At 71.3% G+C, this 115343-nt stretch carries 91 protein-coding genes, 1 tRNA gene and 5 pseudogenes (1 of these 97 only partly in view); 38 read left to right on the top strand and 59 right to left on the bottom strand.

Translation table 11 applies throughout. The features are described 5' to 3' along the window. The first annotated feature begins 41 nt into the window (after positions 1-41). Positions 42-539: a MarR family transcriptional regulator TamR gene (tamR, locus tag ACIO9J_RS30085; RefSeq protein WP_062781554.1), complete on the top strand. Its 498-nt coding sequence runs from the start codon at positions 42-44 to the stop codon at positions 537-539. Here the strand turns inward: tamR and ACIO9J_RS30080 are convergent. Further along, the gene (locus ACIO9J_RS30080) at positions 498-1274 is read right to left on the bottom strand and encodes a LuxR C-terminal-related transcriptional regulator (RefSeq protein WP_402006394.1); all 777 of its coding nucleotides are present in this window, start codon (positions 1272-1274) and stop codon (positions 498-500) included. The two genes, tamR and ACIO9J_RS30080, sit on opposite strands and share 42 nt — an antisense overlap. Before the next feature lie 297 nt (positions 1275-1571). On the opposite strand from ACIO9J_RS30080, the gene ACIO9J_RS30075 reads away from it, so the two are divergent. Further along, a complete protein-coding gene (locus ACIO9J_RS30075; protein ID WP_402006392.1) occupies positions 1572-2027 on the top strand; it encodes a GNAT family N-acetyltransferase in 456 nt (151 codons plus the stop codon). 10 nt (positions 2028-2037) lie between these two features. Here ACIO9J_RS30075 and galK read toward each other — a convergent pair whose 3' ends face one another. From galK to galT, 3 genes are read right to left on the bottom strand one after another with little or no spacing between them, the layout of a single operon-like run. Beyond that, entirely contained in the window at positions 2038-3192 is a 1155-nt protein-coding gene (gene galK, locus ACIO9J_RS30070) for a galactokinase (protein ID WP_402006389.1), read from the bottom strand. A gap of 25 nt (positions 3193-3217) precedes the next feature. Then, positions 3218-4177, bottom strand: coding sequence for a UDP-glucose 4-epimerase GalE (gene galE, locus ACIO9J_RS30065; protein ID WP_402006386.1), 960 nt, complete (start codon positions 4175-4177; stop codon positions 3218-3220). After that, positions 4174-5232, bottom strand: a complete 1059-nt coding sequence (gene galT / locus ACIO9J_RS30060; RefSeq protein ID WP_402006384.1) for a galactose-1-phosphate uridylyltransferase — start codon at positions 5230-5232, stop codon at positions 4174-4176. Before galT ends, galE begins: the two co-directional genes overlap by 4 nt. A 214-nt stretch (positions 5233-5446) precedes the next feature. On the opposite strand from galT, the gene ACIO9J_RS30055 reads away from it, so the two are divergent. Then, complete coding sequence (locus tag ACIO9J_RS30055; protein ID WP_402006381.1) at positions 5447-7120, top strand: sodium:solute symporter family protein; 1674 nt, start codon at positions 5447-5449, stop codon at positions 7118-7120. Between the two features lie 33 nt (positions 7121-7153). Further along, the gene (locus ACIO9J_RS30050) at positions 7154-7435 is read left to right on the top strand and encodes a hypothetical protein (protein WP_402006378.1); all 282 of its coding nucleotides are present in this window, start codon (positions 7154-7156) and stop codon (positions 7433-7435) included. A 22-nt stretch (positions 7436-7457) separates the two neighbouring features. Here ACIO9J_RS30050 and ACIO9J_RS30045 read toward each other — a convergent pair whose 3' ends face one another. The 11 genes from ACIO9J_RS30045 to rsmI all read right to left on the bottom strand — a co-directional run bounded on the left by ACIO9J_RS30045 (position 7458) and on the right by rsmI (position 21700). Next, positions 7458-8180, bottom strand: a complete 723-nt coding sequence (locus ACIO9J_RS30045) for a LuxR C-terminal-related transcriptional regulator (protein ID WP_402006376.1) — start codon at positions 8178-8180, stop codon at positions 7458-7460. Positions 8181-8478: 298 nt separating this feature from the next. After that, a complete protein-coding gene (locus tag ACIO9J_RS30040) occupies positions 8479-10422 on the bottom strand; it encodes a PQQ-binding-like beta-propeller repeat protein (protein WP_402006373.1) in 1944 nt (647 codons plus the stop codon). Positions 10423-10474: 52 nt separating this feature from the next. After that, positions 10475-12307 carry a PQQ-binding-like beta-propeller repeat protein gene (locus ACIO9J_RS30035; RefSeq protein ID WP_402006370.1) on the bottom strand — a complete coding sequence of 611 codons (1833 nt, stop codon included), beginning with the start codon at positions 12305-12307 and terminating at the stop codon, positions 10475-10477. A 161-nt stretch (positions 12308-12468) separates the two neighbouring features. Then, positions 12469-14289, bottom strand: coding sequence for an ABC-F family ATP-binding cassette domain-containing protein (locus tag ACIO9J_RS30030; protein ID WP_402006368.1), 1821 nt, complete (start codon positions 14287-14289; stop codon positions 12469-12471). Between the two features lie 93 nt (positions 14290-14382). Continuing rightward, on the bottom strand, positions 14383-15732 hold the full coding sequence (locus ACIO9J_RS30025) for an acyltransferase (protein WP_402006365.1): 1350 nt from the start codon (positions 15730-15732) through the stop codon (positions 14383-14385). 68 nt (positions 15733-15800) lie between these two features. Then, positions 15801-16688: a 4-(cytidine 5'-diphospho)-2-C-methyl-D-erythritol kinase gene (locus ACIO9J_RS30020; protein WP_402006362.1), complete on the bottom strand. Its 888-nt coding sequence runs from the start codon at positions 16686-16688 to the stop codon at positions 15801-15803. Further along, positions 16685-17551: a 16S rRNA (adenine(1518)-N(6)/adenine(1519)-N(6))-dimethyltransferase RsmA gene (gene rsmA / locus ACIO9J_RS30015; protein WP_402006359.1), complete on the bottom strand. Its 867-nt coding sequence runs from the start codon at positions 17549-17551 to the stop codon at positions 16685-16687. Before rsmA ends, ACIO9J_RS30020 begins: the two co-directional genes overlap by 4 nt. Before the next feature lie 204 nt (positions 17552-17755). Beyond that, positions 17756-19114, bottom strand: coding sequence for a ubiquitin-like domain-containing protein (locus ACIO9J_RS30010; RefSeq protein ID WP_402006356.1), 1359 nt, complete (start codon positions 19112-19114; stop codon positions 17756-17758). Positions 19115-19249: 135 nt separating this feature from the next. Beyond that, the gene (locus ACIO9J_RS30005; protein ID WP_402006353.1) at positions 19250-20131 is read right to left on the bottom strand and encodes a TatD family hydrolase; all 882 of its coding nucleotides are present in this window, start codon (positions 20129-20131) and stop codon (positions 19250-19252) included. Positions 20132-20176: 45 nt separating this feature from the next. Then, the gene (locus ACIO9J_RS30000) at positions 20177-20605 is read right to left on the bottom strand and encodes a hypothetical protein (RefSeq protein WP_402006350.1); all 429 of its coding nucleotides are present in this window, start codon (positions 20603-20605) and stop codon (positions 20177-20179) included. A 198-nt stretch (positions 20606-20803) separates the two neighbouring features. Continuing rightward, positions 20804-21700 carry a 16S rRNA (cytidine(1402)-2'-O)-methyltransferase gene (gene rsmI, locus ACIO9J_RS29995; protein ID WP_402006347.1) on the bottom strand — a complete coding sequence of 299 codons (897 nt, stop codon included), beginning with the start codon at positions 21698-21700 and terminating at the stop codon, positions 20804-20806. A 62-nt stretch (positions 21701-21762) separates the two neighbouring features. On the opposite strand from rsmI, the gene ACIO9J_RS29990 reads away from it, so the two are divergent. The 6 genes from ACIO9J_RS29990 to ACIO9J_RS29965 all read left to right on the top strand — a co-directional run bounded on the left by ACIO9J_RS29990 (position 21763) and on the right by ACIO9J_RS29965 (position 30104). Beyond that, on the top strand, positions 21763-23502 hold the full coding sequence (locus tag ACIO9J_RS29990) for a dolichyl-phosphate-mannose--protein mannosyltransferase (protein WP_402006344.1): 1740 nt from the start codon (positions 21763-21765) through the stop codon (positions 23500-23502). A 112-nt stretch (positions 23503-23614) separates the two neighbouring features. Then, complete coding sequence (locus tag ACIO9J_RS29985; protein WP_402006341.1) at positions 23615-25255, top strand: penicillin-binding transpeptidase domain-containing protein; 1641 nt, start codon at positions 23615-23617, stop codon at positions 25253-25255. A 116-nt stretch (positions 25256-25371) separates the two neighbouring features. Next, the gene (locus tag ACIO9J_RS29980; protein WP_402006338.1) at positions 25372-27099 is read left to right on the top strand and encodes a penicillin-binding transpeptidase domain-containing protein; all 1728 of its coding nucleotides are present in this window, start codon (positions 25372-25374) and stop codon (positions 27097-27099) included. Between the two features lie 157 nt (positions 27100-27256). Next, positions 27257-27754 carry a YbaK/EbsC family protein gene (locus tag ACIO9J_RS29975; RefSeq protein WP_402006336.1) on the top strand — a complete coding sequence of 166 codons (498 nt, stop codon included), beginning with the start codon at positions 27257-27259 and terminating at the stop codon, positions 27752-27754. Beyond that, a complete protein-coding gene (locus ACIO9J_RS29970; RefSeq protein ID WP_402006333.1) occupies positions 27751-28602 on the top strand; it encodes a DMT family transporter in 852 nt (283 codons plus the stop codon). The genes ACIO9J_RS29975 and ACIO9J_RS29970 overlap by 4 nt, the downstream gene beginning before the upstream one ends. A gap of 212 nt (positions 28603-28814) precedes the next feature. Continuing rightward, positions 28815-30104 (top strand): MFS transporter, encoded by a 1290-nt coding sequence (locus ACIO9J_RS29965; protein WP_402006330.1) that lies wholly within the window; start codon positions 28815-28817, stop codon positions 30102-30104. A gap of 24 nt (positions 30105-30128) precedes the next feature. Here ACIO9J_RS29965 and ACIO9J_RS29960 read toward each other — a convergent pair whose 3' ends face one another. Genes ACIO9J_RS29960 through ACIO9J_RS29945 form a run of 4 tightly spaced genes read right to left on the bottom strand, consistent with a single transcriptional unit; the run spans position 30129 to position 33916 of the window. Further along, the gene (locus ACIO9J_RS29960) at positions 30129-31289 is read right to left on the bottom strand and encodes a serine hydrolase domain-containing protein (RefSeq protein ID WP_402006327.1); all 1161 of its coding nucleotides are present in this window, start codon (positions 31287-31289) and stop codon (positions 30129-30131) included. A 47-nt stretch (positions 31290-31336) separates the two neighbouring features. Beyond that, a complete protein-coding gene (locus ACIO9J_RS29955) occupies positions 31337-32110 on the bottom strand; it encodes an energy-coupling factor ABC transporter ATP-binding protein (protein WP_402006324.1) in 774 nt (257 codons plus the stop codon). Then, a complete protein-coding gene (cbiQ, locus tag ACIO9J_RS29950; RefSeq protein WP_402006320.1) occupies positions 32098-32859 on the bottom strand; it encodes a cobalt ECF transporter T component CbiQ in 762 nt (253 codons plus the stop codon). The genes ACIO9J_RS29955 and cbiQ overlap by 13 nt, the downstream gene beginning before the upstream one ends. 1 nt (position 32860) lies before the next feature. Beyond that, on the bottom strand, positions 32861-33916 hold the full coding sequence (locus ACIO9J_RS29945; RefSeq protein ID WP_402006318.1) for an energy-coupling factor ABC transporter permease: 1056 nt from the start codon (positions 33914-33916) through the stop codon (positions 32861-32863). Between the two features lie 214 nt (positions 33917-34130). Here ACIO9J_RS29945 and ACIO9J_RS29940 point away from each other — a divergent pair, with 214 nt between their 5' ends. Next, positions 34131-34475 carry an SsgA family sporulation/cell division regulator gene (locus tag ACIO9J_RS29940; RefSeq protein WP_402006315.1) on the top strand — a complete coding sequence of 115 codons (345 nt, stop codon included), beginning with the start codon at positions 34131-34133 and terminating at the stop codon, positions 34473-34475. A 247-nt stretch (positions 34476-34722) separates the two neighbouring features. Here the strand turns inward: ACIO9J_RS29940 and ACIO9J_RS29935 are convergent, their stop codons facing one another. Then, entirely contained in the window at positions 34723-36975 is a 2253-nt protein-coding gene (locus ACIO9J_RS29935) for an MMPL family transporter (protein ID WP_402006312.1), read from the bottom strand. Positions 36976-37106: 131 nt separating this feature from the next. Continuing rightward, positions 37107-37697, bottom strand: a complete 591-nt coding sequence (locus ACIO9J_RS29930; protein WP_402006309.1) for a TetR/AcrR family transcriptional regulator — start codon at positions 37695-37697, stop codon at positions 37107-37109. 138 nt (positions 37698-37835) lie between these two features. Here ACIO9J_RS29930 and ACIO9J_RS29925 point away from each other — a divergent pair, with 138 nt between their 5' ends. Beyond that, complete coding sequence (locus tag ACIO9J_RS29925) at positions 37836-41141, top strand: S41 family peptidase (RefSeq protein ID WP_402006304.1); 3306 nt, start codon at positions 37836-37838, stop codon at positions 41139-41141. 101 nt (positions 41142-41242) lie between these two features. Next, complete coding sequence (locus ACIO9J_RS29920) at positions 41243-41449, top strand: hypothetical protein (RefSeq protein WP_402006301.1); 207 nt, start codon at positions 41243-41245, stop codon at positions 41447-41449. 539 nt (positions 41450-41988) lie between these two features. On the opposite strand, the gene ACIO9J_RS29915 is transcribed toward ACIO9J_RS29920, so the two are convergent. From ACIO9J_RS29915 to ACIO9J_RS29905, 3 genes are read right to left on the bottom strand one after another with little or no spacing between them, the layout of a single operon-like run. Then, entirely contained in the window at positions 41989-42867 is an 879-nt protein-coding gene (locus ACIO9J_RS29915) for an SDR family oxidoreductase (protein WP_402006298.1), read from the bottom strand. Next, positions 42864-43802, bottom strand: coding sequence for an alpha/beta fold hydrolase (locus tag ACIO9J_RS29910; RefSeq protein ID WP_402006295.1), 939 nt, complete (start codon positions 43800-43802; stop codon positions 42864-42866). Before ACIO9J_RS29910 ends, ACIO9J_RS29915 begins: the two co-directional genes overlap by 4 nt. Further along, a complete protein-coding gene (locus ACIO9J_RS29905; protein ID WP_402006292.1) occupies positions 43799-45361 on the bottom strand; it encodes a flavin-containing monooxygenase in 1563 nt (520 codons plus the stop codon). Before ACIO9J_RS29905 ends, ACIO9J_RS29910 begins: the two co-directional genes overlap by 4 nt. Positions 45362-45602: 241 nt before the next feature. On the opposite strand from ACIO9J_RS29905, the gene ACIO9J_RS29900 reads away from it, so the two are divergent. Then, the gene (locus ACIO9J_RS29900) at positions 45603-46229 is read left to right on the top strand and encodes a MerR family transcriptional regulator (protein ID WP_402006813.1); all 627 of its coding nucleotides are present in this window, start codon (positions 45603-45605) and stop codon (positions 46227-46229) included. Positions 46230-46242: 13 nt separating this feature from the next. Here the strand turns inward: ACIO9J_RS29900 and ACIO9J_RS29895 are convergent, their stop codons facing one another. Both ACIO9J_RS29895 and ACIO9J_RS29890 read right to left on the bottom strand, forming a co-directional pair. Further along, a complete protein-coding gene (locus ACIO9J_RS29895) occupies positions 46243-47277 on the bottom strand; it encodes a DUF6528 family protein (RefSeq protein ID WP_402006289.1) in 1035 nt (344 codons plus the stop codon). Between the two features lie 297 nt (positions 47278-47574). Then, positions 47575-48366 (bottom strand): exodeoxyribonuclease III, encoded by a 792-nt coding sequence (locus ACIO9J_RS29890; RefSeq protein WP_402006286.1) that lies wholly within the window; start codon positions 48364-48366, stop codon positions 47575-47577. 68 nt (positions 48367-48434) lie between these two features. Here ACIO9J_RS29890 and ACIO9J_RS29885 point away from each other — a divergent pair, with 68 nt between their 5' ends. Then, positions 48435-48953, top strand: a complete 519-nt coding sequence (locus ACIO9J_RS29885; protein ID WP_402006283.1) for a GNAT family N-acetyltransferase — start codon at positions 48435-48437, stop codon at positions 48951-48953. 111 nt (positions 48954-49064) lie between these two features. Here ACIO9J_RS29885 and ACIO9J_RS29880 read toward each other — a convergent pair whose 3' ends face one another. From ACIO9J_RS29880 to galU, 9 genes are all read right to left on the bottom strand, one after another. After that, on the bottom strand, positions 49065-50276 hold the full coding sequence (locus tag ACIO9J_RS29880; protein WP_402006280.1) for an ATP-binding protein: 1212 nt from the start codon (positions 50274-50276) through the stop codon (positions 49065-49067). 2 nt (positions 50277-50278) lie between these two features. Next, positions 50279-50740, bottom strand: coding sequence for a hypothetical protein (locus tag ACIO9J_RS29875; RefSeq protein ID WP_402006277.1), 462 nt, complete (start codon positions 50738-50740; stop codon positions 50279-50281). Positions 50741-50898: 158 nt separating this feature from the next. Continuing rightward, positions 50899-50972 (bottom strand) — tRNA-Ala (locus tag ACIO9J_RS29870). Between the two features lie 85 nt (positions 50973-51057). Next, the gene (gene glpR, locus ACIO9J_RS29865) at positions 51058-52422 is read right to left on the bottom strand and encodes a gephyrin-like molybdotransferase receptor GlpR (RefSeq protein WP_402006274.1); all 1365 of its coding nucleotides are present in this window, start codon (positions 52420-52422) and stop codon (positions 51058-51060) included. Between the two features lie 218 nt (positions 52423-52640). Next, positions 52641-53243: a GNAT family N-acetyltransferase gene (locus tag ACIO9J_RS29860; RefSeq protein WP_402006271.1), complete on the bottom strand. Its 603-nt coding sequence runs from the start codon at positions 53241-53243 to the stop codon at positions 52641-52643. Positions 53244-53260: 17 nt separating this feature from the next. Beyond that, positions 53261-53761 carry a molybdenum cofactor biosynthesis protein B gene (locus ACIO9J_RS29855; RefSeq protein WP_402006268.1) on the bottom strand — a complete coding sequence of 167 codons (501 nt, stop codon included), beginning with the start codon at positions 53759-53761 and terminating at the stop codon, positions 53261-53263. After that, the gene (moaC, locus tag ACIO9J_RS29850) at positions 53758-54306 is read right to left on the bottom strand and encodes a cyclic pyranopterin monophosphate synthase MoaC (RefSeq protein ID WP_402006265.1); all 549 of its coding nucleotides are present in this window, start codon (positions 54304-54306) and stop codon (positions 53758-53760) included. The genes ACIO9J_RS29855 and moaC overlap by 4 nt, the downstream gene beginning before the upstream one ends. A gap of 84 nt (positions 54307-54390) precedes the next feature. Next, positions 54391-55737, bottom strand: coding sequence for a gephyrin-like molybdotransferase Glp (gene glp, locus ACIO9J_RS29845; RefSeq protein WP_402006262.1), 1347 nt, complete (start codon positions 55735-55737; stop codon positions 54391-54393). A 4-nt stretch (positions 55738-55741) separates the two neighbouring features. Then, entirely contained in the window at positions 55742-56656 is a 915-nt protein-coding gene (galU, locus tag ACIO9J_RS29840; RefSeq protein WP_402006259.1) for a UTP--glucose-1-phosphate uridylyltransferase GalU, read from the bottom strand. A gap of 93 nt (positions 56657-56749) precedes the next feature. Between galU and ACIO9J_RS29835 the strand changes: the two genes are divergently transcribed. After that, positions 56750-57364 (top strand): 5-formyltetrahydrofolate cyclo-ligase, encoded by a 615-nt coding sequence (locus ACIO9J_RS29835; RefSeq protein WP_402006256.1) that lies wholly within the window; start codon positions 56750-56752, stop codon positions 57362-57364. Positions 57365-57438: 74 nt separating this feature from the next. On the opposite strand, the gene ACIO9J_RS29830 is transcribed toward ACIO9J_RS29835, so the two are convergent. Then, positions 57439-60186 (bottom strand): penicillin acylase family protein, encoded by a 2748-nt coding sequence (locus ACIO9J_RS29830; protein ID WP_402006253.1) that lies wholly within the window; start codon positions 60184-60186, stop codon positions 57439-57441. 251 nt (positions 60187-60437) lie between these two features. Here ACIO9J_RS29830 and ACIO9J_RS29825 point away from each other — a divergent pair, with 251 nt between their 5' ends. The 6 genes from ACIO9J_RS29825 (at position 60438) to mscL (ending at position 66192) form a co-directional block, all read left to right on the top strand. Beyond that, complete coding sequence (locus tag ACIO9J_RS29825; protein WP_402006249.1) at positions 60438-61964, top strand: potassium/proton antiporter; 1527 nt, start codon at positions 60438-60440, stop codon at positions 61962-61964. Between the two features lie 232 nt (positions 61965-62196). Further along, a complete protein-coding gene (locus tag ACIO9J_RS29820) occupies positions 62197-63468 on the top strand; it encodes an MFS transporter (protein ID WP_402006247.1) in 1272 nt (423 codons plus the stop codon). A 67-nt stretch (positions 63469-63535) separates the two neighbouring features. Then, the gene (locus ACIO9J_RS29815; RefSeq protein ID WP_402006244.1) at positions 63536-63871 is read left to right on the top strand and encodes an FmdB family zinc ribbon protein; all 336 of its coding nucleotides are present in this window, start codon (positions 63536-63538) and stop codon (positions 63869-63871) included. A gap of 126 nt (positions 63872-63997) precedes the next feature. Then, positions 63998-64849, top strand: coding sequence for an S-methyl-5'-thioadenosine phosphorylase (locus ACIO9J_RS29810; protein ID WP_402006241.1), 852 nt, complete (start codon positions 63998-64000; stop codon positions 64847-64849). Between the two features lie 278 nt (positions 64850-65127). Next, positions 65128-65580 (top strand): hypothetical protein, encoded by a 453-nt coding sequence (locus ACIO9J_RS29805; RefSeq protein ID WP_402006238.1) that lies wholly within the window; start codon positions 65128-65130, stop codon positions 65578-65580. Between the two features lie 138 nt (positions 65581-65718). Further along, positions 65719-66192 carry a large conductance mechanosensitive channel protein MscL gene (gene mscL, locus ACIO9J_RS29800; protein WP_402006235.1) on the top strand — a complete coding sequence of 158 codons (474 nt, stop codon included), beginning with the start codon at positions 65719-65721 and terminating at the stop codon, positions 66190-66192. A gap of 7 nt (positions 66193-66199) precedes the next feature. On the opposite strand, the gene ACIO9J_RS29795 is transcribed toward mscL, so the two are convergent. From ACIO9J_RS29795 to nirB, 6 genes are all read right to left on the bottom strand, one after another. Then, positions 66200-66418, bottom strand: a complete 219-nt coding sequence (locus ACIO9J_RS29795) for a hypothetical protein (RefSeq protein ID WP_402006232.1) — start codon at positions 66416-66418, stop codon at positions 66200-66202. Positions 66419-66455: 37 nt separating this feature from the next. After that, the gene (locus ACIO9J_RS29790) at positions 66456-67868 is read right to left on the bottom strand and encodes a NarK family nitrate/nitrite MFS transporter (RefSeq protein WP_402006229.1); all 1413 of its coding nucleotides are present in this window, start codon (positions 67866-67868) and stop codon (positions 66456-66458) included. An 84-nt stretch (positions 67869-67952) separates the two neighbouring features. Beyond that, positions 67953-68774, bottom strand: a complete 822-nt coding sequence (gene pflA, locus ACIO9J_RS29785; RefSeq protein ID WP_402006226.1) for a pyruvate formate-lyase-activating protein — start codon at positions 68772-68774, stop codon at positions 67953-67955. 114 nt (positions 68775-68888) lie between these two features. Beyond that, positions 68889-71147, bottom strand: a complete 2259-nt coding sequence (gene pflB / locus ACIO9J_RS29780) for a formate C-acetyltransferase (RefSeq protein ID WP_402006223.1) — start codon at positions 71145-71147, stop codon at positions 68889-68891. A gap of 297 nt (positions 71148-71444) precedes the next feature. Further along, positions 71445-72878, bottom strand: a complete 1434-nt coding sequence (locus ACIO9J_RS29775) for a NarK family nitrate/nitrite MFS transporter (protein WP_402006220.1) — start codon at positions 72876-72878, stop codon at positions 71445-71447. 135 nt (positions 72879-73013) lie between these two features. Then, the gene (gene nirB / locus ACIO9J_RS29770) at positions 73014-75803 is read right to left on the bottom strand and encodes a nitrite reductase large subunit NirB (RefSeq protein ID WP_402006217.1); all 2790 of its coding nucleotides are present in this window, start codon (positions 75801-75803) and stop codon (positions 73014-73016) included. 302 nt (positions 75804-76105) lie between these two features. Between nirB and ACIO9J_RS29765 the strand changes: the two genes are divergently transcribed. The 5 genes from ACIO9J_RS29765 to ACIO9J_RS29745 all read left to right on the top strand — a co-directional run bounded on the left by ACIO9J_RS29765 (position 76106) and on the right by ACIO9J_RS29745 (position 82174). After that, positions 76106-76810: a sirohydrochlorin chelatase gene (locus ACIO9J_RS29765; RefSeq protein ID WP_402006214.1), complete on the top strand. Its 705-nt coding sequence runs from the start codon at positions 76106-76108 to the stop codon at positions 76808-76810. Positions 76811-77470: 660 nt separating this feature from the next. After that, positions 77471-78712, top strand: a complete 1242-nt coding sequence (locus tag ACIO9J_RS29760; RefSeq protein WP_402006211.1) for a low temperature requirement protein A — start codon at positions 77471-77473, stop codon at positions 78710-78712. A gap of 38 nt (positions 78713-78750) precedes the next feature. Next, positions 78751-79797: a P1 family peptidase gene (locus ACIO9J_RS29755; RefSeq protein WP_402006208.1), complete on the top strand. Its 1047-nt coding sequence runs from the start codon at positions 78751-78753 to the stop codon at positions 79795-79797. A 178-nt stretch (positions 79798-79975) separates the two neighbouring features. Then, positions 79976-81193, top strand: a complete 1218-nt coding sequence (locus tag ACIO9J_RS29750) for an Ig-like domain-containing protein (protein WP_402006205.1) — start codon at positions 79976-79978, stop codon at positions 81191-81193. Between the two features lie 213 nt (positions 81194-81406). After that, complete coding sequence (locus ACIO9J_RS29745; RefSeq protein WP_402006203.1) at positions 81407-82174, top strand: DUF6227 family protein; 768 nt, start codon at positions 81407-81409, stop codon at positions 82172-82174. A gap of 36 nt (positions 82175-82210) precedes the next feature. Here ACIO9J_RS29745 and ACIO9J_RS29740 read toward each other — a convergent pair whose 3' ends face one another. Further along, the gene (locus ACIO9J_RS29740; RefSeq protein WP_402006200.1) at positions 82211-82426 is read right to left on the bottom strand and encodes a hypothetical protein; all 216 of its coding nucleotides are present in this window, start codon (positions 82424-82426) and stop codon (positions 82211-82213) included. Between the two features lie 169 nt (positions 82427-82595). Continuing rightward, a pseudogene (locus tag ACIO9J_RS29735) lies at positions 82596-83669 on the bottom strand (PTS fructose transporter subunit IIC); the annotation flags it as partial. Positions 83670-83715: 46 nt separating this feature from the next. On the opposite strand from ACIO9J_RS29735, the gene ACIO9J_RS29730 reads away from it, so the two are divergent. Next, positions 83716-85344, top strand: coding sequence for a recombinase family protein (locus ACIO9J_RS29730; protein ID WP_402006198.1), 1629 nt, complete (start codon positions 83716-83718; stop codon positions 85342-85344). Here ACIO9J_RS29730 and ACIO9J_RS29725 read toward each other — a convergent pair. Beyond that, positions 85338-85490, bottom strand: coding sequence for a hypothetical protein (locus ACIO9J_RS29725; RefSeq protein WP_402006195.1), 153 nt, complete (start codon positions 85488-85490; stop codon positions 85338-85340). The genes ACIO9J_RS29730 and ACIO9J_RS29725 overlap by 7 nt on opposite strands. Continuing rightward, positions 85487-85918, bottom strand: a pseudogene (locus tag ACIO9J_RS29720) (replication initiator); the annotation flags it as partial. The gene ACIO9J_RS29725 and the pseudogene ACIO9J_RS29720, both read right to left, overlap by 4 nt. Here ACIO9J_RS29720 and ACIO9J_RS29715 point away from each other — a divergent pair. Continuing rightward, a pseudogene (locus ACIO9J_RS29715) lies at positions 85919-86881 on the top strand (hypothetical protein); the annotation flags it as partial. Here ACIO9J_RS29715 and ACIO9J_RS29710 read toward each other — a convergent pair. From ACIO9J_RS29710 to ACIO9J_RS29690, 5 genes and pseudogenes are all read right to left on the bottom strand, one after another. After that, a pseudogene (locus ACIO9J_RS29710) lies at positions 86859-87390 on the bottom strand (NUDIX hydrolase). The pseudogenes ACIO9J_RS29715 and ACIO9J_RS29710 overlap by 23 nt on opposite strands. A 1201-nt stretch (positions 87391-88591) precedes the next feature. Continuing rightward, positions 88592-89546 (bottom strand): annotated as a pseudogene (locus ACIO9J_RS29705) (fructose PTS transporter subunit IIB); the annotation flags it as partial. 68 nt (positions 89547-89614) lie between these two features. Then, a complete protein-coding gene (gene pfkB, locus ACIO9J_RS29700) occupies positions 89615-90562 on the bottom strand; it encodes a 1-phosphofructokinase (protein WP_402006193.1) in 948 nt (315 codons plus the stop codon). Next, complete coding sequence (locus tag ACIO9J_RS29695; protein ID WP_402006190.1) at positions 90559-91320, bottom strand: DeoR/GlpR family DNA-binding transcription regulator; 762 nt, start codon at positions 91318-91320, stop codon at positions 90559-90561. Before ACIO9J_RS29695 ends, pfkB begins: the two co-directional genes overlap by 4 nt. A 152-nt stretch (positions 91321-91472) precedes the next feature. Further along, a complete protein-coding gene (locus ACIO9J_RS29690) occupies positions 91473-92087 on the bottom strand; it encodes a TetR family transcriptional regulator (RefSeq protein WP_402006187.1) in 615 nt (204 codons plus the stop codon). A 137-nt stretch (positions 92088-92224) separates the two neighbouring features. On the opposite strand from ACIO9J_RS29690, the gene ACIO9J_RS29685 reads away from it, so the two are divergent. Further along, the gene (locus ACIO9J_RS29685; RefSeq protein WP_402006184.1) at positions 92225-93478 is read left to right on the top strand and encodes an ABC transporter substrate-binding protein; all 1254 of its coding nucleotides are present in this window, start codon (positions 92225-92227) and stop codon (positions 93476-93478) included. Between the two features lie 122 nt (positions 93479-93600). Here the strand turns inward: ACIO9J_RS29685 and ACIO9J_RS29680 are convergent, their stop codons facing one another. Continuing rightward, positions 93601-95136, bottom strand: a complete 1536-nt coding sequence (locus tag ACIO9J_RS29680; RefSeq protein ID WP_402006181.1) for an MFS transporter — start codon at positions 95134-95136, stop codon at positions 93601-93603. 106 nt (positions 95137-95242) lie between these two features. Here ACIO9J_RS29680 and ACIO9J_RS29675 point away from each other — a divergent pair, with 106 nt between their 5' ends. Together ACIO9J_RS29675 and ACIO9J_RS29670 are read left to right on the top strand one after the other, a co-directional pair. Continuing rightward, entirely contained in the window at positions 95243-95440 is a 198-nt protein-coding gene (locus ACIO9J_RS29675) for a hypothetical protein (RefSeq protein WP_402006178.1), read from the top strand. Next, the gene (locus ACIO9J_RS29670; protein ID WP_402006175.1) at positions 95437-96480 is read left to right on the top strand and encodes a helix-turn-helix transcriptional regulator; all 1044 of its coding nucleotides are present in this window, start codon (positions 95437-95439) and stop codon (positions 96478-96480) included. Before ACIO9J_RS29675 ends, ACIO9J_RS29670 begins: the two co-directional genes overlap by 4 nt. A gap of 553 nt (positions 96481-97033) precedes the next feature. Here the strand turns inward: ACIO9J_RS29670 and ACIO9J_RS29665 are convergent. Further along, positions 97034-98032: an RNA polymerase sigma factor RpoD/SigA gene (locus ACIO9J_RS29665; RefSeq protein WP_402006172.1), complete on the bottom strand. Its 999-nt coding sequence runs from the start codon at positions 98030-98032 to the stop codon at positions 97034-97036. Between the two features lie 184 nt (positions 98033-98216). Between ACIO9J_RS29665 and ACIO9J_RS29660 the strand changes: the two genes are divergently transcribed. Together ACIO9J_RS29660 and ACIO9J_RS29655 are read left to right on the top strand one after the other, a co-directional pair. After that, positions 98217-98765, top strand: a complete 549-nt coding sequence (locus ACIO9J_RS29660; RefSeq protein WP_402006169.1) for a GNAT family N-acetyltransferase — start codon at positions 98217-98219, stop codon at positions 98763-98765. 48 nt (positions 98766-98813) lie between these two features. After that, positions 98814-99845, top strand: coding sequence for a questin oxidase family protein (locus ACIO9J_RS29655; RefSeq protein ID WP_402006166.1), 1032 nt, complete (start codon positions 98814-98816; stop codon positions 99843-99845). 66 nt (positions 99846-99911) lie between these two features. On the opposite strand, the gene ACIO9J_RS29650 is transcribed toward ACIO9J_RS29655, so the two are convergent. Next, on the bottom strand, positions 99912-100682 hold the full coding sequence (locus ACIO9J_RS29650; protein ID WP_402006163.1) for a dioxygenase: 771 nt from the start codon (positions 100680-100682) through the stop codon (positions 99912-99914). 144 nt (positions 100683-100826) lie between these two features. Between ACIO9J_RS29650 and ACIO9J_RS29645 the strand changes: the two genes are divergently transcribed. Further along, on the top strand, positions 100827-101342 hold the full coding sequence (locus tag ACIO9J_RS29645) for a MarR family winged helix-turn-helix transcriptional regulator (protein WP_402006160.1): 516 nt from the start codon (positions 100827-100829) through the stop codon (positions 101340-101342). A 102-nt stretch (positions 101343-101444) separates the two neighbouring features. On the opposite strand, the gene ACIO9J_RS29640 is transcribed toward ACIO9J_RS29645, so the two are convergent. Further along, positions 101445-102974 carry an MFS transporter gene (locus ACIO9J_RS29640; RefSeq protein WP_402006157.1) on the bottom strand — a complete coding sequence of 510 codons (1530 nt, stop codon included), beginning with the start codon at positions 102972-102974 and terminating at the stop codon, positions 101445-101447. 81 nt (positions 102975-103055) lie between these two features. After that, a complete protein-coding gene (locus ACIO9J_RS29635; protein ID WP_402006154.1) occupies positions 103056-103709 on the bottom strand; it encodes a TetR/AcrR family transcriptional regulator in 654 nt (217 codons plus the stop codon). A gap of 301 nt (positions 103710-104010) precedes the next feature. Between ACIO9J_RS29635 and ACIO9J_RS29630 the strand changes: the two genes are divergently transcribed. Further along, positions 104011-105294 (top strand): M6 family metalloprotease domain-containing protein, encoded by a 1284-nt coding sequence (locus ACIO9J_RS29630; protein ID WP_402006151.1) that lies wholly within the window; start codon positions 104011-104013, stop codon positions 105292-105294. On the opposite strand, the gene rho is transcribed toward ACIO9J_RS29630, so the two are convergent. After that, positions 105281-106438, bottom strand: a complete 1158-nt coding sequence (rho, locus tag ACIO9J_RS29625; RefSeq protein ID WP_402006148.1) for a transcription termination factor Rho — start codon at positions 106436-106438, stop codon at positions 105281-105283. The genes ACIO9J_RS29630 and rho overlap by 14 nt on opposite strands. Before the next feature lie 256 nt (positions 106439-106694). Continuing rightward, entirely contained in the window at positions 106695-107489 is a 795-nt protein-coding gene (locus tag ACIO9J_RS29620) for an ABC transporter ATP-binding protein (protein ID WP_402006145.1), read from the bottom strand. A 148-nt stretch (positions 107490-107637) separates the two neighbouring features. Here ACIO9J_RS29620 and ACIO9J_RS29615 point away from each other — a divergent pair, with 148 nt between their 5' ends. Continuing rightward, on the top strand, positions 107638-108630 hold the full coding sequence (locus ACIO9J_RS29615) for an ABC transporter substrate-binding protein (RefSeq protein ID WP_402006810.1): 993 nt from the start codon (positions 107638-107640) through the stop codon (positions 108628-108630). Here ACIO9J_RS29615 and ACIO9J_RS29610 read toward each other — a convergent pair. Beyond that, positions 108620-109780 carry a M20 family metallopeptidase gene (locus ACIO9J_RS29610; protein WP_402006142.1) on the bottom strand — a complete coding sequence of 387 codons (1161 nt, stop codon included), beginning with the start codon at positions 109778-109780 and terminating at the stop codon, positions 108620-108622. The genes ACIO9J_RS29615 and ACIO9J_RS29610 overlap by 11 nt on opposite strands. Before the next feature lie 71 nt (positions 109781-109851). Here ACIO9J_RS29610 and ACIO9J_RS29605 point away from each other — a divergent pair, with 71 nt between their 5' ends. Next, on the top strand, positions 109852-115343 hold the 5' portion of the coding sequence (locus ACIO9J_RS29605) for an amino acid adenylation domain-containing protein (RefSeq protein WP_402006139.1). The gene runs 1768 nt beyond the window's last position; only the first 5492 of its 7260 coding nucleotides appear in the window; the start codon lies at positions 109852-109854; its stop codon lies beyond the right edge, outside the window.

Raw genomic sequence — 115343 nt, 5'->3', positions numbered from 1 at the left:
TCAAGAGACTTCATGTCGAGGGACCCCCTACACTGATCGCCATGGAGGACGAGGTCGATCGGCTGGTCGCAGCATGGCGCCGGGAGCGCCCTGACCTCGACGTGGAACCACTCGAGGTACTCAGCCGCGTGAGCAGGCTCGCGCGGCACCTGGACCGTGCCCGCAGACTCGCCTTCTCCGAGCACAGCCTGGAGCCCTGGGAGTTCGACGTCCTGACGTCGCTGCGGCGCGCGGGCGCGCCCTACCAGCTCTCCCCCGGCCAGCTGCTCACCCAGACCCTGGTGACCTCGGGCACGATGACCAACCGCATCGACCGCCTGGCGAAGAAGGGCCTCGTCGAGCGCCTGCCCGACCCCAGCGACCGGCGCGGCGTACTGGTGCGCCTGACCGCCGAGGGCCGGGACCGCGCGGACCAGGCCCTCGCCGGACTGCTGGAACAGGAGCGGGCGATCCTCGCCGAGCTCTCCCGCGCCCAGCGGGGCGAACTCGCGGCGCTGCTACGCCAGTTGACCGCCCCGTTCGACAACATCCCCGGCTAGGTCGACAGGCCCCACCCCGGCACGGCGCGCGAGCGCGACGGCCGCGAGGGTGGAGTGCACGCCCAGCTTGCCCAGGACGTTCTGCATATGGGTGCGCACCGTGTGCGGGGAGAGGAAGAGGCGCTCGGCGACCGCCTTCCTGCCCAGGCCCGCCACCATGCAGCGGAGCACCTCCCGCTCGCGCGGGGTCAGCGACTCCACCAGGCGCTCGGACTCGGTGCGGTGCTTGCGGGCCGCGGTCAGCTCGCGCAGCACGCCGGTGAGCAGCGCGGGCGGCAGATGCGTCTCGTCGCGCAGCACACCCCGTATCACCGTCAGGAGCCGGGACAGGGAACAGTCCTTGGCGACCCAGCCCGACGCCCCCGCCTGCAGCGCGAGCGCCGCGCGGCGCGGGTCGTCCTTCTCGGCGAGCACCACCGTGCGCACGGCGGGCTGGCCCGAACGGACGCCCGCGACCAGGGAGATGCCGTCGACGAGACCGTCGGCGTTGCCCTCCTGGACCGGGACGGCCGGGCGGGCGCCCTGGAGCGCGCTCGCGGTGCTGCCGAGGTCGGCATCGACGAGCAGGACATCGAATCTGCGCCCCTCGGTGACCGCCCGCTCCAGACAGCGCAGCGCTGCCGGACCGCTGCCCGCCGCGGACACGTCCACGTCCGGCTCGGCCGCCAGCGCGGCGGCCAGCGACTCGGCGAAGATGCGGTGGTCGTCGACGACCAGGACTCGAATGCGAACCACAGAAACCCCCTTCCCCACGCTCCTGCAAGGAGCAGGGGATACCCCCGTCCGAAGACCGTCGGGTCCGAAGACCGTCGGGGAGCGATCGGCGCGGGTACGGCGCCCGGAGCGGGGGTCGACGTGGCCGCACGGCCGCCGCCGCGCCCTGACCACTGGCCCCCACCACGTACCACCGGGCGTCGTACCCGACTGTCTCGCCCCCTGATCAGCGCCGGCCCCCACCGGCACTGTTCTTCAGAGTAGGCCCGGACGCCCGGAGCGGAAGCTGATTTGCAGAACTGATTGGCCGACGCGTTTATGGTGAGCCGTATGTTTCGTATGGAGACAGGAGTCGACAAAGAGCGGCTTGGTCTGCTTCGTTCGCGGCTCAGGGAGGCCAACGACGCGGCGTCGCCCGTGCTCCGTGCGCTGCGCGGCACCCCCGACGACCAGGAGGTCCCGCTCGCGCTCTGGGCGCTGGACGGCGCGGGCGACCTGGCCGCGGGACTCGCCGCGCACACCTGGGGCCGCTGGCTGCACGTCAACCACCTCTGGGTGGACGACCGCCACCGGGGCGCGGGCCTCGGCTCGCGCCTCCTGGACGAGGCGGAGCGCATCGCCCGCGAGGACCGCGGCTGCGCCCACTCCCGGGTCGAGACCTGGGACTTCCAGGCCCCCGGCTTCTACCGCGGCCGCGGCTACGAACTGGTCTGCGTGATCCCCGACTACCCGCAAGGCGCCAAGGAGTTCACGCTGACGAAGGAGCTCGGCTGAGCCGTACGGCTCACGCCTCCCGGCGCGCGCCCGCCGACGCCACCGCGGGGAACACCCGCGGCGCCGTGTACCCGGCGGCCGCGAACGCCGCCTCGACCGACTTGGTGACCGTCTCCGCGTCGGCCGCCTCCACCAGCAGGAGCGCCGAGCCGCCGAAGCCGCCGCCGGTCATCCTCGCGCCGTGCGCACCGGCCGCGTTCGCGGTCTCCACGGCGAGGTCGAGCTCCGGGCAGGAGATGCGGAAGTCGTCGCGCAGCGAGGCGTGGCCCTCGGTCAGGGCGGTTCCGATGCCCCGCACGTCACCCGCGTCGAGCAGCCCGATGATGCGCTCCACGCGCGCGTCGTCCGTGACGATGTGGCGCACGTAGCGACGGACGCGTTCGTCGGTCAACGTGGCCAGGGCCGCGTCCAGTTCGTCGTACGGCACGTCCCGCAGGTGGGAGACGCCGAGGGCCAGCGCGCCCGCCTCGCAGCCCGCGCGCCGCTCCGCGTAGGCGCCGTCGCCGAGCTCGTGCTTCACCCGGGTGTCGACGACCAGGAGGCGCAGGCCGTGCGCCGCGAGGTCGAAGGGGACCTGGCGTATGGACAGGTCCCTGCAGTCCAGGTGCAGGGCGTGGCCCTCGGTGCAGCAGGCCGACGCCATCTGGTCCATGACGCCGCACGGCACGCCGACGAAGGCGTTCTCGGCGCGCTGCGAGAGGACCGCCAACTCGGGCCGGGAGAGCCCGAGTCCGAACAGGTCGTTGAGGGCGAGGGCGGTGACGACCTCCAGGGCGGCCGAGGAGGACAGGCCCGCCCCGGTCGGCACCGTGGAGGCCAGGTGCAGATCGGCGCCGCCGACCGGGTGTCCGGCCGCCCGCAGCGCCCAGACGACACCGGCGGGGTAGGCCGCCCAGCCGCCGTCGGAGAGCGGCGTCAGATCGTCCAGGCGCAGCTCGACGACGGGGGCGTCGATGTCCGCGGAGTGCAGCCGCAGCACGCCGTCGGTGCGCCGGGAGACGGCGGCGACCACCGTGTGCGGGAGGGCGAGGGGCATCACGAAGCCCTCGTTGACGTCCGTGTACTCGCCGATGAGGTTGACCCGACCTGGCGCGGACCAGACGCCGTCAGGCGCGCGGCCGTACAACTCGGTGAACTGCTCGGCGACTTCGGTGACCGGACCCATGAGCCCCCTGCCCTCCATGAATGAGTTAGGCCGTGCGCCGGGCGAACGCCCAGGCGTCGGCGACGATGCCAGCGAGATCCGCGCGGGACGGCTGCCAGCCGAGCTTGTCGTGCGCGGTGGCGGCGGACGCGACGAGGACCGCGGGATCGCCGGCGCGGCGCTCCGCGAGGACCTCGGGGACCGGGTGCCCGGTGACCTTACGGACGGTCTCGACGACCTCGCGCACGGAGAAGCCGTTGCCGTTGCCCAGGTTGCAGATGAGATGTTCGCCGGGGGCGGCCGCGGCGACCGCGAGGAGGTGCGCCTCGGCGAGGTCGGCGACGTGGATGTAGTCGCGCACGCAGGTGCCGTCGGGCGTCGGGTAGTCGTCGCCGAAGACGCTGATCGCCTCGCGCCTGCCCTGCGCGACCTGGAGGACGAGCGGGATGAGGTGCGACTCGGGGTCGTGGCGCTCGCCGAACTCGCCGTAGGCGCCCGCGACGTTGAAGTAGCGCAGCGAGACCGCGGCCAGGCCGTGGGCCTTGGCCTCGCCGGTGATCATGTGGTCGACGGCGAGCTTGGAGGCGCCGTACGGCGAGGTGGGGGCGGTCGGGTCGGTCTCCGTGATGGGGGTGTTCACGGGCTCGCCGTAGGTGGCGGCGGTGGAGGAGAAGACGAGCTTGCGCACGCCCGCTTCGCGCATCGCGGCGAGCAGCGCCATGGTGCCGCCGACGTTGTTGTCCCAGTACTTCTCGGGCTTGGCGACGGACTCGCCGACCTGCGAGAAGGCGGCGAAGTGCAGCACCGCGTCGTACGAGGAGTCCAGCCACTTGGCGGCATCGCGGATGTCGCCCTCGACGAAGGCCGCGCCGCCGGGGACGCCCTCGCGGAAGCCGGTGGAGAGGTTGTCCAGGACGGTCACCTCGTGCCCGGCCTCGATCAGGTGCTGGGCCACCACGCTGCCGACATAGCCCGCGCCACCGGTGACCAGGTACTTACCGCTCATGAACTCGCTACCTCTCGCAGTCGCTGAGCCGCGGTTTCCGGCGGCACGTCGTTGATGAACACGCTCATGCCGGATTCGGAACCCGCGAGGAACTTCAGCTTGCCCGAAGTGCGGCGGATCGTGAAAAGTTCGAGGTGCAGGGCGAAGTCGTCCCGGTTGACCCCGTCATGTCCCTCAAGCGGGCCGAAGGGCGCCTGGTGCCAGGCCGCGATGTACGGCGTCGGCGCGGGCTCCCCGAAGATCCGGTCGAAGCGCTTCAACAGTTCCAGGTAGACCTGTGGGAACTCCGTGCGCGCGGCCTCGTCGAGCGCGAGCAGGTCGGGCACCCGGCGCTTGGGGTAGAGGTGCACCTCGTAGGGCCAGTGCGCGGCGTACGGCACGAAGGCCACCCAGTGTTCACCCTCCAGGACGACCCGCTCACCGGCACGCTCCTCGGCGAGGACGTCGTCGAAGAGGTTGCGCCCTGCCGTCTCCTCCTTGTGCGCGGCGAGCGAGCGGAGCGTCAGCTCGGTGCGCGGGGTGACGAAGGGGTAGGCGTAGATCTGCCCGTGCGGATGCCCGAGGGTCACGCCGATCTCGGCGCCCCGGTTCTCGAAGCAGAACACCTGCGCGACGGAGGGCAGGTGGGAGAGCTCGGCGGTGCGGTCGGTCCAGGCGTCCAGGACGAGCCCGGCCTGGTCCTCGGTGAGGTCGGCGAAGGACGCGTCGTGGTCGGAGGTGAAGCAGACGACCTCGCAGCGGCCCGCGTCGCCCGCGAGCGAGGGGAAGCGGTTCTCGAAGACCGCGACGTCGTACGCGGAGTCCGGGATCTCGCTGGAGCGCCCCTCGGCGGACGGGCAGAGCGGGCACTCGTCGGCCGGCGGGTGGTAGGTGCGGCCCTGGCGGTGCGAGGCGATGGCCACGCTGTCGCCGAGGAGGGGGTCCCTGCGGATCTCCGACGTGGTCGAGACAGGGCCCAGCGGCCGCCGGTCCACGGCCTCGCGCACCGCGTCGTCGCGCATGTCGTAGTAGATGAGCTCACGACCGTCGGCGAGACGGGTCGAGGTCTTCTTCACGTCCGGGGCTCCTCACCACCCACCCAACAGAACCGCACATAACAAACCACAAGCCAACAGCTCCGTCAATGCCCGAGGTCACGCCCGTATCCACGGTGCCGGACCGGAGAGCTCGATCACAATCAAACAAAGAACACCAACAGAACTGTTCAGTTAATGAAGGAAGGGGCGTAGGTTCCGGTCTGATCAGTTCGCGCAACGAAGCGAGTTCCCCATGCAAACCCTGGCCGAAGGGCTTCGGCTCCCCACCAACGGGCTCGACTACACGATCCTGGCGATCTACTTCGTGGTCGTCCTGGGCATCGGCTTCGCCGCCCGGCGCTCCGTGAAGACCAGCCTCGACTTCTTCCTCTCGGGCCGCTCACTGCCCGCCTGGGTCACCGGTCTCGCCTTCGTCGCCGCGAATCTCGGCGCGACGGAGATCCTGGGCATGGCCGCCACCGGCGCGCAGTACGGCGTCGCGGTCGTGCACTGGTACTGGATCGGGGCCATCCCCGCGATGGTCTTCCTCGGCCTCGTGATGATGCCGTTCTACTACCGCAGCAAGGTCCGCTCGGTCCCCGAGTTCCTGCTCCAGCGCTTCGACAAGTCGGCGCACCTGCTCAGCTCGGCGCTCTTCGCGTTCGCGGCGATACTCATCGCGGGCGTGAACCTCTACGCCCTCTCCATCGTCGTCGAGGCGCTGCTCGGCTGGCCGCAGTGGGTGGCCATCGTCGTCGCCGGTGCCTTCGTCCTCGCGTACATCACCATCGGCGGTCTCTCCTCGGCGATCTACAACGAAGTGCTCCAGTTCTTCGTGATCCTCGCGGCGCTGATCCCGATCTGCGTGATCGGCCTGAAGAAGGTCGGCGGCTGGGACGGTCTGACCGGATCGATCGAGAAGCAGCACGGCGAGAACTTCATGACCGCCTGGGGCGGCACCGGCATCGGTGACGCCAACCCGCTCGGCGCCAACTGGCTGACGATCATCCTCGGCCTCGGCTTCGTGCTCTCCTTCGGCTACTGGACCACCAACTTCGCCGAGGTCCAGCGCGCCCTGTCCGCGAAGAACCTCTCCGCCGCCCAGCGCACCCCGCTGATCGCCGCCTTCCCGAAGATCTTCATCGTGTTCCTGGTGATGATCCCCGGCCTGGTCGCCGCCGTCCTCGTCCCGAAGATCGGCACCGCGGGCTCCGACCTGACGTACAACGACGCGATCCCGTACCTGATGCAGGAGTTGCTGCCCAACGGCGTCCTCGGCATCGCGGTCACCGGACTGCTCGCCGCGTTCATGGCGGGCATGGCGGCCAACGTCTCGTCCTTCAACACCGTGTTCACGTACGACATCTGGGCGAAGTACGTGGTCAAGGACCGCGAGGACGGCTACTACCTGAAGTTCGGCCGGCTCATCACCGCGATCGGCGTCGTCGCCTCCATCGGCACCGCCTTCATCGCCTCGTCGTTCTCGAACATCATGGGGTACCTGCAGACCCTGTTCTCCTTCTTCAACGTCCCGATGTTCGTGGTCTTCATCATCGGCATGTTCTGGAAGCGCGCCTCCATGAAGTCCGGCGTCTGGGGCCTGCTCGCGGGCACCACCGCCGCGATGGTCAACTACTTCTGGATCTACAAGCAGGGCGTCATCGACATCCCCACCGACCAGGGCGCCAACTTCGTCTCGGCGATCGTCGGCTTCGTCGCCGGCGCCGTCGTCATGGTCGCCGTCACGCTCTTCACCGCCCCCAAGCCGGAGGCCGAACTCGCGGGCCTGGTCTACGGAACGGCGTCCCCCGGCCTGGAGGACGAGGGCGCCGAGGCGGGCGACGACGCGTGGTACCGCAAGCCCGCCCTGCTCGGCTGGGGCGCGGTCGTGCTCGCCGCGCTCTGCTACCTGCCGTACTCGCTCTAGCCCCCCTCGTCCTGATCGGAGGACTGAAGAATCATGTCTGAACTGCAGAACGAAGTCTCCGAGCTGGAGCGCAAGTCCGCGACGGCCGCCCGCCTCTTCGACATCCGGCGGATCATCGGCGGCCTGTTCGTGGTCTACGGGATCATCGTGACGATCGCCGGGTTCACCGCGTCCGACGCCGACCTGAAGAAGGCCGAGGACATCAACATCAACCTGTGGACAGGGCTGGGCATGCTCGCCCTCGGCCTGTTCTTCCTCGGCTGGCTGTGGCTGCGCCCCACGGTGGCGCCCGCGCAGGAGCCCGACGAGGAGTGACTCCCCCCGGCGGGGCCCGGGTTCACTGCGTGGACTCGGGCCCCGTCGGCCTTTCCACATCGTTCGCGTAGGCCGCGGCGGGGCGCTCGGCGCGGTCCAGGAGCCCCGTGCGTGCGGCCAGCGCCGCCGCCTCCAGGCGCGAGCCGACGCCCAGCTTCATCAGGACCCGCTGCACATGGGTGCGCGCCGTGCTCGGCGCGATCCCCATGCCCGCGGCGATCAGCCGGGTGTCCTCGCCGTCCGCGACCCGCACCAGGACCTCGACCTCGCGCGGCGTCAGCATCTGGAGCAGCCGCTGCCCCTCGTCGTCGGGCTGCGCGGCCGGATTGAGCAGCTCGCTGAAGGCGCCCTGGAGCAGCTGCGGCGCGACGGCCGCCTCACCGGCCCGCGCCTTCATGATGGCGCGCTCGACCCCTTCGATGCGCTCGTCGTGGCGCACGTAGCCCGAGGCGCCCGACGCGAAGGCCGCGGCGATCCCGCGCGGGTTGGGCACGGGCCCGAGGACCACGACCGCCACCTGCGGCCGCTCCCGCTTGATCTTCACCACCGGGTCGAACATCCCCGGCTCCGCGGGCGTCGCCGTGCCCAGGAGACAGACCTCCGGAGCCCTGCTGATCACCAGCTCGGCCGCTCCCGCGGCGGGCGCGGCCGCGGCGAGCACCCGGTGCCCGCGCAGCTTCAGCGCCGAGGCGAGCGCCTCGGCGAGCAGTCGGTGGTCGTCGACCACCATGAGCCGCACACCCATAGCAACCCCCCAGTTCCCCCACTGATCCCCTGATCCACCGGTCGCCCCGGACTCCCGCTCCCCGTGGATCGCGGGCCCCCCGGCCCTCCATCCCCCGGAAGCTACACGCTTGTTCGACGTTGCGCGCCCCCTACCGGCCAGAAGCGGCCCGGAATGCCGAAATCCCTGCTATTCGGGGGCTATTGGGGGTACTGGACATCAGAGAGTGCGCCGGGTACGAACGCGGCCGCGCCCTCCCGGCGGGAGGGCGCGGCCGGTGCCGTGCTTCGACCGCCCGGAGCACGCCGGGCGGGCGGGGTCACTTCGCCATGAACCCGATCGCCACGTACTCCTTCTCGTCCTTGGAGTAGGGCTTGCTCAGGAGCTTCTTGCCCAGGAACAAGTGGCCGTTTCCGTAGAGAAGTTCGTTGGACTGCGGGACCATGCCGCTGATCGCGCTGGTGACCGCCTCGGACCCGGGGGTCTCCAGGAGCTTGGTCTCCTTCATCGTCTTGCCGTCGAGCGAGACGACCTGCGCGCCCTTCTTGTAGCCGTGGGCCTTGTAGGCGAGGACGTTGGGGCCGTCCATGCGGATCGGGAAGATCTCGCTGTCGCCCGCGTCCGCGCGGTCGCTGGTGGGCTTGCCGGTGGCCAGCGAGAAGGAGACGATCTCGTTGGTCTGGCCGTAGCTGCCGCTGCCGCCGTCGTGCGGGCGGGTCGGCACGTAGAGCCGGTCGTTGCCCACCGCGATCGAGCTGCAGTCGTTGACCTTGTTGACCTCGCAGTTGTGGTCGTACTTCTTCTCCTCCAGCGAGATCTTGGCGCGCAGCTTGCCGTTGTTGCCGAGGGAGAAGACGTCCGTCACACCGGTCGCGGTGATCTCCGTGGTGTCCTGGCCGAAGACGACCGGGTTGGTGGAGATGATCTTGGCGTTGTCGACGCCGGGCGCGATCGGGTACGTCCACTTGTCGTCGCCGGTCTTCGGGTCGAGCAGCTGGATCTTCAGCTTCTCGTCGCCGTACGTGCCGCACTTGCGGACCGCGACGAGCTGGTCGCCGCCCGCGTAGCCGACGTCCTTGCACTGGCCGACCTTGGGCGTCCACAGCGACTTGCCGGAGACGTCCCAGGCGGCGCCGCCGTTGCTGGTGCCCGCACCGGCCGCGATCGTCGTGCCGGAGATGGTGACTTCCTTGAACGTCGCCTTCATGCCGCTGCTCTCGACGCTCTCGGTCCAGAGCTTGCGCCCGGACTTCAGGTCAATCGCGGAGACGTTCGTGCACTGCTGGTAGTCGCCCTTCTTGTTCCGTTTGGCCTCCTCGGTGACCACGGCGGCGATGCCGTCCTTGGTCACCTCGCGCGACATCGCGCAGGTCATGCCGGAGAGCGGAATCGTCCACTTCTTCTTGCCGGTGTCCGGGTCGTAGCCGTTGACCTCGTTGATGCCCGACTTCGCGTAGACGTCGTCGGTCAGCACCGATCCCGTGGCGTTCCAGATCTGGTCCTTGGGGATCTCCGGCTGGGGCAGCTGCGTGACGATCCTGGCCGCGGCGTCGGCCGGTGCCTTCTCCTTGGCCGGACCCTGCTCGGGCAGCGCCTGGCCGTCCTCGCCGGTCTTCTCGCCGCCGGAACCGCCCTTGCCGTCCTTGCCGCCCGACGAACCCTCCGAGCTGGCCTGGGTGTCGTCCTTCTGCGACGAGGAGTACCAGAAGCCACCGCCGACGATCAGCGCGATCGCGACGACCGCCGCGGTGACGATCATCATCTGCTTGCTGACCTTCTTGCCGCCGGAACCGCCGCCGGTGGGCTGCGGCTGCATCGGCATGGTCGGCGGCTGCGGCTGGTACTGCTGCGGGTACTGCTGCTGGCCCGGGTAGCCGTAGGTCGGCTGCGCGCCCGGCTGACCGGGCTGGCCGGGCTGACCCGGGTAGCCGTAGCCGGGGGCCTGCGGGGCCTGCTGCGGGTAGCCGTACTGGGGCTGGCCCGCCGGGACCGTGGGCGGGGCGGCCGGCGGGGCCGCGGGCGGCGGGGTGGCCGGGGCCTGCGGAGGCTGGGCCGGGGGCGCCGGGGGCTGCGCGGGCGGCGGCGTCTGCGGGGCCGGGGCACCGGGGTAGCCGTACGACGGTTCCGGGGCCTTGCCGAAGCCTCCGGCCGGTGGCTCCTGCGGGGCGCCGAAGCCACCGGCCGGGGGCTCCTGGGGCGCGCCGAAGCCGCCCTTCGGGGGCTCGTTCGGCGGCTGCTGGGGCGGCTGTGGCGGCTGGGTCATGGCGTCGTCTATTCCTTGGGGACGAAGAGGGGTTACGGAGCGGAGGAGCGGGTCACTTGCCGTAGGCCAGCATCAGCTTCTGCTGGCCCGAGGATCCCGTGATGCTGGTGGTCGAGATGTAGAAGCGCCCGTCCACGTAGTCGACGTCCTTGGAGTAGAAGCCGCTCTCGATCTTGGAGGTGCCGCTCGGGTTCTGCAGCAGGGTCTTGGGCGTGTGCGAGCCCGACGCCGCGATGGAGACGACCCGGCCCGGGGAGGTGTACGCCGGGGAGACGTACGCGATGAGCGAGCCGTTCTCGACCTTCAGCGGAAGCATCGTCTCCTCCACCGGCGACTTGGTCCGCCAGGCCTCCTTGCCGGTGGCCAGGCTGAACGCGACGACCTGGTTGGCACCGGACTTCTCGGCGGTCGGCAGGTACAGGTAGGAGTCGTCGGTCGCCACGCCCATGCAGCCGTCGAGCCCGCGCTCCAGGATCGAGGAGCCGCACTCGGGCGCGAACCCGTCCTTGCTGATGACCTCGGAGCGCGTCACGTCGCTGTTCGGCTTGAGGACCGAGATGTTCCACTTCTTCTTGTCCTCATTGGTGAGGTACACGACCGTGGGACTGACCGAGTAGAGCTTCTCGATCCGCCAGCCCTTGGGGAACTTCTTGGTCCACAGCGCCTTGCCGGTCTTCGGGTCGAGCTGCTGGAGCTCGTCGTGCTCGGTGGGCGTGCTCGCCCCGCACGAGAGCTTCATGAGCAGCTTCTCGCCACCGGCGAAACCGGCCGGGTAGCAGCCGCCCTCGTCCTTCTTCTCCGCGACGAAGAGCTGCTTGCCGTCGCTCATGCGCAGCGCGGTGCCCGACTGGTCGCGGCCGACCATGAGGGTGTCGCCGACGAAGGCCAGGCTGCTCTGCATGGAGAAGTCGAAGAGACCTTCCTCCTTGACCGGCTTGCCCCAGCCCTTCTTGCCCGTCTTCAGGTCGATGACCTGGAGCTGGTTGCACTTGGCGCTGCTCTTCACGCCGTCCTTGAACGCAATGACGATCTTGCCGTCGTCACTGGGCGTCTGGGTGGCGGCGCAGATCTTCTGCGGGAACGTGATCGTGGGCCAGGCGACCTTGCCGGTGCTGACGTCGTAGGCCGAGAGCTCCTTGTACGCCGCCTTCGCCGCGACGTCGCCCTGGATCCACATACCGGGGGCGTCACCGCCGGAACCGGGGACCTTGGGCGCCTCCTTGTACCAGAGCACCTTGGCCTCGCCGGGCTTGCGGCCCTCGTTCAGGTCCTCCTTGCCCTCCTTGCCGTCACCGCTGCCGTCGCCAGGGTTGACCGGGGCGGACACGGAGGGCTTGGGACCCTTGTCCTTCGCCTCCGGCTCCTTCTTCCCGCCGTCGTCGTCACCGCCGACGACGGCCCAGGTGACACCGCCCGCGACGAGCAGCGCGGCGACCGCGGCCGCGACGATCACGATCAGCTTGCGACGGCCGGGGTTGCCGTCCCCGCCGGACGGGGCGGACGGCATGCCGGGACCGCCGAACTGCGGCTGCGTCGGGGCCTGCGCGTAGCCGTACTGCGGCTGGGTCGCGTAGGGGCCGGACTGCTGGGGCTGGCCGTAGGGACCGGCCTGCGTCGGCTGTCCGTAGGGGCCGGGCTGCTGCGGCTGTCCGTACGGGCCGGACTGCTGCGGCTGGCCGTAGGGACCCGGCTGCTGGGGCTGGCCGTACGGGTTGCCTGCGGCGGTCGGCGGCGGGGCCTGCGGGTAGCCGTAGCCCGGCTGCGGAGGGCCGGGTGGTGGCGTCTGTGGCGGCGGGCCCGCGGGGGGCTGTGGCGCCCCGCCGGGTGGTGGGTCCTGCGGAGCTCCGAAGCCGCCGTGCGGCGGCTGATTGGGCGGCTGAGTCATCAGCGCCTCCCCCTTTTTCACTGATTTTCGGCACGCCAAACGGTGCTCTCAGGTCAGCCTTTCTATCACCCTGACCCCGTACCACACGGGGCCGGTCCTGCCCCTGTTCCCAAGGGAGGACCGGCCCGTGATGCGTCCGTTACGCGAGCTCCACGGGAGCTCTACGCGTCCTCCGCCAGCTCCAGCCAGCGCATTTCCAACTCGTCGCGCTCACCGATCAGTTCACGGAGCTCGGCGTCCAGTTTGGCCACCTTTTCGAAGTCCGTCGCATTGTCGGCGATTTGCGCGTGGAGCTTGGTCTCCTTCGTGTTGACCTTCTCCAGCTGCCGCTCGATCTTCTGGAGTTCCTTCTTGGCGGCGCGGGCGTCGGCGGCGGAGACGGTCTTCGCCGCGGCCGGCTGCGCCGCGGCCGCGGACCGCGCGGGCGCCGAGGAGACCGCCGACTCGGCCATCCGCTGCCTGCGCTCCAGGTACTCGTCGATGCCGCGCGGCAGCATCCGCATCGTGGCGTCACCCAGAAGCGCGAACACCTTGTCCGTCGTCCGCTCGACGAAGAACCGGTCGTGGGAGATCACGACCATGGACCCGGGCCAGCCGTCGAGCACGTCCTCCAGCTGGGTCAGCGTCTCGATGTCGAGGTCGTTGGTCGGCTCGTCGAGGAAGAGGACGTTCGGCTCGTCCATCAGGAGGCGCAGCAGCTGGAGCCTGCGCCGCTCACCGCCGGAGAGGTCGCCGACCGGCGTCCACTGCTTCTCCTTGTTGAACCCGAAGGTCTCGCAGAGCTGCCCCGCGGTCATCTCCCGGCCCTTGCCGAGGTCGACGCGCTCGCGCACCTGCTGCACGGCCTCCAGGACCCGCAGCGTCGGCTTCAGCTCGGCGACCTCCTGCGACAGGTAGGCCAGCTTCACGGTCTTGCCGACGACGACCTTGCCCGCGGCGGGCTGCACGTCGCCCTCGCTGCGCGCCGCGTCGGCCATGGCGCGCAGCAGCGAGGTCTTGCCCGCGCCGTTCACCCCGACCAGGCCGATCCGGTCGCCCGGACCGAGGTGCCAGGTCAGGTGCTTGAGCAGCAGCTTCGGACCCGCCTGGACGGACACGTCCTCCAGGTCGAAGACGGTCCTGCCGAGCCGGGTCGTGGCGAACTTCATCAGCTCGCTGGTGTCACGCGGCGGCGGCACGTCCGCGATCAGTTCGTTGGCGGCCTCGATGCGGAACTTGGGCTTGCTGGTGCGCGCGGGGGCGCCCCTGCGCAGCCAGGCGAGCTCCTTGCGCATCAGGTTCTGCCGCTTGGTCTCCTCGGTGGCGGCGATGCGCTCACGCTCCGCGCGCGCGAAGACGTAGTCCGAGTACCCGCCCTCGTACTCGAAGACGGAACCGCGCTGGACGTCCCACATGCGCGTGCACACCTGGTCCAGGAACCAGCGGTCGTGCGTGACGCAGACGAGCGCCGAGCGCCGCGCCCGCAGGTGTCCGGCCAGCCACGCGATGCCCTCGACGTCGAGGTGGTTGGTCGGCTCGTCGAGCACGATCAGGTCCGGCTCGGCGATGAGCAGCTTGGCCAGCGCGATGCGGCGGCGCTCGCCGCCGGACAGCGGCCCGATCACGGTGTCGAGCCCTTGCGGGAAGCCCGGCATGTCGAGCCCGCCGAACAGCCCGGTGAGCACGTCCCTGATCTTGGCGCTGCCCGCCCACTCGTGGTCGGCGAGGTCACCGATGACCTCGTGCCTGACGGTGGCCTCGGGGTCGAGCGAGTCGTGCTGGGTGAGCACGCCGAGCCGCAGCCCGCCGTTGTGCGTGACCCGGCCGGTGTCCGCCTCCTCCAGCTTGGCGAGCATCCGGATCAGGGTGGTCTTGCCGTCGCCGTTGCGCCCGACGACGCCGATCCTGTCCCCTTCGGACACGCCGAGCGAGACGCCGTCGAGCAGGGCACGGGTGCCGTACACCTTGCTGACTGCCTCGACATTGACCAGATTGACGGCCATTTCTCTCCTGACAGGGGGGATGGATCGATCCTCAAGCGTAGTCGCCCGCGCCCGTCGCCCCGACGGCGCGGGAAGCCGGGGGGGTCCAGGCCCTCAGGCGCGCGCTCCCTGCCCCCTTCCCGCGCGCTCCACCAGGAGCCATCCCGCGAGCGCCATGCCCACCGCGGCCGGCGCCGTCACGTGGACGGCGATCAGGAGGGCGGTGCGGCCTTCGAGGAGGCCGCCGAAGCCGACCATGGAGAGGCCGAGCACCCCGAAGAGGCAGAGCGTGACGCCCAGTGCGGCCGCCGGTCCCGAGAACCCGGAGGGCGCCCCGGCCCCGCCGCTGCCCGCGCCCGGCCGCTCGAAGCGGCGGAAGGCGGCCACCAGCAGCGCGGTGACCACCGCGGCCGCCGCCATCCGCGCCGGTACCTGCGCCCACCACGCCGCGGTCGCCGGTGCGGGCAGCGGGACGTCGAGGGCGAGCAGCGTCCCGTACACCCCGAGCATCGCCGTGAGGTGCCACAGGAACGCGGTCATGGAGACGCCGTTGGCCACCACCACGCCCCGCCACACCTTCGGCCGGGCCAGCCACCTCGTCGCGGGCGCCCTCAGCAGCTGCACCGCGCCGACCAGCCACAGGCCGTGGCAGAGCAGGGCGAAGGTGGGCGGCGCCATGTTGGAGACGCGCTCGCCGGGCATGCCGACCATGGAGAGCGGATACGGGCCGAGGGCCACAAGGAGCGCGGCGCCCGCGAGACCCGCGCCCGCGAGGACGTACGGGGTGCGGGCGTTCAGCCGTCCGTCCGCGCGCAGGAAGCCCAGCTGGTGCACCGCGAGCCAGACGAAGGCGAAGTTCAGGAACTCGACGTAGGGCACGCCGAACGCGAAGCGCGCCAGGTCCACGGCGCCCGCCGCGCCCACCAGGGCGACGAACGCGCCCCAGCCCCACCGCTCGTGCAGCCGCAGCAGCGGCGGGGTGCAGGCGACCATGGCGAGGTAGATGCCGATGAACCAGAGCGGCTGGGCGACGAGCCGCAGCGCGATGTCGAGCAACCCGCCGCCCTGTCCGCCGAGTTGGAGTACGAGGGCCGCCGCGCCCCACACTCCGATGAAGACCATGGTGGGCCGCAGCAGCCGCTGGAGGCGGGCCCGCAGGAAGGCCGAGTAGACGGACCTCCCCGCCGCCGCGCGGCTCAGCGAGCGGTACGACAGGGCGTGCGAGAACCCGCCGACGAAGAAGAAGACGGGCATGATCTGGAGCGCCCAGGTGAGGAGTTGCAGCCCCGGCACGACGGCGAGCAGGTTGCCGACCTCGGCGCGCCCGTCGTCGCCGACGGTCACGGCGGCCATCAGCCAGTGTCCGGTCACGACGGTGCCGAGCGAGGCGACCCGCAGCAGATCGATGTACCGGTCACGCCCGGTGGGCGTCTTCTCGGCCAGTTCGCGCGCGCTTGTTCCCATGGACGTACGGTCGCGCGGGCGGCACCCCGGGCGTCAGGGTGCCCGTACTCAGATCGGCGGGTGAGTACCTAGCGCACCAGGGCGCCCGGAGCGGGCGAGTCCGCGACACGGGCGGCCCGGCAGGTGCCCGAGGCCAGCAGCGCCGCGGCCACGGCGTCCGCGGCCTCGGCGTCCCTCACCAGGAACGCGGTGGTCGGGCCCGACCCGGAGACGAGCCCGGCGAGCGCACCGGCGGACGTGCCCACCGCGAGCGTCCGCGCGAGCGAGGGAAAGAGCGAGAGGGCGGCGGGCTGAAGGTCGTTCGAGACCGCGGCCGCGAGCGCCTCGGCGTCCCCCGTGCGCAGCGCGTCGAGGAGCGCGGGCGAGGCCTCGGGGACGGGCGCGACGGGCGTGAGCCGGTCGAACTCGCGGTACACGGCGGGCGTGGAGAGCCCGCCGTCGGCGACGGCGAACACCCAGTGGAAGGTGCCTCCCACCTCCAGCGGCTCCAGCTTCTCGCCCCGTCCGGTCCCAAGAGCCGCGCCGCCCACCAGACTGAACGGTACGTCGCTGCCCAACTCGGCGCAGATGTCGAGGAGTTCACCCCGGTCGGCCCCGGTCCCCCACAGCGCGTCGCACGCCACGAGCGCACCGGCGCCGTCCGCGCTGCCGCCCGCCATGCCGCCCGCGACGGGGATGTCCTTGGCGATGTGGATGTGCACGTCGGGCGCGATGCCGTACCGGGCGCCGAGGAGCTCCACGGCCCTGGCGGCCAGGTTCGTACGGTCCAGGGGCACCTGATCGGCACCGGCGCCCTCGCACGTCACCCGCAGCCGGTCGGCGGGGGCGACGGTCACCTCGTCGTAGAGGCCGACGGCGAGGAAGACGTTGGCGAGGTCGTGGAACCCGTCGGCGCGCGCGGCGCCGACGGCGAGCTGCACGTTGACCTTCGCGGGAACCCGCACGCTCACGCTCACGCGCCGGCTCCCTTGTGCTCGGCGATACGCGCGAACTCCTCCACGGTCAGCGCCTCGCCGCGGGCCTGCGGCGAGACCCCGGCGGCGACGAGGGCGGCCTCGGCCGCGGCGGCGGAGCCCGCCCAGCCGGCGAGGGCGGCCCGCAGGGTCTTCCTGCGCTGCGCGAAGGCGGCGTCGACGACGGCGAAGACCTCCCGCTTCGTCGCGCTGGTCTTGACCGGCTCGGCGCGCCGCACCAGGGACACGAGCCCCGAGTCGACGTTGGGGGCGGGCCAGAACACGTTGCGCCCGATCGATCCGGCGCGCTTGACGTCGGCGTACCAGGCGGCCTTCACCGAAGGCACCCCGTAGACCCGCGACCCCGGCCCCGCGGCGAGCCGGTCGGCGACCTCGGCCTGCACCATGACGAGCGTGCGCTCGATGGTCGGGAAGGTGTCGAGCATGTGCAGCAGCACGGGCACGGCCACGTTGTACGGCAGGTTCGCGACCAGCGCGGTGGGCGCGGGCCCCGGCAGCTCGCGCACGAGCATGGCGTCGCTGTGCACGAGCGCGAAGGAACCGGCCTTCTCCGGGAGGCGGGCCTGGATCGTGGCGGGCAGTGCGCCGGCGAGCACGTCGTCGATCTCGACCGCGGTGACGCGGTCGGCGGTCTCCAGCAGGGCCAGCGTCAGCGACCCGAGTCCGGGCCCGACCTCGACGACGACGTCGTCCGGGCGGACGTCCGCGGTGCGGACGATGCGGCGGACGGTGTTGGCGTCGATGACGAAGTTCTGGCCGCGCTGCTTGGTCGGACGTACGCCGAGTGCAGCGGCCAGCTCGCGGATGTCGGCGGGGCCGAGAAGGTCGCCGTGCTCTGTGCTCACCGCACCAGGTTAAGCGGACCACCCCCCGAGCCCACACCGCGCTCGCCCCCGCCCCGGCCCCGCGCCCTCGTCCCCGCCCCTCAGCGACGGGCTGCGCCCACCCGCACCGTGGCCCGCGCCCCTCGGCACCGTGGGCCGTGCCCACCCGTGCCGCCCAGCGGCACGATTGCCCACAGCGGGGCGGGCCCTCGGCCCCGCCGCCCCCTACAACCGCCGCCCACAATGCGGCCAAGGACTGGCTCCCCGCTGCACGTACAGCTTCTTCGCGCGGAAGGTCTGTTCCTCCGCGGGGGCCTCCTGCGGGAGGCCCGAGCCGCCGAGGCCCTGCCAGGTGCGGGCGTCGAACTGGTACAGGCCGCCGTACGTCCCCGAGCCGTCCACCGCCGACGGCCGCCCGCCCGACTCACAGTGCGCGAGCGCGCCCCAGTCGAGGCTGTCCGCACCCGCCACCGACGACGGCATCTGCTTCGTGCCGACCTTCACGATCTGCTTCCGGGGCTCGCGCACGACCTCCGACCCGATCCGCTTCGGCTTCTGCTTGACGCCGTTGACCGACCGGATCGCGTACGTGACCCGCCGCGCCCCCTGCCGCCCGGCCTGCGCCACGACCTCCGTGCCCTTGAAGAGCGAGGGGTCGTCGGTCTTCTCCACGTCGAAGGGGATCGGCTCCTCGCGGACCTCCTTCCTGCCGGTGATCCGCATGACGGTCACCGTCTGCCCGTCGCGCGGAAAGCTCATCTGCGGCACGGACGTCGAGTCCTGCCCGCGCAGCGTCACCCCGGACTCCTCGACGGCCTCCCGCACGGTCGCCGCGTTCGTGCGGATGGTCCGCTCGCGCCCGTCCGCCATGATCGTGACGGTGCGCTCCGTGCGGACGGCGAGGTCGAGCCCGCCCCGGTCGATACGGCGGCTGCGCGACGCCGACAGGTGCGCGCCCTCCGCCCGCACACCGAGCTGCCGCAGCGCCCCGTCGACCGTGCGCGCGGTGGTCCACACCTGGCGCCGCTCCCCGTCGAGGGTGAGGTCCACGGGCCTGCCGTAGCGGACCGCGATCTCGTCGCCGCTGGCGAGGGCGGTGCCGGAGGCGGGCGCCACGATGTCGTGCGCGCCGACGTCCACGCCCTCGTCGGCGAGGAGCTCGCCGACGTCGTCCGCGAAGGTGTGCAGGGTGCGCGGCTTGCCGTCGACGCTGAGCTGGATGGCCTTGTCGTTGGCGACGAACGCGGAGGTGCCACCGGCGAGGAAGGCGACGACGAGGGCCTGCGGCAGCAGCCGCCGCAGGGAGTCGGGCCGGTCCGACGTCTTCTTGCGCCGGGCGGCCCGCCGGGCCTGCGCCCGCCCGCCACCGGGGTCGGACGCCTGCCGGGGCAGCAGCGCGTCGACGTCCGCGCCCCCGCCGCCCCCGGCCTCGGCCTCGGCCGCGGCCTCGTAGGCGGGCCGATACGTGTCCTGCCACACGTCGTCGTACGCGGTGTCGTACGGGGCTTCGTACGAGGTGTCCACGCCGTAGGGCGCGGCGGCCACGTCGTACGGCTCATACGTCTCGTACTGCGAGTTGCTCACGATGACGCTCCAGGGGTCCGGACCGGGCGGACAGAACCTAGCGGAGCGCACGTCACTCTCCAAAGCGGCACCGCTACGCTGTGTCGCGGTGTTGCCCTGGGGTACCCCCCAGCTGGGGGATCGTGCCGTTATCGGTCAGTAATCAAACGCGCGTGCCGTGTTCGCCGAGATCGCGGTGGCCATGACGTCCTCGTCGATGCCGCGGACCGCGGCCATGGCGCGCAGCGTGACCGGAATGAGATACGGCGCGTTGGGCCGTCCGCGGTACGGGACCGGCGTGAGGAAGGGCGCGTCGGTCTCCACGAGCACGAGTTCGAGGGGGGCGACGGCGAGGGCGTCCCGCAGTCCCTGCGCGTTCTTGAACGTGACGTTGCCCGCGAAGGACATGAAGTAGCCGTGCTCCGCGCAGACTTGGGCCATCGCGGCGTCGCCGGAGTAGCAGTGGAAGACGGTGCGCTCGGGGGCGCCCTCCTCCTTCAGGACGCGCAGCACGTCGTCGTGCGCGTCGCGATCGTGGATGACGAGGGCCTTGCCGTGCCGCTTGGCGATCTCGATGTGGGCGCGGAAGGACCGCTCCTGGGCGGCCATGCCCTCGGCTCCGGTGCGGAAGTGGTCGAGACCGGTCTCACCGACCGCGCGCACGTGCGGCAGGGCGGCGAGCCGGTCGATCTCGGCGAGCGCCTCGTCCAGCGCGCCGTCGCCGCCCGCGACGCGGGCCCCCTGCCGGGACCATCCGTCGGGGTCGCCGTGGACGATGCGGGGGGCCTCGTTGGGATGGAGGGCGACGGCGGCGTGCACGCTGTCGTGCTCCGCCGCCGTGTCCGCCGCCCACCGGGAGCCGCGTACGTCGCAGCCCACCTGGACGACCGTGGTGACGCCCACCGACGCGGCCTTGGCCAGCGCCTCGGGCACCGTCCCCGACTGCATGTCGAGGTGGGTGTGGGAGTCGGCGACCGGGACCCGCAGCGGTTCGGGCAGGGGCGGCGCGGCGTTCTTGTCGGCGTCGTTCGAAGGCATGCCCCCGATCCTACGAAGCCGCGCCCGCCCTCCGGGATCCCGGGCTCACGCCCCCTTGCGGTGCTGGAACGGGTGCAGCAGGTCCGACAGGTGCCAGTGGTGGTCCTTGCGGGCCCGCTCCCGCTCCATGCTGGCGCGCGCCTTGGCCTCGCACTCCTCGGCCCCCTCCGCGCCGGGGTCGCCGGGCTTGTGGTGGCGCCGCATCAGGCTCAGTACCGACGAGACCTGCCCCGCCCGCATGATCCGCACGACATGTCCGCCACAGTTGAGGCACGTGGGCCGGGTCAGCGGCGACGGCACGCGCTGGCCGTCCGCCAGATACATCACGAATTCCTGGCCCTTGGCGTCGACGTGATGCTCGATTTCGTACGACTGCTCCCAGCCGTGTCCGCATCGCATACAGGCGAAGGCGTACGACTCGTGAACAACATTGATCGCCGTGGTGTGGTGGCCGGTGTCTGCGATCTCACTCATGCCAGCTGCTCCTCTTGCCCGAGGGACAAGCACTACCGAGGTCCGGACAGCGCCCGGAACCGGAAGCGTGGGGACGGGTGCGTCCCTTCAACCAGTGGACGCCTTTCCCGGAGCGAGCGCATCAGACCTGTCGAGCATTGGAGCCGTTTTGGCCTTTCCATAGGAAAGAGGCCTGGTGCGCGGCCCGCGCTTTGCCTTTTACGATAGTCCTTTGCTCTTCGATGGGCCGTCGCGATCCGCATTCTTTGCCGCTACGACGGCATCGAAGACCTCGCGCTTGGGAAGGCCCGCTTCCGCGGCGACCGCGGCGATGGCCTCCTTGCGCCGCTCGCCCGCCTCCTCGCGCACCCGCACCCTGCGCACCAGCTCCTCGGGCCCGATGTCGCCCGCGCCCTTCTCGGGGGCGCCCTCCACGACGACGGTGATCTCGCCGCGCACGCCGTCGGCGGCCCACTCCGCCAGTTCCTTGAGGGAACCGCGTTTGACCTCCTCGTACGTCTTGGTCAGCTCGCGGCAGACGGCGGCCCTGCGCTCCTCGCCGAACGCCTCGGCCATCGCGCCGAGGGTGTCGTCGATGCGGTGCGGGGCCTCGAAGTAGACGAGGGTCCTGCGGTCGTCGGCGACCTCCTTCAGGCGGGAGAGCCGCTCGCCGGCCTTGCGCGGCAGGAAGCCCTCGAAGCAGAAGCGGTCGACGGGGAGCCCGGACAGGGCGAGCGCGGTGAGCACCGCGGAGGGTCCCGGCACGGCGGTGACGCGCACGTCGCGCTCGACGGCGGCGGCGACGAGCCGGTAGCCGGGGTCGGAGACGGACGGCATGCCCGCGTCCGTCACGAGCAGCACCCGCGCGCCGCCCAGCAGGGCCTCGACCAGTTCGGGCGTGCGCGCCGACTCGTTGCCCTCGAAGTAGGAGACGACACGGCCGCCGACCTGCACCCCGAGCGCCTGGGTGAGCCGGCGCAGCCTGCGGGTGTCCTCGGCGGCGACGACATCGGCCGAGGCCAGCTCGGTGGCGAGCCGGGGCGGCGCGTCGGCGACATCACCGATGGGAGTGCCTGCCAGCACGAGGGTTCCGGGGGAATCAGCGCTTCCTGTCACGGTTCCATCCTCGCAGGGACCAGGGACGGGACTCGCACAGTCTGGTTCCCTACGATGGCGCGGTGACCAGTACCGCGTCTTCCCCGGACACCCGCCAGGGCCAGGCAGCCGATGAGCAGCAGCCTTCGTGGCCCCGGCGGCTGCGCCGATTCGGCCATGTGGCGCGGCCCAGAGAGGACGTCACGGCACGCCTCGTCCCCCCGTACACGGAGCCGGGCCCCCGGCTGTGGCTGATGCTCGGCATGCCGAGGACGGCCGCCGACCAGGTGGTGCGCTGGTCGGGCTGGGCGGGTCCGCTGCTGATCACGCTGGTCGCCGGGGTGATGCGGTTCTGGAACCTCGGCAATCCCAAGGCCGTGATATTCGACGAGACGTACTACGCGAAGGACGCCTGGTCGCTGATCCACCGCGGCTTCGAGACGAGCTGGCCCGACAAGATCAACGACGATGTGCTGCGGCAGGGCGGGGACATCGCGATCCCGCACGACGCGGCGTACGTGGTGCATCCGCCGGTCGGCAAGTACGTGATCGGTGTCGGCGAATGGCTGTTCGGCTTCGACCCGTTCGGCTGGCGGTTCATGACGGCGGTGCTCGGCACCCTGTCGGTCCTGATGCTGTGCAGGATCGGCCGCCGCCTGTTCCGCTCGACGTTCCTGGGATGTCTGGCGGGCGCCCTGCTCGCGGTGGACGGCCTGCACTTCGTGATGAGCCGCACGGCGCTGCTCGACCAGGTCCTGATGTTCTTCGTGCTCGCCGCCTTCGGCTGCTTCCTGATCGACAGGGACAAGGCGCGCGCGAGACTGGCGGCCGCGCTGCCGGCCGACGAGGACGGGCGGGTGCGCCCCGACGCGTACGTCGCCGAGACGGCGCGCCTGGGGTGGCGGCCCTGGCGCTGGGCGGCCGGACTCTGTCTGGGACTCGCCTTCGGCACCAAGTGGAACGGCCTGTACGTGATGGTCTTCCTCTGTCTGATGACCGTGCTCTGGGACGTCGGCGCGCGCCGGGTCGCCGGGGCGGCGCGGCCCTACCGCGCGGTCCTCAAGCGCGACGTGCTCCCCGCGTTCGTCTCGACGGTGCCGGTGGCGATCGCCGTCTACGTGGTCTCCTGGCTCGGCTGGATCCTGTCGCCGGCCGACGGCACGGGCGGCTACTACCGCAACTGGGCGGCGACCGACGGGCAGGGCGGCCGCTGGGCCTGGCTGCCCGACTGGGTGCGCAGCCTGTGGCACTACGAGCACGCGGTCTACGAGTTCCACGTGGGCCTGTCGTCGCCGCACACCTACCAGTCCAACCCGTGGAGCTGGCTCGTCGACGGCCGCCCCGTCTCGTACTTCTACGAGTCGCCGCTGCCCGGCAAGGACGGCTGCCCGGTCGGCACCACCGAGAAGTGCGCCCGCGAGGTCCTCGCGCTCGGCACCCCGCTGCTGTGGTGGGCGGCCGCCTTCGCGCTGCTCTACGTCCTGTGGCGCTGGGTGTTCCGCCGCGACTGGCGGGCCGGGGCGATCCTGTGCGGGATCGCGGCCGGATATCTGCCCTGGTTCTTCTACCAGGAACGGACCATCTTCTACTTCTACGCGGTCGTCTTCGTGCCGTTCCTCTGCCTCGCCCTCGCGATGATGATCGGCGCGATTCTCGGACCGCCGGGATCGAGCGAACGGCGCCGGATCGCGGGCGCCGCGGGCTCCGGCGTCCTGGTGCTGCTCATCTTCTGGAATTTCATCTATTTCTGGCCGATCTACACCGGCACCGCCATCCCCATCGATTCCTGGCGCTCCCGTATGTGGCTGGATACGTGGGTGTAATGGACACCTTCGGATAACGGTCGTCACATACCCCACCCCAGTCCCCTTAGGGTTCAGGACGAACAACCCTCCCGAATACGTTCGGGAGGGCTCCTGGGGAGGGGAGCGCATCGTGCGCAAAGGAGTAAAGGCCGCACTGGTCGGCGGGGTCTTCACCGTCATGGTGGGGGGTGCGGGCTATGGCGCCTACAACCTGGTGAACGGGCTCAGCGGAGGCGGCGGTTCGGCGGGCGCGGGGCCCGCGGCCGTACGGAAGGGACCGCCGTCGGACGGCGAGATCCGCGAGGTGTCGCAGAAGTTCCTGGCGGCCTGGGCCAAGGGGGACGCGGACTCGGCGGCGGGGTACACGAACAATTCCGCCGACGCCAGGCGGCTCCTGACCGGCTACCGCGAGGACGCGCACCTGACGAAGGTGAAGCTCACGCCGAAGGAGGCGAGCGGCGCGCGCGTGCCGTTCTCCGTGTCGGCCACGGTGTCGTACAAGGGCAGGAGCAAGCCCTTCACGTACGGCTCGCAGCTCACCGTCGTGCGCGGGAAGACCACCGGGCGGGCGCTCGTCGACTGGTCCGAGGCGGTCGTCCACCCGTCCCTGAAGCGGGGCGACACCCTGGTGACGGGCGAGGCCACCGCGCCGCCCATCGAGGCGGTGGACCGCGCGGGCGTCGTCCTGTCCAAGAAGGAGTACCCCTCGCTCGGCCCGATCCTGGAGAAGCTGCGGGAGAAGTACGGCGAGAAGGCGGGCGGCAGCCCCGGCATCGAGCTGTACGCCAGGCCCGCGGACGCCGACGAGACCGGCGCGGGGGCGCACACCCTGCTCAGCCTCACCAAGGGCAGACCCGGCAAGCTGCCCACCACGCTCAGCGCGGGCGTGCAGAAGGCGGCGGAGCGCGCGGTCCTGCGGTTCGGTGAGTCGTCCGTGGTGGCGGTGAAGCCGAGCACCGGCGAGATCCTCGGGGTGGCGAACAACCGGAAGGACGGGTTCAACGCCGCGTTCCAGGGCACGGTGGCCCCCGGCTCGACGATGAAGATCCTCTCCTCGGCGATGCTCATCGACAAGGGTGTCACCAAGGCGGGCGGCGCCGCGCCCTGCCCCGCCAGCGCGACCTGGCAGAGCCAGACCTTCCACAACCTCAAGGGCATGGCCCCGGACGAGAACGCGACGCTCGCCGACAGCTTCGCCCGCTCCTGCAACACGGCCTTCGTGAAGCTCATCGACGAGGAAGGGCTCACCGACTCCTCGCTCTCCGAGGAGGCACGGGACAACTTCGGCCTCGGCAGGGGCGACTGGAAGGTCGGCATCCCCTCGTTCGACGGCTCGGTGCCCGTCTCCGGCGGCTCCGACCGCGCGTCGGGCGCGATCGGCCAGGGCAAGGTCCAGATGAACCCGCTGAACATGGCGTCGGTCACGGCCACCGCCATGACGGGCGCCTTCCGCCAGCCGGTGATCGTCCCCAAGTCCCTGGACGACCGCGAACTCGCCACCGCCCGCGGCCTGTCCCCCGCCACCACTCAGCAGCTGCGCCAGATGATGCGGCGCACGGCGGTCAGCGGCACCGGGGCGCGCGCCATGGCCGGGCTCCCCGGCGACATCGGCGCGAAGACGGGATCCGCCGAGGTCGACGGCAGGGAGACGTCCGACAGCTGGTTCACCGGCTATCGCGGCGATGTCGCGGCGGCCGCGATGGCCCAGGAGGGCGGGCACGGCGGCGACGCGGCGGGGCCGATCGTGGCGGCGGTGCTGCGCGCAGGGTAATAGGTCGGCCGGAGCCTCGCCCGGCCAGGTGAAGAAGTGGTCAAGGGCTTCTCCGAGCGCCTCTATGGTGGCCTTCCGGTGAGGAGCCGGGGGTTCTGGGGAACTGCGGAGGGTTTGTGGGCAAGCGAAGGCGCGCCGTCGAGCGCAGAAGCGTCGGCATCAAGAACGTGAAGGTGCACCCGGGTGTGCTGGGCGGGGCCGCGGCCGTCGTCGTGTGCGCCGTCGGTGCCACCGCGTTCGCCCTGTCCGGCGGCTCGGAATCCGGTGCGGGCGGCGCCACCGTCGACGACAAGCCGGTGGCGTCGGGCCCGCCGACCGCGGCCGAGGTGCGCGCCACCTCGCAGGCCTTCCTCACCGCCTGGGCCAAGGGCGACGCGGCTCAGGCCGCCGCGCTCACCGACGACCGGACGGCGGCGCGCAAGGCGCTCACCTCGTACGCCAAGGACGGCCACCTCACCGAGGTGAAGCTGACGCCGGGCAAGCGGGCGGGCACCGACGTGCCGTTCAAGGCCGCCGCAACGGTCTCGTACGAGGGAAAGCGCAAGCCCCTGGCCTACGAGTCCGAGCTCACCGTCGTCCGCAGGAAGAGCGACGGCAAGACGCTGGTCGGCTGGCGTCCCGCCGTGCTGCACCCGGAGCTGAAGGACGGCGACCGGCTCGTCACCGGGGAGGCGGGCGATCCGCCGATCAAGGCCGTGGACCGCGACGGGGCCGAGCTGACGACGGCCAAGTACCCCTCGATGGCGACGGTCCTGGACGGTCTGCGCGAGAAGTACGGCAAGAAGGCGGGCGGCAAGGCGGGCATCGAACTGCGCGTGGTGCGCGCGGACAGCGAGGAGGCGGACGGCGGGAAGAAGGGCGCGGCCGCGAAGAAGGACGACGCGAAGTCCACGCCCGACAAGACCCTCCTGACGCTCGCCCCCGGCACCCCCGGCACGCTGAAGACCACGATCAGCGGCTCGCTCCAGGCGGCCGCCGAGCGCGAGACGGCCAAGCGGCAGCGGGCCTCCGTCGCCGTCGTGAAGCCCAGCACCGGTGAGATCCTGGCCGCCGCCAACTCCCGCCCCAGCGGCTTCAACACGGCGTTCCAGGGCTCGATCGCGCCCGGCTCCACGATGAAGGTCATCAGCGCCTCGATGCTCCTGGAGAAGAAGCTGGCCGGGGTCGACAAGAAGCACCCGTGCCCCAAGTACGAGACGTACGGCGGCTGGAAGTTCCAGAACGACGACAAGTTCGAGATCAAGGGCGGCACGTTCCGGGCGAGCTTCGCGCGCTCCTGCAACACGGCCTTCATCAGCCAGGCGAAGAAGCTTCAGGACGATTCGCTGACCAAGCAGGCGCAGGAGGTCTTCGGGCTCGGCCGCGACAACTGGTCGATCGGCGTGCCGACCTTCGACGGCGCGGTGCCGGTGCAGAGCGACGCGCAGATGGCGGCCTCGCTCATCGGGCAGGGCGGCGTGCGGATGAACCCGCTGAACATGGCGTCGGTCTCGGCGACGGTGAAGTCGGGCACGTTCAAGCAGCCCTACCTGGTCTCGCCCGACCTCGACCACCGCACCCTGGCGACCGCCTCGCGCAAGATGTCGGGCTCGACGGCCTCGGCGGTGCGCGACCTGATGCACTACACCGCGACGTCGGGCACCGCCGTGAAGCCGATGTCCGGGCTCGGCTCCGACATGGGCGCGAAGACCGGCTCCGCCGAGGTCGACGGCCAGAAGAAGCCCAACGGCTGGTTCACCGCCTACCGCGGAGACCTGGCCGCGGCTGCGGTCGTGCAGGAGGGCGGGCACGGGGGCGACTCGGCGGGTCCCGTGGTCCGGGCGATGCTGCTCGCCGGGGGCTGACGGAGCCCTGCGGGCGGCTGGACGGCTGGGCGGTGTGCTGTCCGCGGGTGCGTCGCGGCTGCTCGCGCGGTTCCCCGCGCCCCTTCGGGGCGCTGCCGTGTCCGCTCTGCGGATAGCCGGTCGCGTGCCCCGTACACAGACCGCTAGCGTGCCGGGCATGAGCGCTACTGAATCCTCCGTCCATCCCCGTTTCGCCGAGGCCCTGCGGGAGCTGGGGCTCGGCGAGGTCGTCGCCGAGGTGCGTCGGTTCCCGGAGCAGACCCGCACCGCCCAGGAGGCAGCGGCGGCGGTCGGCTGCGAGCTCAGCCAGATCTGCAAGTCGCTGATCTTCGCCGCCGACGGCGTGCCGGTCCTGGTCCTGATGGACGGCGCCTCGCGGGTCGACCTGGAGCTCGTGCGCGGGGAACTGGGCGCCGAGAAGGTCACCCGGGCCAAGGCCGACATCGTCAGGGAGGCCACCGGCTACGCGATCGGCGGCGTGCCGCCCTTCGGCCACGCCACCAGGACCCGCGTCCTCGCCGACCGCTCGCTCCTCGGCCACGACGTGGTCTGGGCCGCGGCGGGCACCCCCTACACCGTCTTCCCCATGGACCCCAAGACCCTGATCGCCCACGCGGGCGGCACTCTGGTGGACGTCCGCGAGACCGCCAAGTGACCCCCCTGGTAGCGGCGGCCGTCCTCCTCGCCGCCGTCACCCACGCGTGCTGGAACGCGATCGCCCACCACATCACCGACAAGCTGGTCGGCTTCACGCTCATATCCGGCGGCGGCACGCTGATCGGCCTGCTGCTCGCGCCCTTCGTGCCGATCCCGGCGGCGGGCGCCTGGCCCTACCTGATCTTCTCCGCGGCCCTGCACGTCGGCTACTACGCGCTGCTCATGCGGTCGTTCAAGCTCGGCGACTTCGGCCAGGCCTATCCGATCGCGCGCGGCACGGCGCCGCTGGTGGTCACCGTCCTCGCCGCCGTGTTCGCCGGCGAGATCCCCGACGCCTGGCAGGCGGCGGGCGTCGCGGTCTCCTGCGCGGGCCTGACCGGCCTCGCCCTGTGGGGCATCCGCGGCACGGGCCGCCGCCCCCACTGGGCGGCCATCGGCGCCGCGCTCGCCACCGGCGTCTCCATCGCCGCGTACACGGTGGTCGACGGCCTCGGCGTCCGCGCCGCAGGCTCGTCGATGGGGTACATCGCCTGGCTGATGATCCTCGAAGGAGTCGCCGTCCCGCTGTACGCCGCCTACCGCTGGCGCGGCGAACTGGTCCCGAGACTGCGCCCGTTCGCCGCCGTCGGCCTGCTCGGCGCGGCACTCTCCGTCGCCGCGTACGGCCTGGTCCTGTGGGCCCAGACCCGGGCGGACCTCGCACCGATCTCCGCGCTGCGGGAGTCCTCGATCATCGTCGGGGCCGCGATCGGAGCGGTCTTCTTCAAGGAACGGTTCGGTGCGCCGCGGCTGGTCGCGGCGGGCCTGATGGTGGCGGGGATCGGGCTGATGCTGCACGCGGGATGATGGTCCGGAGTACGCCTGAACCACGAGGAGTTGAGCGTCATACCCGGTCGCCCGAGCACGCGCTGACGTCGTAGGCCGTCATCGGCCCGTCATCGCGTGCCGCCCTTGAGACGCGGCACAGCGAGCCCTCCCCTGCCCGAAATCCCCCGCGCCCGTGGCGCGTCGGGGTCGGGCGGGGTCTCGTACCCGGCCGCCCAAGGGACCACCACACCGTGCCGACCTCCTCCTCTCCCTCCCCTCCCCCTTCTCTGTGGCGCGACCGCGGCTTCCGCGCGCTCTGGGCCGGGCAGACCGCCTCCCAACTCGGCGAGCACACAGGGCTGATGGTGCTTCCGCTGATCGCCGTGCTCGCCCTCGGCGCCGACGCGGGCCAGCTCGGGGCCCTGCGTGCCGTGGGCCAGGCGCCGGTCCTGCTGCTCTCGCTGCTCGTCGGCGCGTGGGTGGACCGGTGGCGGACCCGTACGGTCATGGTCCTCGCGGACGCGGGCCGGGCGCTCGCCCTCGGCGGTGCGGCGCTGGCCTGGCTGCTCGGCGGCCCGGGGCTGCCCGCGCTGTGCGCGGCCGCCTTCGCCGTCGGGGCGCTCTCGGTCTTCTTCGACGTGGCCTACCAGGCGTCCCTGGTCAGGCTCGTGCCGCGCGAACTGCTGGTGCCGGGCAACAGCGCGCTGGAAGGCAGCAGGTCCGCCGCGCAGATCGGCGGCCCGGCGCTCGGCGGGGTGCTCGTGTCGCTCTCCGCTGCGGTCGGCGTCGCGTCGAGTGCGGCCTGCTTCGTCCTGTCCTTCCTGTCGATCCGGCGGATGCCGCGCGGCGAGCCCGTCCCCGAGCACGCGCCGCGCGAGGGCGGCGTCCGGCGGCGGATCTCCGAGGGCGTGCGGTTCGTCGCGCGCGATCCCTCGCTGCGCGCGGTCGGGCTCGCATCGGCGGCCTTCCAGTTCTTCCTCGCCGCCACGATGACCTGCTACCTGCTGTTCCTGCCGCGTGAACTGCGGCTTTCGGGCGCCGCGGTCGGCCTCGCGCTCGCGGCGACGGGCCCCGGCGCGCTGCTCGGTGCGCTGCTCGCCGCCCGCCTCCCGCGCCGGTTCGGACACGGCCCGGTGCTCGTGGCGTCGGCGGCGATCGGCGACGGCGCGCTGCTGTGCGTGCCCGCGCTGCACGGCCCCGCCGGGGTGACGCTCCCCGCCCTCCTGGCGGTCAACTTCGTCTTCGGTACGTTCGGTCAGCTGGTGAACGTCACGGTCATGGCCGTCCGGCAGGCCGTCACACCGGACGGACTCCAGGGCAGGGCGGCCGCGACGATCACCTTCGTCGGCATGGGCCTGACCCCGCTCGGCTCGCTGCTCGGCGGGCTGCTCGCGCAGGAGTGGGGGCCGCGCACCGGACTCCTGGCGGCCGCGGCGGGGATGCTGCTCTCGCCGGTCGTGCTGGCTCTGTCGCCGCTGGCCCGCCTCGGCCGGACCCTGCCGACGCCTGCCAGAGAGCCGGACCCTGCCGACACCCGCTAGAGGACCGGACTGTGCCGACGCCCGCTAGAGAACCGAGCGGACCGCCCGCACCAGCGCCTGCGCCCGTGGATCCGCGGTGACGCCCTTCGCCATCCCGTTGGTCACATAGCCGAAGGCCACCCCCGACTCCGGGTCGGCGAAGCCGAGTGCGCCGCCGCGGCCCGGGTGGCCGAAGGAGCCGGGGGCGAGCAGCGGGGAGGCGCCGCCGTGCAGCATGTAGCCGAGGCCGAAGCGGGTGTTCACGACCAGGACGCGGTCGGGGCCCGCGGACGTCTCGGTGCGGGCGGCGATGAGCGTCTCCGGGGTGAACAGCCTTGTTCCGCTGTCCACTTCGCCGCTCAGCGCCGCGTAGAAGCGGGCCAGGGCGTCCGCCGTGGCGATGCCGTTCGCGGCGGGCAGGGCGGCCGCACGGTACGCCGGGTCGTTCTCGTCGGGGGTCGGGTCGATCGCCGCGAAAGCACGGCGGGTCAGCGATGCCGGGTCGGCGTACGCGTCCGCCACGTTCCGCTTGGGGCGCACCCGCAGGCCGCCCGCCGCCTCGGGCGGTTCGATCCGGCCCACCCGGCCGGCCCGCGCCGCCTCCGCTTCCGGGAGCCCGACCCAGAGGTCGAGCCCGAGCGGCCGTGCGATCTCGGCGGCGATCCACTCACCGACGGGCCTGCCCGTCACGCGCCGCACCAGCTCGCCGGTGAGCCAGCTGTAGGTGTGCGCGTGGTAGCCGTGGCCGGTGCCCGGCTCCCAGAAGGGGGCCTGGGCGGCGACGACGGCCGCGGCGAGGTCCGGGTCGAGTGCCTCGGCGGGTGTCAGCGGCCGGTCGAGCGCGGGCACCCCGGCGCGGTGCGCGAGGACGTGCCTGACCAGGACGTGTTCCTTGCCGCGCGCCTTGAACTCCGGCCAGTACGCGCCGACAGGGGCGTCCAGGTCGAGCTCGCCGCGCTGGTGCAGCAGGAGCAGGGTGGCCGCCGCCACGCCCTTGGTCGCCGAGCGGATGAGCTGCGCGGTGCCGTGCTCCCAGGGGGCGCCGCCCTCGACGTCCTTCGTGCCGCCCCACAGGTCCACGACCCGGTGCCCCGCGCGGTAGACGGCGACCGCCGCGCCGCGCTCGCCGCGCTCGGCGAAGTTGCGTACGAACGCGTCCCTGACGGGCTCGAACCCGTCGGCGACCGTCCCGTGCACCCCACCCATGACATCGTCCATGCCAAGGCCAACAGCCACTCCCTGCCGACGATTCCCTAGTTCCCCGCCTTCACCGACTTCGGATCGAATCCGAAGGGCAGTTCAAGCCGGTGCGCGCCCATCAGGTCCTCGTCGGCGAGCAGCTCTCCCGTCGCGCCGTCCGCCGCGATCACGCCCTCGCTGAGGATCAGGGCGCGGGGGCAGAGTTCCAGCGCGTACGGCAGGTCGTGCGTGACCATCAGTACGGTGACGTCCAACGACCGCAGGATGTCGGCGAGTTCACGGCGCGATGCCGGGTCCAGGTTGGACGACGGCTCGTCCAGGACGAGGATCTCCGGCTCCATGGCCAGCACGGTCGCGACCGCGACCCTGCGCCGCTGCCCGAACGACAGGTGGTGCGGCGGCCGGTCCGCGAACTCCGCCATGCCGACCTGGCCGAGCGCCTTGCGCACCTGGGCCTCCAGCTCGGGTCCGCGCATCCCCGCGGCGGCGGGCCCGAACGCGACGTCCTCACGGACCGTCGGCATGAACAGCTGGTCGTCCGGGTCCTGGAAGACGATGCCGACGCGGCGCCTGATCTCCGCCATGTGCTTCTTGCCGACGGGCAGCCCGGCGACGGTGACCGTGCCCGCACCGCCGGTCAGGATGCCGTTGAGGTGCAGGACGAGCGTCGTCTTGCCCGCGCCGTTCGGGCCGAGCAGGGCGACGCGCTCACCGCGGCCGACGGTGAAGTCGACGCCGAACAGGGCCTGGTGGCCGTCGGGGTAGGCGAAGGCGAGGCCCGCGACGTCGAGGGACGCGGTGGCGGCGGCGGTGGTCACAGGGTCCATCCCAACAGGCATACGACGAGGGCGGTCAGGGGCAGGGCCAGCGCGTACGTCCACTGGGCGCGGGAGGCGGTGATGTCGTCGATGACCGGCATCGACCCGGCGTACCCCCGGCTGACCATGGCCAGGTGCACCCGCTCCCCCCTCTCGTACGAGCGGATGAAGAGCGCGCCCGCGGACTTGGCGAGCACGCCCCACTGGCGCACGCCCCGCGCCTCGAAGCCGCGCGACTCCCTGGCGATCTTCATGCGGCGCATCTCGTCGGTGATCACGTCGCCGTACCGGATCATGAACGAGGCGATCTGGACGAGCAGCGGCGGCAGTTTGAGGCGCTGGAGGCCGAGCAGGAGTTCGCGCAGCTCCGTGGTGGAGGCGAGCAGCACGGAGGCGGCGACGCCGAGCGTGCCCTTGGCGAGCACGTTCCAGGCGCCCCAGAGGCCGTTGACGCTCAGGGAGAGGCCGAGCACGTCGACGCGTTCGCCCTGCGCGACGAACGGCATGAGCACCGCGAACGCCACGAACGGGATCTCGATGAGCAGCCGCTTGAGCAGGAACCCGGCCGGGACGCGGGCGGCACCCGCGACCGCGCCGAGCAGCACCGCGTAGAGCGCGAAGGCCCACATCGCCTCGCGCGGCGTGGAGACCACCACGACGACGAAGCAGAGGACGGCGGCGAGCTTGGTGTGCGGCGGCAGCGCGTGCACCGGGGAGTGCCCGTGCCGGTAGAGGCGGTGGGCGTGGCCCGCTCCCACGTCAGGCGCTCTCGGATTCCGGTACGGCGGCGGGGGACGCGTCGGCCGTACGGCGGCGGCGCAGCGCCCAGAAGACGGCGCTGCCCGCGACGACCGTGACGCCGACGCCGATGACGCCCGCGAGGCCGCCGGAGAGCCGGGCGTCGGTGATGTCCTTGACGCCGTAGTCGGCGAGCGGGGAGTCCGCGGAGGCGTGCTCCTCGGCCTTCTTGTCGATGCCCTTGTCGTGGGCGACCTTCTCCAGGCCGTCGGGGTTGGCCGAGGCGTAGAAGCTGACGAACCCGGCGAGGACGAGGGAGGTGACGATGCCCGCGATCCACACCTTGCGGGTGGAGCGCGCGGCGGCCGGGGCGGGCTCGGCGGCGGGGGCGTCGACCAGTTCGCCACCGACGCGCAGCTTCAGCGGGGCGGTCAGGCCGCGGGCCCCGTACACGAGGTCCGGCCGTACGGCGACGACGGCGCCGACGGTCAGCGCGGTGATCGCGGCCTCGCCGATGCCGATGAGGACGTGGACGCCGACCATCGCGGTGGCGACCCTGCCCAGGGAGACGTCGGTGGTGCCGCCGAGGGCGTAGATGAAGGTGAAGGCGACCGCGGCGGCGGGCACGGAGAGCAGGGCGGCGGCGAAGGAGGCGACGGTGATCGAGCGGCGCTTCTTGGGGAGCACCTTCACCAGGCCCCGGAAGACCAGGTAGGCCACGACGGTCGTGACGATCGCCATGTCGGAGATGTTCACGCCGAGCGCGGTCAGGCCGCCGTCCGCGAAGAGGACGCCCTGCATGAGCAGGACGACGGAGACGCAGAGGACGCCGGTGTAGGGGCCGACGAGGATCGCGGCGAGCGCGCCGCCGAGTAGGTGTCCGCTGGTCCCGGCCGCGACGGGGAAGTTCAGCATCTGCACGGCGAAGATGAAGGCCGCGACGAGACCGGCGAGCGGGGCGGTCTTCTCGTCGAGTTCGCGGCGGGCGCCCTTGAGGCTGACGGCCACGGCTCCGGCGGCGACGACCCCGGCGGCCGCCGAGACGGGGGCGTTGATGAATCCGTCGGGGACATGCATGGGTGCGCTCCTGGGCAGGCGCCCTGGGCAGGGCTGATCGCGCGCGAACCGTTCAGAGGGCGGTACGCGCGGTGGGACCGTCCCATGATGTGGCTTGTTGCAAATGGCTTGCAAGAGCGCTTCGGTTCCGATAAGGCAAAGCCCGGCACCGTCAAAATCCCCTACATATGGGACATTGGTGAGTGAAGTGCCCGCACGGATGAGGAGTTCCGCGATGTCCGCAGTCGAGCAGTACGCACGGGCCCATCTCGTCACGGACTCCTCCGAGGGCCACCGCGCCGTTCCCGTGGTGCTCCGCTACGACCCGGAGGCCGACCCGCACGCGGTGCGGGTCGGCCTCCCTGGTTCACACGACCGGGTGTTCGCCCGGCAGCTCCTCGAACAGGGGCTGCTCGCGCCGACCGCGGTCGGCGGTGTGCACGTATGGCCGTGCGGGCGGGTCCAGACGGTCGTGGAGTTCCACGAGCGGGACGGGGTGACGGTGGTCCAGTTCGACGCGTCGGCCCTGATCCGCTTCTTGCGCCGCACCCACGCGACGGCCTCGGCGGTTTCACGGTGACACGCCCGGCGCAGGCCGGCGCTCCCGCCGGGGGCGCCCACGTAGTTCTCCCGGTGCGGGCCGCCCCTGGCTGGCCGCGCAGTTCCCCGCGCCCCTAAAGCGGCGCCCCCGTCAGGGGCGCGGGGAACTGCGCGAGCAACCAGCGCGGGCCCGCACCCGAAGAACTACCGGGTGCGGACCCTTAGGGGCGCGGGGAACTGCGCGGCCGGCCACGACGTGCCCGCGGCGACACACCGGGGCCGGAGCGTCAGGCGCGGACCAGCTCCCGATCGGCGTCGGGCCCCTGGCCAGCCCCCGCCTTCTCTTCCTCCGTCCGCAACCCCTCACCCTCCACGTCCACGTTCGGCAACGCACGGTCCAGCCACCGCGGCAGCCACCACGCCTTCTTGCCCAGCAGCGCGAGCACCGCCGGCACCAGCGCCATGCGGACCACGAACGCGTCGAAGAACACCGCGATCGCGAGGCCGAAGCCGATCATCTTGACCATCTGCTCGGAGGAGCCGATGAAGCCCGCGAAGACCGCGATCATGATGACCGCCGCCGCGGAGACCACCCGGGCGCCGTGGCGGAAGCCGGTGACGACCGCCTGGCCGGGGCGTTCGCCGTGGACGTACGCCTCGCGCATGCGGGTCACGAGGAAGACCTCGTAGTCCATCGCGAGGCCGAAGACCACGCCCACCATGAAGATCGGCATCATCGACATGATCGGACCGGTCTGCTCCACGCCGAAGAGCGAGCCGAGCCAGCCCCACTGGAAGACCGCGACGACCGCGCCGAGGGCCGCGAGGACCGAGAGCAGGAAGCCGAGCGCCGCCTTGAGCGGGACCAGGATCGAGCGGAAGACGACGATCAGGAGCAGGAAGGCGAGGCCGACGACCAGGGCCAGATAGGGCAGCAGGGCGTCGTTCAGCTTCTGCGAGACGTCGATGTTCATGGCCGTGGTGCCGGTGACCATGATGTCGGCGCCGGTGCCGGACTTGATCTGCGCGCCGGTGTCCCGGATCGAGTGGACCAGGTCCTCGGTCTCGATGCCGCTGGGCTTGGAGGACGGCACGACGCTGATGATCGCGGTGTCGCCCGCCTTGGTGAGCATCGGCGGGGCGACGGTCAGGACGTCGTCGAGCTTGGAGATCGTCTTCTGGACCTCGCCGGCCGCGGCCATCGGGTCGTCGGCGCCGTCGAGGTCGGCGACGACCATCAGCGGACCGTTGAAGCCGGGCCCGAAGCCGTCGGAGACCAGGTCGTACGCCTTGCGCTGGGTGGTGGAGGTGGGCTGCGCGCCGTCGTCGGGCAGGCCGAGTTCCAGCTGCGCGACGGGGATCGCCGCGGCGCCGAGGCCCACGATGCCGACCAGCAGGACGGCGATCGGGCGGCGCACCACGAAGCGGGCCCAGCGGGTGCCCATGTTGGGCTTCGCCTCGGCGTCGCCCTCGGTGGCGGCCGCGGCGGCCTTCTTCTTGCCGCCGCCGAACAGCCTGCTCTTCGCACCCGTCGGCATGACCCGCTTGCCCGCGTACCCGAGCAGCGCCGGGATGAGGGTGAGCGCGATGAGGACGGCGATGACGACCGTGCCGGCCGCCGCGAAGCCCATCTTCGTCAGCATCGGGATGTTGACCACGGCGAGGCCGACCAGCGCGATGACCACGGTGAGTCCGGCGAAGACGACCGCGGAACCCGCGGTCCCCACCGCACGGCCCGCCGCCTCCTCGCGGTCGCGCCCGTCGGCGAGTTCACCCCGGTAGCGCGAGACGATGAAGAGCGCGTAGTCGATGCCGACCGCGAGGCCGATCATCATCGCCAGCGTCGACGTGGTGGTGCCCAGGTCGAGCGCGTCGGCGAGCGCGGTGATGGACGAGACGCCGATGCCCACGCCGATCAGCGCGGTGAGCAGCGGAAGCCCCGCCGCGATCAGCGAGCCGAAGGTGATGACGAGCACGACGGCCGCGACCGCGATGCCGATGATCTCGGTGGACCCGGTCTCCGGCATGGCCTGGAGCGCGTCACCGCCGACCTCGACCGTGAGCCCGGAGTCGCGTGCCTTGTCGGTGGTCTTCTCCAGGGCGTCGCGGTCGTCGTCGGTCAGCTCCATCGAGGTGACCTTGTACGAGACCGACGCGTACGCCGTGGAGCCGTCCTTGCTGACCGTCTTGGCCTTGAACGGGTCGTCCGCGCGGGCCACCTGGTCCGAACCGGACTTGAGCGCGCCGACGGTCTTGACGATCTCGGCCTTGTTGGCCGGGTCCGTCACCTTCTCGCCGTCCGGCGCCTTGAAGACGACCCGGGCGCTCGCGCCGTCGGCGCTGGCCTCGGGAGCGCGCTTCTCAAGGAGGTCGAAGGCCTTCTGCGCCTCGGTGCCCGGGATCGAGAACGAGCTGGAGGCGGCGGTGGGCGCCGACGCCGCGCCGACCCCCGCGAGAGTCAGGAGCGCCACCCATATGAGGGCGACGAAGTGGCGTCGCCGGAAGGCGAGTTTGCCGAGTTTGTAGAGGAAAGTGGCCACGGAGGCGTACTCCCGGTCAGGTCGTGGTGTCCGGATTGGGCAGGAGGGAGCGGCCCGACGGCGTAGGGGGCACCTCCCACGCCCTTCAGGCAGTGGGGGAGGTCGCGTCAGGAAAAGGAGGAGGGTCGGGGTCAGACGCCGAGAGCGGGGAGAATCACGGCGTCGACGTAGGAAGCGAGGAACCGCTGGTCGACCGGGCGGTCCTCGATGAGGTCCCGGGCGACGAAACCGCCGACCAGCATGTGGACGACGTACTCCAGGGCCGGGTTGTCCGCGGCCACTTCGCCGCGGTCCACCGCCCTGCGCAGCAGGTCGTTCAGGCCGCTGAGCTCCGGCTCGACGAGCAGGTTGCGCAGCGCCTGGTGCAGTTCGGGATTGTCGTGGATGGCATGGAACAGACCCCGCATCAGCGCGGCGTCCTTCTCCATCTGACAGTCGTCCGAGCGGGACACCATCTCGTAGAGGTCGCCGCGCAGCGACCCCGTGTCGATGTCCGCAAGCGACGCCGGCTTGTTGTGCCGCAGCGCTCTGGCGATCAGCTCCGGCTTGCTCCCCCACTGGCGGTAGAGGGTGGCCTTGCTGGACCGCGTGCGCGTCGCGACGGCGTCCATGGTGAGCGCCTCGTACCCCACTTCGCGGAGCAGGTCGAGCACGGCCTCGTACAGCTCGGCCTCGCGCTCGGGCGTGATCCTGCTGCGTCGCGTCGTCGCCGACTCGGCCATGGACCGCACCTCCTGCTCCTGAACGAAACGGTTTCGTACGCGACGACTCTACTCCCGCTCCTTAGCGAAACGAAACCGTTTCGTACGTGTGCTGCGCCACAAGTTGCCGGGGCCCGTCCCGCGGAAAAGCATGGTGAGGTGACCGACGCGCGCGACGACTCCCAGCCCGCCCCTGCCCCGGACGACCACGCCTACCTGCGGTTTCCCCATCTCAGCGGCGACCGCCTGTGCTTCGCCGCCGAGGACGACCTCTGGGTGGCCCCGCTCACCGCCGAGGGCGCCCCCGCCGGCCGCGCCTGGCGGCTCACCGTCGACCGCACCAAGGTGAGCCACCCGCGCTTCTCCCCCGACGGCCGCCACATCGCGTACACGACCTGGCGCAGCCTCGACCCGGAGATCCACCTCGCCCCCGTCGCCGGCGGCCCTTCGCGGCGCCTGACCTACTGGGGCAGCACCGACACCCGCGTCTGCGGCTGGACCCCCGAGGGAGACATCCTCGCCGTCTCCTCGCACGGCCAGCCCTTCTCCTACTTCTGCTGGGCCTACAGCGTGCCCACCGACGGCTCCCCCGGCGGCAAGCTGCCCTGGGGCCCGGTCTACGACATCGCGGTCACCGACGCCGTGGCCGACGGCGAGAGCGAGCGCAGGACGCTGCTCCTGACCGGCAAGCCGCCGCACGAGCCCGCCGCCTGGAAGCGGTACCGGGGCGGGGCCACCGGCCGCCTGTGGCTGCACGGCGAACAGCTCCTCGGCGACCTCGGCGGGCATCTGGACTCCCCGATGTTCGTCGCCGGGCGCATCGCCTTCCTCTCCGACCACGAAGGCGTCGGCAACCTCTACTCCTGTCTGCCCGACGGCACCGACCTGCGGCGCCACACCGACCACGACGCCTTCTACGCCCGGCACGCGGCGAGCGACGGCACCCGCGTCGTCTACCAGTGCGGGGGCGGCCTCTGGCTGGTCGACGACCTCGCGGCGGACTCCGTGCCGCGCCGCCTCGACGTGCGGCTCGGCGGGCCGCGGACCGGCCGGCGCGTCTACCAGGTGCCCGCCGCGCAGCACGTCGACGCGCTCTCCGTGGACACCACGGGCCGGGCCAGCGCCGTCGTCGTACGCGGCTCCCTGTACTGGCTCACGCACCGCGACGGCCCCGCCCGCACCATCACCGACACCCCCGGCGTGCGCGTACGCCTGCCCGAGATGCTCGGCACCGGTGGCCAGGTCGCCTACGTCACCGACGCCGGGGGCGAGGACGCCGTCGAGATCGCCTATCTCCCGCGCGCCAGCGGCGACCGCGAACCGCGCAGGCTCGCGGGCGGCGAACTCGGCCGCGTCCAGGAACTGGTCGCCGCCCCCGACGGCGAACGCCTGGCCATCGCCTCCAACGACGGCAGGCTGCTGCTCATCGACGCCACCGAGGACTCCAACGGCGAGGTCACCGAGCTGATCCGCTCCCTCAACGGGCCGGTGCGCGACCTCGCCTTCTCGCCCGACGGCAACTGGCTCACCTGGTCGCACCCGGGCATCGGCCGCTCCCTGCGCCAGATCAAACTGGCCCGCATCGAGGGCCCCGGCGCCCGCACCGTCGTCGACGTCACCAACGGCCGCTTCGAGGACGAGAACCCGGTCTTCACCCGCGACGGCCGCTACCTCGCCTTCCTCTCCTGGCGCGGCTTCGACCCCGTCTACGACGTGCACACCGGCGACCTGTCCTTCCCGCTGGGCTGCCGCCCCTACCTCGTACCCCTCTCCTCCGCGACGCCCTCGCCCTTCGCGCTGCTGCCCGACGGACGCCCCGCCGCGGGCGGCCTCGACCCGAGTGACAGCGGCTCGGGCGACGGCACCACGACGGTGGAGGTCGAGGGCCTGGAGGCGCGGGTCACGCCGTTCCCCGTCGCCGCGTCGAAGTACTCGGCGCTGCACCCCGTCAGCGGCGGCGGCCTGGTCTGGCTGCGCTGGCCGATCTCCGGCGCGCTCGGCGAGACCTTCGCCAACCCGGCCGACACCTCGGGCCGCCCCACCCTCGAATACTTCAACATCACCAAGGCCAAGAAGTCCGCGCTCGTCGACCACCTCGACTGGTTCGCGCTCAGCGGCGACGGCTCGCGGCTGGTGGTCGTCGACGAGGGCGACCTGAGCGCCGTGCCCTCCACCGAGCAGGGCGACGGCGACAGCACCGTCTGGATCGACCTGCGGCGCATCCTGCACGAGGTCGACCCGGCCGCCGAGTGGCGCCAGGCCTACGACGAGGCGGGCCGCATCATCCGCGCCTACTTCTGGGAGCCGGGGATGTGCGGCATCGACTGGGCCGCGGTGCTCGCGCAGTACCGTCCGCTGGTCGAACGGGTCGCGTCCCCCGACGAGTTCGCCGATCTGCTGCGCGAGGTGCTCGGCGAACTGGGCACCTCCCACGCGTACGTCTCGGCGGCCCGCCGCAACGAGGGCCCGCCGCACTACCAGCGCGCGATGGGCCTGCTCGGCGCCAACCTCGTGCGCAGGGACGACGGCTGGATGGTCAAGCGGATCCTGCCCGGCGACTCCTCCGACTCCAAGGCCCGCTCCCCGCTGGCCGGCGCGGGCATCCGCGAGGGCGCGATCCTCACCCACATCGACGGCCGCGCGGTCGACCCGGTGACCGGCCCCTACCCGCTGCTCGCGGCGGCGGGCGGCACCACGGTCGAGCTGACGTTCCAGCCCGCGGAGGGCGAGGGCAGGGCGCGGCGGGTCGCGATCGTCCCGCTCATCAACGAGCGCCCGCTGCGCTACCAGGACTGGGTGGCCAAACGCCGGGGCGTCGTACGGGAGTTGAGCGGCGGCAAGTGCGGCTATCTGCACATCCCCGACATGGGCGGCTCGGGCTGGGCCCAGTTCAACCGCGACCTGCGCCTGGAGGTCTCGCGCCCCGCGCTCATCGTCGACGTGCGCGGCAACGCGGGCGGCCACATCAGCGAACTGGTCGTGGAGAAGCTGACCCGCAAGATCCTCGGCTGGGACCTGACGCGCAACGCCCAGCCCGTCTCGTACGCCTCCAACGCCCCGCGCGGACCCGTGGTGGCCCTCGCCGACGAGGCGACGTCGTCCGACGGCGACATGATCACCGCGGCGTTCAAGCTCCTCGGGCTCGGCCCCGTGATCGGCCAGCGCACCTGGGGCGGCGTGGTCGGCATGACGGGCCGGCACACGCTCGGCGACGGCACGGTGATCACCGTGCCGATGAACGCGGGCTGGTTCGACGCGTACGGCTGGTCCGTGGAGAACCAGGGGGTCTCCCCCGACCTCGACGTGCTGCGCACACCGCTGGACTGGGCGGAGGGCCGCCATGCCCAACTCGACGACGCGGTAAGGGTGGCGCTCGATCTCCTCACGGTGAACCCGGCGGCGACGCCACCGGGTTACTCGGACGTACCGGACCGGCGCCGCCCGAAGCTGCCGCCGCGCTCCTGAGCCGTCTCCGGATGCGCGGCATGATCGAAATGCGAGGTATGTCCGGCCGTGTAAGTCTGGTCGAGGCCCAATCCCCTCACCCAACAACGGGAGTGAATCGCATGGGCATCAAGGACCAGTTCCAGGACAAGGCCAACGACCTCGCCGACAAGGCCAAGGGCGCCATGGGCGGCGCCAAGGACGAGGCGAGCGAGCGGGCTTCGCAGGCTCAGGACGAGGCGAGCGAGCGTGCGTCGCAGGCCCCTGACCAGGCCCGTGAGGCGGCGCAGGAACAGCAGGACAAGTTCGACAGGGACTACGACGCCTGACGCTGCGCTGTGCTTGAGCGGAGGCCCCCCGGGACGCCGGGTGGGCCTCCTCTCGTGGGCCCGTCCCCTGTCCCGCCGCTTCGCGGCGGATGATCCCCACCCGCCCACCCGAATCTCCGCACCGGGTCGCGCCTCGGGTGCGGTCGTGGGGCGGGGCCGCGGCGGTATGTCCGTCCTCGCTATCCCGGTGAACCCTCGTCGCCATGCACCTCGGCACGCGGCCACCAGTGCTCCGGGCAGACATACCGCCGCGTCCCCTCAGGAGCGCTCGCGGCTGCGGACCGGTGGGGTGGGGGGGAAGGCCCGCACCGAGGCGCGGTCGCGGGACCGGCCCGAGGGGACGTGGGGGTATGTGCGCACGGAGCACAAGTGGCAACCGAGGCAAGGAAGCAAGTCCAAGTAACTCCCGCCCCGGGATAGCGAGTACGTACATACCCCCGCGGCCCCGCCCCACAGACGAACCCTGCGCACCAGCCCACCCGAACCCGCACCCGACAGACGAACCCGAACCCCCTGCCCAAGGCGCCCCGCCAGAAACCTCAGGCCCCGGCCCGCGCCCTCTCGTCCGCCGAGCCCCCCGCGCCGACCAGCCCCGTGGAAACGGAGCCGAGGCGCGGCTCGAAGCGCCGCATCTCGCGCTGTCCGACGGCGCCGATCACCCCGGGCAGATACCCACGGATGCCCTGCATCCCCCGCAGCCACCACTGCGCGTACACATGGCTGGAGCGCCGCTCGATGCCCGCGACGATCCGGTCGACGGCCGGACCCAGCGGATACGTCTTGTTGGAGGGCCACGGCAGCCGCTGCCGCAACTCCCGCATCACGTCGTCCTGATCGGCCCCGCGCACCATGTCCGTGTCCGTCCAGGACAGATAGCCGACGCCCACCTTCACGCCCTTGTAGCCGACCTCCGCCCGCAGCGAGTGCGCGTACGCCTCCACGCCCGACTTGGACGCGCAGTACGCCGTCATCATCGGCGCCGGCGTGATCGCGGCGAGGGAGGCTATCTGGAGCAGATAGCCCCGGCTCTCCATGAGCACCGGCAGGAACGCCCGGCCCGTCACCGCGCTGCCGATCAGATTGACCTCGATGACCCGGCGCCACGCGTCGGGGTCGGACTCCAGGAACGGCCCGCCGCTGGCGACCCCCGCGTTGGCGACGACGATGTCGACCTTCCCGAAGCGCTCCTTGACCTCCTGCGCGACCCGCGCCATCGCCACGTGGTCGGTGACGTCCGCGTGCCAGTGGTCGCTCTCGTTGTGCAGCCGCTCCGACACCTGCTTGAGCGCGTCCGGCTCCAGGCCGACGAGCGCGACCTTCGCGCCGCGTGCCGACAGCTTGCGCGCCAGCAGTTCCCCGACTCCGCGCGCCGCGCCCGTGACGACCGCGACCTGCCCCTCCAGGCTGACCCTGCTCATGCGCCCTCCGCCATCCGTGAGTTGACCTGTACGTACGTGCCGACGAGCGACCTGATCCGCTCGGTGACGGCCTCCGGCGCCTCCACGGGCGTCATGTGCCCGACCCCGGCCAGCTCGGTGAGCCCCACGCACTCGGGCAGCGCGGCGGCGATCCGGCGCGCGTGCACGACGGGCGTGAGCCGGTCGACCGTCCCCGCGACGACGGCGGTGGGCACCCGCAACTCCGAGACCCCGTCGTCCAGTTGAAGTTCGTCGAGCACGTGCGACCAGCCGTACCTGACGCCCCGGGGACAGGCGTGCACGATCCGCGCGCACGCGTCGACCCGGTCCGGCGCCGCACCGGGGCCCATGGTCGCGAACTTGAGGATCCGCCTGGCCAGCGGCGTGACCGGCCCGAGCGGCGCCCGCGACCCGAGCACCGACCGGGTCACCCGGGTCCGCACCCGGCCGGCCCGCATCGGCACCACGCGCGCCTCGGCGACCAGCGACGAACTCCCCGTACTGCACAGCAGGACCGCGGCCGCGTGCTCCGTGAACCCGGGCCGCGCGCCCGCCGCCATCACCGTCATGCCGCCCATGGAGTGCCCGGCGATCACCGCCTTCTCGCCCGGTGCGAGCGTCGCGGCGAGCACCGCTTCGAGGTCGTCGGCGAGCGCCCGCGTGCTGTATCCGGCGGGGTCCACCGGCGCCGCGCTGCGCCCGTGGCCGCGCTGGTCGTACGCGATGACCCGGTGGTCGGCGCCGAGCGCCCGTATCTGCGCGGCCCAGAAGGCCGTCGAGCAGGTCCAGCCGTGCGCGAGGACCACGGCGGGCGCGTCGTCGGGGCCGTGCACCTCGACGTGGAGGCGGGCGCCGTCGGCGGAGACGGCGGTCAGTTCGCGGGTGGCGGCGGGCGGCGCGCAGGGCCCGTCCCCGGCGTGGGTCAGCCTGCTCATGCCCCGGCCTCCACCTTCTCGGAACCGGAACCGGAACCGGAACCGGAGCCGGCACCGGACGCGGCCACCGGCTCGTCCTCGACCCGCTCGGGCGCCCTGAGCACCTCGTACTCGGAGAGGTCGACCCGTCGCGTCGCCGCCCTGAACTCGGTCGTCGTGCCGGGCCAGACCGTCGTGTTGACGCCGTTCTCGTCGAGGTACCAGCTGTTGCAGCCGCCGGTGTTCCACACGGTGCGCTTCATCCGGTCCTGCACCCGGCGGTTCCAGGCGCCGACGGCGCTGGGGCGCGGGGCGAGCGCGGCGCGACCGCCGAGGACGTCCAACTGCCTTATGTAGTCGGCGAGATAGTTCAGCTGCGACTCGATCATCAGGATCATCGAGGAGTTCCCGAGACCGGTGTTCGGGCCGATGATCGTCATCCAGTTGGGGAAGCCCACGGCGGTCGCGCCGCGCAGCGACTTCATGCCGTCCTTCCACGTCTCCATGAGGGTGTGCCCCTCGTCGCCGATCACCCGGTCGGCGATCGGCATGTCCGTGACGTGGAAGCCGGTGCCGAAGACGATCGCGTCGACCTCGGTCTCGGTGCCGTCGGCGGCGACCAGGGTGTTGCCGCGCACCTCGCTCAGACCGCTGGCGACGACGTCCACGTTGGGCTTGGCGAGCGCCGGGTAGTACGTGTTGGAGAGCAGGATGCGCTTGCAGCCGATGCGGTACGTCGGCGTCAGCTTGTCCCGCAGGACCGGGTCCTTGATCGCCCGGTACATGTTCCGCTTGGCGATCGACTCGACCATGCCGAGCTCGTTGGGCCGCTTGGTGAACGCCTGGACCTGCAACTCCCTGATGCCCCACAGGAGTCCGCGCCGGGCCTGGGTGGTGAACGGCAGCTGCTTGTGCAGCCAGCGCTCGGCGCCGGTGATGGCGCGGTCGGCGCGCGGCATCACCCACGGGGGCGTGCGCTGGAAGAGGGTCAGCCTGCCGACCTTCCGCTGGATCTCGGGCACGATCTGGATGGCGGAGGCGCCGGTGCCGATCATCGCGACGCGCTTGCCGCGCAGGTCGTAGCCGTGGTCCCAGCGGGCCGAGTGGAAGACCTTGCCGGGGAAGGTGTCGATGCCGGGGATGTCCGGGATCTTGGGGTCGGAGAGCGGCCCGGTCGCGGAGACGACGACGTCGGCGGTGAGCTTCCCGGCGCTGGTCTCGATCTCCCAGCGCAGCTCGCCCGCGTCCCAGCGCATCTGCTTCACCTCGGAGTCGAGGCGGATGTGCGGACGCAGCCGGAACGTGTCGGCGACGTGCTCCAGGTACGCGTGGATGTGCTCCTGCCCGGAGAAGGTGCGCGGCCAGTCCGGGTTGGGCGCGAAGGAGAACGAGTACAGGTGCGAGGGCACGTCGCAGGCGCAGCCCGGGTAGCTGTTGTCACGCCAGGTGCCGCCCACCGCACCGGCCCGCTCCAGGACGACGAAGTCGGTGATGCCCTCGCGGCGCAGCCGCACGGCGGCACCGAGGCCACCGAAGCCGGATCCGATCACCGCCACCCGTACGTGCTCGTGCTCTGTCATTCCGCCGCCTCCCGGAAGTACCCGAACCCTGCCAGTGAACACTGGCGCAATTGGGAGAGTAAGCCAGTCTCGTACTCATGGGTAGGGGTCCGGCGCGGGAAAGTTACCGCCGGTACCGGCGATCGCGGGCCTGGCCGGACCCCCTTCGGGCGGCCCCGGCCTGGCATAGGCTTCCCGCGTGGCAGACGAACGAGCAGGCGGACAGGGGAGCGCGGCGGCCGGTGACGTACGCGAGTACCGCATGGAGGAGCTGGCCAAGGAGGCCGGCATCACCGTGCGCACCGTGCGCTTCTACCGCGAGCGCGGCCTCATCCCGCCACCCCGCCGCGAGGGCCGCATCGCCTGGTACGACGCGCACCACCTGGCCAGACTCCGCACCATCGCCGCACTCCTGGAGCGCGGCCACACCCTGAACGGCATCGCCGAGCTCTCCGACGCCTTCGACAAGGGCCGCGACGTCGGCGAACTCCTCGGCTTCGGCGAGGCCACCGAGGAACAGCCGGTCCGCCTCACCCCCGAGGAACTCGCCGACCACTTCGCGGGCGAGGTCACCCCGGAGAACCTCGCGGCCGCCATGGACCTCGGCTACCTGGGCACCGACGGCGACGAGATCGTGCACATCAGCCGCCGCCTGCTCGACGCGTCATCCACCCTCGTACGCAAGGGAGTTCCGCTGGCCGCGGTCCTGGAGGCGGGCCAGCGGGTGCGCGAACACGCGGACGCGCTCGCCGAGTTGTTCCTCACGGTGATGCGCACGCACGCGCCCGCCACCGCGGAGGTGGACATCGAACAGCTCCGCCCGCTCGCCAAGAGCGTGGTGGAGGCGGAGCTCTCGATGGCCCTCGACCGCCGCCTCAACCAGCCCTGACCCCCGGCTCACCTCACGCGGGAAGCCACCAACGCGCCTTGTAGATACCGCCGTTGACGAGCTTGTAGGAACCGGCGGGCCGGTGCACGCTCACCGTCGTCGTCCACCAGGTCTCACCGAGTCCGCCCTCGGGCACGGTGCTGACGACCTGCCCGGTGCGCGGATCGTTCCCGACGGCCTTCACCGACTTGCGGGAGATCACCTCGTGCCCGGCGAAGTCCTGCACGAAGGTCCCGCCGCGCATGTCGTACTGGAAGACGGCGGCGTTCGTGGTCACCCAGAGCCGCCCGGGGCGCCCCGCCACCGGGAAGAGGTCGTGCCCGCCGGGCGTACGGCCGGGCGTGCCGACCGGCAGCGGGAGCGTCGAGCGCCGCGCGAGCGTGGGCCGCGCGGCGGTGCCGCCCACCGCGAAGGTCACCAACTCGTCGTCGCCGAGGGCCCAGAGCACCCGGCGCGCACCGTCCCAGTGCAGCCCGTGCGCGCCCTTGAGCTCGGCCTCCGCGTACCGCGTGGCCCGCGGCCCCTGCGAGGCCGCGTACAGCCGCACCCGCGCGCCCGTGCTGCACGCGACGGCCACGTTGCCGTCCGGCAGGATCTCGGCGGTGTGCGGATTGAACAGGTCGTCGCCGGGGCCGATCGCCGTGCCCCAGTACCGCCGCCCCGTCGGATGCTCGACGACCGCCACGAACCCGAACGAGGCCGTGGTCAGGACGTAGTTGCGCTTCCGGTGCCTGCGCACCTTCGCCTCGCTCGGGTACACCCAGCTCACGTCCGGCGACAGATCCGCGTACCGCCGGTCGCCGAGCGGCGAGAACTGCCACCTCACGACGGACGGATCGACGGCCGGGTCCCAGGTGCGCCGCCGCGGGTCGAGCACCAGGACGCGTCTGGTGGCCTGCTCGGTGAGCAGCACGGGCGGGGTGCCCGCGGGAACCCCGCCCCCGGCCGCGGCGGACGCCGGAGCGGCGGCGAGGCCGGGCAGCGCGGCGGCGGCACCGGCCCCCGCGACCCCCAGCAGGACGGCGCGCCTGGACGGCGTTGCGGTCATGAAGTCCCCCCGTACGGTCGGCAGTTGGTCATGTACGCGACCGCAATCTGCCATGCCGTACGGGTCGGGGACAGCCCCGTGTCGGACTTTGTGGGGCTAGGGTCTTTCGTTTGGATCAGGCCGGATCAGGGAGCGGGGTCTGGTGCGTGCGATCGCAAGGCGGAGGAGGGCGGCAACGCGGAGCGTTGACAACCGACGACAACGCCGGAGGGGGCACCTCCCTGCTCGAGCGAAGCCGAGAGCTTGGGGGAGGGCGTGCCAGACCACGCGAGCCCGGCCTGATCCAAACGAAAGGCCCTACAGGTCGTAGACCACGGTCACCGGCGCGTGGTCGCTCCAGCGCTCGTCGTGGGTCGCGGCCCGCTCGACGTATGCCTTCACCGCGCGCCCGGCGAGCCCGGCCGTCGCGACGTGGTAGTCGATGCGCCAGCCCGTGTCGTTGTCGAAGGCGCGCCCGCGGTAGGACCACCACGAGTAGGGGCCCTCGACGTCCGGGTGCTGCGCCCGCACGACGTCCTCGTACTCCTCGAAGACCTCGTCCAGCCAGGCGCGCTCCTCGGGCAGGAAGCCGGAGTTCTTCTTGTTGCCCTTCCAGTTCTTGAGGTCGGCCTCCTGGTGGGCGATGTTCCAGTCGCCGCAGACGACGACGTGGCGCCCCTCGGCGGCGGCCCGCGCCTTCAGCCCCTTCAGGTACACGAGGAACTCCCCCATGAACCGGATCTTCTCGTCCTGGCGCTCGGTGCCGACCTCGCCGGAGGGCAGATAGAGGCTGGCCACGGTGACCCCGGGCAGGTCGGCCTCCACGTACCGCCCGCTGCCGTCGAACTCCTCGGACCCGAACCCGACCTGGACCCGGTCCGGCTCGCGCCGCGTGTACAGCGAGACACCGGCGCGCCCCTTGGCTGCGGCGGGCGCGTGCACGACGTGCCACCCCTCCGGATCCCGCACCTCGTCCGGCAGCTGCTTCTCCTCGGCGCGCACCTCCTGGAGGCACACCACATCGGCCGAGGTCCCGGCGAGCCACTCGACGAAGCCCTTCTTGGCGGCCGCGCGCAGCCCGTTCACATTCACGGAAGTCACAGTGAGCATCCCGGCACGATACCGGCACACTGGACGACGGAACCCATCCGACACCGCATAGAAGTACGATACCTCGCATGTCTATCCAGCACCCACCGCACGCCCCCTCCCCCGCCGTCCACCTGCGCACGGTCACCTTCGCGCACCCGGACGCCATCGCCCTGAACGATCGCGTCCAGCTCGAATATGCGGAGCGGTACGGCGACGAGGGCGACGTCACACCACTGGACGCGACCATGTTCGAGCCCCCGCGGGGCATCTACGTCATCGCGTACGACGAACACGGCACCCCGCTGGCCACCGGCGGCTGGCGCTCCCAGGACGAGAACGAGTCGGGCTACGCGGACGGCGACGCGGAACTGAAGCGCATGTACGTCACCCCCGAGGCCCGCGGCCTCGGCCTGGCCCGCCGGATACTCGCGGTCCTGGAGGACGACGCGAAGGCGGCGGGCCGCACCCGCATGGTCCTGGAAACCGGCACGAAGCAGCCGGAGGCGGTCACGCTCTACCTCTCCTGCGGCTACACCCTGGCCCCCCAGAAGTTCGGCCACTACCGCTTCGACGACTTGAGCCTCTGCTACGTGAAGCAGCTGTAGCCCCTTAAGGGGCGCTCTTTAGGGGCGCGGGGAACTGCGCGAGCAACCACGACGCACCCGAGCAGGACAACGAAACGGGCCAAGGCCAACGGTCCAGCCCCGGGCGGAGCCCTAAAGCACCGCCGACCGCAGGTCCAACTCAACAACGGCCCCTCCCCCCTCCCCATTGCTCAAGCACAGCGCAGCGCCAAGCACACGAGCCTGCCCCCGCGCAATCGTCAGCCCGAGCCCGAGCCCCACCCCCGGCCGCCCGCTCCGGAACCGCTGCGGCCCCCCGGACAGCAGCCCCGGCGGAAAACCACCCCCGGAATCCCGCACCCGCACCACCCCACCGTCGACCTCGACGGTCACCGGTGCCGCCCCGTGCCGCAGCGCGTTGCTGACGAGATTGGCCAGGACCCGCTCCACCCGCCGCGGATCCGTCGCGACCCGCACATCACGTACGACCTCGACGGTCACACCGGCCCCGGCCGGGTCACCCGCCGCCCCCGCGTCCGCCGACCTCCGCACCAGCGCACCCAGTTCGCACTCCTCCACCGCGAGCTGCTCGGCGGCCCCGTCCAGGCGGGCCACCTCGATCACGTCGTCGACCAGCTCGCGCAGCCGCTGCGCCGACTCACGCACCAGTTCGGAAGGGCGTCCCGGCGGCAGCAGCCCCGCCGCCGTCACCATGCCCGCCACCGGCGTCCGCAGCTCGTGCGCGATGTTCGCCGTGACCTCACGCTCGGCCTGGAGCCGCGCCGCGAGCGCGTCCGCCATGGTGTTCACGGCGGTGGCCAGCTGGGTGATCTCGTCCTTGCCGTGCAGCGGAAGCCGGGCGGTGAGGTCCCCGTCGGCGATGCGCCGGGCCGCGCCGGCCTTCGCGGTGAGCCGCCGCCCGAGCCGGGTCGCGACGAGCAGCCCCGCCACGCACGCGAGCGCGGTCCCGATGCCACCGGAGATCCACAGCACCCGGTCCAGGTCGCGTACGGTCTCCGCCTCCCTGTCGTAGGGCCGCTTGAGCGCGACGACCTCCTTGCGGTACTTGCTCGCCGCCCAGATCTGCGGCATCTGCCCGCTCCGGTCCAGGAAGACGCCCCAGTTCCCGTCCGCCACGGCGTCGGCCAGCGGCTTCGGCAGGTCGGGCGGGTCGACCAGCGTCCGGTCGCCGTCGATCCCCGCGGCGTGGTCCTGCACGGCCGTCTGGAGCCGGTCCCCTATCTGGCTGCGGGCGCTGGCGAACTGGGCGTCGACGGTGCGGTGGTGCACGAGCAGCCCCATCACGACGGACACCACGGCGGCGGTGCCCGCGATGGCGATACCGATCTTGGTGCGCAGTCCCATGTCTAGAACTCCGGAACGGACAGCCGGATGCCCTGGAACTGCACGTTCACGGCCGCCGCCGGCAGCTCCTCCGGCGTCTTCGGCTCGACGGTCGCCCGCCGGTAGTACGCCACCCGCTCCTGCCTCTCCAGCCCGCTGAGCGTCAGCGTCGCCTCGTACGGCTTCGTGGCACACCCCGGCAGACACCATTCACCACTCAACTTGCCCGTCGCCCGCGCGGTCGGCCCACCCCAGTCCCGCCAGCTCAGCCCGGTCACGGTGACGAGCTCGGTGAGCCCGACCCCGGTCGGCCGCTGCAACGGCTGCCCCATGGCATCGGCCACATAAACGGGCCCGGTCACCTTGGACGGCTCCAGCGCACCCCCCTCCACCCGCAACCCCTCGGGCCCACCACACCCACCGACAAGCACCGCGGCAAGCGCGGAGCCGAGGACGGCGACGGGGTGCTTCAGAGGGCGGACCATGGGACAAATGTATCTAGAGCCGGATAAAGGACACTTTGAGTAACTCCCCACAAAACCTTCGGGGACGCACCTCGACCCACCCGAACACCCCGGGCCGCACCCGGGAACGCAAAAGATCCCGCCCGGTTCGATGAACCGGACGGGATCTTCATGTGCAGTGGACCTGTGGGGATTTGAACCCCAGACCCCCTCGATGCGAACGAGGTGCGCTACCAGACTGCGCCACAGGCCCTTGCAACGAGTGAAACTCTAGCATCCCGATCGGGGTGCTCGGAAATCCGCTCCTCGCTGGTCAGCCAGGGGGATCTCACGACGGCTCACTCGTTCGCCGCGCGCGGCCGCTCGCCGTCCTCGTACTGATCGAAGAGCGGCGTGCGCCCCCGCTCGCGGGCCCGCCGGGCGGACGCCGCGCGCCGGGCGTCGCTGCGCCCGCCGCCGTCGGCACCCTCGGCCCCGTCCATGTCCTCGGCGCCCCCGGCGAGCGCGTCGGCGTCGTCCGCCGCACCGTCCCGCCGGCTCTCGTGCCGCTCCCCCGCGTCCGCCGTCGGCTCCGCGGTGCTCGACCTGGCCGAACTCCACGCGTCGGGGGCGCCCAGGTCGACGTTGCCGGTGGCGCGCGGGGCGACCGGCGCGGTCACGTACGTCGGCAGCGGCACCGGGACCGGGTCCCAGCTGTCACCGCGGCCGGGACCGCGCTGGCGCTCGCGCTGCTGGTCGACCCACTCCGCGTGGTCGGTCTGCTCCACCAGGGCCCTGCGGTCGGCGGCGAGCGCGGAGAGCCCGGTCTCGGTCTCCTGCGCCGGTCCCTCCTCCGCGTCGTCGACGACCGGCTCGGCGCTCTGCGGGCGGCGGCGCGGCTGGCGTTCGCGCAGACGCTGCGCCGCGACCTCGGCCCTGCGCCGGTCCATCGTGTAGACGAAGCGGCGCCGTTCCTGGCCGCGCAGATAGACGATGTACGCGCTCAGCAGCAGCGCGGGCGCCGCGGGCGCCCACAGGAACGCGAGCCCGCCGACCGCCGCGACGACCGCGCCGACCGTGAAGGCGAGGAAGAGCAGCACCGTGGTGCGCCGTCGCCGGGCGAGCACCTTCGAGCGCCGGGCCCGCGCGGCCGCCTCGGCGGACGCGGCACGCTGCGCGCGCGACGCCTGCGGCCGCGGGGCGGGTTCCCGCTCGGCCTCGGACGCGGGTTCGGGATCGTGCTCGGCGCCGGGTCCGGGTGCGGGGCGCGCCTTCTGACGGGCCGGGGGCTCCGCGTGCTGACGGGCCGGGGGCTCGACGTGCTGCCGGGCCGGAGGCTCCACGTGCTGACGGACCGAAGGCTCCGCGTGCTGGCGGGCCGCGTGTTCCGCCCGCTCCGCCCGGGAGTCCCGCTCCACCCGTTCCGCCCGGGAATCCCGTTCCGCCCGGCCGCCCGGAGGCGCGACGAAGCCCCGGACGTCCACCGAGTCGGTGGCGTCGTCCGGGTCGCCGCGCTGTTCACCCTCTTCGGGCGAGCGCGCTTGCAGGTCCTTGGCGTATCGGCGCTCCATGCCCGCCCGTCCGGAAAGCAGCCGGATGGCGGTGCTGAAGCGTTCCGTCGGACGGGCTTCGTTCAGCTCGTCCTGCCTACGGAGCCACATCGGCACCAAGTAGGCGGCCCAGGCCCCGACGATGACTGCGTAGATGAGGCCGCTGCTGCTCACGCTCACACGGTAGAGGGGTTTCCGTGAGGCCATCCGCCAATTGGGCCGGTGTGTCGCACGATCTGGCTGATATCTCGAACTTTTTTTGTGACTGATGCGATCAACAGGCCGCTGCCACCGTGAAATTAATGCCTGAGACAAGCCTCATACGAGCCCGAGACGGTCGATCGCCGATCAATTTCGAACACATATTCCATTTCCGGGGACCGGGAACCGAACTATGCCGTGTTCCGAGGTCGCGCCTGGTGCCAGCGGCGCAACAACCCTTCCGGTACCTCTTCGGCCGTCAGCGCGAAGACGAGATGATCGCGCCACGCTCCGTCGATGTGCAGATACCGGGGCCTGAGCCCCTCTTCGCGGAATCCGAGTTTTTCCACGACCCGGCGACTGGGCACGTTCTCCGGGCGAATACAGACCTCGATACGGTGCAGCCCGACCGAACGGAAGCAGTGGTCGACGGCGAGCGCGACCGCGGTCGGCATCACGCCGCGGCCCGCGACGGACTCGTCGACCCAGTACCCGACGTGCCCCGAGCACATCGATCCCCAGGTGATCCCCGCGACCGTCAACTGTCCGGCGAGGCGCCCCTGGTACTCGATGACGAACGGCAGCATCCGGCCCGCGTTGGCCTCGGCGCGCAGGTGCCTGACCATCTGCCGGTAGGTGGGCCTGTGCACGATCGGGCCGCTCGGCGTGGGCGGCGGGATCGTGGCCTCCCAGGGGCGCAGCCAGTCGCGGTTGCGCCGGTTGACCTCGCGCCAGGCCCGCTGGTCGCGCATCTTTATGGGGCGGAGGGCGATGTCGCCGTCCGTCAGCTCCACGGGCCAGGAAGGGCTGTTCAGCTCGCACCTCCCGAGGGTCTGGGATGGTCGCCGCCGCGCAGCTGGTCCACGGCGTGCGTGAGCAGCGGCTCCAGGACGGCGATTCCGTCGCGTACGCCTCCGGTGGAGCCCGGCAGGTTCACGATGAGCGTACGTCCGGCGACGCCCGCGAGCCCCCGGGAGAGCGCGGCCGTGGGGACCTTGTCCCTGCCGTACGCGCGGATCGCCTCCGCGATGCCGGGCACTTCGTGGTCGATGACGCGACGGGTGACGTCCGGGGTGCGGTCGGTGGGCGAGATGCCGGTGCCGCCGGTGGTGAGGATGACGTCGTAGCCGGCCGCGACGCCCGCGCGCAGGGCCGCCTCTACGGGGTCGCCGTCCGGTACGACCTGGGGTCCCTCGACCTCGAAGCCGAGCGCGGCGAGGCCCTCGGCGAGGATCGGGCCGCCCTTGTCGGCGTAGACACCGGCGGCGGCGCGGTTGGACGCCGTGACGACCAGGGCGCGGCGGGCGCTCACGCGTCCGCTCCCTCGCGGCTCCAGGATCCGGACTTCTCGCGGCTCCAGGTGCCGGACTTCCCGCCGGTCTTCTCCTCCACGCGCACGTCGGTGATGACCGCCCCCTTGTCGACGGCCTTCACCATGTCGATCACGGTGAGGGCGGCGACGCTCACCGCGGTGAGGGCCTCCATCTCGACGCCCGTGCGGTCGGTCGTCTTCACGGTGGCGAGGATCTCGACGGCGTCGTCCGCTACGGAGAGGTCGAGTTTCACTCCGGAGACGGCCAGCGGGTGACAGAGCGGGATCAGGTCGGGCGTGCGCTTGGCGCCCATGATGCCCGCGATCCGCGCGGTGGCGAGGGCATCGCCCTTGGGGACGCCCTCCCCTCGCAGCAGCTCGATCACGCGCGGCGAGACCAGGACGCGGCCGCTGGCACGCGCGGTGCGCGCGGTCACGTCCTTCTCCGACACGTCGACCATGCGGGCGGCGCCCACCTCGTCGATGTGCGTCAGTCGCTGCTGCTCAGGGGCTCCGGGGGTGTCCCCCCGGGAATTCGCGGTCATGTGCTTGGCGCTCCCGGTCCGGGCCCCGCGCGGTGCGGCGCGCGGGCCTGTTGTGCGCGACACGGTACCCCGCGGACGGCCTCCTCAGCCGAGCAGGACCACCTCGACATCGGTGCCGGGCTCCACCGATGTGGTGGCCTCGGGGACGACGATCAGCGCGTCCGCGTGCGCGAGCGCGGCGATCAGATGCGAACCGGAACCGCCCACGGGTGTCACCTGACCGGCCTCCGCGTCGTACGTCCCGCGCAGGAACTGTCGGCGGCCCGCGGGCGAGTTGAGCGCCTTGTCCGCGCTGAGCTCCGCGCGCGCGGTGGCCCTGTGCACGTCGGGCAGGCCCATCAGGGCGCGGATCGCGGGGCGCACGAAGATCTCGAAGGAGACGTACGACGACACGGGGTTGCCCGGCAGCGCGAGGAGCGGCGTGTGGTCGGGGCCGATCGAGCCAAAGCCCTGCGGCTTGCCCGGCTGCATGGCGAGCTTGCGGAACTCCACGCCGCTGCCCGCCCCGATGCCCTCCTCGTCGTCCGGGTCGCCGATGGCGGACAGGGCTTCCTTGACGACGTCGTACGCCCCGACGCTCACGCCGCCCGTGGTGACGACGAGGTCGGCGCGGATCAGCTGGTCCTCGATGGTGGAGCGCAGCGTCTCCGCGTCGTCGGCCACCGCGCCGACCCGGTAGGCGATGGCTCCGGCGTCGCGGGCGGCCGCGGTGAGGGCGAAGCTGTTGGAGTCGTAGATCTGGCCGTCCGCCAACTGCTCGCCCGGCTGGATCAGTTCGCTGCCGGTGGACATGACGACCACGCGCGGGCGCGGGCGCACCTTCACCGTGCCGCGGCCGATCGCGGCGAGCAGGGCGATCTGCGGCGGGCCGAGCACCGTGCCCGCGGTCAGGGCGCGGTCGCCCGCCTGGACGTCGCTGCCCCGCGCGCGCACGTGCGCGCGTGCCTCGGCGGGGCGGTGCACGCGGACCTCGCCCGAGGCTCCCTCGGGGGCCGCGCTGTGGGCGCGCATCCCGGAGACGGGGCCCTCGCCGAGGCCCCCGTCGGTCCACTCCACGGGGACGACGGCCTCGGCGCCGGGCGGCAGCGGGGCGCCGGTCATGATGCGCGCGGCCTGTCCGGCACCGACGGTGGGCTGCGCGCCAGCGCCCGCGGCCACGTCGCCGACGACGGTGAGGACGGCGGGGAACTCCTCGCTCGCGCCCGCGACATCGGCGACGCGCACCGCGTACCCGTCCATGGAGCTGTTGTCGAAGGGCGGCAGCGAGACGGGCACCGTGACGTCCTCGACGAGCACACAGCCCTGGGCGTCGAGGAGTTGGAGCTCGATGGGTTCCAGCGGGCGGACGGTGGCGAGGATGTCGTCCACGTGCTCGTCCACCGACCAGAGGTGGTCCTGGCCGGCCGTCGGTGTCGTCGTGCTGCTGCTCAAAGTGCTACATCTCCTCGGTGACGTAACTGCGAAGCCAGGCCTGGAAGTCCGGGCCCAGATCTTCACGTTCGCACGCGAGTCTGACAATGGCACGCAGATAGTCGCCGCGGTCACCGGTGTCATAGCGGCGGCCCTTGAAGACGACGCCGTGCACCGGGCCGCCGACCTTCTCGTCCGCGGCGAGCTGCTGGAGGGCGTCGGTGAGCTGGATCTCGCCGCCGCGGCCCGGCTCGGTCTTGCGCAGCACGTCGAAGACGCTCGGGTCCAGGACGTAGCGGCCGATGATCGCGTAGTTCGACGGGGCGTCCGCGGCGTCCGGCTTCTCGACCAGGTCGGTGATCTTGACGACGTCGTCGCCGTCGGCGGTGGCCTCGACGGCCGCGCAGCCGTAGAGGTGGATCTGCTCGGGGGCCACCTCCATGAGGGCGATGACGCTGCCGCCGTGCCGCTCCTGGATCTCGACCATGCGGGCGAGCAGCGGGTCGCGCGGGTCGATGAGGTCGTCGCCCAGGAGGACGGCGAACGGCTCGTGGCCCACGTGCGGAGCGGCGCACAGGACGGCGTGACCGAGTCCCTTGGGGTCGCCCTGGCGTACGTAGTGCATGGTGGCCAGGTCGCTGGACTCCTGGACCTTGGCGAGGCGGGCCTCGTCGCCCTTCTTCAGGAGGGCGGACTCCAGCTCGTAGTTGCGGTCGAAGTGGTCCTCCAGGGGGCGCTTGTTGCGGCCCGTGATCATGAGGACGTCGTCGAGTCCGGCGGACACGGCCTCCTCGACCACGTACTGGATCGCCGGCTTGTCGACGACCGGCAGCATCTCCTTGGGAGTCGCCTTCGTGGCCGGCAGGAAGCGCGTGCCGAGGCCGGCCGCGGGGATGACCGCCTTGGTGATCCTGCGGTGGGGGGGGTGAGACTCAGTCATGGCGACCACCATATCCGGTACGTATGTGCGGAATCTGTGGGTCCAGATAATTGAGTGTGATATGCGCGTACGCGGAAGGATTTGTGATTACCGATGAGCGCTACCGACCCCGACGGCCAGCCAACCAAGCGGATGTTGCGCCGAGACCTCATCGCGGTGAGGAACCGGTTGCCTCAGGATGACGCGGAAAAGGCCGCCTCGGTTCTCGCCGGGCGCGCCCTTGAACTGCCCGAACTGGCGCGGGCACACACGGTCGCGGCCTATGTCTCGGTGGGCACCGAGCCCGGCACCCGCGCCCTCCTCGACGCCCTCCACGCGCGCGGGACACGGGTTCTGCTGCCCGTCCTGCTCGCCGACAACGACCTGGACTGGGGGGCCTACGACGGGGCGGACTCGCTCGTCCGCGTGCAACACCAGGGAAAGATGGAGCTGTTGGAGCCCGCGGGAGAGCGTCTTGGCCCCGACGCCGTCCTCGCCGCGGACGCCGTGCTCCTTCCCGGGCTCGCCGTGGACGAGCAGGGGATGCGGCTCGGACGGGGCGGCGGATCGTACGACCGGGTGCTCGCCCGCCTGGAGCGCGCGGCCGTCGATCCCGCGCTCGTGGTGCTCCTGTACGACCCCGAAGTCGTCGCGCGCGTCCCCGTGGAGGCGCACGACCGGCCGGTGCACGCCGTGGTGACGCCCTCGGGCGCGCGCCGCTTCCGCTGACCCCCGTTCCCACCGACGCCGAAAGGGCCCTCCACGCGTGCGTGGAGGGCCCTTTCAGGATGTGCCGTGCACGGTCAGGGGCGCAGGAGCAGCTTGTCGCTCGTGCTGTCCTCGACGGCCTTCTCGGAGTAGGCCCACGGCAGGAGCTCGCCCTTGGCCCACTTGTCGGTCTGGTCGGTGTAGTGCGCGTTGTACGCGTGTCCCGAGGCGCCGGTGAGGTTGATCCACTTGGACTTGTCCATGTCCTTGAGGTTCACCACCATGCGCATCGAGGGCACCCAGACCACTCCGTAGCCGCCCGCCGCGTTCCAGCCGGTGGCATTGACCGCGGCCTCGCCGCCGCCCAGGTTCCACGGGCCGCGGTTGAGCACGAACTGGAGCCAGCCGGGGCCTTCGGTGCCCAGCGTCTGGTTCTTCAGCGTGAGGCGGTGCAGCCGGCCCCAGCTCCAGGTGTCGACGTCCTTGCCGAGCTTGGCCGTCAGGTCCCAGCGCGCGTCCTCAAGGGCCCGCTTGAACAGCTGGTCGCGGGTCTTGGTCTCGTCGTCGGTGCGGGTCGCCGGGGACTTCCACCAGTCGTTGTCCTCGTCGTCGATGATCCTGCGGATCACCTCGTAGTAGCGGTCGCCGCCGTCGGGCTGGGCCGACTCGGCGTCGCGCTCGCCGCACTCGCGGACCTTCTCGCCCTCGTCGGCGGGGCCGGTGTTGCCGGCCGGTTCGACGTTGAGGCACTGGCCCTTGACGCGCAGCTCCTTGGGGAGCTTGTTGCCGAAGGCGAGCTTGAGGATGCTGCGCCAGACAGAGTTGAAGTACGCGGCGGCCGCCGAGTCGGCGTCCTGCGTGTAGTCCCAGCCCTCCAGGAGCTTCTGGGCCTCACGGACGTACTTGTCCTTGACGTCGATCTTGAGCAGCTTGGGCACAAGGAGCTTGGCGATCTCGCTGCTGTTGTCCATCTGCATGAGGCGCATGTCCTCGGTGGAGATCTTGCCGCCGTTCTTGATCTTCGACTGGATCAGGTCGTCGATCCGCTGGCTGCGCGCTCCGTAGCCCCAGTCCGTCGTGAGGTCGTAGGGGTAGCTCTTGCCGACCACGGCCTGGTTGGCGGTGACGATGTAGCCGCGCTTCGGGTCGTACTCGTAGGGCAGCGCGTCCTGCGGGATGTAGCCGGTCCAGCGGTAGGCCGGGTCCCAGCCGGGGGCCGGGAGCGAGCCGTCGCCCTTGCCGCGGACCGGGATCTTGCCGGGCGCCTGGTAGCCGATGTGGCCGTCGGTGTCCGCGTAGATCAGGTTCTGGGAGGGCACTTCAAAAGAAGCGGCCGCCTTGCGGAACTCCGTGAAGTCCTTCGCCTTGTTGAGCTCGAAGACGGCGTCCATGGACTTGCCGGGGGTCAGCGCGGTCCAGCGCAGCGCCACTCCGTAGCCGTCGCCCCGGTCGGGGGCCGCGGTGTCGACGTGGGCCTTCTTGCCGACCTTGACCAGCTCGTCGTCGCGGTCGGAGATCAGCGGGCCGTTGTTGGTCTCACGGACCGTGATCTTCTTCGAGCTGCCGCCCGCGACCTTGATGGTCTCTTCGCGGGTCTTGAAGGGCAGCACCTTGTCGTCGAACTGGTAGCCGTCCCCGGTGAACTTCTCCAGGTACAGGTCCGTGACGTCGGCGCCGAGGTTCGTCATGCCCCAGGCGATCTGCTTGTTGTGGCCGATGACCACGCCCGGCATGCCGGAGAAGGTGTAGCCCGAGACGTCGTACTGGCACTTCGCGGAGACCGAGCGGCAGTGCAGGCCCATCTGGTACCAGACGGAGGGCAGCTGCGGCGCGAGGTGCGGGTCGTTGGCGAGGAGTGGCTTGCCGGTGATGGTGTGCTCGCCCGAGACCACCCAGGAGTTCGAGCCGATGCCGTTGCCGTTCGGGCCGAGGATCGCGGGGACCTCGTCCAGGGCGTTGGACAGGCCGGAGAGCTGGGACTGCAACCCGGACGGCGCCTGTGTGCCGCCGGCGAGACCCGTGCCCGCCGCGCCGTTGGTGCCCGTCTGGGTGCTCGTGGTGCCCTCGGGGTCGTACTCCTTGGTGACGCTGTTGAGGGCGCCCTCCTGGACGATCGGCTTGTTCCGCTTGTACGGATAGGCCGGATACAGATCCTTGATCTGCTCGGGGCCGAGGCGACTCGTCATCAAGGAGCGGTCGATCTCGTCCTGCATGTTGCCGCGCAGGTCCCAGGCCATCGCCTTGAGCCAGGCCACCGAGTCGACGGGCGTCCACTCCTTGGGCGCGTAGTCGTTCTCGAAGCCGAGCGCCGCGTACTCGACGGAGATGTCCTTGCCGTCCTTGCCCTTCAGGTAGGCGTTGACTCCCTTGGCGTACGCCTGGAGGTATTTCTTCGTCTCCGGGGAGAGCTTGGAGTCGTACTCCTTCTGCGCCACCCGGTGCCAGCCGAGCGTGCGCAGGAATTCATCGGTCTTGACCTGGCCCTTGCCGAACATCTCGGAGAGCCGACCGGAGGTCATATGGCGGCGTACGTCCATCTCCCAGAAGCGGTCCTGCGCCTGGACGTAACCCTGGGCCATGAAGAGGTCGGCATCGGAATCGGCGTAGATCTGCGGGATTCCGTTGCCGTCGCGCTTCACGTCGACGTTGCCGGAGAGGCCGTCGAGCTTGATCGTTCCCTTGGTCTGCGGGAAGGAGGCGCGCACGGTGCTGACGCTCCAGTACGCGCCGAAGCCGATGCCTCCGACGATGGCCAGGACCAGGACGATCACGATGAGTCGGGCTCGGCGCCCCTTCTTCTTGCCGGACTTATGGCCGGAAGAGGCGGTGGTGTTGGAGGGCATCGCTGTCCTTGCTGTCCTTACGCGAGCGGCAGGGCGGGCTGTGCTGTCGACGGGGCGGCTCTGGGAGCGCTGGAGCAACTGTAGGCGCAGGGCGTTGCGGCTCCGGACGCGGAGTCAGGAACGCGAGGCCACCGCGTCCGGAACCTACATGCCCGGAGATCGGAAGAGTGTTCGATGGCGTCAAGAAGGCGTTAACAATTAGGTAAGGTAACGAAGTACTTGGCTCGGTACTTGGCTCGCAAGAAGTCCTTGTGCGCGCACGGAGGAAGGAACGGCCCCTGACTGTCCACCACCTCAACCAGCTCCTGCTCGTCTGCTCGCTCGTTCTGCTCGTCGCGGTGGCGGCGGTCCGCATCTCGTCGCGCAGCGGGCTCCCCAGCCTGCTGCTCTACCTCGGCATCGGCGTCGCGATAGGCCAGGACGGCATCGGCAACGTCACCTTCAACAACGCCGAGCTGACGCAGGTCATCGGCTACGCCGCCCTGGTCGTGATCCTCGCCGAGGGCGGCCTCGGCACGAAGTGGAAAGAGATCAAGCCCGCCCTGCCCGCGGCGGCCGCGCTCTCGACGCTCGGCGTCGCCATCAGCGTGGGCGTCACGGCCGCAGGGGCGCACTACCTCGTCGGCCTGGAATGGCGACAAGCCCTGATCATCGGCGCGGTGGTGTCCTCCACGGACGCGGCGGCGGTCTTCTCCGTCCTGCGGAAGGTGCCGCTCCCCTCCCGCGTGACAGGTGTCCTGGAAGCGGAGTCGGGGTTCAACGACGCCCCTGTGGTGATCCTCGTCGTGGCGTTCTCCACGGCGGGCCCGGTGGACGACTGGTACCTCCTGATCGGCAAGATCGCCCTGGAGCTGGCGATAGGCGCCGCGATCGGCCTCGCGGTCGGCTGGCTCGGCGCGTACGGCCTGCGCCACGTGGCCCTGCCCGCCTCCGGCCTCTACCCCATCGCCGTCATGGCCATCGCGGTCGCGGCGTACGCGGCGGGCGCCATGGCCCACGGCAGCGGCTTCCTCGCCGTCTACCTCGCCGCGGTGGTACTCGGCAACGCCAAGCTGCCGCACTGGCCGGCCACCCGCGGCTTCGCCGAAGGGCTCGGCTGGCTCGCCCAGATCGGCATGTTCGTCCTGCTCGGCCTCCTGGTCACCCCGCACGACCTGCTCGACGACACCTGGCCCGCGATCATCATCGGCCTGGTCCTGACGATGGTGGCGCGCCCCCTGGAAGTCGCGCTCAGCCTGCTGCCCTTCCGCATGCCCTGGCAGGAGAAGGCGCTGCTCTCCTGGGCCGGGCTGCGCGGCGCCGTGCCCATCATCCTGGCGACCATCCCGATGGTCGGCGGCGTCGAGGACAGCCAGCGGATCTTCAACATCGTCTTCGTCCTGGTCGTCGTCTACACCCTCATCCAGGGCCCCACGCTGCCCTGGCTGGCCCGCAAGCTGCGCCTGGGCGACTCCTCGGAGGCCGCCGACCTGGGCGTCGAATCGGCGCCCCTGGAGCGGCTGCGCGGGCACCTGCTCTCGGTGGACATCCCCAAGGGATCGCGGATGCACGGCGTAGAGGTGGGCGAGCTGCGGCTGCCCCAGGGCGCCGCGGTCACGCTCGTCGTGCGCGACGGCGAATCGTTCGTTCCGCTGCCCGCCACGGTGCTGCGGCGCGGCGACGAGCTGCTCGTGGTCGCCACCGACCCGGTGCGGGACGCCGCCGAGAAGCGACTGCGCGCGGTCGGCCACGGCGGAAAGCTCGCCGGATGGCTGGGAACCACTGGAGAAAAGCACTAATCGTAGGTGGCAGGGGTCTCATCGGCTGCAATCACAGGGCCAGATGAGGCCGTTCCCTGTACGATGAAGGCACTAGATCGAACCAACTCTGCCTGAAGCAGAGCTGGCGCGACCGTATGGCGGTCGAGGCACCCCCGCAGTGGAGCCCGGCATCTACCGCAGTTCCGCGCAAGAGGACAGCTCTCGGCGCCCCCGCACGGGCGCGCTACCAGGCGGCAGAAAGGCACGGGCCGTGGCATCCACGGTCACCGAATCCCGCCCGGGCTACGGACAGCTCCTGCGCACCCCTCGCGCCTGGACGTTCCTGCTTCCCGGCTTCGCCGCACGTCAGCCGTTCGCGATGCTCACCATCTCGATCGTGCTCCTCGTGCAGCACACCACCGGCTCCTACGGCGCCGCGGGCGCCGTCTCGGCCGTCACCGGCGTCTCCATGGCGATGTTCGCGCCGTTCAGCGGCAAGCTCGCCGACCGTTTCGGCCAGCGCGCCGTGCTGCTGCCCGGCGTGCTCGTGCACTCCGCCTCCGTGCTCACCATGACGGTCCTCGCGCTCTCCGACGCCCCCCTGTGGGCGCTCTTCGTCGCCGCCGTGCCCGCGGGCGCCTCGACGCCGCAGATCGGCCCCATGGTGCGGGCCCGCTGGGCCGCCAAGCTCCAGGACTCCCCGCTGGCCGGTACGGCGGCCGCCTTCGAGTCGGTCACCGACGAGCTGACCTTCGTACTCGGCCCGCTCGTCGCGACCGCGCTGTGCACCACGATCGACCCGGCCGCCGGACTGCTCACCGAGGCCGGACTCACGCTGGTGGGCGGTCTGCTCTTCGCCGCCCAGAAGAGCACCCAGCCCAAGCCGCACGCGCACGACGCGGAGCACGCCCGCGTGGAGCACGTTTCCGCGCTGCGCATCCCCGGTGTGCAGGTCCTGATCGTGACGTTCCTCGGCATCGGCGCCGTCTTCGGCGGCATGCAGGTCTCGCTGGCCGCCTTCACCGAGTCGATCGGCCAGCCTGGTCTGAACGGCGTCCTGTACGGCACGTTCGCCGCGGGCAACATGCTCTCCGGTGTCGCCTGCGGCGCCATCGCCTGGAAGGTGTCCCCGCAGCGGCGCCTCCTCGTCGGGTACGCGGCGTTGACCCTGATGGCCTCCGGCCTGTGGGCCGCGCACTCCGCGCTGCTGCTCGCCGGACTCGGCCTGCTCGTCGGCATCTGCATCGCTCCCGCGCTGATCAGCGGCTACACGCTGGTCGACAAGCTGGTCCCGCCGACCGGCCGCACGGAGGCCTTCACCTGGCTCACCGGCGCCGTCGCGCTCGGCCAGGCGGCCGCCGTCACGGTCGCGGGACAGCTGGAGGACCGCTTCTGGGACGGTGCCGGATTCCTGGTCCCCCTGGGGGGCACGGCACTGGCTCTCGTGGTGCTGATCGCCCTGCGTTCGCGGCTCGTGCCGAAGGCTCCCGGACGGACGGTCGCGCGTGGCGTGGGTCACCGCACGCCGGTCACGGTGGACTGATCTCGCGGAATACGTCACTATGGACCGTCGTTAGCACTCATCGAGTGAGAGTGCCAGGAGGAAGCAAGTGCCGACGTACCAGTACCAGTGCACCGAGTGCGGCGAGGGCCTCGAGGCGGTGCAGAAGTTCACCGATGACGCCCTGACCGTGTGCCCCAACTGCGACGGACGCCTCAAGAAGGTGTTCTCGGCGGTCGGCATCGTCTTCAAGGGATCCGGCTTCTACCGCAACGACAGCCGCGGCTCGTCGTCGAGCAGCACGCCGGCCACGTCGAAGGGTTCGTCCGACGCGAAGTCCTCTTCGTCGTCGACTTCGTCGTCGTCCTCGACCTCTTCGTCCTCCTCCTCGGACTCGAAGTCGTCCGGCTCCTCGTCGACGTCGTCGTCGAGTTCGGCCGCGTAGCGCTTCACCGGACACTTCCGGACACACCCTTCAGGACCTCGCCGTTTCCGACGGCGGGGTCCTCGGCGTTCGCCGAAGGGTCCTCCCAGGGGCTGCCTGTTTCCCGGCCCGGATATCGTGCGGCCCATGGTGAACACGGCGAACGCGACGCGGGCCGAGATCGGCGTGATCGGCGGCTCCGGCTTCTACTCCTTCCTCGACCGGGTGACCGAGATCCAGGTCGACACCCCCTACGGGGCCCCCAGCGACTCCCTGTTCCTCGGTGAGGTCGCCGGACGCCGGGTCGCCTTCCTGCCCCGGCACGGCCGCGGCCACCATCTGCCACCGCACCGCATCAACTACCGCGCCAACCTGTGGGCGTTGCGGTCCGTGGGCGTACGGCAGGTGCTCGGTCCCTGCGCGGTCGGCGGGCTGCGAGCCGAGTACGGGCCCGGGACGCTGCTGATCCCCGACCAACTCGTGGACCGCACGAAGTCGCGTGCGCAGACGTACTTCGACGGGGTGCCGCTGCCCGACGGAGACGTGCCCAACGTCGTGCACGTCTCACTCGCCGACCCGTACTGCCCCGTGGGGCGCGGCGCCGCGCTGAAGGCCGCGCGCGGCCGGGAGTGGGAGCCGGTGGACGGCGGGACGCTCGTGGTGGTCGAGGGACCGCGCTTCTCGACCCGCGCGGAGTCGCTCTGGCATGCGGCGCAGGGCTGGTCGGTGGTGGGCATGACCGGGCACCCCGAGGCGGCGCTCGCCCGCGAACTGGAGCTCTGCTACACGTCGTTGACGCTGGTCACCGACCTGGACGCGGGCGCGGAGACCGGCGAGGGCGTCTCGCACGACGAGGTGCTCCAGGTGTTCGCCGCCAATGTGGACCGGCTGCGGGGCGTCCTGTTCGACGCGGTGGCGGGGCTGCCGACGGACGGCGAGCGGGCGTGCTTGTGCGCGGGGGCGCTGGGCGGGATGGATCCGGGGATCCGGCTGCCGTGAGCGGCTCACCTAGTCGCTGAGGGTGCGGAACTCCCCCTTCGGGTGGGGGAGTTATCCACAACCGGCGGGCAGTCCACAGGGCTCAGCGGGAATCGGCGTGGGCCTGCATCGTGAGAGCGCAAGCCCAGCTCTTCGCATCGCAGGCGGTGGTCGTCGTGTCCCACGTCCCTTCTCAGGCCCAGCGTTCCCATGCTCAGCGCTCTCCGGCCCAGCGTTCTCCGACCCCATGCGCTCCGGCCCAACCGGCAGAGCGCTGCCCGGTCCCCCACATCGCACCCGTGCGGGTGCGCGGCGGGTATCCGCGGCTGCGCGGGCTGCTGCGGCACAGACGGCGCGCCATGGCCGCGGGGCTCGCGATGACCGCCGCCGCGCTCGCCACCGCGGGCCCACGGGAGGCCGCGCCGCCCCAGGCGCGCGCGGCGGCCGTGCAGCCCGCGCGGGAGGGGCGCTCCGTGGACCGGGTGACGGCGCCGGTGCGGATCGCCGACGCGGACGCGGTGCGCCTGCTGCGTACCGGCGACCGGGTCGACGTGATCGCCGCCGACGGGTCGCCCGCGGGCGGCGGCACACCCCGCGTGGTGGCCTCGGGAGCGCGGGTTTCAGAGGTGCCCGAGCGCGGGGAAAGTCCCGTCGAGAGCGGCGCGTTGGTGGTGCTCTCGGTGCCGCGGGACACGGCCGCACGGCTCGCCGGGGCCGGTGCGAGCGCGCGCCTGGCGGTGACGCTGCGATGAACGGAAACGTTCACGATCGCGCTGAACCCCTGTCAAGTCGCCCATTCGTGCGAGCGAATTGGACAGGCCAGCCACGGTCTGACGTAGGTTGCGAAGTTGTTTGTTCAGCAACCCGCACATGCAACGAAAGGCCTCGTGGTGAGCGAGAAGAAGGAACCGGGCGTCTGGGAGGGCTTCAAGGCCTTCCTGATGCGCGGCAATGTCGTCGACCTGGCGGTCGCGGTGGTCATCGGCGCCGCGTTCACGAACATCGTGAACTCGGTGGTCAAGGGTGTCATCAACCCGCTCGTCGGCGCCTTCGGGACGAAGGATCTCGACCACTACAGCTCGTGCCTGAAGGCGCCGTGCGAGATGAAGAACGGCGACGTCGTCAGCGGCATCCCGATCATGTGGGGTTCCGTGCTCAGCGCGATCCTCAGCTTCGTGATCACCGCGGCCGTCGTGTACTTCCTGATGGTCCTGCCCATGGCCAAGTACCTGGCGAAGGTCGCCGCGAAGAAGGCCGAGAAGGAGGGCACCCAGGAGGTCATCGAGATCTCCGAGCTGGAGGTCCTCAAGGAGATCCGCGACGCCTTGGTGGCGCAGCGCGGCTCGGGGCACCGCGAGGAGTAGCCCTCGCTCAGAGGTGGTGGGGCGGCTTCTCGTCGAGGAAGCGCGCCAGGTCGGCGGCGCTGTCGCCGCCGACCTCGGTCCGCTCTCCCCACCCTCGGTCCGTGTCGTCCGAAGACTGCTGCGACAGCGGATCGTCGAAGATCAGCGCGTGCTTCGGCTTCTTCGGGTCCTTCGGATCCTTCGGCCTCTCCGGATCACGCGGCTCGGGGGCGGGGGCGGTACTCATGCCTCCAGGGTACGTCCAGGGAGCGCGGGGACCCCGGTCAGCTCGGGGCCTCCGCTCCCTTGCGGGCGTAGAACCACCAGCAGACGACCAGGCACGTGCCGTAGAAGCCGACGAACATCCACAGCGCGGTGGTGACGGCCAGGTTGGCGAACATCGCGGGGATGAAGAAGAAGCCGTACGCCGCGATGGCCGCGGAGAATCCGGTGACCGCGCCCGACTCCATCTCGGCCTGCTTCAGCGCGGCGCCCTCCGCCTCGGGGCCCTGGCCCGCCGCCTTCTTCAGGTGCAGGTCACGGAAGATGACCGGAATCTGCCGGAACGTCGAGCCGTTGCCGATGCCGGAGAACGCGAAGGCGCAGAGGAACCCGACGTAGAAGGTCCAGAAGCTGCCCTTGTCGCCTCCGGAGGGCAGGGCGCTGATCACGACGACCAGCGACGCGGCCATGCCGACGAAGGACACCATGGTGACCCGGGCGCCGCCGATCCGGTCCGACAGCCAGCCGCCCGCCCAGCGGGTGAGGGCCCCGATGAAGGGGCCGATCCAGGCGTAGGTGGTGGCCTGGTAGCCCGAGGCCGAGAAGTTGTTCTTGATCAGCAGCGGCAGGCCCGCGGCGAAGCCGATGAACGAGCCGAAGGTGCCCACGTACAGCCAGGTCATCAGCCAGTTGTGCTTGCGCTTGAAGATGATCTTCTGGCGGCTGAAGGGGGCGGCGGCGACCTTGAGGTCGTTCATCAGGAACCAGGCGAGCAGCGCCAAGATCACCAGGAGCGGCACCCAGAGGAACGCGCCGTTCTGGAGCCAGACGTCCTGGTTCTTGACGGTGTCGCGCTGCGGATCGCCCGCGGGCGCGCCGAGGACGGCCGCGGTGACCACCAGCGGGGCGACCAGCTGGACGACGGAGACACCGAGGTTGCCCAGGCCGCCGTTGAGTCCCGCGGCGCTGCCCTTCTCCTTCTTGGGGAAGAAGAAGCCGATGTTCGCCATCGACGAGGAGAAGTTGGCGCCGCCGATGCCGCAGACCGCGGCGATCAGGGCGAGCTCCCAGTAGGGGGTGCCGGTGTCCTGGAGCGCGAATCCCAGCCAGAGCATCGGCGCGATCAGGATGATCGTGGAGAACGCGGTGAACTTCCGCTCGCCGAAGATCGGCCCGATGAAGGTGTAGAGGACCCGGAAGGTGCCGCCGGTGAGGCCGGGGATGGCCGTCAGCCAGAACAGCTGCGAGGTGGTGAGACCGAAGCCGACGTCGTTGAGGCGGACCGCGGTGACGGACCAGACCTGCCAGACGACGAAGCCGAGCATCAGGGCCGGGATGGACACCCACAGGTTGCGGTTCGCGACCTTGTGTCCCGTGGTGCGCCAGAAGGAGTCGTCCTCGGGCTGCCATTCCGCGATCGTGGATCCCGGCCGGTAGGTGTCGCCCGTCCGCCGGTGGCTGGTGGGAGCGCTCATGCGGCCACGCTAGGCACAGCCCCTGGTGAGCGCCTGTCCGATGGGCCGTTCGGGTGGCGCGGGCGGCACGCGAAGCGGGCGCCGTCAGACGGCCTTGAGGCCCTGGGCCTCGAAGATCTCCTTGGCGGCCGTGATCTGCTCCGGCGTCGGCGAGGGGGTGTCACGCAGCGTGAAGTCCTTGCCGAGTGCGTCCCACTTCGCCTCCCCCAGCTTGTGGAAGGGCAGCACGTCGACGCGCGAGACGTTGCCGAGCGAGGCGGCGAAGCGGGCGACGCCCTCGATGTTGGCCGGGTCGTCGGTCAGGCCGGGCACCAGGACGAAGCGCACCCAGACGTCCTTGCCGAGGTCGGCGAGGCGGTGGGCGAAGTCGAGGGTCGGCGCCAGCGGACGCCCGGTGACCCGCTGGTACGTCTCGGGGTCCCAGGACTTGAGGTCGAGGAGCACCAGGTCGACGTCGCGCAGCAGCGCGTCGGTGGCGCGTGCGCCGAGGTAGCCCGAGGTGTCCAGGGCGGTGTGCAGGCCCAGTTCGTGCTTGAGGCGGTGCAGGAGTTCACCGGTGAAGACGGGCTGCAGCAGGGGCTCGCCGCCGCTGACGGTGGCTCCTCCCCCGGCGGCCGCGATGAACTTGGTGTACTTGGCCGCTTCCGCGATGACGTCATCGGCCGTGGTCCGCTTGCCGTCACGCATCCGCCAGGTGTCGGGGTTGTGGCAGTACAGGCAGCTCAGCGGGCAGCCGGCGAGGAAGGTGACGAACCGCGTGCCGGGTCCGTCGACGCCGGTGGACAGGTCCCAGGAGTGGATGGACCCGGTGACGGGGCGGTGGGTCGCGGCCGCGGCGGGCGTGACGGCGTCCTCGTCGCTCACGACGGGGCGCACGGGGATGTCGGTACCGAGCAGAACAGCCATGGCGGAACTCCCGAACTACTGGCAGGACGTGGTGTGCGCGGCACCCGGGGCCGGGGTGAGGGCCCGGCCCCGGGGCCGCGGATCGGGGGCGGCTCCCCGACGGGAGCCGGTGGCTCAGAGCGAGCCGTGGAAGGTGCGGTGGATGACGTCGAGCTGCTGGTCGCGGGTGAGCCTGATGAAGTTGACCGCGTATCCGGAGACCCGGATGGTCAGCTGCGGGTAGTTCTCCGGGTGCTCCATCGCGTCCTCGAGCGTCGCCTTGTTCAGCACGTTGACGTTCATGTGGAAGCCGTCGCTGGCCATGAAGCCGTCCAGGACGCCGGAGAGGTTCGCCACCCGCTCCTCGGGGGTGCGGCCGAGCGCGTCCGGGGTGATGGTGTTGGTCAGCGAGATGCCGTCCTCGGCGTCGTCGTAGTTGAGCTTGGCGACCGACATCGCGGAGGCGATGTAGCCGTGCTCGTCACGGCCGTTCATCGGGTTGGCGCCCGGGGCGAACGGCTCTCCCGCGCGGCGGCCGTCGGGGGTGTTGCCGGTCTTCTTGCCGTAGACGACGTTCGAGGTGATCGTCAGGACCGACTGGGTGTGCACCGCGTTCCGGTAGGTCGGGTGCTGGCGGATCTTGCCCATGAAGTCGGAGACGATCTGCTGCGCGATGGCGTCGACCCGCTCGTCGTTGTTGCCGAAGGCCGGGTAGTCGCCCTCGATCTCGTAGTCGACGGCGAGGCCCGTCTCGTCGCGGATGACCTTGACCTTGGCGTGCTTGACGGCCGAGAGCGAGTCCGCCGCGACCGACAGGCCGGCGATGCCGCAGGCCATCGTGCGCAGGATCTCCTGGTCGTGCAGGGCCATCTCGATGCGCTCGTAGGCGTACTTGTCGTGCATGTAGTGGATGACGTTGAGCGCGTGTACGTACGTCTTGCCGAGCCAGCCGAGCATCGCGTCGTACTGCTTGGCGAGGGTCTCGTACTCCAGGTATTCGTCGGTGAGGGGCTCGAAGCCCTCGACGACGAGCTTGCCGGACTTCTCGTCGCGGCCGCCGTTGATCGCGTAGAGCAGCGCCTTGGCGACGTTCACACGGGCGCCGAAGAACTGCATCTGCTTGCCGACGGCCATCGCGGAGACGCAGCAGGCGATCGCGGTGTCGTCGCCGTACTTGGGGCGCATCAGGTCGTCGGACTCGAACTGGATGGCCGAGGTGTCGATGGCGACCTTGGAGGCGAACTCCTTGAAGCCCTGCGGCAGCTGCTGCGCCCAGAAGACCGTGAGGTTCGGCTCGGGGGCCGGGCCGAGGTTGTAGAGGGTCTGCAGGGCGCGGAAGGTGGTGCGCGAGACCAGCGGGCGGCCGTCCTCCCCGATGCCCGCCATCGACCAGGTGACCCAGGTCGGGTCGCCGGAGAAGCCCTCGTTGTACTCGGGGGTGCGCAGGAAGCGGACGATGCGGAGCTTGATGACGAAGTCGTCGATGAACTCCTGGGCCTCGGCCTCGGTGATGCGCCCTGCCTCGATGTCGCGCTGGAGGTAGATGTCGAGGAAGTTGTCGATGCGGCCGATCGACATGGCCGCGCCGTTCTGCTCCTTCACGGCGGCGAGGTAGGCGAAGTACAGCCACTGGATGGCCTCGCGGCCGGTGGTGGCGGGCTTCGAGATGTCGTAGCCGTACGACATCGCCATGGCCTTCAGTTCCTTGAGGGCCTTGATCTGCTCGGAGATCTCCTCGCGGCCGCGGATGACCTCTTCGGTCGCCCACTGCTCGCCGAGCGCGGCCTTGTCGGCCTCCTTGGCGGCGATCAGGTGGTCGACGCCGTAGAGGGCGACGCGCCGGTAGTCGCCGATGATGCGACCACGGCCGTAGGCGTCGGGCAGGCCGGTGATGATGCCCGAGGAGCGGCAGGCGCGGATCTCGGGGGTGTAGGCGTCGAAGACGCCCTCGTTGTGGGTCTTGCGGAGGTGGGTGTAGATCTCCCTGACCTCAGGGTCGGCCTCGTAGCCGTAGGAGTTGAGGGAGTTCTCGACCATGCGCCAGCCGCCGTTGGGCATGATGGCGCGCTTGAGGGGGGCGTCGGTCTGAAGGCCCACGATGAGGTCGCGGTCGGCGTCGATGTAGCCGGGCTTGAAGGCGTCGATGCGGGACGGGGTCTTCACGTCCACGTCGTAGATGCCCTGCTCGATCTCCGTGGGGAACATCGAGAGGAGCTTCTCCCAGATCTGGGTGGTGCGTTCGGTCGCACCGGCCAGAAAGGAGGCGTCGCCTTCGTAGGGGCTGTAGTTCTGCTGCACGAAGTCGCGGACGTCGACGGCGTCGCGCCACAGACCGCCCTTGAAGCCCTCCCAGGCCCCGTCGTGCACTGTCGTTTCCGCAGGAGTGGCAGTCATGACCCGCACCTTCCGTATCGCTTCGTCGCTACGCCTCCATTTCACTCCCTTTTGATCGATCAAGGGCTCCGCAATGGTCCTCTCTCGGGGACCGATAGTCCCCTTTCCTCTCGGAGAGACCCCTCCATCACCTCTCTGACCTGGTATTTCCTCCGGGACTTTGGACCTAAGTTCGCTTGTGAATGCATTCACAAGAATTTCGCGGAAATCCCGTGGTACGCGGCCGAAAAAGGAGAGTGGGCCGAGTGCTCCCACACTCGGCCCACCCGGACCGGACCGCTCACGCCACCTGGAGCGTCAGCTCGGCGCCTCCGCGCCCTTGCGGGCGTAGAACCACCAGGCGACCGCGATGCAGCTGACGTAGAAGCCCACGAAGCCCCACATCGCGCTGGTCACCGCGAAGTTGGCGAACATCGCCGGGATGAAGAAGAAGCCGTACGCCGCGATGGCGGAGGTGAAGCCGGTGACGGCGCCCGCCTCCATCTCCGACTGCTTCAGCGCCTTCGTGTACTCGGGCGTGCCCTCGGTCAGGCCCTTCAGGTGCTGGCTGCGGAAGATCACCGGGATCTGCCGGAACGTGGAGCCGTTGCCGATGCCCGAGAAGAAGAACGCGCTCAGGAAACAGGCGAAGAAGCCCCAGAAGTTGCCGTTGTCGCCGCCGGAGGGCAGGAAGTTGATGACGCCGATGATCGAGATCGCCATGCCGACGAACGAGATGATGGTGACCCGCGCGCCGCCGATCTTGTCGGCGATCCAGCCGCCGGCCCAGCGGGCCAGCGCGCCCACGGCCGGGCCCATCCAGGCGTACGTGGCCGCGGAGTAGGCCGCGTCGATCGGGGTGAAGGTGGTCTTGATCAGCATCGGCAGGGCGGCGGCGAAGCCGATGAAGGAGCCGAAGGTGCCGACGTAGAGCCAGGTCATCAGCCAGTTGTGCTTGCGCTTGAAGATGATCTTCTGCTGGCTGAAGGGGGTCGAGGCGACCTTGAGGTCGTTCTGGCCGAACCAGGCGACGACGGCCAGGATCACCAGGACGGGCACCCAGAGGAACGCGGCGTTCTGCAGCCACACGGGCGTGCCGTCGGCCTTGTGCTGGGCCGAGCCGACCGCGATGACCGAGCTGGTGATGACGATCGGGGTGAGCAGCTGGACGACGGAGACACCGAGGTTGCCGAGGCCGCCGTTGATGCCCGTGGCGTTGCCCTTGTCCTTCTTGGGGAAGAAGAAGCCGATGTTGGCCAGGGACGAGGCGAAGTTGGCGCCACCGATGCCGCAGAGGGCGGCGATGGCGATCATCACGCCGTACGAGGTGTCGGGGTTCTGGACCGCGATGCCGAGCCAGATCAGCGGGATGACCAGGACGATCGTGGAGAGCGCGGTGAACCGGCGCTGGCCGATCATCGGGCCGAGGAAGGTGTAGAAGATGCGGGCCGTGCCGCCCGTCAGACCCGGCACCGCCGTCAGCCAGAACAGCTGGGAGGTGGAGAAGCCGAAGCCCACGTCCTTCAGGTTGGTCGCGGTGACCGACCACACCTGCCAGACGACGAAGGCCACCAGGAGCGCGGGAACCGCGATCCACAGGTTGCGGGCCGCGACCTTCTTGCCCGTGGACTTCCAGAAGAGGTCGTTCTCCGGCTCCCAGTCGGTGATGGTGCGGCCGGGGCGGTACTGCGCGGGGTCGTACGACGTTCCCTCTGGCGCGGTCCGCGCTCGTTGGGCGGCAGGCGATCTCATGATGGTTCCCAGTTCGCTCAGGGTCCCGACCTTTGCACGGGGCCTGACGTCTCCACGATCCGTCGTGGCGGGCCCCGCCAGCAGAGGCGTAGGACACCTGGTGACCAGGCCAAAGACCGCGAGTACGGCGGGACTTCAGACCTCGCGTACGGGCACTTCGGAGGCGGGCGTCGCCGGCACCGTGTGCACGGGAAGCCTGACCGACGGGTCGTCCAGGCACTCGCCGGTCCGCAGGTCGAACTCCTGCTTGTGCATCGGCGAGGCCACGACGGGGCGGCCGTCGCGGGTGCCCATGATGCCGCCCGCGATCACGTCGGTCCCGGAGAACGGGTCGCGGTTGCCGACCGCGTAGACGGTGCCCGAGCGGTCCTTGAACAGGGCCGCCTCCGAGCCGTCGGGAAGGACGGCCGCCCGGCCGCGGCCCGGCTCCAGGAACTCGGGCGACGGCTGCGCGAGGTGCTGCTCGAAGCGCGCGAGCGCCCGCGGGTCTTCGAGCACGGCCTGCCACTCGTCCTGGTAGGCCGCCGCGTGGCGGTCCATCTGGGCCTCGAGATCGGCGCAGATGCCCAGCGAGTCCTCGATCAGGACGGACTTCAGGTGGTCGAGGCCGCCGATCCGCTCGAACCACGGGGCGGTGCGCTCCAGGCGCTCGCCGGTGCGCAGGTAGTACATGAGGAAGCGGTCGACGAGGCGCAGGAGTTCGGCGGTGGACAGGTCGGCGGCGAACAGGTCGGCGTGGCGCGGGGTGGTGCCGCCGTTGCCGCAGACGTAGAGGTTCCAGCCGTTGGCGGTGGCGATGACGCCGATGTCCTTGCCGCGGGCCTCGGCGCACTCGCGCAGGCAGCCCGAGACGCCGCCCTTGATCTTGTGCGGGGTGCGCAGGCCGCGGTAGCGCAGCTCCAGATCGATGGCGAGCTGCACGGAGTCGCCCTGCCCGAACCGGCAGAACTTGGCGCCGACGCAGGACTTCACCGTACGCAGCGACTTGCCGTAGGCGTGGCCGGACTCCAGGCCCGCGTCGACCAGGCGGCGCCAGATGGCGGGGAGTTGGTCGGCGCGGGCGCCGAAGAGGTCGATGCGCTGACCGCCGGTGATCTTCGTGTAGAGGTCGAAGTCGCGGGCGACCTCGCCGATCACGATGAGTTTGTCGGGGGTGATCTCGCCGCCGGGGATGCGCGGGACGACCGAGTAGGTGCCGTCCTTCTGGAGGTTGGCGAGGAAGAGGTCGTTGGAGTCCTGGAGGGTGGCCTGCTCGCCGTCCAGGACGTGGCCGAGGCCCAGTTCGGGCGCGAGGGTGCCGAGGACGTTGCCGACGACGGGCTTGCAGACGACGCAGCCCTCGCCGCCCAGGCCGTGCTTGGCCATCAGTTCGGCGAAGGAGCGGATGTGCTCGGTGCGCACCGCCTCGTAGATCTCGGCACGGGTCAGCGCGAAGTGCTCGCACAGCCCCTTGGCCTTCTCGATCCCGGTGGCGGCCAGCTCCGCGTCGAGCACGGACTGGAGGGTGGAGAGGCAGCCGCCACAGCCGGTGCCCGCCTTGGTGCAGCGCTTGATGCCGCCGATGTCGGTGAGGGAGTTCTCGGCGACGGCGGTGCGCACGGCGCCCTTGGTGACGTTGTGGCAGCTGCAGACGACGGCGTCGTCGGGCAGCGCGTCGGCGCCCGGGAGTTCGACGCCGGACGCGGGCAGGACGTAGGCCTCGGGCGGTGCGGGCAGGGCGCGGCCCGCGTGCGGCTTCAGGGTGCCGTAGGCGTCGGCGTCGCCGACCAGGATGCCACCGAGGAGGCGCCCGTCGGGGCCGAGGAGCAGCTTCTTGTAGACGCCTTCGCGAGTGTCGGAGAAGACGACGGAGACGGCACCGCCGTCCTCGCCCTCGGGCGCGAAGGGATCGCCGAAGGAGGCGACGTCGGCGCCCATCAGCTTCAGCTTGGTGGAGGTGTCGGCGCCGGTGAAGACGGTGCCGCCCTCGCCCGCGAGGGCGTCGGCCGCGGCCTCGGCCATCTGGTAGCCGGGGGCGACCAGGCCGTAGACGCGGCCATCGGCGCTCTGGGCGCACTCGCCGATGGCGTAGACGTAGGGGTCGGTGGTGCGGCAGTGCTCGTCGACGACGACGCCGCCCCGGTCGCCCGCCGCGAGGCCGGCCTCCCGGGCGAGGCGGTCCCTGGGGCGTACGCCCGCGGAGAAGACCACGACGTCGGTGTCGATGGTGCGGCCGTCGCTCAGCCGCAGGGCCCGCACGGCGCCGTCGGCGTCCGTCTCGACCTGGCTCGCCCCGACGCCCGTGTGCACGGCGACGCCCATCGACTCGATGGTGGCGCGCAGCGCGGCCGCGCCGCCGTCGTCGACCTGGAGGGGCATGAGGCGGGGCGCGAACTCGACGACGTGGGTGCGCAGCCCGAGCGTGCGCAGGGCGCCCGCCGCCTCCAGACCGAGCAGGCCGCCCCCGATGACGACGCCGGTGGCACGGTCGCCCTCGGAGGCGTACGCGGTGAGGGTCTCGACGTCGTACAGGGTGCGGTAGGTGAAGCAGCCGGGGGCGTCGGCGCCCTCGATGGGCGGCACGAAGGGGTAGGAGCCGGTGGCGACGACCAGGGCGTCGTAGGAGACGGTGGCGCCGGATGTGGTGGTCACGGTGCGGGCGGCGGTGTCGATGTGCTCGGCCGGGTCGCCCAGGCGCAGGTCGATGCCGTGGCGGGCGATGAACTCGGCGTCGCAGACGGAGAGTTCGTCGTCACCGGCGCCGGTGAACGCGGAGGACAGGTGGACCCTGTCGTACGCGGGCCTGTCCTCCTCGGCGAGCACGGTCACCTGCCAGCCGGGGCCCTGCGGAGCGGCGGGGTCGGCCAGGGCGCCGCGCTCGGCGAGTACCTCCAGGAAACGCTGGCCCACCATTCCGTGGCCGATGAGCACCAGGGTCTGGATCATGGGGGCACACTCCGTCGTCTGAGGTGGCTGGGTGCGTTCCTCTTGACGGTAGGCCGCACGGAGCGGGCCGCCGGGCCGAGAAGGACCCCTCTGGCCGGGCCCAACGACCCGGGGAATCAGGGCTTTTGGCGGCTTTTGACCGGTGGGGGCGGGCGTAGCGTCGTCGGTGACGGGCTGCTCCCCGACCAAGAGCGCAGCCCGACGCGATGCGGTTTCCGGGGCGGGAGTGCGGCGACACCACCTTCCCGCCCCGGGCCCGCTCGCCGCGATCCCCCGTCGTCGAGTTCCGGGTGGGCCGAGCAGTGCGACCTTTCGTCCTCGCCGTGCACGGCAGTTCGCTGCCGACGGCCGCGGCCACGCTGGAGCGACTGTGCGACGCCGTCGAGCGTCTCGGCGGGATCCGCCCCGTCCTGGGCCATCTCGACCACCAGTCCCCCTCCCTCGCCGAAGCCCTCTCGGAGAGCGCTGTCGTGGTCCCGCTCCTCCTCGGGGACGGCTATCACCGCACGGTCGACATCCCCGCGGTCGTCGAGGGACACGGCATGGACTGCGTCCTCACGCCCGGCCTCAGCGGGGAGCCCGCCATCGCGGTCGCCCTGCGGGACCGGCTGCGGGAGGCCGAGGAGCGGGCGGGGGTGCGGGCCGACGCGGTGGTGCTCGCGGCCGCCGGGTCGTCGCGGCCGGGTGGCAACGACGGGGCGCTCGTCGCGGCTCGCCAGTTGCGGGCGCTGCTGCCCGGGGTGCCGGTGCGGACGGCTTACTGCTCCGCCGCGAAGCCGGGCGTTCCTGAGGCGGTGGCGCGGCTGCGGGCCGCGGGGCACGGCAGGGTGGCCGTGGCGACGCACCTGTTGGCACCGGGCCGCTTTACGCTGGCGCTGGCCGGGGCGGGGGCCGATGCGGTGTCCGCGCCGATCGCGGACCATGCGGAGGTGGGCCGACTGGTCCTGCACCGCTACGAGGTGGCCCACGTCCCCGCCGTATCCCCCTTGCTACCCGAGCCTGCCTGACCCACCCCACCCTCTGCCCTCGTTCCCGCCCCTCGGCACCGTGACACCAAACCACCCGCACCGTGGCCGACGCCCCCGTCCCCGCCCCTCGGCACCGTGGGCTGTGCCCACCCGTGCCGCCCAGCGGCACGATTGCCCACAGCGGGGCGGCCCCTCGGCCCATGCCCGCAGCGGGCGAACGCTCGGCCCATGCCCACAGCGGGCAGACCCTCAGCCCACGCCCGCAGCGGCGGCAGCAGGGGCAGCCGTCGCGGTGACGGCGCCAGCGGCAGCGGCAGCAACAACCACGGTGGCGGCAGCGGCAGCAACAACGGTGGCGGCACCGACAACGACGGTGGCGGTGGCGGTGGCGGTGGCGGTGGCGGCAGGGATGCACCCACCGTCCCGCACCCGCGAGCGAGACCCGAGGGGACGCGGCGGTATGTCCGCCCGGAGCACAAGCAGCCACGAGCCGAGGTGCATGACCACGACGGCTCACCGGGATAGCGAGGACGGACATACCGCCGCGGCCCCGCCCCGAGACGCGGCCCGAGGCGACGCCCCACACGCCGGTCGAAGGCGGCGCCCGCCAGCCCACCCCCTTGCGTCGCCCGAGTGGCCACCCCGCCCCCACAAGCGACGCACCCCGCTTCACCCCACCACTTCTGCTGTCCTGGACCAATGACGTCCTCCCCCACACCAAGCCCCACCGACCTCACCAAACCCCTCCGCCCCTTCCGCCCCCTCCTCGCCCGCGGCCGCGACGAAGAGCACCGCGCGGCGACGCCGCTCGAGCTGTTCTTCGACCTCTGCTTCGTCGTCGCCGTCGCCCAGGCCGGTGTCGAGCTCGTGCACGCCGTCGCCGAAGGGCACGCGGGTGAGGGCGTGCTCAATTACGCGATGCTCTTCTTCGCGCTGTTCTGGGCCTGGGTGAACTTCTCCTGGTTCTCCTCGGCGTACGACAACGACGACGTGCTCTACCGCGTGGTCACGCTCGTCCAGATCGCGGGCGTCCTGGTCTTCGCCGCCGGGGTCTCCAGGGCCTTCGAGGAGCACGACTTCCTCCTCATCTGGCTCGGCTACCTGATCATGCGCATCGCGCTCGCCACCCAGTGGCTGCGCGTCGCGAGGGCGGCGGACGGAGCCGAGCGGACCACCGCGATCCGGTACGCCGTCGGGGTGCTGATCTGCCAGATCGGCTGGACGGGGCTGCTGTTCCTGCCCGAGGGCGGCCGGTCCTGGCTGTTCCTGGGGATGGCGATCGCCGAGATGTGCGTGCCGGTGATCGCCGAGCGCGGCTACACCACGGCCTGGCACCCGCACCACATCTCCGAGCGGTACGGCCTGTTCACGATCATCGTGCTCGGCGAGACGATCGCGGCGGCGACCGTCGCCGTGAAGTCGGGCATCGAGGAGCACGACGCGCTGGGCGAGCTGCTCCCCATCGCCGCGGGCGGCCTCCTCATCGTCTTCGCCGCGTGGTGGATCTACTTCGTGGTGCCGATCCACGGCAGGCTGAGCGGCAACCGGCAGGCGTTCCTGTGGGGGTACGGCCACTACGTGATCCTCGGCTCGGCCGCGGCGATCGGCGCCGGGATCGAGGTCGCGGTCGAGCAGGCCGTGGGCAAGGCGCACATCTCGACGCTCGCGGCGTCCGCCGCGGTGACCGTGCCGACGGCGCTCTACCTGATCACCGTATGGGCGCTGCACTCCCGCTACTACAAGGTGGGCCTGGCCCAGCAACTGGTGCTGCCGGTCAGCGCCTTGGCGGTGCTCGCCGCCACGTTCGCGGGCCGCTGGGCGGTCCTCGTGGCGGGCCTGGTGACGGTGGCGACGGTCACCACGGGCGTGACGCTCACCACGCGCATGAGCCGACGCCCCCAGGCCACACCCCGTGAGACGCCCCCAGGCCACGCCCCGTGAGACACCCCTAGGCCACACCCCGTGATACGCATCGACGCATGACTCACACACCGCGTACGCCCACCGGTTCCCTCACCGACGTCGCCGGCCTGCGGGTCGGGCACGCCGCGCTGTTCGGTGACGGGCAACTCTCCGGGACCACCGTCGTGTTGGCACCCGAGGGCGGGGCCGTCGCCGCCGTGGACGTGCGCGGCGGCGGGCCTGGCACCCGGGAGACGGACGCGCTCGACCCGCGGAACCTGGTGCAGCGCGTGGAGGCCGTCGTACTGAGCGGCGGCAGCGCGTACGGCCTGGACGCCGCGGCCGGGGTGATGGCGTGGCTGGAGGAGCGGGGCAGGGGCGTGCGGGTCGGGCCCGACCCCGCGCACGTCGTGCCCGTCGTCCCGGCCGCCGCCGTCTTCGACCTGGGCAGGGGCGGGGACTTCACGGCACGCCCCGACGCGGCGACCGGCCGGGCCGCCGTCGAGGACGCCGCGCGCGCCGAGCCGTTCGCCCCCGTCAGGGAGGGCAACGTCGGCGCGGGCACCGGCGCCGTGGTCGGCAGGGTCAAGGGCGGCGTCGGCAGCGCGAGCGTCCGCCTCGCCTCGGGGATCACGGTCGCGGCGCTCGTCGTGGCGAACGCCGCGGGCTCGGGGATCGACCCGGCGACGGGGGTGCCGTACGGGGAGTACTTCGCGGGCCGCCGGGTGGACTACCCCGACCCCGAGGTGCACGAGGAGGCCACGCGGCGGCTCGCCGACGCGGGCCCCGCGAACGGGGCGCGGCCGCTGAACACCACCCTCGCCGTCGTCGCCACCGACGCGGAACTGACCAAGGCCCAGGCGCAGAAGCTGGCGGGCACCTCGCACGACGGCATGGCGCGTGCCGTGCGGCCCGTCCACCTCCTCAACGACGGGGACACCGTCTTCGCCCTCGCCACCGGCGAGCACGCCCTGCCCACCGAGAGCCCGCTCGCCCTCAACGAGGTGCTCGCCGCGGGCGCGGACGTGGTGACGAGCGCGATCGTGCGGGCGCTGCTCGCCGCGGAGAGCGTACGGACGCCGGGCGGCACCTTCCCCGCGTACCGCGACCTCTACGGGCGATAGCGTCACCAAACGCCCAATACGGCCAAATCGCCCCGCTGGAGGCCGCATTGGCGGGTTCCGCGCGCCCCGATGTGCCCGTGCTCACACCAAGCGGAGGGAACCCCTCCGTACCACAGGCCGCTCTTTACTCGTACTGGATCAGAACGTACTGGATCAGAAAACGTACTTGGAGCAGCCCGTGACAAGGTCGGTCATAGTCAACCCCCGGCGCCGTGCCCTGCTGGCCGCCACCGCGCTCGCCGCCGTGGGCGCGCTGACCCTCACGGCCTGCGGCGGTGACGCCGACGCGAAGGACGACAAGAAGGGCGGCAGTTCCGCGCCCAAGGGCGCGGACATCACCATCTCGTCGAAGGACGGCGCCACCGACGCCTCGATCAACGCCACCGGCGTGAAGGTCAAGGGCGGCAAGCTGACCAGCGTGAAGATGACGGCGGTCCCGTCCGGCACCGCGGTCGAGGGCACCATCGCGGGCGACGGCTCCAGTTGGAAGCCCAAGTCCCAGCTGGAGCGCGGCACCAAGTACAAGGTGACCGCCGATGCCAAGGACGACAAGGGCAACGCGGCGACCGAGAACGCCACGTTCACCACGATCTCCTCGGCCAACAGCTTCATCGGCACCTACACGCCCGACGGCGGCGCCAAGGTCGGCGTCGGCATGCCGGTCTCCTTCACCTTCGACAAGGCCATCACGGAGAAGAAGGACGTCCAGTCGCACATCACGGTCAGCTCCAGCAGCGGCCAGAAGGTCGTCGGCCACTGGTTCGGCAACCAGCGCCTGGACTTCCGGCCCCAGGAGTACTGGAAGGCCGGTTCCACGGTCACCATGAAGATCGCCCTGGAAGGCGTCAAGGGCACGAACAGCGCGACCGGCGTGCAGAACAAGACGGTCACCTTCACCATCGGCCGCTCCCAGGTCTCCACGGTCGACGTGGGGGCCAAGAAGATGACGGTCGAGCGTGACGGCAAGGTCATCAAGTCCGTCCCGATCTCCGCGGGCAGCCCCTCGAACCCGACGTACAACGGGCAGATGGTGATCTCCGAGAAGTTCACCCAGACCCGGATGAACGGTGACACGGTCGGGTTCGGCGGCGAGTACGACATCAAGGACGTGCCGCACGCCATGCGCCTGTCGAACTCCGGCACCTTCATCCACGGCAACTACTGGGGCTCGCCGTCCATCTTCGGCAGCGCCAACACCAGCCACGGCTGCGTCGGCCTCCAGGACGCGCGGGGCGCGGGCGACCCGAACACGCAGGGCGCCTGGTTCTACAACAACTCGCTGATCGGCGACATCGTGACGGTCAAGGGCTCGCCCGACAAGACCATCGCCCCGGACAACGGCCTCAACGGCTGGAACATGGACTGGAGCCAGTGGACGGCGGGCAGCGCGGTCTGATCCGCCACCGCAACCGCCACCGCCACCGCCACCACCACCCGGCGACGGACTGATCGACGGACCGGCCGGCGGCCCGGCACACGCCCCAACTGAGCGAGCCACGTGGGAACTTCCCGCGTGGCTCGTTCGTTTTCCCGTTCCCGGGCATGATGTCCGACCCAGGGGCTACGGTATGCACTCACCAGGTGACATGCAGCAATGCCGGGAGAAGCCTTGAGCGTTCCGTACGAAACGGCGTACGAGCCACCCGAGTCGCCCGAGCCGCACTCCCCCGAGGAGCATCTCGAGCGACTTCTCGGCCGTGCGCTGAACTCCTTCGACCTGCCGGACGAGGTGCTGCACCGCCTCGACTCCGCCCTCGCCCACAACAGCTCGCTGCACTCCGCGCACCACAGCGCGGGCCTGCACCGCGAGACGTTCAGACACACCTGGCTGCTCGCCGACGCGACGGTGCTCACGCTCTGGGAGCTCGTCCACAACACCGCGCCCGGCCGCGCCCCGCAGCACGAGATCTACACGGACGAGGAGGAGGCGGGCGTCGCCAGCTCGCGCCTCGCGCTGCCGCCGGACACCCCGGCCTGCGGCCGCCCCATGGTGCTCCAGCTCCCGGCCGACGCGGGACCCCGTCACGCGTACGCCCTCGACGACTCCGCGGACCACGCGCGCCGGCTCCTGCGCCGCGCGGAGAACACCGACGACCGGCCGGGCGACGACGTGGCGCGGCTGCTGCGCTCGGCGTTCGCCCACCAGATCACCCAGGCCTTCGGCCGCCCGTGCCTGGCCGGCGAGGCGCGCCTGTGCTTCTCGCTCTACGAGCACGCGTTCCTGCTCTTCGACGGCGGCGAGGTCAGCCTCTGGGAGGTCGAGCACACGCTCACCCCCGACGGACACCACCGCTGTGAGGTGTACGGCACGGAGGAGGCGGCCCGCGCCGCGATGGAGCGCAGGGCCCGCGAAGGGGCGACGCCGGACAGGCCCTAGGAAGGGCCCTGGGCCCGCGCGGCGGGTGTCAGACCCTCAGGCCCGGTCACCGAACTGCCGCACCAGACCGGCGAAGGCGGCGCGCTCGTCGGCCGTGAGCTGCACGGTCTCCGCACGCGGCGGACCCTGCTGGACCGGCAGCGCGCGCAGCGCCTGGGCCTGCCGCCACACGTCCACGTCGAACCGGTCCCTGCGCAGCACCCGCACCAGGCCGACGGCCCAGACGACGGTCGCCACGGCGAGCACTGACACGCCTATCTGCTGAACAATCGAGACACCCTGGAACATGCGGCCCAGTAGACAACAAGGGCCAGGACTTACGACAGGGGGGTTATGGGACTTAGGTCCCGAAGTGATGCATGTCGCATACTCCGGGACCTAAACGCCTCATCCGGTTGCGGGTTACCGGGGCTCACTCGCCTCAGACCGTTGCCGGGACGCGCTCGTCCTCCGCGGACGCGGCGGCCCCGGCGGCCTCCTGCTCCGAAGGCGCCTGCTTACGCGCGCCCTTGAGCAGCACGACCACCACGGTCGAGACGCAGACGCCCGCGGCGATGGCCACCAGGTAGAGCAGCGGCTGGCCGATGAGCGGGACCACGAAGACACCGCCGTGCGGGGCCCGCAGCGTGCAGCCGAACGCCATCGACAGGGCGCCGGTGACCGCGCCGCCCGCCATCGAGGCGGGGATCACCCGCAGCGGGTCGGCCGCGGCGAACGGGATGGCGCCCTCCGTGATGAAGGAGGCGCCGAGGAACCAGGCGGCCTTGCCGTTCTCGCGCTCGGTCTTCGTGAAGAGCCGCCCGCGCACGGTCGTGGCCAGGGCCATGGCCAGCGGCGGGACCATGCCCGCGGCCATCACGGCGGCCATCACCTTGAGGCTGCCGTCCGTCGGGTGGGCGAGGCCGCCGACCGCGAAGGCGTACGCGACCTTGTTCAGCGGACCGCCGAGGTCGAAGCACATCATCAGGCCGAGGATGACGCCGAGGATGATCGCGTTGGCCCCGGACAGACCCTCCAGCCAGTCCGTCAACGCGCTCTGCAGCGAAGCGATCGGCTTGCCCACGACGAGGAACATCAGGAAGCCGACGACCGCCGAGGAGATCAGGGGGATCACCACGACCGGCATGATCCCGCGCAGCACGGCCGGGATGCGGACCCGCTGGATCCCCATCACCACCGCGCCCGCGATCAGACCCGCGGCGAGACCGCCGAGGAAACCGGCGTTGATGGTGACCGCGACCGAGCCGCCGACGAAGCCGGGTACGAGACCGGGCCTGTCCGCCATTCCGTACGCGATGTAACCGGCCAGGACCGGGACCAGGAACGCGAAGGCCAGGCCGCCGATCTGGAACAGGAGCGCGGCCCAGCTGGTGTGGTCCGTCCAGATGAAGTGCTCGGCGACGGACGGCGCCTTGTCGATCTTCCAGCCGCCGATGGCGAAGCCCAGGGCGATGAGGAGGCCGCCCGCGGCGACGAACGGGACCATGTAACTGACGGAGTACTGTCCCTCAGGTACTTGACCTTGCGATCGGAGGCTAGCAGTGGCCAAGCCGTCTTCCAAGTGGCAGATACACCCTGACCTTCAACGGGCACTTGCCGAGGGGCAGCCCTTCGAGGAGTGGCTTGGTGACCGCAAGCCTTGTTGCTCATACGCCCGGATCACCCAGGACCGGCGGGAAGAGAAGGGCGTCGGCAGGCAGCACCGCAACTGTGACGAGTTCGCCGAGCAACACGGCTGCGCGATCGTGTACCGCTACACGGACAACCACATCACGGCTGCGGACCCCGACATCGACCGACCGGCCTTTCTACGCCTAGTCCGTGATCTACGCGCCCGCAAGGTCGAGGAAGGGCATCCGGTTCACGGGCTGTTCGTCGTTGAGGAAGAGCGCGTCGTGCGACTCCCCGAGGACTACCTGAAGCTGCACCGCGCACTGACCGTCGACAAGAACGGGCTGTACGCGATCACAGACACGAAGACCGTGTTGGACGTGCACAACGACGCCGAGATGCTTCGGGGGCTACTCGACTCCGCTATGGGCGAGCGTGAAGTCGTGAAGGTCAAACGTCGCGTCAGCCGGAACGTCCGAGATCAGGCTCTTGAAGGTGCACCGGTCGGTCCGCGCAGGTTTGGATGGAAGGGGGCAAACCCCGAGGCGGGACGTAAGGTCAACGAGAAGTTGGAGCCCAAGGAAGCCAAAGTTCTGCGTACAGCGATCGAGTTGGCGCTGAAGGGCAAGCACTGGTCCACGATCGTCAAGCACTTCGATGAGAGCGGCTTTCTGACCGTGCGCGGCAACAAGTGGTCCACGACGCCGGTTCAATACATGCTCACGAACCCCGCACTCTGCGGATACCGCATGATCAGCGGCGAGTTGGTCCACGACTCCAAGACAGGCAATCCTCTCATCGGAAAATGGGAGACCGTCTGCACGCCGGAGGAGTGGCGCAGGCTCATTGGCCGCTGCACTGTCTGGTTCAACCTCGACGGAGACACGGCATCGACCCGCTACCGCGAGAAGGTGAAGCGGGAAGGGAAGAAGGACTACCGAGGCATCGCAGAGGCCACTCGCCGATTTCTCCTGACGAACATCGCGAGATGCGGATACGTGAGGGAAGACGGAACGATGTGCCTGGCGAAGATGAAGGGCATGGGGCCCACCGGCACCAACAAGCAGGACCGGTACCGGTGCGGAGATCCGCGGTGCAACAAAGTGAGCCGCCGTGCCGACCTCATGGACGACGCCGTAAAGCGCATGGTGATCAAGGTTCTTGAAGAGCAGTACTCAGGGCTGGTACCCCAGGAGCAACCTTGGTACGGCGAGGAGACGCTTAACGCTCTGATTGCCAAGCAACAGGAGATCAAGGACGCGTACAAGGCCGGACAGATTGGCCTTGCCGAGTACCTGGAGTTCAAGGACGACAACGACGCCCAGGTCACCGCATCGCAGAAGGACCGCGACGACTTCTACGCCGAGCAAGCCGCCAAGAACTTCCTCGCCGGGTTCTCCAAAGAACGCTGGGAGAAGGAGTTCGACATGCGCCAACGCGGCAGAGCCATAGCGATCGTGCTGCAAGCCGTCATCGTCCACCCGCTCCCCCAGGGGCGTTCCCGGAGCAGCCGGTTCGATGTGGAGCTGTTGGAGCCGGTTCCAAGGAAGCGCTACTGAAGCAGCTCGCGCAGTTCCTCAAGCTGTCCCTCGCCCAGCCGGGGGACGGCTCTCGCTTGTGCGGTGGCCCATTCCTCAATATGCCGCGCCACTTGGTCCTCGTCACGAGGCAACAGCCGGTCGGCGGCCAGGGGGACAACTGTCATTGCCAGAGCTCCCCTTCCGTTGCGGCGCGCTTCTGCTGCGCTTGGGTCTCTTCGATCTCATGACGGACCTGCGCAGCGAGCAGCTCTTCACCTGCGCGGTAGCCGCTGCTGAGGTAGGTCCAGGAGGAGGCGGTGACGAGCGTGGTGTTCTCGTCGGTGGTGGGGAGTCCGGCGCGGGTGCGGGCAGCGTCGGCTTGGGCTAGGCGCCAGGCGCGGCGTACGTCGCGGAGCGCCCCGAGAGTGGTCGAGTAGGCGCGGGACTTGCTGGAGAAGTGGCCACGGAAGCCGAGCATGTGGGCCCACTTCCAGAGCTTGAGGTGGACGAACTCAGGCAGGTGACCGAGGGCCCAAGCGGTGCGGATCATCTGCCGTGCGTGCTGCTGAACGGGGAGGGCCCTGATGAGTTCGGCCTGTCCGGTGCCCTCGCAGTCGGGGGCATCTTGGCTCTGACCACCAGAACGACTCTCAACACAGCCACGCTTGATGCGTTCCACTCGTCCATCGAGGACTATTGGCGACGCGACGATCAGCACGGCGGTGCGGCACTCAGGCCGGCGATCGTGGGACAGCTGCGTTATGTGGTGGGGCTCCTGGAGGAGAACCGGCATGCCGCCATCCAGAACGGCCTCTACGGCGTCGCGGCTGAGCTGGCGCGCCTGGCCGGATGGACCTACTTTGACGCTCGCCAGTACAACCAGGCCCGTGCCTACTTCACCGAGGCATTGCAACTGGCCAAGGAGAGCGACGACCGCCAGATCATGGCCAACATCCTGTCCTGTATGAGTCTGCAGGCGACCTACCAGGACAAGCCCGCGGACTCACTCGCCTTCGTGACCGCCGCCCAGGACCAAGCTCGTTCGGCGCTGGCCACCACCCCACGCGTCCTGTCGATGCTGTCCATACGCGAAGCCTTCGCACACGCCACGCTCGGCAACAGGAACTCCACCAACCGGGCCCTCGGAGAGGCCCGTCACCACTTCGAGCAGATCCGGGCAAGCGATCACGATCCATCGTGGATCAGCTACTTCGACGAGCCGAAGCTCATTGTGGATACCGGCATCGCGCACGGGCGATTGGGCGAGGCCGCGACGGCGGAACCTCTCATCGCGGACGCGATGCGCCGGGAGGACCACGCCAACCAGCGAGGCCGCGCGTTCCACTCGTTCTGGCTGGCACGAACCCAGTTGGAACAGGGCAAGATCGATCAGGCATGCCACACGGCCACACAAGCCCTGGAGTCTGCACGTGCCGTGGCGTCCGAGCGCGTGACAGGCCATCTCAGAGAGTTTTACGTCCAGTTGACCCCGCACAGGCAGGAGCCCATAGTCCTGGCCTTCGAGGCACGGCTACGGGCACTCCTGCCGTCTGTCAGCGGATCGATTCATCCATGAGCAGGTAGAGGAGACCGACGAGCGATCCACTGCTCACGATCTCCTTCCGGTCGATCATTCCTCGTACCTCTGAGAGAGGAATCCACTCGATGCGGTCCGACTCGTTCTTCTCGGTCGGCGGCCCCGCGTAGGTGGCGCCATCGATGCGGAAGACATGGTGCTGCGAGTCGGTGATCCCGTTGGCAGGTTCGGCGTAGATCAGAGGTTTGACGGGCCAGGCTGGTAGCCCGTCTCCTCCTGGACTTCACGCGCCGCTGCCTCTTCGGGGGTTTCGCCATCCTCGACCAAGCCCATGGGCAACTCCCAGGCCCAGGACGACGTAATGAAGCGGTGCCGCCACATCAGAGGACCTCTCGGCGATCGTTCACCACGGCGGCAACGGCCAGATGCCGAAGGCGCACGACGTGGTACTCCCACCTGCGTCCGTCAGGCTGCTGAACGTCGACCAGACACAGATTCACCCACTTGTTGGTGTAGACCTGTCGTTCACCGTGGGCCTTCCACTCCATACCTGCGGCCCCTCTCGATCGGTCTCCAGGATCTCAGACGGATCGGAGAGGGGACGCAAGTTCGGCTCTCTTCGCGTCAGTTTGACGAGACTCTCCCCTCGCCGCCTACGTCCAGACGACCGCCAGAGCTCCTAGCCCCTCCCCCGTACGTCGGGGCACCCACACAGCTTGACGCCTAGCCGGTTGACCAACTCTCGCCGTGCCGCGCCTTCGACACACCCAGTCACTCGGCGCTCTCGTTCAGGCTGAAACCACCCAGGGAACACCACTAGGCCCCCAGTTCAACATGGGGACTAAAGTCCCCTTTCCCATTGAGCCTAAGGTCCCGTTCTTTACTTATCCCTCATTTCGGGGGTGCAACTATCGACCCGATGTGGGATGTTGCTCTGGACCCCAAGTCGCAGGTCAACCAACCCGACTTGGAGATGTAATCCACCCGCTACCGAATTCCATCGGGGAGAGTTGAAATGGAAATCAGTGGGACTGCGTCACCCCTAAGGCTCAGCAGACGGCATCCTCGGCTGCTGATCGCAGCAGCAATTACCGCTCTCGCGGTGCTGTTCCTCAGCATCGGGCCAGCGGCACCCGCACATGCCGCGTCCAAGCGTGTCTGCGCACCCTCCAAGAAGTGCGTGACGACAAAGAAGTACTGCCCTCCCGGATCGAAGTGCGGAAAGCGCGTCTTCAAGGAAGTCCCTAAGAGCCAGTACTGCTCTTCGTCAGTTGGTTGCTTCACTTACAAGGGCAAGAACTACCGCTACATTGGCGGCCCTTCCCTGACTTCGAAGCAGCAGCAACAGGTTTGGAAATGTGCAGCTTCGCTGGGCGTGACGGGGCTTGGCGCAGCCGTCGCGACCGGCCCTGTAGGAGTCACCATCCTTGGTGTTGCCGTGTCCCTTTGGGGATGCACGTGATCCACGGTGTATCGGTCGTAGATCTAGCGCGACGCTAGGGCACGATGCCGCCAGCCCACTGAATCAAGTAGGGCCACCACGCGGAGGAGGGGCCCACCCGCATCGGGTGGGCCCCTCCTCTTCCGTTCGAGATCACTCGCCCAGCTCAATACCCAGTCCCTCGGCCAGCTCCCGCAGAACTTCATCAGGGATCTTCGGTGTCTTGGCTGCCTGCCGACTCGCCCAGAGGTCCAGCTCTTCATCCATAGCGGCCTTGACCTGCACCTTCTCCAAGTGTCTTGACGCCAGTAACTGACGCCGGACATCAGCCACTTGCGGAGCTTGGTGCCGTAGCCGTCACCCTCGTCGCCGGTGCCTTCCACCGGCGTGGGTCCTGTCGGGGCGGTGGTCTCGCCGCGGGCCGCCTTCTCCCTCGCCTCCGCGATGAGTTCGGCGGGGCGGTTGATGCCCGCCTTCACCCCCACGTCGACGGTGGGCTTGCCCGCGAAGCGGGGCTTGTCCCGTACGGGGACGTCGTGCGCGAACACGACTGCGTCGGCGGCCGCGATGACCTCGGGGTCCAGCCGCGTGAAACCGGCCGAGCCCTGGGTCTCGACCGTCAGTTCCACACCTGCGTCGCGGGCCGCGTTCTCCAGGGACTCCGCCGCCATGTAGGTGTGGGCGATGCCCGTGGGGCAGGAGGTGACGGCGACGATCCTGAACGCGGGAGCCTCGTCGGCCGGCGCCTCCGGGGACGGCTCATCGGCACCGGGGGCCGAGCCCACCCGTTCCGCCCCGGCGGAACCGCTGCCCACAGCGGGAGCGGGCTCCTCGCCGCTGATCAAGCGCGCCGCCGCGGCAGCATCGTCCGCACCCCGCAAAGCCCCCGTCCATCAGCTGTCGTGCCAGCGACGACAGGATCGTCAGGTGGGCGTCGTCCGCGCCGGCCGGGGCCGCGATCAGGAAGATCAGGTCGGCGGGGCCGTCGGGGGCGCCGAAGTCGATGCCCCTGGCCGAGCGGCCGAAGGCCAGGGTCGGCTCGGTGACATGGGCGCTGCGGCAGTGCGGAATGCCGATGCCGCCGTCCAGGCCGGTCGGCATCTGGGCCTCGCGGGCCGCCACGTCGGCGAGGAATCCCTCCAGGTCGGTCACCCGGCCCAGCGCCACCATGCGCTCGGCGAGCGAGCGGGCCGCGGCTTCCTTGGTTTCTGCGGACAGGTCGAGTTCGAGGTCGACCAGGTCCGCAGTGATCATGTCGGTCATCGCGGGCTCCTTCGCACGCGTATCGCCCGGTGGGCGGGGGCTGTCGGGGGGGTCGGCGGGAGGCGGGTTCATACGGCGGGCTCCGTCAGTACGCGGTTCAGCGGGACCTCGTCGGTCACCGTGACCGCGTCCGGTGCCAGGTCCGAAGGCGACGGCATGACGCTGCCGGGGAGCTGGACGGCGGCGGCGCCGTGCGCCACGGCGGAGGCGAGCGCCGCCGGGCCCGTACCGCCCGCGATCAGGAAGCCGGCGAGCGAGGAGTCGCCCGCGCCGACGTTGCTGCGCACCACGTCGACGGGGGCGCTCGCGAAGTACGCGCCCGACGCGTCGACCAGGAGCTGGCCGTCGGCGCCGAGGCTGGCGAGGACGGCGCGGGCGCCCCATTCGCGCAGTTCCTCCGCCGCCTCGACCGCGTCGCCGACCGTGGCGAGCGGGCGGCCCACGGCCTCCGCGAGTTCCTCGGCGTTCGGCTTGACGACGTCGGGGCGCTCCGCGAGCGCGGCGCGCAGGGCGGGGCCCGAGGTGTCCAGGGCGATCCGGGCGCCCGCGGCGTGCGCGCGGGCCACCAGCTCGGCGTACCAGGAGGGCCGCAGGCCGCGCGGCAGGCTGCCGCAGCAGGCGATCCAGTCGGCGCCCGCCGACCGCTCGCCGACCGTGGCGATGAGCGACTCGCGCTCGGCGTCCGACAGTTCGGGGCCCGGTGCGTTGATCTTCGTGAGGGTGCCGTCCGGCTCGGCGACCGCGATGTTGGACCGGGTCTGGCCCGCGACCGGGACCGGGGCAGCCTCGATGCCCTGTTCGTCGAGGAGCTGGGCGACGAGCGCGCCGGGCGCGCCGCCGAGCGGCAGTACGGCGACCGTCCGCACGCCCGCGGCGGCCACGGCCCGCGAGACGTTGACGCCCTTGCCGCCCGGGTCCATGCGGTCGCCGGTGGCGCGGACGACCTCGCCGCGGTCGAGGGAGGGGACCTCGTAGGTGCGGTCGAGGGAGGGATTCGGGGTGACGGTGAGGATCATGCGCGTACTACTTCCGTGCCTGCGGCCTCGATGGCCGCGGCGTCGTCGGGGGCGAGGCCGGTGTCGGTGATCAGGAGGTCGACGTCGGCGAGGCCGCCGAAGCGCGCGAAGTGCCCCTGGCCGTGCTTGGCGGAGTCCGCGAGCAGCACGACGCGGCGCGCGGCGGCGACGGCCGCGCGCTTCACGGCGGCCTCGGCGAGGTCGGGGGTGGTCAGGCCGCCCTCGGCGGAGAAGCCGTTGGCGGCGAGGAAGAGGACGTCGGCGCGGATCTCGCCGTACGCGCGCAGGGCCCAGGCGTCGACGGCCGCGCGCGTACGCTGCCTGACCCGGCCCCCGATGAGGTGCAGCTGGATGCCGGGGTGGTCGGCGAGGCGGGCCGCGGTCGGCAGTCCGTGGGTGACGACGGTGAGCGTCGACTCCAGCGGGAGCGCAGCGGCGAGCCGCGCGACGGTCGATCCGGCGTCGAGGATGATGCTGCCCTCCGCGGGCAGCTCGGCGAGTGCGGCGCGGGTGATGCGGTCCTTCTCGTCGGCGGCCGTGCCCTCGCGCTCGGCGAGGTCGGGCTCGAAGTCGAGCCGCCCCGCCGGTATGGCGCCGCCGTGCACCCTGCGTACGAGTCCGGCCCGGTCGAGGGCCTTCAGATCGCGCCGGATGGTCTCCGCGGTGACCTTGAACTCCTCGGCGAGGGAGAGCACGTCGACCCGCCCGCCGTCGCGGGCGAGCCGCAGGATCTCCTGCTGTCGCTCCGGTGCGTACATGTCCGTTTGCCTCCGCCGCATGCCCGAACGTGTGGTTTCACTCGGAGGCTACGGCTGGATTTCCGGAAAGTAAACAGATTCGGGGGCCGTACGGACACAAACGGACTTCAGTCCCGAGGAGGCGCTCCCCTTGGACCCGGCGCGCGCGGGGCCTACGGCCAGGGGAAGGCGTCCAGCGCCCCGAGGCAGCGCGTCGCGAGCGCGGCGAGCCCGTCCTCGCCCGCGGCCGGGGCGTCGCCCGCGGCCCAGGACTCGACGGCCACCCGCACCGCGGCGCTGGCGACGCCGGCCGCGAGGCGCAGCTCGGGCGAGGGCGCGTCGGCGGACACCCGTTCCATCAGGAGCGCGAGCAGCGTCTCCTCCGACGCGCGGCACGCGTCCGCCCACACCGCGCGCAGCGCCGGGCTCTCCGCCGCCATGCGCAGCAGCGCGCGCACCCAGTCCAGGGACTCCACGGCCGCGGTGTCCCCGGCGGCGAGCGCGTCCGCCACCGCGTGCCGCAGCGCCTCGGGCACCGAGAGCCCGTCCGGGGCGCGGCGCACGGCCTCGGCCCACTGCTGCGCGCCCGCGGCGAAGAGCGGCGCGACCGCTTCCTCCTTGGTGGCGAAGTAACGGTAGAAGGTGCGCGGCGCGACGCCCGCGGCCCTGGCGATGTCCTCGGCACGGGCGGCCCGCAGCCCGTCCGCGACGAAGAGCGACGCCGCCGTGCGGGCGATGTCCAGGCGGGTCTCGTTCTTGCGTCGCTCCGTCAGCGAACGTGCAGGCATGTCAGGCAGGTTATGCCAGCCCGACGCCAGGGCTTTGAAGTCACATACTGCCCGTGTGGCAGAATCTGCCACCGTAAGGCGCGGTGCGGGCAGCGCGCATCCGCGCACGCGGTGCGAGCAAGAGGTGGCAAACAGCGGTGCGTCGTCGGCAGTTCCTTCTCCACACGGCCGGTCTCACCGGCGCCACCGCGCTCGGCACCGCCGGCCTCAGCGCCTGCTCCGCGGAGACGGACACCCCTCTCAAACTCCTGGTCGCCAGCTACGACCAGAGCGTGGGCTCCTCGATCGGCGACCAGTGGGGCAGCGTCATCAAGGCCTTCGAGAAGGCCCACCCGGACATCAGGATCGCCCTCGAACGCATCCCGTTCGGCAAGCTCGACCAGACCCTCGCCCGGCGCGTGAAGGACGGTGACGCGCCGGACATCGCGCAGTCCAACTTCTTCGCGCCCTACGCCGAGGACGGCAAGCTCTACGGCGCGTCCGACCTCTTCGACGTGCGCACCGAGGGCGATTTCATCCGCTCGTACGCGGAGGCGGGCATGGTCAGCCGCGTCCAGTACGGCATGCCGTTCCTCGCCAGCACGCCCCGGCTCTTCTACAACAAGGCCCTCTTCAAGCAGGCCCGCGTCAAGGCCCCCCGCTCCTGGGCCGAACTGCGCGACGCCGCGCGGGCCTTGAAGGCGATCGGCATCGAGACCCCCTACGGCCTCCAGCTCGGCCCCGAGGCCGCCGAGGACGAGGTGCTCGCCTGGCTGCTCGCGGACGGCGGCGGCTACGCGGGCCTCACCGGCTACGACTTCGCCAACCCCAGCAACATCGACACCCTGACCTGGCTGCGCGACAACCTCGTCGAACCGGGCCTCGCGGGCCCTGACCCGGCGGCGCTGACGAGGACCGACGCGTACGCCCAGTTCCTGCGCGGCAAGATCGGCATGATGATCGCGCACCCGGTCCTGATGGGCGCGGCGGACAAGGCCAAGTTCCCCTACGCGCACGCCGCGTTCCCCAAGAAGCTCGGCGGCGCGGCGCCGCCGGTCGGTCTCAACGACTGGCTGATGGCGTTCAAGCAGAACGGGCGGCGCGAGCAGTGCGGGACGTTCATGAGCTTCCTGTACGGCCGCAAGACCGCGATGGCGTACGGCGGCGGGCAGTCGGCGCTGCCCGTCACCAGCTCGGCGTCCGACGCGCTGCGCAAGGACCCCGGGCAGCGGCCCATGTGGGACTTCATCGACCAGATGCCGCTGGCCCAGTTCCAGCCGACGAATCTCGGGTCGTGGCCCGAGGTACGCGGGGCTGTCCGTAAGCGGATTGGCTCCGCGGTTGCCGTGGGCGGCAGCCCTAAGGCGGTCCTGGAGGACCTGGACGCTGCCGCGGTGCAGGCCGAGCTTTAGGGCCTTTCGGGTTGAGTGATCCCCGCGGGCCGCAGGGGCTGGGCGCGCAGTTCCCCGCGCCCCTCAGCCGCACGTCTGCCCGCGCCCTCGTATGGGCGCGGGCAGACGTCGTCCTGCGGCGATCAGGGAGTCAACGCGGGCTCCTTGGACGGCAGTTCGCCCTCCCGTACGGGAGTGTCGTCCGCGGCGCCCTCCACGTGCTGGCGCGGCTTGGCGGGGAGGGCGAACATCAGGACGAAGATGGCGCCCAGTACGGCCGCGACCCACCACAGCGCGTGCTGGAAGCCGGACACGAACTCCACGGGGATCCTGGCCGGTGCGACCCGCTCGTCGATCACTCCGAAGAACACCACGGAGACCAGGCCGAGGCCGAGCGCGGTGCCCATCTGCTGCACGGTGTTGATGAGCCCGGAGGCCGAACCCGCGTGCTCCTTCGGGACGTTCGAGAGGACGGCGTCCGTCAGCGGGGCCACGATCAGGCCCATGCCGATACCCATCACGGTCAGCGGCAGCGCCATCTGCCAGGACGCGATGTCCGTGCCGTACCGGTCGGCCTCCCAGATGTAGAGCAGGACGCCCACGGCCATCGCGAGGGCGCCCGCCTGGAGCACCTTGCGGCCGAAGCGCGGCACCAGCTGCTGCACGGAGATGCCGGCCGCCGCCGAGACGGCGATGGAGAACGGCACGCCGGTCAGGCCCGCGCGCAGGGCGGACCAGCCGAGGCCGATCTGCATGTACAGCGTCCAGACCAGGAAGAAGATGCCCATCACCACGCCGAACACGGTCTGCACGGCGATGCCCGCGGCGAAGCTCTTCACCTTGAACAGGGAGAGCTCCACGAGCGGCGAGCCGTCCTTGGCCGCCTTGTACCTCTCGTACGCGACCAGGGCGCCGAAGACGACGAGGGCGCCGGCCATCATGACGTAACCCCACACGGGCCAGCCCAGCTCCCGGCCGCGGGTGAGCGGGTAGAGCATCATCAGCAGGCCGAGGGTGACGAGGACGACGCCGACGATGTCCAGCTTGAGGGCCCTGGGCGCCTTGGACTCGGTGATGAACTTGCGTCCCAGGATGAGTCCCGCGATGCCGACCGGCAGGTTGATGAGGAAGATCGGGCGCCACTCCAGGCCGAGGATGTTCCACTCGGTGAGCAGCGCGCCGAGCAGCGGTCCGGAAACCGCGCCGAGGCCGACGATCATGCCGAAGAGGCCGAAGACCTTGCCGCGCTCGTGCGCCGGGAACGTCGCGTGCACGATCGAGAGCACCTGCGGCACCATCAGCGAGGCCATGGCGCCCTGGAGGATGCGCGAGGCGACCAGCATCTCCGGGTTGGCCGCGAAGCCGCAGAGCGCGGAGGCCACGGTGAAGCCGGCGATTCCTATCAGGAACAGCCGCTTGCGGCCGTGGATGTCGCCGAGCCGCCCGCCCGTGATGAGCCCGGCGGCGAAGGCCAGCGTGTAGCCCGCGGTGATCCACTGGATCTGGCTGAAGGTGGCGCCGGCGTCACGCTGGATCGACGGGATCGCGATGTTGACGATGGTGACGTCGACCAGGTCCATGAAGGCGGCGGTCATCACGATGGCCAGCGCGAACCAGCGTCGCCGGTCGCCGGCGGGTGCCGGTGTTCCGGGGTCGGAAAGGGTGCTCGGTGAAGTCATGCCGCAAGGCTAGAGGCCCTATAGGACAGTGCTTGACCTAGTTCTCCGGCATCCTGGGCGGCGTGACGCGACGGGCGGTACGTACGGGCAGGAAGGCGGGTGGGCGGTGCGTGACGGTGGGCGGTTCGGGGCGGTCGGCGGTTCGGGCGGGGCGGTCGGCGGGGACGGGTGGCACGGGACGGACGCGGGCGTGCGTGAGGACGGATGGCACGGGACGGACGTGGGCGTGCGTGACGACGGGTGGCACGGGGGCGGGCGGCGCATGACGGGCGACGGGACGGACGCGGAGGCGGGCGGCGCATGACGGGTGACGGTACGGCGGCGGGGACCGACACGCCCGCACGGCTCTTCCAGCTCCTCTCCCTCCTCCAGACGCCCCGCGAGTGGCCCGGCGCCGAGCTCTCCGAGCGGCTCGGGGTCAGCAGGCGCACCGTGCGGCGCGACATCGACCGGCTGCGGGACCTCGGCTATCCGGTGCGGGCCAGCCAGGGTGCGGCAGGCGGCTACCGGCTCGTCGCGGGCAAGGCGATGCCGCCGCTGGTCCTCGACGACGAGGAGGCGGTGGCGATCGCCGTGGGGCTGCGGGCCGGGGCGGGGCACGCGGTGGAGGGCATCGAGGAGGCGTCGGTGCGGGCGCTCGCCAAACTGGAACAGGTCCTGCCGGGCCGGCTGCGCCACCGGGTCTCCGCGCTGCAGATCGCCACGACGCCGCTGACCAGCGGGGACGGGGCGAGCATCGCGCCGGAGACGCTGACGGTGATGGCGTCGGCCGCGGCGGGCCACGAACGCCTCCGGTTCGCCTACCGGGCGGGCGACGGCACGGAGTCGCGGCGCCTGGCCGAGCCCTACCGGCTGGTCTCGACCGGGCGGCGCTGGTACCTCGTGGCGTACGACATCGACCGGGAGGACTGGCGCACGTTCCGGGTGGACCGGGTGTCCGAGCCCTTCGCGACGGGGGCGCGGTTCGTGCCGCGGGAGCTCCCCAAGGGGGACGCGGCGGAGTTCATCCGCGATTCGATGTGGCACGGCCGCAAGGAGTCGTACGACCTGGACGTCACGTTCGCCGCGCCCGCGGAGTTCGTCGCGGCGCGGCTGCCCAGGGCGCTCGGCACGGTGACCTCTCTGGACGCCACCACGTGCCGCCTTCGCGGCACGTCGACGGACTCCATCGAGTGGCTGGCCCTCCGCCTCTCCCTCACGGACTGCGACTTCACGATCCACGGCCCGCCGCCGCTGATCGCCCACGTGTCGTCCTTGTCGGCGCGGCTGGGGCGGGCGGCGGCGCCCCGGGGTGACAGCTCCCCGCCCCTACCTGATCCGCCGGACTCGCGCGGCCCGGGGTGACAGCGCCCTGCCCTCACCGGATCCGTTCGACAGGCGCGGCCCGGGGTGACAGCACCCCGCCCTCACCGGATCCGTTCGACAGGCGCGGCCCGGGGTGACAGCACCGCCGCTCCTACCTGCCCCCGTTCTCCAGGCGCCACCCCGGGCTGACAGCACCGCCGCTCCGCGGCGGATCATTCCCACCCGCCCACCCAACACTCCGCACCGGGCTGCGGGGGTGGGGAGCAGCGCCGCTGGGAACCACAGGTCTGCCTCCGGGTGGGAGCGACCGTCCCGCGCCCGCCTTCCGGGTGGGAGCAACGGGTGGGTGGGCGGGAACGACGCGCGCAGCGCGAAAACCACCCCGGGCAGCAGCAACCGCCCCTCATCCACCCTCCGGGTAGGAGCAACGGGCGGGCGGGTGGGAAAGGCGCGCGCAGCGCGGGAAGGACTCCCGGCGGGAGAGACCCGCACCGCACGCCCCCAGAGAAACCCCTCCGAGCGCGAAGGACCCCGGTGCCGGGGGGGGATGGCACCGGGGTCCGGTCACATGGGGGCGTTCGAGTCCGGCCGACTAGGCCGCCGCGTCGAAGCCCGTGTCCCTCGCCAGCTTCTTCAGTTCGAGGAGCGCGTGCTTCTCGATCTGGCGGATGCGCTCGCGGGTGAGGCCGTGTTCCTTGCCGACCTCCGTCAGCGTGCGCTCCCGGCCGTCCTCTATGCCGTACCTCATCTTGATGATGGAGGCCGTGCGCTGGTCGAGGCGGCCGATCAGGCCGTCCAGTTCCTCGCTGCGCAGCAGCGAGAGGACGGACTGCTCGGGCGAGACCGCCGAGGTGTCCTCGAGGAGGTCGCCGAACTGGGTGTCGCCGTCGTCGTCCACGCCCATGTTGAGCGAGACCGGGTCGCGGGCCCAGTCCAGGACGTCGACCACGCGCTCGGGCGTGGAGGACAGCTCCGCGGCGATCTCCGCGGGCTCCGGCTCCCGCCCGTTCTCCCGGTTGAACTCGCGCTGGACGCGGCGGATCCGGCCCAGCTCCTCGACCAGGTGGACGGGGAGGCGGATGGTGCGCGACTGGTCGGCTATGGACCGCGTGATGGCCTGGCGGATCCACCACGTGGCGTACGTGGAGAACTTGAAGCCCTTGGCGTAGTCGAACTTCTCGACCGCGCGCACCAGGCCCGCGTTCCCCTCCTGGATCAGGTCGAGCAGCGGCAGGCCGCTGCGCGGATAGCGGCGGGCGACCGCGACGACGAGCCGGAGGTTCGAGCGGATGAAGACGTCCTTGGCCCGCTCACCGTCGGCGACGAGGGCTTCGAGCTCCTCGCGGCCCGCGGTGACCTTGCTGTCCTCGACCTCGCCGTCGAGGATCTTCCGGGCGTACACACCCGCCTCGATGATCTGGGACAGCTCGACTTCCTTGGCGGCGTCGAGAAGCGGCGTACGCGCGATCTCGTCGAGGTACATGCCGACCAGGTCGCGGTCGGCGATCTCCCCGCCTACGGCGCGAACACTGCGTGCCGCGTCGGTCTCGCCGGAGGCGGACTTACGACGGGCGACGGCACGGGTTGCCATGCGTGCTCCCTTGCGATGAGTGCGGTCTGGTCGGCCCCATTTCTGGGTCCTCTGTGGTGGATGGCACACCCTCGGGTGCCCTGCATCCGATGGAAACAACGACTGGAATCCGGACAGAATTCCCAAGCCGCCCATCTTTTTTCCTGACGTTGCAGTACCCTGTGCCGCCACAAGGGGAGGCCGGATGCCGTCGGGACCGGAAGAGGTGCAGGTCAGGCCGGGGGTCGAGGCCGATCTCAAGGCCCTCACGGACATCTACAACCACTACGTACGTGAGACGGCCGTCACCTTCGACACCGTCGCCTTCCTGCCGGAAGAGCGCCGCCCTTGGCTGCTCTCCCACCTCAAAGACGGCCCCCACCGCCTGATGGTTGCCCGTGAGCGGGATTCGGCCGCCCGCCCCGGCCGGCTGCTCGGGTACGCCACCAGTAGCCCTTTCCGACCCAGGCCCGCCTACTCCACCTCGGTGGAAGTGAGTGTCTACTGCGCGCCGGACGCGGCGGGCCGCGGCATCGGGACCCTGCTCTACAAGGCCCTCTTCGAGGCCCTCGCGGACGAGGACCTGCACCGCGCGTACGCGGGCGTGGCGCAGCCGAACGAGGCGTCGGTGCGGCTGCACGAGCGGTTCGGCTTCCGGCACGTGGGGACGTACGGGGAGGTGGGCAGGAAGTTCGGCCGCTACTGGGACGTCGCCTGGTACGAGCTGCCTCTCGGCCGAGGACCACGGACCTAGGGCCGCAGCCCGTTACGGACGGGCAGGCCGGGCGCCTACCGTCCCGGCATGACCGACACGACAGGCACCCTCGACGAGGCCCTCCAGCGGCTGCACACCAGCGGGCCCGAGCGGCTCGGGCGGCTCACCAACCACGCCCCGATGGCCGTCGAGGCGCTCGCCGCGCGCGGGCGGCCGGGCGCGGTCCACCGGTGGCTCGATCTCTACGCCCCGAAACTGGAGGAGTTTCCGGCCCGCGTCGCCCCGGTCACCGACGCCGACCTGCGCAGCGCGCTCGGCGACCCGCGCAGGGCCGCCGACTGGATCGACTACTTCGTACGCCGTATCGCCGAGGCCTCCGACGAGGCGCGGCCCTGGCGCGAGGTGCTCGCCGAGTGGTGGCCGCGGCTGCTGCCGGGGATGTACGGCGGCTCGACGCATCCGGTGATCCGGGTGGGGCACGCCGTCCGCACCCTCGAAGCGGGCGGGGTGACCGAGCCGCGCCTCACCGAGCTCGCGCACGGCCTCGGCTACTGGGCCGCCCGGCACCGCACGGTCACCGGCTTCGCGCTCCTGCCGGGCGCCGACGGGGCGGCCGACGCGCTGGACGCGGTGCCGCCGATCGCCGACCGGGCCGAGGGCAGCTTCCCCGACCGCCTCGCCCGGGTCGGCGCCCTGCCGGTGTGGGCCGTGGCGGTGGACGATCCCGAGGAGGCCCGGCGCAGGCTGACCGAGCTGGTCCGGGCGGCGACGCACCGGTACGCCACGCACGGGCACGGCGAGGAGACGATGCTGGTGCACGCCGCGACGGCGCCCAACGCCGTGCTCCGGACCCTTCCCGCCCTGCCCCGCGCCCTGTGGGTGCCGAGCCTGCGGGCGGCCTGGACGGCGTCCGCGGCCGTCACCGCCATGTACGCGCCGGATGCTCCCGTCGCGTACGAGGCGCCGGGCACCTTCGGTGCGCAGGAGGTCTTCGAGCGGGCGCTCGCGCACGGGGACGAGCACGTCATCAAGTTCGCGGACACGGCGTTGGACGTCGGGGACGAGGGTGCCTTGGCGGCGGCCTCGCGGGCGGTCGAGCTCAGCGAGCCGCTTGGGTGAGGGCTCTTTCAGCTGCGGGCCGCTGGGGCCGGGCGCGCAGTTCCCCGCGCCCCTGAGGGGCGCCCCTCAGCCGAACTGCACCGACCTCTTCGCGAGCCCCATCCAGAACCCGTCGATCACGCTCCGCTGGCCGCCCAGGTCCCCCGCCGCGTCCGCCGCGCCGAGCGTCACGAAGAGCGGGGCGAAGTGCTCGGTGCGCGGGTGGGCCAGCTGGCCCGCCGGGGACTTGTGGCCGAAGTCGAGGAGCGCGTCCACGTCGCCCGCCTCCAGGGCCTCGTGGCCCCACGCGTCGAACTCCGCGGACCAGCCGGGGATGCCGCCCTGGCGCAGCGCGGCCAGGTTGTGCGTGAAGAAGCCGCTGCCGACGATCAGCACGCCCTCGTCGCGCAGCGGCGCCAGCTTGCGGCCGATGTCCATGAGGCGGCGCGGGTCGAGGGTCGGCAGGGAGATCTGGAGCACGGGGATGTCGGCGTCCGGGTACATCTCCACCAGCGGGACGTACGCCCCGTGGTCGAGGCCCCGGTCCGGCACGTCCTGCACGGGCGTGCCGGGGGCGTGCAGCAACGCGCGTACGGAGGCGGCGAGTTCGGGTGCGCCGGGGGCCGCGTACGTCACCTCGTAGTAGTGCTCGGGGAAGCCCCAGAAGTCGTACACGAGGGGCAGCGTCTCGGTGGCGCCGAGCGCGAGCGGGGCCTCCTCCCAGTGGGCGGAGACCATGAGGATCGCCCGGGGGCGCGGCAGCTCGGCCGACCAGGCGGCGAGTTCGCCGGGCCAGACGGGGTCGTCGGCGAGCGGCGGGGCGCCGTGGCTGAGGTACAGGGCGGGCATGCGGGTCATCGCGCACCTCCAGGAGGACGGCCGAGATCTCGTAGAGGAAATACGCCCTACGAAGCACTGGATACTTGAACTCTCAAGCTCTACGGTCCCAGCGTACGTGTGGTTTGTTCAAGATTCAAGAAAGGGCCTCGTACAGTGGAGTACATGGATACGGCACCCACTCCGCCCCCGGCCGCCGAGCCGCGCTGGCTGGACGGCGACGAACAGCGCGTTTGGCGGGTCTACCTTCAGGCGACCACTCTCCTCGACGACCACCTCGATCGCCAGCTCCAGCGCGACGCGGGCATGCCGCACATGTACTACGGCCTATTGGTCCAGTTGTCCGACGCCCCCCGGCGGCGGCTGCGGATGACCGAGCTGGCCAAGAACATGAAGATCACCCGCTCCCGGCTCTCGCACGCGATCGCGCGCCTGGAGAAGAGCGGCTGGGTGCGGCGCGAGGACTGTCCTTCGGACAAGCGCGGGCAGCTCGCGATCCTCACGGACGACGGCTTCGACGTACTGAGCAGGACCGCCCCCGGGCACGTCAGCGCGGTCCGCCAGGCGCTCTTCGACCGGCTCACCCCGGAACAGCAGAAGTCCCTCGGCGAGATCATGACGATCGTCGCCGAGGGACTTCAGCCGAAGGAGGCCGGGGCGGACCTCCCCTGGCTCCGTTAGGCGGGGAACGCTCCGCTGTGGTGGGCGGGTTCGGGAACCGCGGCCCGCTCGGGCTGAGCGCGCAGTTCCCCGCGCCCCTGAAGAGGCGCCTACGCCGTCACGTCAGTGAGCCATCACCGGCACCTTCAGCTCGTCCTCCACACCGTCGTCCGACGAACCGGCGGAGGCCGAAGTGCCGCCCTGCGCACCCGTGTTGATGAGCGTCGCCGCGATCAGCGCGGAGACCGTCAGGATGCCGACCGCCCACCAGATCGCGCTGGTGTAGCCCTCGACCATGGCCTGCGCCTGGAGGAGCTTCGGGTTGGTGGCGCCCAGGGACGCGTGGTCCGTGAGGTACGCGGTGGTCGCCGAAGCGGCGATGGTGTTCAGGAGGGCCGTGCCGATGGCGCCGCCGACCTGCTGCGAGGTGTTGACCATCGCGGAGGCGACACCCGCGTCACGGGCCTCGACGCCGTGCGTGGCCAGGGACATGGCGGGCATGAACGCCGTACCCATGCCGAGGCCCAGCATCAGCTGCGCGGGCATGATCAGACCGGCGTACGAGCTGCCGATCTCCAGCTGCGTCAGGAGCAGCATTCCGAGGGCGGCGAGCAGGAAGCCCGGGGCCATCAGGAGCCGCGGCGGGACGCGGGTCATCAGGCGGGCGCCGATCTGCGTGGAGCCCGTGATCATGCCGACGATCATCGGCAGGAAGGCGAAGCCGGTCTTGACCGGCGAGTAGCCCTTGACGATCTGAAGGTAGTACGTGAGGAACAGGAACAGGCCGAACATCGCGATGACCGCGAGGCCGAGCGACATGTAGACGCCGCCGCGGTTGCGCTCGGTCAGGACGCGCAGCGGGAGCAGCGGCGACTTGACCTTGGCCTCGGTGAGGACGAACGCGGCGAGCAGCACGGCGGACGCGACGAACATCGTGACCGTCACGCTGTCCGACCAGCCGGCGGACTCGGCGCGGGTGAAGCCGTAGACGAGCGCGACCAGACCCAGGGTGGAGAGGACCACGCCGGGGATGTCGAGCGGCGAGCGGTTGCGGCCGCCGGCCGGCTCACGGATGACGAAGTACGCGCCGAGGGCGGCGACCACCGCGAACGGGATGTTGACGAAGAAGGTCCAGCGCCAGTTCAGGTACTCGGTGAGGAAGCCGCCGAGGATCAGGCCCACGGCGCCGCCGCCACCGGCGATCGCGCCGTAGATGCCGAACGCCTTGGCGCGCTCCTTGGCGTCGGTGAACATCACCGCGAGCAGCGAGAGCGCGGCGGGCGCGAGCAGCGCGCCGAACACGCCCTGGAGCGCGCGGGCACCGAGCATCATGGCCTCGCCGGTCGCGGCGCCGCCCAGCGCGGAGGCCGCGGCGAAGCCGATCAGGCCGGTCACGAAGGTGCGCTTGCGGCCCCACAGGTCGGCGATGCGGCCACCGAAGAGCAGCAGTCCGCCGAAGGCGAGCGCGTAGGCCGTGATGACCCACTGGCGGTTGCCGTCGGATATGCCGAGGTCCTGCTGGGCCGAGGGCAGCGCGATGTTCACGATGGTGGCGTCGAGGACGACCATCAGCTGGGCGAGCGCGATGAAGATCAGCGCTTTCCAGCGGTTGGAGTCAGGCCCTGAATCGGGCTTGAGGGCTGTTTCAGACATGGAGGTAGCCACCTAGCGGTACGGAGTGCGAAAAAACGGAGTAAGAAGCTCTGCGGAGGGTCCTGCCGGTACTGCGGAAGGTCAGTGCTGCCGGAGCGCCTCCAAGGTCGCCGCCGCGCCCGGAAGCTCCGAGCGGGCGGGCGCCATCAGACCGTCGAGGAACAGCTGAAGATGACGGTGGACGAAGCCGTCCATGTCCGGGCAGGCCGTGCCCGGCAGCGGCCGGCCCAGCTGGGAGATGGCCACCATCAGGTCACCGACGGCGATGTCGGTGCGCAGCTGTCCCGCCTCGCGGGCGCGTCCCATGAGGTCCTCGACGGACCCCTCGAGGCGCTCCCTGGCGTCGAGCAGATCGGGGTGGTGCGGGTCGAAGCCGACGGAGAGGATCGGGCACAGGGCGCCGATCCGCTCGTCGGCCGCGGCGTGCACGAAGGTGCGCAGCGTCCCGAACGCGTCCTCGCCCGCGTCGACCGCGGCCAGGGCCCGGTCGACCTGCGCCACGAGGCGGTCGGTCACCGAAAGGACGACCTGGCGCGCCAGCTCCTCGCGGTCGGCGAAGTGCCGGTAGACCGTGGCGTTGCCGACGCCCGCACGGCGCGCGACCTCGTCGAGCGGGACGTCGGCCCCGTGCTCGACGAACATCTCGCGCGCGGCGACGACGATCCGCTCCCGGTTGCGCAAGGCGTCCGCCCGCGGGCGGGGGACTCGGCGCTGCGGTGCGGTGGCGGCTTCCACGGCTGCTCCTCGGGTCGTTGTCTGTCGGGTCACTGGCTCTATGTGTTCGGCACTGCGGAGAGTGTCTCCTCGCGATGCGGGGACTGTCTCCCCGTTTTCTGCGAACACAGATCTAAACGGGGAGACAGTCCCCGGATATTTCCGGTCCCCCATCCCAATTCCTGTGACCTGGGTCACAGTCGATTCGCGCAGAAACCCACGATCGGTCGCACTCAGCGAGCGCCCGCGCACCCCCCGGCACAGGGTGATCGAACAGGGTGCAGCCAGGACGGCCGGCTGCCGCGGAGTGGAAGGCCCACGCATGCAGCAGCCGACCTGGCGGCGGATACGCCCCGCCCGCCGCGGTGTCGCCCTCGTCTCGCTCACGGCACTCGCCCTCGCGGTCACCACGTCGGCGAGCACCGGACGCCTGATGGAGAACTCGCCGAGCACGCCGGGCCCCGTCTCGCTGGCCCGCAGCACCGCGCTCGGCCCGTGCATGATCAGCGGCACGATGGGCGTGCAGATGTCGGAGGGCGTGCCCACCCCGCCCGGCTACTCGCGCTCCACCGGCACCGTCCGGGCCCTGAACCTCATGGTCGACTTCTCCGACGCACCGGGCCAGGGCAGTGCCATGGACCGCCTCGCGGAGTTCTTCCCGCAGACCTCGGACTGGTTCCGCACCAGCTCGTACGGGCGCCTGGACTACCGGCCCGAATCACCGATCGAGCACTGGCTGCGGATGCCCAAGCCGTTCGCCGGCTACGGGATAGAGCGCGGCGCCCCCTTCGACCCGGGCTACCGGGAGCTGGTCCAGGACATCGTGGCGGCCGCCGACCCGGACGTGGACTTCCGGTCGTACGACCTGGTGAACATCCTGATCACCCCGAACGCGGGGCCCTCCGCGCTCGACACGGTCCTCTCGGTGACCTTCGCGGGCAACCACGAGGCGCCGGTCGCCGACGGGGTCCCCGTCTCCAACGCGTCCTTCGTCTACAGCCGCCAGGACGACGGCTCGGGCAGCTACCGCGAGACGGGCTACCGGGTGCTCCCGCACGAGAACGGCCACGTCTTCGGCCTGCCCGACCTGTACACGCAGGACGGCGGCGGCGCGGTCGGCCACTGGGACATCATGAGCGAGGACTGGGGCGCCAACAACGATCTGCTCGCCTGGCACAAGTGGAAGCTGGGCTGGCTCGACGACGACCAGATCAGCTGCGCGGCCAACCCCGGCACCACCGAGCACGTCCTGTCACCGCTGGCGGGCCCCGGCGGCACCAAGCTCGCCTTCGTCCCGCTGGGCGAGAAGACGGGGTACGCGATCGAGGTGCGCACGCCGGGCGGCAACGACGAGGCGGTCTGCAAGCCGGGCGTCCTGATCTACCGCGTGAACGCGGACGTCGACACGGGCCACGGCCCGGTCACGGTCGCCGACTCCACGCGCGACAGCGGCGGCTGCACGCGCCGCCCCAACGTCCACGCGGAGCTCTCCGACGCGCCCTACGGCCCCGGGGAGACCTTCACCGACCGCAGGACGGGCGTACGGGTGACGGTCGCGGGCGTGACGGACGAGGGGAACTACCGGGTGCACGTCACCCGGCCGTAGCGGCGCCCGGCACCGTCTGGCGCACCTGCCGCAGGAAGGCGGCGTTGCCCGGGGTCTTCTTGAGCTGGTCGAGCAGCGCCTCCAGGTTGCCCTGCCCGTCCCGGCCCCGCAGCGCCCGCCGCAGCCCGCGCATGGCGGTCAACTCGGTCTCCGGTACGAGGAGTTCCTCGCGCCGGGTGCCGGAGGGGACGATGTCGACGGCCGGGAAGACCCGCCGGTCGGCGGCGGCGCGGTCGAGCCTGAGCTCCATGTTGCCGGTGCCCTTCAGCTCCTCGAAGTAGTAGTCGTCGGCGCGCGATCCGGTCTCCACGAGCACGGTCGCGAGCATCGTGAGGGAACCGCCCTCCTCGGCGAGGCGGGCCGCGCCGAAGAGCTTCTTGGGGCCCTGGACCGCGGCCGCGTCGACGCCGCCGCTGAGGGTGCGCCCGCTGCCGGACGCCGCGTTGTTGTACGCCCGGCACAGGCGGGTCAGCGAGTCGAAGAGCATGACGACGTCGCGCCCGTCCTCGACCATGCGCTTGGCGCGTTCCACGGCGAGTTCGGCGAGGGCGATGTGCTGCTTGGCGGGCCGGTCGAAGGTCGAGGCGAGCACCTCGCCGCGGACCGAGCGCCGCATGTCGGTGACCTCTTCGGGGCGTTCGTCGAGGAGCACCACCATGAGGTGGCACTCGGGGTGGTTCTCGGCGACGGCCGCGGCGATCTGCTGGAGCAGGACGGTCTTGCCGGTCTTCGGCGGTGCGACGATCAGGCCGCGCTGCCCCTTGCCGACGGGTGCGACGAGGTCGACGAGCCGTCCCGCGACGGGCCCGCCCGCGGTCTCCATGCGGAGCCGCTCGCGGGGGTGCAGCGGGGTGAGGTCGGCGAACCTCCGCCGTACGCGCGACGTTTCGGGCACGCGGCCGTTGACGCGGTGGACACCGGTGAGGGTGCGGGCCTTCGGCCCGTGCTCGCCGTCGACCACGTCGCCGGTGCGCAGGCCGAACCTGCGGACGAGCGGGGCGGGCACCTGGACGTCACCGTCGGCGGGCAGGCCGCCCGGACCCCGCAGGAATCCGCGGCCGTCCCGGGCGATGTCGAGAACTCCGGTGCAGGACACGGGAGTTGATGTGCGGGTGGGTACTTGTTCTGTTGCTGTGGCAGTCATGATGTGGGTCCTTTCGCGGACATGCGAATGACGGGGCCCGGCGGGGCGGCATGAACCACGCCCCGCACAACGGGCCGAACGGCGCTCCGAGAGCGCGATGAGAAGGCCGGAGGCCTGACAGATCCCGAGAACCGGGACCGGAGGAAAGGTGATGGTACGGGCGCCCCGCATACGGGGCGTACACACGTACTGCTCGCAAGGTAACACATGGGTACGGCGGCGGGGCAAGGGCAGAAAGTCCCCGCGCCCACGGGGATCAGCTGACGCCGGCCCGAGGCCGAACCGCGGGAACCACCACGGGCGCCCCGTCCACCGCGGACCGCAGGATCTCCGCCTCGATCCCGTAGAGCCGGCGCACCAGGTCCTCGTCCACGACCTTCCGCGGCGGCCCGGTGGCGACGATCCGTCCCGCGAGCATGGCCACCACGACGTCCGCGTAACGCGCCGCCGCGGCCAGGTCGTGGACGACCATCACGATGGTGCGTCCCTCCGCGGCGACCTCCCGCACCAGGTCGAGCACCTCCACCGCGTGCCCGATGTCGAGCGCGCTGGTCGGCTCGTCGAGCAGGACGACGGGGGTCTCCTGGGCCAGCGCCATGGCGAGCCAGCACCGCTGGCGCTGGCCGCCGGAGAGCTGGTCGATGCGCCGCTCGGCGAGCTCCGCGGTCCCGGTGGCGTCGAGCGCGCGGGTCACCGCGGCCTCGTCCTGCGCGGACCACTGGCGGAAGAGCCCCTGGTGGGGATGGCGTCCGTACCGTACGAGCCCCGCGACGGTGACCGCCTCCGGGGCCTGCGGCGACTGCGGGAGCAGGGCGACGCGGTGCGCCGTCTCGCGCTGCTTGAGCCGCCAGATGTCGGAGTCGCCCGCGAACACCCGTCCGGACGTGGGCTGGTGGAGCCGTGCCATGCAGCGCAGGAGCGTCGACTTGCCGCAGCCGTTGGGACCGACGATGGCGACGACCTTGCCGGACTCGACGGTGAGGTCGACGTTGTCGACGGCGGCGTGCTCGCCGCCGTATCCGGCGGTGAGCTGCTCGACGCGGAGTTCCACGGGGCGTGCCTTTCCGGGTTCGAGGGGCTCACCCCCGCGACGTTGGCCTGAGGCTCTTGCGGTCTTGACCTAAGGTAAGGCTAACCTTAGCGAAAAGCATGGTCGCTGACGACCATCTCATCATGTCCTCTTGACCCCGGAGCTGTTGATGACCGTCCCCCGCCGCCCCCTCTCCACCGCCACCCGACGCGCGACCCGGACGGTCGCCGCGCTCGGCGCCGCGGCACTGCTGCTCACCGGCTGCGGCTCGGACGACGGCTCCGACAAGGGCTCATCGGCGAAGAGCGGTTCGGGCTCCGAGACCCGCACCATCAAGGACGCCACCGGCAAGGCCGTGAAGGTGCCGACGCACCCCGAGCGCGTGGTGACGCTGACCCAGGAGGACCTGGACGCCGTCCTCGCGCTCGGCGTGAAGCCGGTCGGCATCACCAACGGCCAGGGCCTGGACAAGCCGCCGGCCTACCTCGCCGACAAGGTCAAGGGCATCGACATCGTCGGCAATCTGCTCCAGCCCGTGATGGACAAGGTCGTCGCCGCCAAGCCCGACCTGATCCTCGCCGGTGACATGCAGGACGAGCAGGTGCTCAAGCAGCTGCGCGAGATCACGCCCGCGACCGTCGTCACCATGGCGCCCACCGACGACTGGAAGCTGACCCTGCGGGGCATCGGCAACGCGGTCAACGACCTGCCCAAGGCCAACAAGGTCATCGGCGACCACGAGGCCGCCGCCAAGAAGGCGGGCGCCGGGCTCGGCGAGAACAAGGGCGCCGAGGTCTCCATCGTCCGCTGGAACCCGGACGGCCCGAGCTGGATGGAGAACAAGCAGTTCGCCAGCGGTGTCGCCCTGGAGATGGGCCTGAAGCGGCCCAAGAACCAGAACAAGGACGGCAACGCGCACACCCCGTCGCTCAGCCTGGAGAAGATCGACGAGATCGACGGCGACTGGCTGTTCCTCTCCACCCTGACCTCGGACGGCGAGAAGGCCCTCAAGGACGTCCAGAAGAAGCCCGCCTACAAGGACCTCGGCGCGGTGAAGAAGAACCACGTCGTGACCGTGGACGGTTCGGTCTGGTCGACCCGCGGCGGCCCGCTGGCCGCCGCCGAGGTCATGAAGGACTACACCGAGGCGCTCAAGAAGTAGCGGCTCGGGCGCGGGCAGTGGCCGTCGCGAAGTCGGCCGCCGTCCACGCCATCCCCAACGCGCCGTCGAGCAGCGCCTGTTCGGCCGCCGGGGAGACCGCGGCCGCCACGAACTCCGGCTCGTGCGGTCCGCAGGCACCGCCGCTGATGTCCAGGACGGGGTGGATGGACGGCACCAGGTGCGAGACGTTGCCCATGTCCGTGCAGGCGAAGGGCTCGCGCTCGACGGGCTCGGCGCGCCCGAGTTCCCGCGCGTTCGCCTTCCACAGGGCGATCAGCGCGGGGTCGCCGCGGAAGTCGAGGTAGTCGGGTTCGGGCCGCTCCAGGGTGACCTCGCAGCCGGTCGCGAGGGCGCCCGCGCGAAAGCAGTTCTCCACGCGTGCGCGCAGCTCGCGCAGGTCCTCGGCGGCCAGGGCGCGGATCTCGTACTCGGCGGTGGCGCGGTCCGGTATCGCGTTCGGCGCCGTCCCGGCGGCCGTGGTGATGCCGTGCACCCGCCACTGGGGCGGGAGTTGCTGGCGCAGCAGGCCGACGGCGACCTGGGCGACGGTCAGGGCGTCGGCGGCGTTGCGGCCCTCGTGCGGGTTGAGGCTGGGGTGCGCGGACCGCCCCGTGTACGTCACCGAGAGCGTGCCGAGCGCGAAGGAGCGGAAGTCGGCCATCTCGAACGGGCAGGGGTGCACCATCATCGCCGCGTCCACGCCGTCGAAGGCGCCCGCGTCGATGAGCAGCGCCTTGCCCGCGCCGCGCTCCTCGGCCGGGGTGCCGAGCACCCTGACGGTGAGGCCCAGTTCATCGGCGTACGGGGCGAGGGCGAGGGCCGCGCCGACGCCCGCCGCGGCGATCAGATTGTGCCCGCAGGCGTGGCCGAGGCCGGGCAGCGCGTCGTACTCGCAGGCCACGGCGACGGTGACGGGGCCCGAGCCGACGCTCGCGCGAAACGCGGTGTCCAGGCCGAAGGCGGGCGCGGTCACCTCGAAGCCGTGCGCGCCGAGGAGTTCGGCGCACCAGGCGGCGGCTCGGCGCTCCTCGAAGGCCGTCTCCGGGTGGCCGTGGATGCGCGAGCTCAGCACGAGCAGGGCGTCGCGATGACCCTCGATCCCCTTGCGCAGGGCGGACTTGAGGTCGGTGGGGGCGGTCGTCGTTTCCATGACCAGCAAGGTAGCTTAGGCTAACCTAAGTTAGTGCTGGTAGGTTCAGGTTCACGGGAGTCGTCACACACATGCATCAGCGACCTGATCGCCTTCCCCTGCTCGCCGCGCAGGCCGGCATCCTCTACGCGCAGCAGCTGGCCCCGCTGAGCACGGCGCTCAACACCGCCGACCGCGTGGAGCTCCAAGGCCCCCTGGACGAGGTCCTGTTCGAGACCGCGCTGCTGCGCACGGTCGCCGAGGCGGAGACCCTCGCGCTGCGCGTCACCGAGGACGCCGAGGGCAACCCCTGGCAGACCGTGGACCCGGAAGCCGCGCCCGTGCGCCTGCACCGGCTCGACGTGCGCGCCGAACCCGACCCCGAGGCGGCCGCCGACGCGTGGATGCGCGCGGACCTCGCGCGCGCGGTGGACCTCACCGGCGAGAGAGGCACCGGCGGGCTCGTCACCCAGGCCCTCATCCGCGTCGCCGACGACCGGCACTGGTGGTACCAGCGCGTCCACCACTTCGCCGTCGACGCCTACGCCCTCCACCTCATCGGCGCCCGCGTCGCCGAGCTGTACACCGCGCTCGCCGCCCGACAGGAGCCGCCCGCCCGGCAGTTCGCGCCCCTGGCCGAGCTGACCGGTGAGGAGACCCGCTACCTGGGCAGCGAGCAGTACGCCACCGACCGCGCCTTCTGGGCCGAGCGGACCGCCGGGCACACCACGCCCGCCACCCTCGCCGCCCGCCCCGACGCCACCGGCAGCGACGCGCTCGTCCGCCGCGTCACCGACCTGCCCGAGGGCTCCGTCGACCGGTTCACCCGCGCCGCGCAGGCCGTGAAGGCCACCTGGGCCGAGCTCGTCATCGCCGCCACCGCGGGCCATCTGCACCGCGTCACCGGCGCCGAGGACATCGTGCTCGGCCTGCCCCTCACCAACCGGCGCGGCCCCGCCGCCCTGCGCACCCCGGCGATGACCGTCAACGTCCTGCCGCTGCGCATCGCCGTACGCCCCGGTGACACCGGCGCCGAACTCCTGCGCCGCGTCGTCCTCGAAGTCCGCGCGGTCCGCCGCCACCAGCGCTACCCGCAGGCCGACCTGCGCCGCGACCTCGCACTCGGCACCGCGGGCGAACCGCTGACCGGGCCCATGGTCAACATCAAGCCCTTCGAGTCGGACCTGGACTTCGGCGCGCTGACCGGCACCGTGCACAACCTCGCCGCGGGCCCCGTCGAGGACCTCGCCGTCGGGGCGTCGCCGCGCGCCGACGGCCGCCTCCGGATCGGCATCGACGCCAACGCAGGCCGCTACACGGACGCCGAACTCGCCCGTCACGAGCGCACTTTGGCCATCTATCTGGACCAGCTCGCCGAGCTGCTCCTCACCGACCCGCACCGCACCATCGGCACCCTCGACCTGCTGACCCCGGACGAGATACGCGCGGCCACCACCGGCCGCACCGAGCCGCCCGCCGAGCGGACCCTGCCCGACGCGTTCGCCGCACGGGCCGCCCGCACCCCCGACGCCGTCGCCGTGCGCGGCGCGGGTGCCGCGCTGACCTTCGCCGAACTGGACGCCGCCGCCGACCGCCTGGCCCACCGGCTCGCCGCGGACCTGGCCCCCGGCACGCCCGTCGCCCTCGCCCTGCCGCGCTCCACCGACACGCTCGTGGCGCTGCTCGCCGTGCTCAAGGCGGGCGGCGTCTGCCAGCCGCTCGACCTCGGACACCCCGCGGCCCGGACCCTGGACGTGCTGGCCGACGCCCGCCCCGCGTACGTCATCGGCACCCGCGCCACCCTCGCCGCGCTGCCCGCGCACGGACTGCCCGAACTCGCCCTCGACGACCCGCAGACGGCCGCCGCGATCGCCGCGCTCCCCGCGCACGCGCCCGCCACCGCGCCCCGGCTCACCGACCCCGCCTACATCATCCACACCTCCGGTTCCACCGGCCGCCCCAAGGGCGTCCTCGTCACCCACGCCTCGCTCGCCAACCTCCTCGCCGGGCACGCCGACGACCACGTCGCGCCCGCCGTCGCCCGCACCGGACGCGACCGCCTCCGGGTCGCGCACAGCGCCTCGTTCGCCTTCGACGCGTCCTGGGACCCGATCCTGTGGATGGTCCACGGCCACGAGCTGCACCTGCTCGACGACGCCACCTACCGCGACCCGGCCGCCCTCGCCGCGTACGTCGACGAGCAGCGCGTCGACTACCTCGACGTCACCCCCTCCTACGCGGAGGCGCTCATCGCCGAGGGCCTGCTCGACGACGGCAGGCACCACCCCGCCGTCGTCGTGGTCGGCGGCGAGGCCGTGCCCACGCCGCTGTGGGACCGCCTCGCCAAGGTCCAGGGATCACGGCCGACCAACCTCTACGGCCCCACAGAAACAACCGTCGACGCCTACTACTGGCTGCCCGAGCCGGACGGCACCACCACGGGACGCCCCGTGCGTGCCTCCCGCGTCTACGTCCTCGACTCCTGCCTGCGCCCGACGCCCCCCGGCGTCACCGGCGAGCTGTACGTCGCGGGCGCCTGTCTGGCCCGCGGCTACCTCGGCCGCCCCGAACTGACCGCCGAACGCTTCGTCGCCGACCCCTTCGGGACGCTCCACGACGACCCGGGCGGCCGCATGTACCGCACCGGCGACCTGGTGCGGCGGCGCCCCGACGGCACCCTGGAGTTCCTCGGGCGCGGCGACGACCAGGTGAAGATCCGCGGCTTCCGCATCGAACTCGGCGAGATCCAGGCCCGGTTGGCCACCCACCCCGCGCTCGCCCAGGCGGCCGTGATCGCCCGCGACTCCGCGCACGGCAAGCGCCTCCTCGCCTACGCCGTGCCGCGCGAAGGCGCCGACGTCACCCCGGACGCACTGCGCGCCCACCTCGCCGAGACGCTCCCGGCGCACATGGTCCCCGCCACCGTGACGCTCCTCGCCGAACTGCCGCGCACCGCCAACGACAAGCTGGACCACCGGGCCCTGCCCGACCCGGCACCCGCCGCCCCCACCACGCGGGACGACGGCTCGGGCGGCGGCCCGGACGGCGGCGACCCGCACACCGAGATCCTCTGCGGCCTCTTCGCCGACGTCCTCGGCCTGGAGCCCGGCTGGCCCGCGCCCGACACCGGGTTCTTCGACCTCGGCGGTCACTCGCTCCTCGCGGGCCGCCTCGCCGCCCGTGTCCGCGAGCGGTTCGGCACCACCGCCGTCGGCATCGCGGACGTCTTCCGCGCCTCGACGCCCGCCGCCCTGGCCGCCGTCCTGCACGCGTCGGGCGCCACGGCCGCCACCGCCCCTGCCGCCACCGCGCCCGTACCCGTGCCCCGCACCGACACCCTCCCCCTCTCCCCCGCGCAGCAGCGCCTGTGGTTCCTGCACCGCCTCGAAGGCCCGAGCCCCACCTACAACATCCCGCTCGTCCTCACCCTGGACGGGCCCGTCGACCACGGCGCGCTCCAGCGCGCCCTGCACGACCTGACCGGCCGCCACGAGACCCTCAGAACGGTCTACCCGGTCACGGACGACGCCCGGTCCGCCGACGCCGACGACCGCCCCCACCAGCGAATCCTCGACGCGGACCATCCGCTGGCCCGCCCCGTCCTGCACCGCGCGGCGCTCACCGACGGCGCCCTGACCGAGGCCGTGCGGCACTGCTTCGAGCTCGCGGACGAACCCCCGCTGCGGGCCACCCTGTTCACCGACCCGGCCGACCCCGCCCGCCACACCCTCCTCCTGCTGCTCCACCACATCGCGGGCGACGGCGCCTCCACCACACCCCTGGCCCGTGACCTCGCGACCGCCTACACCGCCCGCGCCGCGGGCCGCGCACCCGGCTTCACACCGCTGCCCCTCCAGTACGCGGACCACAGCGCGCACCAGCAGAAGCTGCTCGCCGAGGGTCTCGCCGAGCGGCACCTCGCGCACTGGAAGGAGGCCCTCGCGGGCCTGCCCGACCAGCTGGAGCTGCCCACCGACAGGCCCCGACCGCCGGTGGCCACCTCCGCGGGCGACACCGTCCCCTTCGTCCTGGCCCCGGACACCCACCGGGCGCTCAAGCGCCTGGCCGCCGCGACCGGCACCACCGTCTTCATGACGGTCCAGGCGGGCCTGGCCGCGCTCCTGACCCGGCACGGCTGCGGCACCGACATCCCCCTCGGCACCCCGGTCGCCGGGCGCGACGACGACGCCACGGCGGGGCTCGTCGGGTTCTTCACCAACACCGTCGTCCTGCGCACGGACACCTCGGGCGACCCCGGCTTCCGGACGCTCCTGGACCGCGTGCGCGGCACCACGCTCGCCGCGTACGAACACGACGTACTCCCCTTCGACCAGCTCGTCGAGGAGCTCAACCCGCCGCGCTCGCTCGCCAGGCACCCGCTGTTCCAGGTGATGCTGGCCTGGCAGTCGCTGCCCGACGGCGACTTCGCGCTCGGCCCCGGCGTCACCGCCAGGCTCGGCGCCGTGCCCTCGGGCACCGCGAAGTTCGACCTGACCCTGAACGCGGGCGAACTCCCGGGCGACGGCGGGATATCCGGCTTCCTGGAGTTCCGCACCGACCTGTTCGACCGCGCCACCGCGCAGGGCCTCGCCGAGCGGCTCGCCCGGCTGCTCACCGCGGCCGCCGAGACCCCGGACACCCCCCTCGGTCTGCTCCCCCTGCTCTCCGACGCGGAGCGCCACCAGGCACTCGTGGCCGCCAACAACCAGCACCACAAGGCGAGTCCCGCCTCAACCACCCTCGCCGACGTCTACGAGCGGGCCGCCGCACGCCACCCCCACCGCACCGCCGTCAGCCACGAGGGCCGCACCCTCACCTACGCCGGACTCTCCGCCCGCGCACACCAGTTGGCACGTCTGCTCGCCGCGCGCGGCATCGGCCCCGGCTCGATCGTGGCGCTCGCGCTGCCCCGCTCCGCCGACCTGGTCACCGGCCTGCTCGCGGTCGCGCTCTCCGGCGCCGCCTATCTCCCGCTCGACCCGGACTACCCGGCCGACCGGCTCGCCTACATGCTCGACGACGCACGGCCCGCCGCGCTGATCACCGACACCGCGACCGCGCCCCGGCTGCCCGCCCAGGCGCACGCCCTGCCGCTCGTCGCGGTCGACGGCGAGGCCCCCGACGCGTACGGCACGGGACCCCTCGGCCAGAGCGAGCGCACCCGCCCGCTCACCCCGCGCGACCCCGCCTACGTCATCTACACCTCGGGCTCCACCGGCCGCCCCAAGGGCGTCGTCGTCACCCACCACAACGTCACGCGGCTGCTCACCGCCACGGACCACTGGTTCGGCTTCGACGAGCACGACGTCTGGACGCTGTTCCACTCCTACGCCTTCGACTTCTCCGTCTGGGAGCTGTGGGGCGCGCTCCTGTACGGCGGCAAGGTCGTCGTCGTACCGCATCTGACGAGCCGCGACCCCGGCGCCTTCCGTACGCTGCTCGCCGACGAACGGGTCACCGTCCTCAACCAGACCCCGTCGGCCTTCCACCAGCTCGCGGCCGCCGACCGCGAGGACGACTCGGGCACCGAACTCGCCCTGCGGTACGTGGTGTTCGGCGGCGAGGCGCTCGAACCGGGCCGCCT

The sequence above is a fragment of the Streptomyces sp. NPDC087300 genome (genome assembly GCF_044744425.1).
In the GTDB taxonomy this organism is placed as follows: domain Bacteria; phylum Actinomycetota; class Actinomycetes; order Streptomycetales; family Streptomycetaceae; genus Streptomyces.
Note: the sequence above shows the minus strand (reverse complement) of the source record. Positions and strands in the feature narration are given on the sequence as shown.

What these genes read in the sequence shown, in the direction of transcription:
- ACIO9J_RS29880 (WP_402006280.1), bottom strand. Translation starts at nt 50,276, where the DNA reads ATGGGACTGCGCACCAAGATCGGTATCGCCATCGCGGGCACCGCCGCC.
- ACIO9J_RS29645 (WP_402006160.1), top strand. Translation starts at nt 100,827, where the DNA reads ATGGATACGGCACCCACTCCGCCCCCGGCCGCCGAGCCGCGCTGGCTG.
- ACIO9J_RS29830 (WP_402006253.1), bottom strand. Translation starts at nt 60,186, where the DNA reads ATGCCCTCCAACACCACCGCCTCTTCCGGCCATAAGTCCGGCAAGAAG.
- ACIO9J_RS29945 (WP_402006318.1), bottom strand. Translation starts at nt 33,916, where the DNA reads ATGCATGTCCCCGACGGATTCATCAACGCCCCCGTCTCGGCGGCCGCC.
- ACIO9J_RS29640 (WP_402006157.1), bottom strand. Translation starts at nt 102,974, where the DNA reads ATGTCTGAAACAGCCCTCAAGCCCGATTCAGGGCCTGACTCCAACCGC.
- ACIO9J_RS29790 (WP_402006229.1), bottom strand. Translation starts at nt 67,868, where the DNA reads ATGAGCGCTCCCACCAGCCACCGGCGGACGGGCGACACCTACCGGCCG.
- ACIO9J_RS29905 (WP_402006292.1), bottom strand. Translation starts at nt 45,361, where the DNA reads ATGACAGAGCACGAGCACGTACGGGTGGCGGTGATCGGATCCGGCTTC.
- ACIO9J_RS29900 (WP_402006813.1), top strand. Translation starts at nt 45,603, where the DNA reads ATGGAGGAGCTGGCCAAGGAGGCCGGCATCACCGTGCGCACCGTGCGC.
- ACIO9J_RS30045 (WP_402006376.1), bottom strand. Translation starts at nt 8,180, where the DNA reads ATGGGTGTGCGGCTCATGGTGGTCGACGACCACCGACTGCTCGCCGAG.
- ACIO9J_RS29725 (WP_402006195.1), bottom strand. Translation starts at nt 85,490, where the DNA reads ATGACAGTTGTCCCCCTGGCCGCCGACCGGCTGTTGCCTCGTGACGAG.
- ACIO9J_RS29795 (WP_402006232.1), bottom strand. Translation starts at nt 66,418, where the DNA reads ATGAGTACCGCCCCCGCCCCCGAGCCGCGTGATCCGGAGAGGCCGAAG.
- ACIO9J_RS30025 (WP_402006365.1), bottom strand. Translation starts at nt 15,732, where the DNA reads ATGGGAACAAGCGCGCGCGAACTGGCCGAGAAGACGCCCACCGGGCGT.
- ACIO9J_RS30055 (WP_402006381.1), top strand. Translation starts at nt 5,447, where the DNA reads ATGCAAACCCTGGCCGAAGGGCTTCGGCTCCCCACCAACGGGCTCGAC.
- ACIO9J_RS29890 (WP_402006286.1), bottom strand. Translation starts at nt 48,366, where the DNA reads ATGCTCACTGTGACTTCCGTGAATGTGAACGGGCTGCGCGCGGCCGCC.
- pflB (WP_402006223.1), bottom strand. Translation starts at nt 71,147, where the DNA reads ATGACTGCCACTCCTGCGGAAACGACAGTGCACGACGGGGCCTGGGAG.
- ACIO9J_RS30035 (WP_402006370.1), bottom strand. Translation starts at nt 12,307, where the DNA reads ATGACTCAGCCGCCCAATCAGCCGCCGCACGGCGGCTTCGGAGCTCCG.
- ACIO9J_RS29920 (WP_402006301.1), top strand. Translation starts at nt 41,243, where the DNA reads ATGGGCATCAAGGACCAGTTCCAGGACAAGGCCAACGACCTCGCCGAC.
- moaC (WP_402006265.1), bottom strand. Translation starts at nt 54,306, where the DNA reads ATGACCGCGAATTCCCGGGGGGACACCCCCGGAGCCCCTGAGCAGCAG.
- ACIO9J_RS29670 (WP_402006175.1), top strand. Translation starts at nt 95,437, where the DNA reads ATGACGGGTGACGGTACGGCGGCGGGGACCGACACGCCCGCACGGCTC.
- nirB (WP_402006217.1), bottom strand. Translation starts at nt 75,803, where the DNA reads ATGATCCAGACCCTGGTGCTCATCGGCCACGGAATGGTGGGCCAGCGT.
- ACIO9J_RS30040 (WP_402006373.1), bottom strand. Translation starts at nt 10,422, where the DNA reads ATGACCCAGCCGCCACAGCCGCCCCAGCAGCCGCCGAACGAGCCCCCG.
- ACIO9J_RS29940 (WP_402006315.1), top strand. Translation starts at nt 34,131, where the DNA reads ATGTCCGCAGTCGAGCAGTACGCACGGGCCCATCTCGTCACGGACTCC.
- ACIO9J_RS29835 (WP_402006256.1), top strand. Translation starts at nt 56,750, where the DNA reads ATGAGCGCTACCGACCCCGACGGCCAGCCAACCAAGCGGATGTTGCGC.
- ACIO9J_RS29680 (WP_402006181.1), bottom strand. Translation starts at nt 95,136, where the DNA reads ATGACTTCACCGAGCACCCTTTCCGACCCCGGAACACCGGCACCCGCC.
- ACIO9J_RS29955 (WP_402006324.1), bottom strand. Translation starts at nt 32,110, where the DNA reads ATGGACCCTGTGACCACCGCCGCCGCCACCGCGTCCCTCGACGTCGCG.
- ACIO9J_RS29660 (WP_402006169.1), top strand. Translation starts at nt 98,217, where the DNA reads ATGCCGTCGGGACCGGAAGAGGTGCAGGTCAGGCCGGGGGTCGAGGCC.
- ACIO9J_RS29615 (WP_402006810.1), top strand. Translation starts at nt 107,638, where the DNA reads ATGACCGTCCCCCGCCGCCCCCTCTCCACCGCCACCCGACGCGCGACC.
- ACIO9J_RS29695 (WP_402006190.1), bottom strand. Translation starts at nt 91,320, where the DNA reads ATGTACGCACCGGAGCGACAGCAGGAGATCCTGCGGCTCGCCCGCGAC.
- ACIO9J_RS29885 (WP_402006283.1), top strand. Translation starts at nt 48,435, where the DNA reads ATGTCTATCCAGCACCCACCGCACGCCCCCTCCCCCGCCGTCCACCTG.
- ACIO9J_RS29930 (WP_402006309.1), bottom strand. Translation starts at nt 37,697, where the DNA reads ATGGCCGAGTCGGCGACGACGCGACGCAGCAGGATCACGCCCGAGCGC.
- ACIO9J_RS29760 (WP_402006211.1), top strand. Translation starts at nt 77,471, where the DNA reads ATGACGTCCTCCCCCACACCAAGCCCCACCGACCTCACCAAACCCCTC.
- ACIO9J_RS29810 (WP_402006241.1), top strand. Translation starts at nt 63,998, where the DNA reads ATGGTGAACACGGCGAACGCGACGCGGGCCGAGATCGGCGTGATCGGC.
- ACIO9J_RS29875 (WP_402006277.1), bottom strand. Translation starts at nt 50,740, where the DNA reads ATGGTCCGCCCTCTGAAGCACCCCGTCGCCGTCCTCGGCTCCGCGCTT.
- ACIO9J_RS30030 (WP_402006368.1), bottom strand. Translation starts at nt 14,289, where the DNA reads ATGGCCGTCAATCTGGTCAATGTCGAGGCAGTCAGCAAGGTGTACGGC.
- ACIO9J_RS30075 (WP_402006392.1), top strand. Translation starts at nt 1,572, where the DNA reads ATGGTGAGCCGTATGTTTCGTATGGAGACAGGAGTCGACAAAGAGCGG.
- ACIO9J_RS29755 (WP_402006208.1), top strand. Translation starts at nt 78,751, where the DNA reads ATGACTCACACACCGCGTACGCCCACCGGTTCCCTCACCGACGTCGCC.
- ACIO9J_RS30005 (WP_402006353.1), bottom strand. Translation starts at nt 20,131, where the DNA reads ATGCCTTCGAACGACGCCGACAAGAACGCCGCGCCGCCCCTGCCCGAA.
- ACIO9J_RS29665 (WP_402006172.1), bottom strand. Translation starts at nt 98,032, where the DNA reads ATGGCAACCCGTGCCGTCGCCCGTCGTAAGTCCGCCTCCGGCGAGACC.
- rho (WP_402006148.1), bottom strand. Translation starts at nt 106,438, where the DNA reads ATGACTGCCACAGCAACAGAACAAGTACCCACCCGCACATCAACTCCC.
- ACIO9J_RS29960 (WP_402006327.1), bottom strand. Translation starts at nt 31,289, where the DNA reads ATGGGTGGGGTGCACGGGACGGTCGCCGACGGGTTCGAGCCCGTCAGG.
- ACIO9J_RS29915 (WP_402006298.1), bottom strand. Translation starts at nt 42,867, where the DNA reads ATGAGCAGGGTCAGCCTGGAGGGGCAGGTCGCGGTCGTCACGGGCGCG.
- ACIO9J_RS29975 (WP_402006336.1), top strand. Translation starts at nt 27,257, where the DNA reads ATGAGCGCTACTGAATCCTCCGTCCATCCCCGTTTCGCCGAGGCCCTG.
- galE (WP_402006386.1), bottom strand. Translation starts at nt 4,177, where the DNA reads ATGAGCGGTAAGTACCTGGTCACCGGTGGCGCGGGCTATGTCGGCAGC.
- galU (WP_402006259.1), bottom strand. Translation starts at nt 56,656, where the DNA reads ATGACTGAGTCTCACCCCCCCCACCGCAGGATCACCAAGGCGGTCATC.
- galK (WP_402006389.1), bottom strand. Translation starts at nt 3,192, where the DNA reads ATGGGTCCGGTCACCGAAGTCGCCGAGCAGTTCACCGAGTTGTACGGC.
- ACIO9J_RS29775 (WP_402006220.1), bottom strand. Translation starts at nt 72,878, where the DNA reads ATGAGATCGCCTGCCGCCCAACGAGCGCGGACCGCGCCAGAGGGAACG.
- ACIO9J_RS29895 (WP_402006289.1), bottom strand. Translation starts at nt 47,277, where the DNA reads ATGACCGCAACGCCGTCCAGGCGCGCCGTCCTGCTGGGGGTCGCGGGG.
- ACIO9J_RS29610 (WP_402006142.1), bottom strand. Translation starts at nt 109,780, where the DNA reads ATGGAAACGACGACCGCCCCCACCGACCTCAAGTCCGCCCTGCGCAAG.
- ACIO9J_RS29650 (WP_402006163.1), bottom strand. Translation starts at nt 100,682, where the DNA reads ATGACCCGCATGCCCGCCCTGTACCTCAGCCACGGCGCCCCGCCGCTC.
- pfkB (WP_402006193.1), bottom strand. Translation starts at nt 90,562, where the DNA reads ATGATCCTCACCGTCACCCCGAATCCCTCCCTCGACCGCACCTACGAG.
- tamR (WP_062781554.1), top strand. Translation starts at nt 42, where the DNA reads ATGGAGGACGAGGTCGATCGGCTGGTCGCAGCATGGCGCCGGGAGCGC.
- ACIO9J_RS30050 (WP_402006378.1), top strand. Translation starts at nt 7,154, where the DNA reads ATGTCTGAACTGCAGAACGAAGTCTCCGAGCTGGAGCGCAAGTCCGCG.
- ACIO9J_RS29690 (WP_402006187.1), bottom strand. Translation starts at nt 92,087, where the DNA reads ATGCCTGCACGTTCGCTGACGGAGCGACGCAAGAACGAGACCCGCCTG.
- ACIO9J_RS29630 (WP_402006151.1), top strand. Translation starts at nt 104,011, where the DNA reads ATGCAGCAGCCGACCTGGCGGCGGATACGCCCCGCCCGCCGCGGTGTC.
- pflA (WP_402006226.1), bottom strand. Translation starts at nt 68,774, where the DNA reads ATGGCTGTTCTGCTCGGTACCGACATCCCCGTGCGCCCCGTCGTGAGC.
- ACIO9J_RS30000 (WP_402006350.1), bottom strand. Translation starts at nt 20,605, where the DNA reads ATGAGTGAGATCGCAGACACCGGCCACCACACCACGGCGATCAATGTT.
- ACIO9J_RS29655 (WP_402006166.1), top strand. Translation starts at nt 98,814, where the DNA reads ATGACCGACACGACAGGCACCCTCGACGAGGCCCTCCAGCGGCTGCAC.
- ACIO9J_RS29910 (WP_402006295.1), bottom strand. Translation starts at nt 43,802, where the DNA reads ATGAGCAGGCTGACCCACGCCGGGGACGGGCCCTGCGCGCCGCCCGCC.